Origin of the sequence: Subtercola lobariae (assembly GCF_014640255.1) — a bacterium.
Classification (GTDB): domain Bacteria; phylum Actinomycetota; class Actinomycetes; order Actinomycetales; family Microbacteriaceae; genus Subtercola; species Subtercola lobariae.
The window spans coordinates 685,837-801,179 of record NZ_BMGP01000001.1 but is presented as its reverse complement, the minus strand read 5'-3'; the positions used below and the strand labels follow the sequence as shown (position 1 = coordinate 801,179).

Here is a 115,343-nt window from a genome sequence, read left to right as displayed (position 1 = left end):
ATCCTGACCCCGGCACCAGCAGAGCACCGATACCGAGCAGACTCGCCAGCACCAGCGACCAGATGGGCACACCTCGTGCCGAAATGCGCGTCAGACCGTTGGGCAGGCCGAGCGCGTACGAGATGCGCGCCGTCGTGCCCACATAGATGAGCCCTGTGCCACCGGGCGAGATCACCGCGTCGATGATCAGAATCGCGGCGAGCCAGCCGGCCCCTGCGGCGAGCGCCAAGGTGTAATACGGCCCGTAATCGCCAGCACCGATGGGGTTCGCCCAGCCGTTTTGAATGAGCGTCGCCGGGTCGAGCGAGCCGATGAACGCCACCTCGAGCAGCAGGTAAAGCAGGGCACCGATCGACATGGCGAGGATGATCGCCTTCGCTACGTCTTTCTTGGGGTTCTTTGCCTCGCCGGCCATCTGCGAGGCCTGCTCGAACCCTTGCAGCGCGAACACCACACCTGCGGGCAGGGCGGCGAAGATGCCGTGGAAGCCGAACGGCGCGAACCCGCCGTTCGCCGTGAAGTTCTGGGCATGAAAACTGAGGATGATCAGCACACCGATGGTCAACAGCGGCACGAACGTCTTCCAGATGACGATTCCCGTGTTGCTGTCTGACAACCATCGCGCACCGCCGAGGTTGATGAACGTGAACAGCAGCATCGCCAGAATGCCCACCACGATGCCCTGAGTGGTGAGGGTGCCGTCGACGTTGATCAGCGGAAAGTCGTTCTTGATGTTGCCCACCGAGTTCACATAGCTGAGCGAAGCCTCCACCTCGAGCGGCGCGATGAACACCGCCTGCAGGTAGGTAACCCAGCCTGCGGTGAAGCCCGCGAAGCCGCCGAAGGCGTAGTGCGGGTAGCGCGCCGTACCGCCTGCAACGGGGTAGGCGCCACCGAGGTCAGCGTGGATGAGCGCCAGCACCATGAGCATGATGGCAGCGATCACCCAGGAGATGAGCGCCGACCCTCCAGCGAACTTCGCCGCGGTGAGTGCCCCGAGCAACCAGCCCGAGCCGATGATGGAGCCGAGCGAGACGAAGGTGAGGCCCCAGAACCCCACGGTTCGCTTCAAGGCGGGCGAGTCGCCGGCGCCACCAGACGGGCCCGCGGCGGCGGGCGAAGAGTTCGATGCGGTCGAGGTCGTCATGATGCCCACCTTTGTGTGAGGTGTTACTCGGAGCCCTGCAGAAATTTGATCGAGCATACGTCTCTCTGCATCGCTGCGCTAGATCTTCGTTTCTGAGAAAACTCGAAGTTTACGCAGTGCCGGCAGCGGTCTATGCTTCCCCGTTCGGGGCGCGCCGCTCCCCTCGCAATGCCGTGTTCACCCCTAGGCTTCGGTGATGAAGGTCGTTGCGGTGTACAGCACCAAGGGTGGCGTCGGCAAGACGACGGCGGCCGTGAATCTGGCCTGGGAGGCGTCGCGTGACTTTCGCGTTCTGCTCTGGGATCTCGACGCGCAGGGCGCCTCGACGTACTTGCTCGATGCGAAACCGAAGGTCAAGGGCGGCATCGAGGCGCTCGTGGCCGGCAAGACCAGCACGCGAAGCGTCATTCGCTCTACTCCGAATCGGCGTCTCGACGTGATCGCCGCCGACTCGGGTTACCGTGAACTCGATCTCGTCTTCGACGCCGCCAAGAAGTCTGCCGAACGCATCACTCGCATTCTCGCGCCAGTTGCCCGCGACTACGATGTGGTCGTTCTCGACTGCCCGCCCGGCGAATCACTCGTGGCCCAGAACGCACTGCACGCCGCCGACCTCGTGGTGGTGCCGCTCGTGCCGCAGCCGTTGGCGCTGCGCTCGCTCGACCAGGTGCGGATGATCGTGGCCGAGGCCGACCGCCCGGCGCCCGTGCTCGCGTTTCTCTCCATGGTCGACCGGCGAAAGTCCGTTCACCGCGATGCCGTTCGCGACCTGCACCGGCAGCACGCCGAGGTGTCGAACATCGTGGTTCCGAACTCCGTGGTGATCGAGCGCATGGGCACCGAGCGTGCCGCTGTGTCTGCGTATGCGCCCAATACCGAGGCCGCCCGGTCGTTCAGCGAGCTGTGGGTTCGCGCGGCGTCGATGGTGAAGGTGAAGCAGCGCAAACGGTGACCGGCCGAGCATCCACTCTCGTAATCAGCTAGCACCTGCCCAGAAACGCTGCGGAAACGCGCGGCGCATAGTCTCTGAACAGAGAGTGAATTCACCGGCACCATCGGCCAGGCTGCGGAGGCGGCACGTGATCGGCACGTACGTAGGGTACGTCAACGGCGAAGACCGCCTGCACGGCTTTCTCAGCGCGATTCTGCGCGACCAACTCGGAGTGCGGGAGCCCGCTCCGGCCTTTCGGGCGTTCAAGCTGACCGGCAGCAACGTCGTCTACGGCTACGAGGAGAAGTTCAGCCGCGCGCGAGTCATCTGCAAGTTCTATGGCCCGAAATACGGCTGGGATCGCGACCGCGCCACCCGCACCGCCTCGAACGAGTTCGAGAGCCTGCACCGTCTGCGCGGTTACGACCTGGTCGGCTCGCCGCACCACGTGATTCGGCCGCTCGGCGTCGACGGCGAGACGAACGGCGTTCTGGCGGTCGAATATTACGACGGCGAAGAGTTCAGCCGCGCCATCAGCCAGTGCACGCAGTACGGCGACAACGAGCACCTCTACTGGCGGCTGAAGGCGCTCGCGTTCTTTCTCGCGACGCTGCACAACCGCACCGCAACCGGCGAGGCCGTCGACTTCGCAAGTGACGGCCGCTACTTCGCGAGCCTCATCGGCGGGTTGCGCCGACGCGGCCTGCTTGGGCAGTGGGATGCCGACGAGCTGCTCTGGCTCTGCGACCTCTGGCTCGGCCGCCCGCGCATGTGGGCCGACCGCCAGGTCTGGCTGCACGGCGACGCAACCCCGGCGAACTTCTTGTTCGGCACCGGGCTCGACGTCGCGGCCATCGACCTCGAGCGCACCGTGCGGGGCGACCGGATGTTCGATGTGGGCCGTGTGGCAGGCGAACTGCAGCACGCTTTCATGTCGGCGACCGGCGATCGTTACCGGGCAGAGCCGTTCATCGGGCACTTTCTCTGGGAATATGCCAGCCACTTTCCCGACCACGAGGTCACGTTCGGCTCCATCACCTCGCGTGTGCCGTTCTACATGGGGCTGAACCTGCTGCGCATCGCGCGCAACGACTACATCGGGGCGGGGTTATCGGCAGCGGCTCCTCTCGCAGGCGAAGTGTCTGCTGCGGGCGGGCTAGCGTGGTGTCGGTGAGCGTGAGAGCGAGTGCGCCCATGCCATTCGGCCGAACGAAGGGGTGACCAGTGGATGTTCGGGCCATAGCTTTCGACGTCAACGGAACCCTCATCGACATTCGCACCGAAGATCACTCCGACGAGGCGTTTCGGGCGGTGGGGCATCTGCTGACGTACCAGGGCATCGATCTACGGCGGCACGAGGTGCGTGAGCTGTACTTCGGCATTCTCAAGGAACAGCGGCGGGCTAGCGCAGAAGAGCATCCGGAGTTCGACGCACCCGGCGTCTGGCGAACCCTCGTCGAGCGAACAGGCACCGACTTCACCCGGGCGCTGCCGCCCGAGAAGCTCGCCGCGCTGCCCGAGTTGCTCTCGGAGTGCTACCGCGGGGTGACGCGGCGCCAGCTCAAGCTCTACCCGCACACGCGTAAGGTGCTGCAGCGGCTGCAGGAACGGTTTCCGCTGGCCATCGTGTCAGACGCACAGTCGAGTTACGCGCGAGGTGAGCTACACAAAGTGGGTATCGCGTCGTTCTTCGACCCCATCGTGATCTCGGGCGACTACGGCTACCGCAAACCCGATGCGCGGCTGTTTCAGACGGCGCTCGACGCTTTCGGCGCGGCGGGAATCACGCCCGAACAGACCCTGTACGTGGGCAACGACATGCACCGCGACATCTTCGGCGCACAGCAACTCGGCATGAAAACCGTGCTCTTCGCGTCAGAGCAGGGCACGAAGTCGTACCACCACACCAAGCCCGACCACACCATCACCGACCTACGCGAGCTGCTGCACCTCGTGCACGCCTGACGGAGCAGCGGCTGACGGAGCAGCGGCTGACGGGTTCACGACCGAGGGGGTTCACGACCGGCGGGTTTGCGACTGACGGATCTGCGACTGACGCCTCGCGTTCGGCTGGTTCACGGCTGACGAGTCAGCCGTCGAAGCTGTTCACGAAGGCGACGCTGGCGGCTGAGATCTGCGCGCGAGCATCGTCATGGCTGATGGTGGGGGTGCCGTCGCCCGACTGCGGGCCGTAGTCGCCGAAGAAGGCGTGCACCGATCCGTCGATCACCGCGTACTGAGTGTCGGGCGGCAGCGAGGGCTTCGAGGCGTCGATCTTCGCGGGCGTGGCGAGGCCGTCGTTCGAGGCCGAGATCGAGAGCACGTCGGCGTTGAGCCCGCTCTCGTCGCCAGCCGGGTAGGAGGCGTAGAGCATGAGACCCACGACCGGCTCGGGGGTCTGGCCGGCGTAGGTTGCGGCATCCAGTGCGGCCACCGTGCCGCCGAGCGAATGACCGGCGACCACCCACTGGGTCACCGGAGCATGTTCCGAGCGAGCGGCGGCGAATGAGCCAGTGGAGAGAAACGCGATGCCGAACGGCTGCTTCGGTATCACCACGATGTGCCCCGCCTCGGCCAGCGGGCGAAGCACCGCGGCGTAGGCGCGCGCGTCGACCTTGGCACCGGGCTGAAAGAAGACGCCGGTGTCGCTGATGGTGCCGGTGGGGGTCAGCACGATCTCGGTGGGCGTCTCGCTGACCGTCACAGCCTGGTCGGAGTTCATCGCCGAAAGCGCCGGCTCGGTGGCCGACGAGGGCACCAGCCAGGCCACGACGCCGAGCACCAGCACCGATAAGACGATGAGGATGCCCTTGAGCACCTCGTGCCGCCGGTGCTCAACCCCGCGCTTCAGCCACGACCTCACCGCGAAGAACACACTCACCGCGAACGTCAGCACCAGCAACACGAGGTAAGCCGGATGCCCGTGCACGAGCATCGCCCCGGTGGCGATCGCGGCCCACACCGTGACGATGACGCCCACCTTAGCGACGACGCGCACCACCCAGAAGTACACCGCATCGACCCGCGTCGCCGCTCCGCCGGTAGCACGCGGTGGGGCGACCTCGCTCGGCTGCGGCTGCGGCGAATCGCGAGTCGCCGGGCCCTCTGTTGTCACGCGCAGCGCCTAGTGCGGAGCAAGAAAGGTCAGCGTGAAACCGCCGAGGGTCACGAGCACCATTGCCACACCCATCGCTATTCCCCAGCGGATGCGCGGCGGCGCCGACTCGCCCCGAACCGAACCCCACATGTACGCCGTCTGGTGCACTCGGTGCGCCTGATCGATGACTCCGCGGGTGCCGGGAAGATCTTCGTCGAGGATTCCGTCGCGCGCATTGGCCTCGATGCGCAGTGCTTCGTCGAGCGTCATGGCATGCTGCTTAGTTGCTCGCATCACAGCACCACCCTTCGACTCGGCCTGCGTGTCAATTCTCTCAGCATCACGCGCGCACCGCTACGCCCTCACGCGTCTTCGCGGCGAGCGCGCCGGCGTTGCCGCCAGGTCATCGCCGCGAGCTCTTCGGCGCGGCGCTCACGAGCGCCCTCCGCTGCCTCGAAGCGCGCGGCGCGGCGGCCGCGCCACCGCTCGACCTCGGCATCGACGTCACGGGTGGGCGTGATGACCGGCGGGCCACCCTTCAACTGCCGGCGCGCCTCGATGATGCGGGCGTTGAAGTCAGCGAGAAGTTCACGCACGGCGTGTTCTGACGCCGCGGCGTCGAGCCGGGCATCCAGAGCCGCATTCTCGGTACGCAGAGTGAGAGCCGGTGGGCCAAGTCCTGTGATGTTCTCGCGTTCGATCTTCTGCCTGATCCACCAGTCGGGGTCGTAGGTCTGGTGCAGGTTGGTGAGCGGCTTGCCTGCGCCCGGCAGGTTGTCGAAGTCACCGCGGCGCATCGCCTGCTGAATGGAGATTTCGACGAACTGCGCCCGCGCCTCCATGCGCGTCTGGCCTGCGACGTCTGCCTCGTTCTCGGTCTGCTCTTCAGAGGGCACCGAGCCGTCGACCTGGTAGCGAGCAACGTTGAGGCGCGAATCGCTTCGTGGTTTCTTGCCGACCATGCTTCAAGCCTAGGTTTCTGCTGCGCATTCGTCGAGCCGGCACAATCACCGATTCTCACCCGACCGAGAGCTACCCGGCGCCCGACACTACCTCTCGCTCACCCACCAGCAGCTACCCCTCGAGACCACCATCGGCGAACGGCGTCGACAGCACCAGTTCGGTCGTTCGTTCGATGTGCCGCACCAACGCCGCCTGCGCCTCGGCAGACTTACCCGCCAGTGTCAGCGCCATCAGTTCGCGATGTTCGCCTGCAACGTCGCGCCCGACGCTCGCCTCAGCAAAACCCGAACGCTGACGGTACAACTCAGAGCTGTCGCGCAGCGAACGGGTCATGGTCATCAGCCGCGGGCTGTCACACGCGCCCACCAGGGCGTCGTGAAATGCTGCGTGCGCCTCTGTCCACTGCTCGGTGCTGCCCGGCTCGTTCTCTCGCTGGTACGCCGCCCGCTCGAGAACGTGATGCGCCGAAACCACCTGCGCCTCCCACGGCACGTCGCCGAGTTCGATCGAGAGTGCCAGCGCCTTGGTCTCGAGCATGGTGCGCAGCATGGTGAGCTCGACGAGGTCTGCGCGAGAGATCGACATCACCCGAAAGCCCTGATTCGGCGCCAGCACGGTGAGATTATGCTCGGCCAGGCGAGTGAGCGCCTCTCGCACCACCGACATGCTCACGTCGTACGAAGCGGCGAGTGCGGCGAGACGAAGGGGTGTTCCCGGCTCGAGAGCGCCGCTGATGATGTCGGCGCGAATCGAGTCGTGCACGACAGCTGCGCGTGTCGAGGGTGCGGTTGGGGAGGGCATATCTTCAGATTATCGAAAATTCGAGAAGATACGTAAAATGACGCGCAGTTACCGCGGCACGAACATCCGCCGGCTCAGTTCACGCCGCCTGAACTCGCCTTGCCTTCTTTACGCGCCTTCGTCTCGGCGAGCCGAGCTGCCTCGAGCACGTCGGCCTCTTCACCCGTAACGGCCTCACCGCGCGCCACCATTCCGGCCACGTCTGACAGCGGAATCGGCTTCAAGAACAGAGACAATACGAACGCCGCCGCGATGAACGGAATCAGGTACCAGAACACCGGCGCCAGCGAGTCGGCGTAGGCGTTCACCACCAGGTCGTGAATCGCCTGCGGCAGCTTATTGAGCGCAGCCGGGTCGAGGTTGGCCGTCGAAGTGGCTGCCTGATCGGGCGATGCCCCCGATGCGCTGAAGATGTCGAACAGCGAACTCGATAGCCGGCTCGTGAACAGCGCCCCGAACACCGCGACACCGAGCGCCGACCCCACCTCTCTGAAGTAGTTGTTCGTGCTCGTCGCCGTACCGACCTCGCTCGCCGGCACGGCATTCTGCACCACCAGCACGATGACTTGCATGATGAGCCCGAGCCCGGTGCCGAACAAGAACAGATATACGCAGATCAGCCAGATGGGGGTGGATGCACCCAGCGTCGTCATCGCGAGCACCCCCGCCCCCGTCACCAACGTGCCCGCAATGGGGAAAGCCTTGTATTTACCCGTGCGCGAGATAGCGATACCCGAGATGATCGAGGCGCCGATGAGCCCCACCATCATGGGCAGCAGCAGCAACCCCGAAGCGGCGGCCGAGGCACCTGACGCCATCTGCAAGAAGGTCGGAATGAACGCCAGCGCCGCGAACATCACAATGCCGAGCACGAACCCGATGGCCGTCGCAATGACGAACACACTGTTCGTGAAGAACGAGAGCGGGATGATCGGGTCTTCGGCCCTCGACTCCACGAACACGAAGAGGCAGGCCGCAATCAGCAACCCCGCGCCCCACATCAGCGTCTCGGGGGCACCCCAGCCGTGCTTGTCATTGCCGCCGAACTCGGTGAAGAAGATGAGGCAGGCCGTGGCAGCCGAGAGAAACACCACGCCGAGAATGTCGATGCGATGCGTCGGTCTCTTGTTCGGCAGCGTCAGAGCGAACCAGGTGATGACAAACGCGATCACGCCCACCGGAATGTTGATGTAGAACGCCCACTGCCAGGTGAGGTGGTCGACGAAGAACCCGCCGAGCAGCGGCCCGGCAACGGCCGCGAGACCGAAAATACCGCCGAGCGGGCCGAGGTAACGGCCACGTTCTGATGCGGGCACGATGTCGGCGATGATCGCCTGCGACAAGATGATCAAACCGCCACCACCGAGGCCTTGGATGGCACGGAAGACCACGAAGACCCAGAAGTCGCTCGAGAACGCGCATCCCATCGACGCCAGCGTGAACAGCGCTATGGCGATGAGAAAGAGGCCACGGCGGCCGAACACGTCGCCGAATTTGCCGTAGATGGGCATCACGAGGGTGGTGGCGAGCAGGTACGCGGTGGTGATCCAGGCCTGGTTCTCGACCCCGCCGAGCTGACCCACGATGGTGGGCATGGCGGTGGAGACGATGGTCTGGTCGAGGCTCGAGAGCAGCATGCCTGCGATCAGCGCGCCGAAGATGATCCAGATTCGTCGTCTCGTGAGCAGCAGGGGCTCGCTCGCTGTTTTCAGCGCGTCGGGAATGCTCATGTGATCGATACCAACTCTGATGGTGGGCCAGCGAGGAGAATCAACACGCCTCACGAACGATGATATCGAGGCAGCGACGCCCACATCCTTCGTGCGAGGGCCGAGCCTCTCTGAGGTCGCTATTCGGCGAGAGTCGTTATTCGGCGCCCAGCCCGTCGACGAACGTCACCACCGTGTCGGCGTAGAGCTTCGGGTCGACCCGGTGCATCGCGTGCCCCATCTCGGGAAACGACAAGAAAGTGACCGGCTGGCCCGTTTCGCGGGCGAGCTCGGTGACCCGCTGAGCCTGCAGGTCGCTCATGGCGCCGGTGAGCTGACCGGTCTGTTCGTCGACGAAATGAAAGTGGTGCGTGATCAATACCGGCACCTTGTTGTTCAGAATCATGTTCTGGTGATCGCACGAGGCAGTCGCAACGCCGGAGACGAACGCCTTACCCCACTCGGGGTCATACTCCTTGAGGTTCTGCGGAACTCCGGGCGGCAGCTCGTGACCCTCGGGCCGCGGAAACATTCGGCCGAGCGCCTTCAAGGTCGACAGCGGTACGGCTTTCGGCATGGCGCGCTGCATGCCCTCGAAGTCACCGATCGACCACTGGTCGCCGAGGTACTTGTTCCACATGGTGAAGGTCACGCCGATGCCCTGGCGAATGCCCTGCCCGATGGCGGGAGTGACCTCAGACGAGAAGAACGGCGCGTCTTCCCACACGGCGGCGATGATCTGGCCCGGCTTGGCGAAGGCCGAGAGCCACGCGGCGATCGTTCCGCCTGACGAGAGACCGCTGATGTAGGTGGGCCGACCGATCACCTCGTCGATGAAGTGCACCAGGTCGCTGCCGAAGATGTCGAGCGTGTAGCGCCCGGGCGTCCAGGTCGAACGGCCCTGCCCGCGCAGGTCGACGGCGAACACCTGAAAGCGCTCGGCGAGCAGCGCCATGGCACCCTCATACCCCCACCACGACTCGCTCTGCGACGGAATCAGCAGAAGCGGCGGCAGCGACGGGTCGCCTGCCACGGCGTAGTTCATGCGAATCTCGCCGAGGTCGACGATGTGCTCTTCGTAGCCGTGGTCGATGAAGATCTCGGGGTGGGCGTCTGCTTCGATGTAGCTCATTGTGCTTCCTGTCTCTGTTCTGAATTGATTCTGTTCACTGCGCTGTCCAGTCACTGCGCTGTCCAGCCCGCGTCGAGCAGCAGCGACGAACCGGTCACGAGCGATGAGGCGTCGCTCGCCAAGAACACGACCGCACCCATCACCTCTTCGACGGTTCCGACCCGCCCGAGGGCATTGCGGCTGTTCACCCAGTCACGAAACCCGGGCTGATCGAGCATCGGCTTCGTCAAATCGGTCTCGATGAAGGTCGGGCACACGGTATTCACCCGGATGCCCGCCGAACCCACCTCCCAGGCCAACGACTTCGTCAAACCCTCGAGCGCGTGTTTCGTGGCCGAGTAGACCGTGCGGCGCGGGCTGCCCACATGACCCATCTGCGACGAGATGGTGATGATCGAGCCACCGGCGCCGGCAGCGATCATCGACCTGGCCGCTGCCCGTGCCAGATAGAACGCGGCCGTCACGTTGAGGTTCAGCATGTCGTGCAGATCGGCGTCGGCCAGATCGACGAGCTCCACCGGCCGATTGATGCCCACGCTGTTCACCACCACGTCGAACGGCCCGTATTCGTCGAAGACTCGATCGACCGCCGCAGAATCGCTGACATCGAGCACAGCCCACCGAGCTGCACGCCCGGCCGCGGTCAGTTCGGCGCAGAGCTCTTCTAGCTCGGATTCAGAGCGCGCGCTCACCACGACCTCCGCGCCGGCTTCAGCGAGAGCGACGGCCGCGGCGCGCCCGATGCCTCGACTCGCGCCGGCGATGAAGGCTCGCCGAGCATCCAGTCGAAAAGAGGGTGTGACGGGCAGCATCAGGCCCCTGCCGCGACGGGCTCGTACCAGGGCAGGTCGGGCTGGCTGCCATAACGCCGCACACGGATGTTCGCCTGTTCGCCGTGACCCACGAAGTGCTCGAGGTGGGCCAGCCTTGACCCGTAGGCGCCGATCTCAGCGCTGGCTTCGTCGGTGAGAATGCGTTGGAAGGTGCAGGTCTTCAAGAATTTTCCGACCCAGAGGCCGCCGGTGTAGCGGGCCGCTTTGTTCGTGGGCAGCGTGTGGTTCGTTCCGATGACCTTATCTCCGAAGGCCACATTGGTGCGCGGGCCGAGAAACATCGCACCGAAGTTCGTCAGCCGCGCCAAGAACAGCTCGGGGTCTTGCGTCATCACCTGAACGTGCTCGAAGGCGAGCTCGTTCGCGGTCTGAATCATCTCGTCGATGGTGTCGCACAGAATAACCTGGCCGTAGTCGGCCCAGCTCACCGAGGCGACAGGGCCAGTCGGCAGAATCGCGAGCTGCCGTTCGACCTCGAGAATGGTGGCCTCGGCCAGTTCGCGACTGTTCGTCAGCAGAATCGAAGGGCTGGTGGGGCCGTGCTCGGCTTGGCCGAGCAGGTCGACCGCGCAGAGCTCTGCGTCGACCGAGTCGTCGGCGATCACCAAGGTCTCGGTAGGGCCTGCGAACAGGTCGATTCCGACGCGGCCGAAGAGCTGGCGCTTGGCTTCGGCTACGTAAGCATTTCCAGGTCCGACGAGCATGTCGACGGGCGCGATGCTCTCGGTGCCGATGGCCATGGCTGCGACGGCCTGAGTGCCGCCCAGAACGAGAATCTCGTCGGCGCCGGCGAAGTGCATGGCCGCGACAATGGCCGGATGCGGCGCACCCTCGTACGGCGGCGCGGTCGCCACGACACGGCGAACCCCGGCCACCTTGGCCGTGATGACACTCATGTGCGCCGACGCTAAGAGCGGGTACTTGCCGCCAGGTACGTAGCACCCCACCGCGTCGATGGGAATGTGTTTGTGGCCCAGAATCACGCCAGGATACGTCTCGACTTCGACGTCGAGCATCGAATCGCGCTGAATCTGGGCGAAGTTGCGCACCTGCTTCTGGGCGAACCGAATGTCGTCGATCTGCCCGTGCGAGAGCTCGCCGACGGCTTTCGCGATGGCGTCATCGCTCAGACGCCACTCGTTGGGCGACCAGCCGTCGAACTTCTCGCTGTAGTCACGCACCGCCGCATCACCCCGCCGCTCGACCTCGCCGAGAATGCCCTCAACGGTTGCTCGAACCTGAGAATCAGTTTCGCTGTGCGAACGTTTCGGCGATTTGATGTGAGCGATCATGGGCTGAATTCTCCTTTGAATACGAATGCAAAACTTACTATACAACACCGCTTGGAGCGCGCAAAGAGAGAAAGCTCGGGCCTGGGTCTCGCGCTCGCCCATAGGATGGGCGCATGCCAGCCACCCCGCCGAAAGTCGCCGCTGTCGTCTACAACCCCATCAAGGTGAACATCGAGGTGCTGCGCGCCCACGTCGAGGCCGAGGCGACGAGCGCCGGCTGGGGCGAGACGGTGTGGCTCGAGACCACCGTCGAAGACGGCGGTCAGGGCATGACCACAAAGGCGCTCGAGCAGAACGTCGACATGGTGTTTGCCGCCGGTGGCGACGGCACGATCCGGGCAGTGGCCGAGGGGCTGCAGGGCTCGAGCACACCGATGGCGCTACTGCCCTCCGGCACGGGCAACCTGCTCGCCGTCATCAACCGCGGTCGCGCCGCTCGCAACAACGTAACGGGGCAGCGACCTGCCTGCGCACAATCGAAATGACCCCGAACTGCGCTACCGCACCGGCAAACGCCTGATCGTGCGCCTCTCCCGGCCCGAAGCGCTAGAGATCGACGGCGACACCTTCGGCGAGGCGACGGCGTTCAATGCGTGGGTCGTGCCCGGTGGGCTGACGGTTCGGGTGCCGGCCGAGCATCCTCTCGCCGCCTGATCGTGTCTCGAAACAGCGCACACACGGCCACAATCACTCTCGCCTGACTACCTCGGCTGAGTCATCATGGAGCAGGCGCTCCAGCACCGTGGGGCGATTCGACAGTGGAGACGACCGATGACCCGCAGACCATCAGAACTCACGCCAACGAAGGCCGAGCCAGCATTCCAACGACCCTCAGAGTCAGAGCTGGGAGACTACCTTCGTGCCCGCCGCGCGCTCGTTCAGCCCGAAGCTGTAGGCCTGCCCAGAGAGTCCAACCGTCGCGTGAAAGGACTCCGGCGCGACGAGGTCGCCGCCATCGCGGCCATCAGCTGCGACTATTACCTTCGTCTGGAACAGGGCCGCGATCGCCAGCCGTCAGATCAGGTTCTGCGGGGCATAGGGCGCGCACTTCTGCTCGATGAGCACGCTCTGACGTATGCGGCGAGGCTCGCGCATCCGGATGCCCGTGTCAGCGTCACGACCGCCGTTCACTCGGTCGGCACCGACCCGACGCACGACGCTCAACTGCTGGGCCTGCTCGACCTGCTCGACCAGTGGGCGGCGACGCCAGCGTACATCACCGACCGTAACCAAGATATCGTGATGGCCAACGAGGTCGCTGGCGCCTTGAGCGGCGGCACTCTTAAAGCCGGAGCTAATTGTGTGTTGACCGTGTTCTCGCCGGGCGTTCGTCAAACGGCTCTCGACTGGCCTAGCCTGGCCCTGAGCGCGGTGGCCGCACTGCGCTATCACGGGCGATCGAGAGACCTACGGTTTGCTGAGGTGGTGGCAACGCTGTGGGCGGCAGAGCCAGAGTTTCGGCACCTCTGGGCGCGTCACGACGCCTACCCGCTCACGTTCGGCCCGACAGTGCATCACATCGATGGGGCCGGCCTTGTCTCGCTGCGATACCAGAGCTTCGCCGTGCCGAGCACAGACCATACGCTCACGATCATCTTCGGCGAACCCGGCACCGAGGGCAGTTTTGCACTCGCGCAGCTGGCCGCGCGAGTGACCAGCGCACAATTCAGCATGCCGGCGCATTACCTGTAGCGTTGAGTTATGGCTGGCACACGGCGCTTCGATGAGCACACCCTGCTCGACTGCGCCCAAGAGACGTTCTGGGTGAACGGATACGACCAGACCTCTATCGAAGACATCTCGCTACTCTCCGGAGTCGGGAACGGCAGCATCTATGCCGCGTACGGGAGCAAGCTCGGCCTTTTTCTCGCTGTGTTCAGTCGCTACTGCGAGGGCAGGGTGACGTTCGTCGACGGTATAGTCACTGCGCATCATGGCGATTTCGAGTCAGCCGTTGCCAACTACCTCGACAAGGTGGTTGCCGATTGCACGTCATTCGAAGACCGACGTGGCTGTCTCATGTTGAACTCCGTGGCCGAACTCGGTACCCGATTTCCTGAGGTACTGGCCATCAGTTCACGCGCAGTGTCACGAATGGAAGACGTGGTGACCGTTCGCGTGGCGCAGGGTATCGAAGACGGCGAGCTAAGCATCAGCAGCGCGGAGATCGAGCCACTCGGCGCGCACATCGTTCTGGTTTCGCAGGGGCTCATCAATCTGAGCCGAATCGGCACGCCTGTCGAGCGGCTGCGCGGCATCGCTACCCTCTCGGGCCGGCTCTCGGCGCTTCAAGCCGCCTGATCCTCGACCGCTTGCGACCCGGCCATCCGAGACTTCACACCGCTTGAGACTCTTCGCGCCTGGTGGTTTGAAAGCGCCGCTGATAGTCGATGGGCGTGACGCCCAGACGTGCGACGAAGGCGCGTCGAAATGCCACCGGCGAGCTGTAGCCCGCATCTGCGGCGGCCTGAGCGACAGAGCGGCCTGACTCCAGGTACCCGGTTGCAAGGTCGAGTCGCATCGAAGTCACGTATTCGAGTGGCGACATGCCGAGTTCGGCCTGCATCACCCGGGTGAGATGCCTCGTACTCACGTTCGCGTACGCAGCGAGATCGGCGAGCGAGCACGGGCGGCTCGGGTCAGCGTTCACATAGCTTGCAACCGCGCGAGCCACCGGGGTGCGCGGCGGCGTGGCCCGAAGCGAGGCCGAGAATTGCGATTGCCCACCCGAGCGCTGCATGTAGACGAGAAGCAGCTGCGAAACGGCGCGAGCTACGTCGGCACCGTGGTCTTCTTCGACCAAAGCGAGCGCCAGATCGATGCCGGCGGCCACGCCGGCGGAGGTGTACGTGCATCCGTCGCGCACGAAAATGGAGTCAGGCTGTACGGTGATCTGCTCGAAATGGCTGGCAAGGTAGTCTGCAAATTTCCAGTGCGTGGTGGCCGATTTACCGTCGAGCAGGCCAGTTGCGGCGAGCGCCAGAGCACCGCTGCAGATCGACGCCATGCGCCGCGTTCTCGTTGAGAGCGACAACACGGCACCAAGTATGGCAGGGTCATCGAAAACGCCCGGCACGAATTCGCTGCCCGGCACGATGACCGTGTCGAATTCGCCTGCGTCTGCCGCAGCGGCGTGTACCCCGATGCGCACACCCATCGACGTCGTCACATCGGCGCCATCGGCCGAGAGCAGCACGAGTTCGTACCCGTCGACACGTTGGTTCGCTTCGACGAACACTTCGGCCGGCCCCACGAAATCGAGCGTCTTCACGCGGTCGAAGAGCAGAATGCCGATGCGCCGCCGGCCGACAGGGTTGCCGTTGGAAGTCGTCACCGGGCGCTCCTCGATCATTCTTGAATGGTCGCTCCAGTATGGCAGGTCGATACCGCCGAACGAAACACGTCGCCGGGTCTGAGTAGCCGTGTGAGGGCCACGCGTGTCGCGTATTGGCGGGCCTAGAGTGAGCGTCATGAGCACTTCACGTCATGTGCGCTCGCTCACCGCAGCGCCGGCGCAACACCAGCGCGACCTCGGCAGCATCGCTCGATTCACGGCCACGAGCGAGAACGCACTGCCGTCAGCCAGATGTTCTCCGTCACCTCGGGCTCGCTGCATCACATCGAGAACATCGGTAAAGAGACGGCGCCGTTCGAGCATCCGTTCGCTCACGTGAAGCTGGCGATCCCGACGGCACGGTCGACACCCACCTGCTCGGGCCGAGCGACTGCTATTTCATTCCGCGGGCGTATCCACACCAGATCGAGGTCACGTCGTCTCACGACCTTCACTTCTTGATCGTCTTCGACCACCCCACGCCCGGCGACATCGGCTACCGCGCCTCGGCCTCGGCGTATTCACGCGTGGTTCTGGCGGCGACGTTCGGCGGTGTGGATGCTCTGCCGACCTTTCCCTTCAGCCCCGCCGACCCCACGAACTCGTAACACGTCACCCAGTCACACGCTCCACACCGTCCACACCGTTCACCGCATCACAAAAGGAGAAATACCATGCCCTACGTCACCACCGCCGATGGAACCCAGATTCACTACACCGATTGGGGAACCGGCCAGCCGGTCATCCTGAGTCACGGCTGGCCGCTCAGTTCAGACGCCTGGGCCGTGGAGCTCAAGCTGCTCGCCGACAACGGCTACCGGGCCATTGCACACGACCGTCGCGGCCACGGCAAGTCGTCGGGCCCCTGGGAGGGCAACGATATGGACACCTACGCCGCCGACCTGAACGCGCTCGTCGAGCACCTCGATCTGCACGACATCGTTCTGGTGGGGCACTCCACCGGTGGCGGCGAGGTTGTTCGTTATGCAGCGCAGTACGGCGCGGGGCGCGTGGCGAAGGTCTTCACGGCCGGCGCTGTTCCGCCCATCATGGTGAAGTCAGAGAGCAATCCCGACGGAACACCCATCGAGGCGTTCGACGGCCTCCGTGCCAGCGTGCTCGCCGACCGTTCGCAGTTCTACGAAGAGCTCGCCACGCCGTTCTACGGCGCGAACCGCGATGGTGCGACGGTGTCGCAGGGACTGATCGACGACTTCTGGCGCCAAGGCATGAACGTGAACATCAAGGCCGCCTACGACTGCATCAAGGCGTTCAGCGAGAGCGACTTCACCGAAGACCTCAAGGCGCTCGATGTGCCTATCTTCATTGCGCAAGGCGACGACGACCAGATCGTTCCGGTGGCTGATGCGGCTGAGAAGAGTATCAAGCTCGTGAAGAACGGAACGCTGAAGCTCTACAAGGGCGCCCCGCACGGCATAGCCGGTGCGTACCAGCAAGAGCTCGACCAAGACATCTTGGCGTTCATCAAGAGCTAGTGATCGAAGTGCTCGTCGCCCAGTTCGGATTCGTCGACACTGCCGTTGAGGCTGCCACTTGAGGCGCTCAACGATGTCGAGTTGCTGAGCTGGGCGGTCTTGCGTTTGAGGGTCTCGATCAGTTCGGCGTCGTCAAGATCGACGCCGGGGGTGGAGGTACCGGCGCCGGCGGTCGTTTCGCCGGTGCCGGCCTCGTCGCCCGACGCGGTGCAGTACAGCTGCGTCTGAGGCCCGAGCAGCAGGTTCGAGAACCCCCGTTCGCCGCCGTTCAGCACCGGAATCGTGATGCGATCTGTTCGGCCCGCATTGGCCAGAGCAACCGTGTAGTCGAACACGGCAGAACACACATCGAAACTGACGGTGATCACGCCTGACCCGTAATGCAGCTCTCTCATACTGCAAGTGAAGCAGACAGGGTGCGATTCCCCTACTCGATCAGCTCGCCGGAGCTTCTTCGGGAATCAGCTCGAGGCCGCTGCCGCTGTTGGCCCGCGTCATGAGGCGATCGATCCAGGCACGGTTCAGCGTGAGCCCCTTCGCCCCCGAGTAGCTGAACTCGAGGTACATCTGGGGGTGCATCCAGAGCGTGGTGTGACCGCTGACCACGTCACCCGGCCGTTCCCAGCTGAAGGCGAAGCTTTCGCTGCGGCGCAGTTTCGCCAGTATGACGGTTTGCAGGTGGGCCAGATCGCGGTCGTCGATGGCGATCGACGTTGCTGCCGGACCGTAGATGAGTGTGCCCATGATGTTCGAGGCTACCAGCGACGCGCACTGCCTGCGGTCGGCACGCACCCGCTTGATGTGGGTCTGGCTTTAGACTCGGGCACATGGCGATGCAGACCGCGGTGCCGAATCGGCGAGGCGACGACGGCAGCCGTGGCCGCTCGACCATTCGCGTTGTCGTGGCCGTCGCCCTGCTGTTCGTTCTTACTCATGCCGCGCTGGTCTCGGCGTCTGGCGTCGCCCTCACCGCCGCCACCACGTGGGCGCACGGCACCACGGCGGGCTGGGCGCTGCTCAATTCGCGCGGCGCCGACGTGTTCGCCGTCGACGTTCAGCGCGTGCTCTTCACCATCGCCGGGGCGCTACTGACTGCGGTTCTGGTGACCGTTCTCGACCTCGTGTTCAATCGTCATCAGCGAAACACGGCAGAACCCGAATCCCGCATCGCGGTGCGAAAGACCCCTTGAAAGGCGCACTATGACGAACGAGACCGCACTCAGTGTCGACGAGGTGTTCGACGTCGATGCGTTGCTGAGCGCAGACGAACTGGAGTGGAAGCGCAAGGCGAGAGCGTTCGCCGACGAACGCATTCTGCCCACGATCGAGAGCGACTTCGAGAACAAGCACTTTCGGCGCGAGCTGGTCGCCGAGCTCGGTGCGGCCGGGTTTCTGGGCATGCATCTCACGGGGTACGGCTGCGCGGGTGCCGGAGCGGTAGCCTACGGCGCGGTCTGCCTCGAGCTCGAGGCCGCCGACAGCGGCTGGCGCACGTTCGTGTCGGTGCAGGGGTCACTGGCCATGTCGGCGATCTACAAGCACGGCTCTGAAGAACAGAAGACGACGTGGCTGCCGCGAATGGCCAGGGGCGAGGCCATCGGATGCTTCGGGCTCACCGAGCCCGAAGGGGGCAGCGATCCCGCGGCGATGACGACCACCGCGCGGCGCGACGACGTGGGCGGTGGCGAGGGCTGGGTGCTCAATGGCACGAAACGCTGGATCGGGCTGGCGAGCATCGCCGACGTGGCCGTGATCTGGGCGAAAGACCCTGAGGGCGTGGTGCGCGGGTTCGTCGTTCCGACCGAGACCGAAGGGTTTCGGTCTACGCCGATTGCGGGAAAGCTGTCGATGCGGGCATCCATTCAGTGCGATGTGACGCTCGAGGATGTTCGAGTGCCCGCGTCGGCGATGCTGCCGAACGCACGCGGGCTTTCGGGGCCGTTCTCGTGCCTGAATGAGGCGCGCTTCGGCATCGTATGGGGCGCGATGGGCGCCGCCCGCAGCTGCCTCGAGGCTGCGGTGCAACGCTCACGAACGCGTGAGGTGTTCGGCGCGCCGATCGGCAGTCGCCAGCTCACCCAGGCGAAACTCGCCGACATGTTCGTCGAATACGAGAAGGGCGTGCTGCTGGCGCTGCACCTCGGGCGGCTCAAAGAACGCGGTGCGCTGACTCCGGCGCAGATCAGCGTGGGCAAGCTGAACAACGTGCGCGAGGCGCTCGCCATCGCGCAGAACGCGCGCTCGATTCTCGGCGGCGACGGCATCACCGACGAATTCCCGGTGATGCGCCACCTGGCGAACCTGGAGTCGGTGCGCACCTACGAGGGCACCGACGAGATTCACCAGCTCGTGCTGGGCCGCGAGCTGACGGGCATCTCGGCCTTCTGACGAGGTAGCCGCGCGGCCCGAGTATCGTGCAGGGGCGACTGGCCCGCCATCGGTGGCCGCGCTGGCGACACACTCAAACTCGCGGCGACGACGGATGCTCGTGAGCACGATTCCCGCGGCAAAGAGTAGCACCGGGGGCACCTCTGGGCGGCACGTCGAGCGCTACCGTTTTCAGGGTGTGTTGGGCTCGAACAGCATCGGTGCCGAGCGCGGCACATCGACGAACATCCGGTCGAAGACGCTTCGACGATCGAACTGCAACGCGTATTCGCGAGCCCGCTCGGCCCATTCGGCGCGTTCGGCGGGGCTGGTTTCGACGAGCGCGTGCACGAGCGCGGCCGCAATGGCCTGCGGGTCTTCGACCGGAACCACGAGCGCGTGCTCACCGGTGGCCTCGCCGATTCCGCCCGTGACCGTGGTGATGACCGGGCCGCCGCCGGCGAGCATCTTCTCGGCGAGCGCAATGCCGAAAGTCTCCACGAATTCGGGGCGGGGCTTGCTCGGTAAGACGAAAGCCGCACATCCGGCCATCAGGTACGGCTTTTCGGCGTCGCCGACGTCATCGAGAAAGCGGATGCGATGGGCCACGCCAGACTCGGCCGCCACGGCCTGCAGAGCCTCGGCCTGGGGCCCGCGACCGGCGATGATCAGCTCTTTGTTCTGGTAGCAGCCGCTGAGCTCGAACCCGGCGATGAGATCTTCGACACCCTTCGCCTCGGTCAGCCGGGAGAGAAACAGCACGTACCCGTCACGCTCGAGGCCGCGCGCGGCCAGCACCTCGCCGAGCACCTCGTCGCTCAAGTCGAGGTAGGCATCGGCGTCGATGGCCGGGTACGAGACGCGAATGCGGTCGCGGCACTGCGGCGCGAACCGGGTGCCGTGCTGCTCGTCGACGCGCTCGGCCTCGGTGATGATGAGCTGGCGAGTGTACTCCGACACGGCCACGCAGTGGTCTTGGCTGAGGTAGCTCGACAGAATGTGCGCGGCGGCACCGAGCCTGCCCTCTTCGACGGCGGTGCGAACCACGTTCGTGACGTCAGAACCCACGGCCTCGGCGATGGTCGTCACGTTGACAGGCAGTCCGGTGCTCCAGGCGGCTCGCAGAGCATCCGCTACGGCAATGGTGTGCGGGCTGAGGTAGAGCGACAGGCAGACCGTGGGTACGCCGTCGGTGAAGAGTTCGATCAGGCGCCCCGTGATACCGGCGAGATACCGGCCGTCGGGCACCTTGTAGTCGCCCACCGGCGCCGGGCGTTCGACGATGATGCCCGGGCTGTACGGCAGCACCGAATCGAGTGGTTTCAGCGGCAGCCCGGCCTGCTCGAGCTTCTCGATGGGCCAGGTGACGATGCGCACCTCATCGAACCCGCGCTCGAGCGCAGTCTCGGCGAGGTTTCGTGCTTCAACGGAATGCCCGCAGATCACCGGATCGGCGCGCACAACGATCACGAGACGGTTTTCGGTGCGTGTCATGGCTTTTCTCCTCGCATGATGCGCTCGGGCACGGCGCTCGTGGGGGTGGGCCACGAGGGTGGAACGTTTTCGGTCGCCCATTCGCTCGGCGATTCGCCGAGCGTGATGAGCAGATCGCCGCCGCGATGCAACTCGGTCGCGGTGATGAAGCTGCGCTCGAGCGGTTCGCCGTTGAAGGTGACCGACTGCACGTACTGCACAGGACCCCCGTGGGTAGGTTCGATGAAGCCCTCGGTTCGAACCGCGAACGTCTCGTCACCGATGGCGAACGAGCTCTCGGCGAACGACGGCGCGTTCACCAGAAAGAGGTTCTGCCCTGCCACCGGAAAGAGTCCGAGCGACGCCCAGACGTACCACGAGCTGAGCCCGCCCGAGTCGTCGTTACCCGGCAGGCCGCCGCGCCCGGTGCCGAACTGCTGCAGCAGAACGTTGTGCACGATCTCGGCGGTTCGGTCGGGTCGGCCGGCGTAGTGGTAAGCCCACGGGGCATCCATATCGGGCTCATTGTTCAAACCTTCGAATCGGCCCAGCCGGTAACCGGCCTGCATGTCGGCGACGGCTGGCTTCAGGCCGGGCTGGATGACCGGGTCGGCCCCATACCCGAAGAACTCGTCGAGCTGGCGAACGAACGCCTCGCGGCCGCCGCTCACCTCGATGCGCGACGCCATGTCGTGCAGCAACCGAAACGAGTAGTTGTAGCGGCTGCCCTCGTAGTAGGTCGAGTCTTTGAGCAATCCGGTCGAGGGATCGAAGGCGTTCGCCCACTGCGCCGCCATCGGGGTGAACTGGTCGACGAGAGTCTTGTCGCCTACGCGCTGGGCGACCTTGGCCGTGCACCAATAGCCGAAAGCGAGGTCGAGGGTGTGGCTGATGGGGTGGGCTTCGCCGTTCAGGAGAAACTCTTCGCCGTAGGTGCGCCGCAGATCATCCGACATGTGCACCAGCGCGCCCTCCCAATCGATGCCGGGCAGCCCGAGCTGACAGAGATCGGCGAGAAAGGTGTGGGCAAGCGCGCTGCCTTGGCGGGAGAAGCGGTCGCTGCCCTTGGCCATGCGGTAGCCGATAGGAAAGTTGCCCTCTTCTTCGCAGATGGTCAGCAGCGCATTGGCCAGTTCGACGGCCCGCTCGGGCATCAGGGCGGTGAGCAGCGGCAGCTGGGTTCGATAGATGTCCCACATGGTGCTGAAGTCGAACGCGAACGGCCCGTCTGACGGCCAGAACGGGCTCTCAGAGGGCGCAAGGCAGGGCTTGATGAGCGAGTGATAAAGGGCCGTCGCGAATACCGTACGGCGCTCGATCGAGGGCGAGTCAACCGTGATCGACTTCAGTCGTTTACGCCACGCCTTGGCGGTCTTCTCACGGCGCGCGGTGAACCTCGACTCGCCGGTTCCGCAATCTTTCTCGAGGTTCGCTTTGGCCTGCTCGACACCGCGCAGCGAAAACCCGATGCGCACCTCGATGGTCTGACCCGGTTCGCTGGGACCCGCCCACATCATGCCGAACGGCCGCAGGGTGGTGGGCCTGATGTGGTCGAAGTCGAGCCGCTTGCCACCCGGCATCAGCCGGCGGTCGTACCAGAGCATCTGCCGCCACTGCGGGGTGTCGCACTCGATGTACACCGCGATCGGGGTGCCCTCCACCACGATCTCACCCTGGGCCGTGCCCGGGCCGAGCGACTCGAGGTGAGCTCGCAGCGGAATGGTCACGCCGTACGGAATCGACAGCCCGCCGAGCGAGAAGTCGATCACCAGCCGCGAACTCGCGTGGCGCGGAAAGGTGTACCGGTGCACGGCGCTTTTGGGCCCCACGGTCACTTCTGCAGTGACGCCCGTGTCGAGAGTCGCCGAATACCAGCCGGGTTCGGCGTGCTCGTCGGTGATCTCATAGAGGCGACCCAGATCATCCAGCGACGACGTCATCGGGGTCACCCGAAAGTAGTTGTAATACTTGCGAATAGCGCCGGTGCCCGATTGCTGAAAGTGCGTGAACCCTGACACGAGCTGGCGGTCGTGGATGGTCGGCGGCACCCCCTCGAGCGCCAAGTCATACCGCCCGTACCCCGTCGGGTACGCCCCCGAGTATCCACAGGCCGACACCATGCCGAGCGGGTACGTCGCGCCCGGGTGCGTGTTGCCGATCTGCGGTTTGGGCCACCACCAGGTTGCCGCGAGGCCGGTGGGTTGCGGGAGGCTCGTGGCCTCAGATCCGATGAACGGATCGACCCGCTCGATCATCGAGCCCTGTTCGGTGTTCTGCAGCCCAGCTTCATGCTGTGAAGCTAGACCCGCCATTTGTCGACGGTGTGAACCCCCGGTAACAATCATGTGAACGCTGCCTCGATTGAGTTTGCGCACGCAAGACGCCGCCAGCTCACCCTCGCGAATGAGTCCGATCTCCCACCCGTGTTATTCTGAGTTTTCATCGTTTTGGCATCGGTGGGGTCATCTGGTTTGCCGCCAATGCGGCGCGTACGCACCGATTTGGTCGACTGCTCGCGTTCCAGAAGATAACGCGGCCGCACTCCAGCGCTTCTGCCAGAGACACGACAAAGAAGGCGGCTCAATTGCCTAGTTATGAGTTCACCGCGGTTCTCGATCGTGCGCCCACCGACGCGGAGTTCGACCGATTGTTCGAAGCCGGGCTCGATGACGCGTTGCCCGTCGTCGAAGCCGGAAACGGGTATCTGTACGCAACCCGCAACGCTCCGACCCTGATCGAAGCGATTTTCAGCGTCGCTCACGATGCTGCGGAAGCTGGTTTTTCTGTTGTGCGTCTTGAAGATCATGATCTTGTCTCGCTCAAGACCGTCGCGCGGCGGGCCGGGCGCAGCTACGAAAGCGTACGATTGCTCGCCCAAGGCAAACGCGGGCCTGGTGGATTCCCAGCGCCGCTTTCAGACGACTCGTGGGCGCTCTACTCATGGACGAAAGTCGCCGAATGGTTTCGCGCCTCCCTTGCTGTCGACATGACCTCGACCGAAGATGAACGTGTCATTGCGGCAGCCTCGCTTGTGTTGAGAGCGCGATCACTAGTGGGAGGCAGGGGTTTGGCCGACATGTCTACTTTGGCGCAGAAGATTTCGGCCTGAGGTAATTCTCGATCCGGCTCGAAGGGGCTCCCCGGTTACCTGCAGCAACACGACAATCTGTCAGATGAACGCTAGATGAACAGCGCGAAGACAGGTGAGTGGGGGGCGGGCCGTCGCGCGGCGAGGGGAGTACGTGTTGAGGAGCTGCTTGGCAAGGGCTGCCGGGGATGCGTGAGGGGTGGTGCACTGGAAGCATGGAAACGGCGGCGGAGTGTTGGCGCGTGGAGCTTCGGCCGCGCACGCCAGTGGCGTGGAAGCGCAGCATTCTGAACCCCGCCGGCGTGGTGTTCGAATTCTGCCGCCACTCCCCCGATATGTCTGACCTCATCGTGATTTCGCTCGACGATCTGCGGGTGGCGCACCTCATTGCTGCGGGCGACGACGACGAGTCCGAGCGGATGCTCGCCTCGGCCCGACGCGCCCTGCTGACCAGCTCGCCCGAAGACTTCGCGCGCGAGTGGCGCATTCCCCTTTCGTAGCGTCTCTCTAAGGTCGACGGCTCGGGTTGTCAAGTCCCTGGCCCGGTTCACCCTCTGTTCACATCGCGGTTTTAGCGTCGCGGGTGAAACGCCCATACGCCGCCGCATGACTTCAGCAGAGGGAGTGAACCAGATGGATGTCATCATCACCGTCACGCTCGTGATCGCCATTGCCCTGATCTTCGACTTCACCAACGGATTTCACGACACCGCCAACGCCATGGCCACCTCGGTAGCCACCGGAGCACTCAAACCCCGGGTCGCCGTGCTCATTTCGGCCGTGCTGAACCTGGCCGGCGCCTTCATCTCGACCCAGGTCGCTCAGACCATCTCGCAGGGGCTCATCAAAGAGGGCCCGGGAGGGGTGCTGATCACGCCGACGATGATCTTCGCCGGGCTCGTGGGCGCGGTGCTCTGGAACGTGGGCACCTGGTACCTCGGCCTGCCCTCGAGTTCGACACACGCGTTGTTCGGCGGACTGATCGGCGCCGCCATCATCGGCGCGGGCTTCAACTCGGTCGACTACGGGGTGCTGCTGTCGAAGGTGGTGCTGCCGGCTCTGTTCTCGCCGCTCGTCGCCGGCGCGGTTGCACTCGTCGCAACCTATGCGGCGTACCGAATAACGAAGCAGGCGAAGGCTCGCGGCTCTGACCGCGGGTTCAGGCACGGCCAAACGGTCTCGGCCTCGTTCGTCTCGCTCGCGCACGGCACCAACGACGCACAGAAGACGATGGGTGTCATCACCCTGACCCTGATCGCCGCCGGCTACCAGCAGGCGAACACGGGGCCGCAGATCTGGGTGATCGCGGGCTGTGGTCTCGCCATCGGGCTCGGCACTTATATCGGTGGCTGGCGCATCATGCGAACGGTGGGAAAGCAGATCACCGACGTGCACCCGGCGCAGGGGTTCGCGGCAGAGAGCAGTTCGGCAGCGACCATCCTCATCTCGTCGCATCTCGGCTTCGCGCTCTCGACCACGCAGGTCACCTCGGGCGCGGTGGTCGGGTCGGGGCTCGGCAAGAAGCTCGCGCTAGTGCACTGGGGCGTGGTGGGCAAGATCGCCATCGGCTGGGTGCTGACGCTGCCTGCCGCCGCGCTCGTGGGCGGGCTCGCGGCGTGGGCCGCTTCGTCGAGCACGCCGGGCCTCATCATCGTGGCGGTGCTGGCGCTCGCGGCTGGGGCCGTGTTCTTCTTTCTCGCCAGGCGGCACCCGATCAACCAGCACAACGTCAACGAGGTCGACGACCAGACTGAGATCGCCAGCGACGAACAAGAACCCGTTGCCGCGGGCAGAAAGGCATAGGTCATGGCCGTCTCACTCAGCATTCTGAACGCGCACATCGCTTCAACCGCGCACGCTCAGGTCGCGCCCCTCGTTCGTACCGCAGCCACCGGCCAGTTTCTGGGCGTCGACTGGGGCGCCTTCGCTCTGGTCGCTGTGGTGTCGTTCATCGCCGCGGTGGTCATCGTCGTGTTCTATTCGCTCGCGCTTCGACTGTTCGCGGTCGGCTCGGCCGATGACACCGATGCACCCGCAAGCGCTGGCGGGGCAGCAACCGCTAACGCAGACGGCGCGGGAGCAACCGGCATGGTCAGCAGCGAACGCGGCCACCGCCCGTTCGCTGCTACAGCGGGCGCCTACGTCTGCCTCGCCATCGGCATCGCCGCGGTGCTCTACAGCGTCTACCTCATCGTGCCCCAGTTTCACTGACGGGCGTCGCCTCGCCGCCATGCGCTCACCGGGCCAAGCGCCGCCGACACCAGTCGGCCGAATCGCCGCGCCCTCGCGCACGCCCCTCACGTCGACCGGCGTTCACCACCCCGTTACGCCCGCACCCTAAGATGCCCAATCGTGACGAACAACCAGACGCCTCACCTGCCGCCCCCAGACCTCAGCAACGTGCTCGGTTACACCGTGCTCGACACCGATGACGACGACCCCGTACTGGTCGATCGTGAGGGCCGACCCATCGACACCTGGCGCGAGGGCTACCCCTACGACCACCGTCTCGACCGCGACGAGTACGAGTTCGACAAACGTCTGCTGCAGATCGAGTTGCTGAAGCTGCAGAACTGGATCAAGGCCGAAGGACGCCGTCTCGTCATCGTGTTCCAGGGCCGCGACGCCGCAGGCAAAGGCGGCACCATCAAGCGCTTCACCGAACACCTGAACCCGCGCGGCGCCCGCACCGTGGCACTCGAAAAGCCGAGCGAACGCGAGCAGACCGAGTGGTACTTTCAGCGCTACGTGCAGCACCTGCCCGCGGCCGGCGAGATCGTTTTGTTCGACCGATCGTGGTACAACCGTGCAGGCGTCGAACGGGTCATGGGGTTCTGCACCGATGCGCAGTACGACGAGTTCATGCGCCAGACTCCGGCATTCGAACGGATGCTCGTGGGCGACGGCATCGACCTCATCAAGTTCTGGTTCTCGGTGTCAGCCGACGAGCAACGCACTCGTTTCGCCATTCGGCAGGTCGACCCTGTGCGGCAGTGGAAGCTCTCACCCATGGACATCGCCTCCCTCGACAAATGGGGCACCTACACCGTGGCGAAGGAGGCGATGTTCCGCGTGACCGACACTGAAGACGCGCCATGGACGGTGGTGAAGAGCAACGACAAGAAGCGCGCCCGCCTCGAAGCCATGCGGCACGTTCTTTCACTGTTCGATTACGACAATAAAGACACCGCGGTCGTTGGCTCTCCCGACCCGAAGATCATCGGCTCGGCAGCTGAGGTTTACGAGCGCGGCGAAAACACCTCGAACTAGCCTCGAATTAGTCCGCGGCCTGCCCCACGTAGGCGGCGAGATGCTCGCCGGTCAGCGTCGAGCGCGCCGCCACGAGGTCGGCCGGCGTTCCCTCGAACACCACCTGCCCGCCGTCGTGGCCCGCGCCCGGCCCGAGGTCGATGATCCAGTCGGCGTGCGCCATCACCGCCTGGTGGTGCTCGACGACGATCACCGACTTACCGGAGTCGACGATGCGATCGAGCAGCCCGAGCAGTTGTTCCACATCGGCGAGGTGGAGGCCGGTCGTCGGTTCGTCGAGAACGTAGACCCCGCCCTTGTCGGCGAGATTCACGGCCAACTTCAGACGTTGGCGCTCGCCGCCCGAGAGGGTGGTGAGCGGCTGCCCGATTGTCAGGTAGCCGAGCCCCACGTCGGCGAGCCTCGACAGAATGGCGTGTGCCGCCGGTAAACGTGCCTCCCCCGCCGCGAAGAACTGGAGGGCATCCGTCACCGACATCGCGAGCACCTCGCTGATGTCACGTCCGCCGAAATGGTAGTCGAGCACGGAGGCGTCGAAACGCTTGCCCTCGCACTCTTCGCACGTGGTCGCGACCCCTGCCATGATGGCCAGGTCGGTGTAGATGACGCCCGCACCATTGCAGACCGGGCACGCGCCCTCGGAGTTCGAGCTGAACAGGGCCGGTTTGACGCCGTTCGCCTTGGCGAACGCCTTGCGAATCGGCTCGAGCAGACTGGTGTACGTGGCGGGGTTGCTGCGCCGCGACCCACGGATGCCGCTCTGGTCGATCGACACAATGGTGTGGTTCGCGGCATCCGGTTGCAGAGGCAACGACTGATGCACCAGCGAGCTCTTGCCCGAGCCGGCCACCCCGGTGACCACGCACAGCACCCCGAGCGGAACGTCGACGTCGACGCTATGCAAGTTGTTGGCCACCGCGCCGCGAATGCCGAGGGTGCCGGTGGGCTTTCGCACGACGGTCTTCACTCGCGAGCGGTCGTCGAAGTGCCGTCCGGTGATGGTGTCACTCGCGCGCAGGCCTTCTACGGTTCCCTCGAAGCAGATTGTGCCGCCAGCACTGCCCGCCCCGGGCCCGATGTCGACCACGTGATCGGCGATGACGATGGTCTCGGGCTTGTGCTCGACCACCAGCACCGTATTCCCTTTGTCGCGCAGGCGCAGCAGCAGTGCGTTCATGCGCTCGATGTCGTGCGGGTGCAGCCCCACGGTGGGCTCGTCGAACACGTACGTGATGTCGGTGAGCGCCGAGCCGAGGTGCCGCACCATCTTGACGCGTTGCGCCTCACCTCCAGAGAGCGTTCCCGAGGGCCGGTCGAGCGACAGGTACCCGAGGCCGATTTCGACGAACGAGGTGAGAATGGCCTGCAGCGCCGTGACGAGAGGGGCGACCGAAGAGTCGTTCACCCCGTGCATCCACTCGGCTAAGTCGCTGATCTGCATCGAGCAGGCCTGGGCGATGTTCACACCGTCGATTCGGGATGATCGTGCCGACTCACTCAGGCGCGTGCCCTCGCACTCGGGGCAGACCGCGAACACGACGGCGCGGTCGACGAAGGCGCGGATGTGCGGCTGCATCGAATCGCGGTCTTTCGAGAGCATGGAGCGTTGCACACGCACAATCAACCCCTCGTAGGTGAGGTTGATGTTGTCGACCTTCACCTTGGTGGGCTCGCGGTAGAGCAGATCGTGCATCTGTTTCTTGGTGTAGTCGCGAATGGGCTTGTCGGGGTCGAAGAAACCGGAGCCCGCGATGATGCGCACCATCCAGCCGTCGCCGGTGAAGCCGGGAACGGTGATGGCGCCCTCGTTCAACGACTTGCTCTCGTCGAAGAGCTGCGTGAGGTCGAAATCAGAGACGTTGCCGCGACCCTCGCAGCGCGGGCACATACCGCCGGTTCGGGTGAACGTCTGCTTCACGGCCTTCGTCGCCGCACCACGCTCGATGGTGATGGCGCCGCTGCCCGTGACCGAGGCGACGTTGAACGAGAACGCGTTCGGCGAGCCGATGTGCGGGTGGCCGAGGCGACTGAACAGAATGCGCAACAGAGCGTTCGCGTCTGTCGCGGTGCCCACTGTCGAGCGAGTGTCGGCGCCCATGCGCTCTTGGTCGACGATGATGGCGGTGGTCAGCCCCTCGAGCACATCGACGTCGGGCCGGCCGAGGCTGGGCATGAAGCCCTGCACGAAAGCGCTGTAGGTCTCGTTGATGAGGCGCTGCGATTCGGCGGCGATGGTTCCGAACACCAGGGAGCTTTTGCCTGAGCCCGAGACCCCGGTGAAGACGGTGAGCTGGCGCTTCGGAATCTCGACGGTGACGTCTTTGAGGTTGTTCACCCGGGCACCCTGAACGCGAATGAGGTCGTGGGTCTGGCCGAGCGGCGCTGAAGTGTCTGGGCCATCCGCGTTGTGGGCGTTGGTGTTTCGGGCGCCAGGGTTCTGAGCGGCGGCGTTGTGGGCTGCATCGTTGGGGGCGGCGGCATCGTGGGCAGCAGCGTCGATCGTCGTGGTCATGGCAGTCAGCCTAATTCGGGCACCCCCGGCGTCGCTTCTCGAATTCTGCTCGCTCGAGGCAGCGTCGACACGCGCTGCGCCAAACGTCGGGCCGCCGAGCGCCTCTTGCGCCGCCGTGTCGGTTTTCTGCGGCGGCCGCGCGCGGGAAGATTGTAAGACCACTCGCCGACGCGTGGTGAAAGAGGAGACGACGAGATGTCAACGCTAACCCGGCCGCCCTATGACCCCGAACTGAAGGCCGCCCTCGACCTCATGCCGACTCGGCCGCCGCTGTCGAATGACTCGCTGCCCACCGCTCGCACCAACCGGTTCACGCCGCCCATCGAAAAGGTGCTCGACGGTCACGAGGTGGTGGTGGTCGATCACACGGTCACCTCGTTCGACGGCAGAGAGATCATCGTCTCGACCATGCAACGTGCCGATCACGAGCGAACCGACGGGCCGGCCGTGTTCAGCATTCACGGCGGCGGAATGATTCTCGGTGACCGCTGGGTGGGCGCCGAAGCGCTGGTGAAGTGGGTCGAGACTTACGACGCCGTGGCGGCGACGGTCGAGTATCGGCTTGCCCCCGAGCATCCCGACCCCACCCCCATCGAAGACTGCTACGCGGCGCTCGTCTGGTTCGTCGAACACAGCGACGAGCTGCGGTTCGACACACGGCACCTCATGGTGGCGGGCGGCAGTGCCGGTGGTGGCCTCGCGGCCGGCACCGTGCTGCTCGCGCGCGACCGCCGCGGCCCGCAGATCGCCGCTCAGCTGCTGATGTACCCGATGCTCGACGACAGTGACACCTCGGTGTCGTCGCAGCAGTACGAAAACATCGGAATCTGGAACCGCAACGACAATCGTTTCGGGTGGGCGAGCCTGCTGGGCGACCGGGTGGGCACGGCTGAGGTGTCGATCTACGCAGCGCCGGCCAGGGCGACCGATCTGTCGGGTCTGCCGCCCGCCTACCTCGACGTGGGCAGCGCCGAAGTCTTTCGAGACGAGGTGGTGGCGTATGCCACGAAGATCTGGCACGACGGCGGTGAAGCCGAACTACACGTGTGGAACGGGGGCTTTCACGGCTACGAGATGATCGCCACCTCTGCGCTCTCGATCGTGACTCGCGCGGCCAGAGAGGCGTGGGTGCGGCGCCACCTCGGGTTCTGAGGCGAGCACTGAGCCGGTTCTGTGCCCAGGTTGGCTCCGACTTCTGGGCCGAGGTCTGCCGGCATGCTGCCGGGTGCAGAATGAGGCTGAGGAGAATCGATGAAGGAGCTCGCCGGAAAACTCACCGCCCTCGACCCCGAGGCCAGTGCAGCGCTCACCGTGATCACGTATTTCGACACCTTGCTCGACGGCCGGGTGAGCGTCGAGACGCTGCTGCGTGGTGCCGCAACGCTCTCGGGCGTCGCTGCGGGGTACCGGCGCGACGCGCGGTGGCTTCGGGTGCTGGCCGACGGTCAGCGCGGGGCGGCCGTCGAGTCGGCGTCGTACCCGGTCTACCCGGCGGGCACCGACGCCGTGGTCTGGATCGAACGCGACGGCCCGGCACACGCCAATGACCCCATGATCGGCGAGCGCCTGGCACTCGCGGTGGCGCTGACCACCACCGGGCACGCCGACGATTCCCCTCTTCGACGATCGGTCGAGGTTCTGCTGAGCGGGGCGACGGATGATCGGCAGCGCCTCGAGGCCGCCGGCCGTCTTCGTCTCGACCCCGCGGCGGCCGTTCGTGCCGTCGCACTGACGGCCGACGCCGTCGTGCGCCCGGGGCTCCCCACGGCTCTGCTCACCACGCCGTGGGGAATCGTTCGCGGCGCAATCGTGCCGGCTGACGCCGCCGATGTCGCGGAGGTCGAGGCAGACACCGTCGGTTCCGGGGCTGGCGCCGGGGCCAAAGCCACGTCCGCCGCCGCCAGGGCCGGTGTCGGTGTCGGTGTCGGTGTCAAGGCCACGTCCGCCGCCGGGGCCGGACCCGATGCAATTGTGCTAGCGGGCGGCCGTAGCGGCGCGCCCGTCACTCGCACCGCGCTCGGCCTGAGCGGCCCGGTCGCCGCGCTGCCCGACTCGTGGCGCTCTGCGGTGATCACGCTCGTTCTGGCCGACGGCACGCATCCACTCGGCACGCATCCACTCGGCGCACATCCACTCGGCGCACATCCACTCGGCGCGCATCCACTCAGCGCGCATCCACTCAGCCGGGCCGATGATCTGGGCCCCCTGCTGCACCTCGCCGAGCTGGTCGACGGTCGCTCAGAGGTGCCGCACGACGTGGTGACGCTCGACCAGCTGGTCGCGGGGTCGTGGTCGATCGAAGCACTTCAGGCGCTGGCCGACGGTGCGAGCATCCGGGCCGTCGCCAGCGCAGCGGGCCTGCACCACTCGTCGGTGCATGCGCGAATGCCCGAGCTCGCGAGTCAGCTCGGCTACGACCCGCTGTCGCCGCTCGGCCGTACGCGGCTTTATGTGGGGTTGCTGCTGAGGCGACTGGTGCACGGTCGCATCGGCGCCTGAAGCGCCTCAAGCGGGTCGGGCGAGTCGGGCGAGTGCGGCGGGTCGGGCGAGTCGGGCGCCTCTGGCGGGTCGGGCGGCCCGGCCGCTCACACCGCGGCGTACAGCTCACCGAGCGCGTGCTCGATGGTGTCGAACGTGCCGACGCGGCCCTCGTGCTCGTCGAACAGCTCGAAACCTGCGCCGCTTCGCACCACGAGCCCTGCCGATTCGTCGGTGATCTGATGCTTGATCTTCCACCGACCCTGACCGGCGTGAACGAGGTAGAAGAACTCCGAGAAGGCGAGCACGGCCCATAAGTTACGCGCGCAAAGCAAACGTGGCGTTACCAGAAGCTGCACAATTGGTAGCCTGTCGAGCTGCATCCACCGGTCGCATCCGCGGGTCGGCCGACCCGTCGTATCCACCCGTCGTATCCGCCCGTCGGCCGAACCGCATTCGACCTACAGCGCGGGGTTCACCGCCACCACGTATTTGCCCAGGGCCCTTCCCTCCGCGAGAAGATCGTGCACCGCCGCGACACCGTCGAGGTCGTCGATGATGGTCACCGCAACATCCACCTCGCCCGCCTCGAGCAGCTCGAGGGCGCGTGCGAGCGCGGCGGCTACCCGCGCTGGCGCTTCCATTCGCAGGCGACGGATGCTGAACCCCCGCACCCCCAGATTGTTCACCAGAAGCGTGCCCACGCCTGGCAACGCATCGAGCGTCTCGCCGCCCGGGTTGCCGAACAGCACGATCGTGCCGCCCGCCGCCGCGTGCGCTACGTCGAAGTCGAGATTGCCCGTTCCCGTGGGGTCGAGTATCACGTCGAATCCGCGTGAATTCAGCGCGCCGACTTGTTCGTCGAGCTGCTCGCCGCGCACCAGCGCGTGCTGCCAGCCCGCGGCGAGGGCCGCCTCGACCTTGTCGCTGCGACCGACGGTGCCGACGGTCAGCTCTGCGCCCAGCGACGCTGCGACCTGGGCGAGGGCCTGCCCGAGACCGCCGCTCGCCGAGTGCATGAGCAGCGATTCGCCGGGGCGCATCCGCACCACGTCTTCGAGGAGTAAGACCGCTGTGGCCAGCATCAGTGGGGCTGCCGCCGCCTGTTCGAGCGCAACCTCTGCTGGCACAGGCACCGTGAGTTCGGCCGGAGCAACCGCGTACTCGGCGAACCCGCCCTCGGCGACGAACGCCGCAACCCGGTCGCCCAGGGCTCTCTCGTGCACGTCGGCGCCGACCGCACGAACCACTCCGGCGATCTCGAGCCCTGCACGATACGGGTACGAACTCGCGTAGCCGGGGTCGCCGCGGCGGGCCATCACATCCATGAAGTTGATGCCGGCGTAGGCGACTTCGATGAGCACCTCGCCCGCCGCAACCTCGGGCAGCTCAGCCTCGATCACCCGCGTGGCGGAGGCGTCTGCCGCCGGTACGCTCATTTCCACCGCGCGCATGATCTCTCCGATTCTCGCCATACTCGTTGGTCCGCTACCGACCACTCTCGGTGGGCTCGCGGTCAGTCGACCGGGTTGATCAGGCAGAACGGATGCCCGGCCGGGTCGAGATACACCCGATAGGTCTCTCCGCCAGAACCGGTGGCCACCGCACCGATGGCGAGCACCTGTTGCTCACCGGCATCCAAATCGTCGACCTTGACGTCGAAGTGCAATTGCTGCGGAACCACCTGACCCGGCCACTCGGGCGCCCTGTACGAGTCGACTTTCTGAAACGCGATGAGGGGCCGAGCATCCGTCGGGCCCCCGATTTCGACCCAGTCGTCTTCGGCCGACAGCACCGTGAGGCCGAGCAGCTCGGTGTAGAAGGCGGCGAGAGCATCGGGGTCGGGGCAGTCGAGAACGACCACGTCGAGTGAGCCAATCATGACGAAAGTGTACCCACGGCTTGGCCGGCTGAGCTAGGGCTCTGGGGGCTCGCGCCACACCTGGGGCGTCACTTCTTCGAGCTCAGGTAGAGCCGGTGGCTGGTGACGACCAGGGCGAGCCAGCCTGTTCCGCTCAGCCAGCCGAACATCACGTCGGTGAGCCAGTGCGCGCCGAGCAGAACCCGCGAGAGGCCGACGCCCGTCACCACGACGCCTGCGCCGCCGATCACGGCCGCCTGCGGCAACTGCCGCTTCTGCGACAGGGCGATGAGGTAGGCGAGGGTTCCGGCGATCGTGGTGGCGTTGAGGGTGTGGCCGCTCGGAAACGAGGGCGATGTCTCGTACGGCGGTACAGCATCGCGGCGGCGCGGACGATTGCGGTGCACGATTCCCTTACCGCGAACGGTCATGATGAGCGACCCCGCGCCGGCGGCCGTCAGAAGTACGGCGGGCGAGATCTGCTTGTGGCGAGCAGAGAGGGCGGCGGCTGACGCGATGGTCATCGCGGGCATCCCGATGGGGCCGAAGACATAGGCGATACCCGCAGCCGCGGTGTCGAGAGCCGGTGAACGCAGTCGCTTGGCACGGCGGAGGGCCGGTTTGTCGAGCGAGGCGATGCCGTCACGATCGGTCACTGCGTCGTAGGTCAGCGCGGCGAGAAACGTCATAAGGGTGGCGACGGTGCCGCCCGCGATGAGCGTGACGACGAGGGTTCGGCGCGCCCCGAACCTCTCGGCGAGCTGCTGCTGCCGTTTGCGCAGACGGCGCCCCGGGGCGGAGCGCCACTCGGTGACGTCGCGGTGGCCGACGTAGCGCTGATAGTCGCCCTGCTCGTCAGAAGGTGAATCGGTCATCAGTCACTCCTTAAGACGCTGCGCGCGTGCAAAAGCATACGGGGCCGGGCTGTGCGGCGAGCTGGGCCGCGAGCCGGCGGGCATCGGGCGGCTCTGGGCGCGTCAGGCAAGTCGGGCGCGTCAGGTAAGTCAGGCAGGTCAGGCGCCTCCGGCAGGGCAGGTCAGGCGCGTCAGGCAAGTCAGGCGCCAGGCAGGTAAGGTGCGTCAGGCAGGTCAGGCGCGCCAGCCAGGTCAGGCGCGTCAGGCCGTCGACTCGCGCCAGCGCTCGATGCGACGCTGGTCGGGGGTGAAACCGTGCGCCACACCCCAGAGCACCGCCTGGGTGCGGCTGGTGACGTGAATCTTGCGGTAGATGCTCCGGATGTACGACTTCACCGTATTCGGGCTGAGATACGTGAGCGTGGCGACCTCGGCGTTGCTCTTGCCCTGCGTGATGAGCGCCAGAATCTCTGACTCGCGGTCGGTGATGCCCTCGGTACGCCCGGGCCAGTCGAGCCCGAAGGCGCTGCCGATGCGCCGCTGCGGCTCGCTGACGATGGTCTCACCGGCGTGGATCGCTTCGAGCGCACTCACCAGCTCGGCGGCGGGCAGCGTCTTCGAGAGGTAGCCGTGCACCCCGTGGCCGCGAGCGCTGTCGACGAGTTCGGGCTGAAAGTTCCAGGTGTACACCACGACGCGGCGCGCCCTCGGGTTGCGTACGAGCGCACTCACCTCTTCTTGGTCGGTCTCGGGCTGCGCGAACGAGTCGTACATGACGATGTCGACCGACTCATCGACAGCGGTGCGGGCATCGATCTCCGTCACCGTCACCCGGTCTTGATACTGGTCGAACATGCGCGCCAACCCCATCAGCACCACGTCATAGTCGTCGACGAGGGCGACAGTGATGGGGCGGGGTCGGGATGCGGTGTCGGTCACATTCGTCAAAGTACACCCCTAGGGGTGTTTACTTGCTGCCCCGGCAGTGGTGGGCTAGACACAGAACCGAATTCGGTTCGCTGTGCCCATCGCAGAAAAGGGAAAACTCATGAATATTCTTCTCGTCATCATTGCCGTCATCGCCGTTGTGCTGCTGATCACCGGCGGAATCTCCTCGTCGCTCAGCTTTCTCATCTGGGTCGGAGTCGTTCTGCTCGTCATCGCCCTCATCGTGTTTCTCGTTCGGCTGCTCACGGGCAGCCGTCGCGTCTGAGTGTCGGGGGCGCCGGCGGGCGTGGCGGGTGCCTCGGGTCTCGCCGGCGTCTGAGTCTGCGTGAGCGCCGGCGCCGGCGAATCTGCGCAAACCGTGCGAACCGGCTGCGGGGCTAACGTTCGGCGTTCGGAAAGCGTAAATTGACGGGCATCCATCTCTCGAATTGGAGCGCATATGCTCACTGGAGCGCTGATCACCTTCGCAGCCATCGTGCTGGCCGGGGCCATAGCGGTTGGCGTCACCGCGCGGGTGGTTTACCTGCGCATCAGCCGCAGTCGGGCGCTCGCGCTTTCTCTTCTGCGAGCGCGGGCATCGTTCAGCCTGGGGTCGCGGCGCAAGGTTCTGAAGCTGAGGGTGCGCCTCAATGAGACGGTGCTGAGCGGGCAGACGGCGCTTGCGCTGGCCGCGCCGGGCGCGTCTGGTTCAGCTCCGGGCGAGCTACCCGGGCTCTTCGCCCGCATCGACGCTGAAGCGGCTGTCATCGACAGACAGCTCACGTTGCTTGAGAGCGAAACGGATGCGAGGGCGCTGGGCGCGGGCATCCTCACCGCTCGGGGCAGAGTAGATCGGGTGTGCACCATGGTGACGCACTTGCGCGGCGCCGTGGCCGACGGGTTCGCCGAAGTGAACGAAGGCAGCCTTGACGCTCTCGGCCGAGAAGTCGACCGCGAGGTGGCCGCGCATTACGCGGGCGCCGAGCAGTGGCGCAGTTTCACCATGCGCGAGCACGTGCCCGGTTCTCGGGCCAAGCAGGGAGTCTGACATGAGCAACACCTCGCGAATGCGCGACATCTTTCGCAGCAAATCGTCGCGGGCGCTTGATCGCATCGAAGATCCGCGCGAAGCCCTCGACGACAGTTACAACCAGCAACTGAAGATGCTGCAGCAGGTGCGCCGCGCGCTCGCCGACGTGGCCACGGCGAAGAAGCGCATCGAGCTGCAAGGGCAGGAGATGGGCGCGCGTTACCAGAATCTCGCCGATCAGGCCCAAGAAGCGCTGAATCAGGGTCGAGAAGATCTTGCTCGCACGGCTCTCGAGCGTCGCTCGTTGCTCGAGCGGCAGGTCGTGGCGTTGCGCGATCAGTTCACCGCCGTGCAGCAGCAGCAGGCTCAGCTGCAAGACAAAGAACGCCGTCTCGCCGAGAGCGTCGAGGCGTTTCGCACCGAGAAAGAGACCATCAAGGCGCTGTACACCGCGTCTGCTGCGCAGGTGAAAGCGAACGAAGCGGTCGCGGGCATCGGTTCGCAGAACGACGACATCGGTGCAAGCCTGCAGCGGGCCAAAGATCGCGTTGCGCAGATGCAGGCGCGTGCGGCAGCCACCGACGACCTCCTGTTTACGGGGGCGCTGACCGACCTCACGGCCACCCCCGACGCCGACCTCGAGCGGCAACTGGCGGCTGGTGCTGCGGCGGCCGACGTCGAGCGCCAATTGCGCGCCATGAAGTCGGGCGAAGACCGGGCATCCGGTGCTGGCGGCGGCTCCGGGTCGGGTTCGGGTTCGGGCTCTGGTTCGCCGGACGCGTGGCTCGGCATCGCCGACGCGAGCGCCTCATAGGTACCACTGACTACGCGTCAGAGCAGCAGTCTGCTTGTGTCGCGAAGCGGGCACCGGTTGATGACGTGGGCGATCGCGCTCTCGTCGCGTAGCCAACTTTCGAGGCCATCGTCGATGTAGCCCGCCAACGAAAACAGACAGTCGTGTTCCAGCGCCCTGGAACGGTCGCCTTCAGCCTGTGCAAGCCAATCAGCAAATCGCTCCGCTCCACCATCAGCTACTGTTGAAAAATAGCCCCCGACGCAGCGCACTCACGTGTGACGGTCGGGGTTTCTCGTTAACGAGTGCTGACAAATTATATGACGTTAATTCATTAGCTTTCAGCGCGAGGCGAACCGCGATCTGCGCGAAGGCCGGTACCGTTGATGAAATGACCATCACCGCATCAGCCGACGGCTCTGCCCTCGGCAACCCCGGGCCGGCCGGCTGGGCCTGGTACATCGACGACAACACATGGTCGGCCGGCGGCTGGCCGCACGGCACCAACAACATGGGCGAGCTGAAGGCGGTACTCGAGCTGTTTCGCGCCACAGCCCACGTCGACGACGACCTGCACATTCTGTGCGACAGCCAATACGTCATCAACACGGTGACCAAATGGATGCCCGGCTGGAAGCGCAAAGGCTGGCGCAAGGGCGACGGCAAACCGGTCATGAACCTCGACCTCATCAAAGAGATCGACGACGCCATCGTGGGCCGACGCTACCGCTTCGAATGGGTCAAGGGCCACGTCGGCCACACTCTCAATGAGGCAGCGGATGCCCGTGCCCGAGCCGCCGCGGAGGCCTATGCTCGTGGTCGCGCCCCCGACACCGGGCCGGGGTACCCCAAAGCGGTCGAGCATCTCGAGGCGACCGCGCCCGCTCGCTCGTCGGCTTCGACCGGCTCGGCCGAATCGACCGCCCCGACATCCTCAAGCGCCTCAAGCACCTCAAGCACCTCAAGCGCCTCAAGCACCTCAAGCACCTCAAGCACCTCGACCGCGTCGACCGCGTCGACCGCGAGAAAGAACACGCCGCTCGCTAGCACCGCACGAACGCCTTCGCCCGCCCCGACTTCAGCGCCCGATACCCTGTTCTAGCCGTCTCGGCTTCACCGGCGGCAGCCCACTACTCCTTCACAACGTCGACCTGATCGAGGTTGTGAACAGATTGCGTGATACCTCGATCCGATGTCGGTGGCCTCTGATTGACTGGGGGCATGAATCGAGCAATACTCACACCTGATTGGGGCGATGAGGGTGAAAATCCCGAGCCTCCGTCTGAACGATCGCGCTTGCGCGAGCTGTACGCGGCGGCGGCAACCGCGGTTTTCGACGGGGAACGCGAGGCGGCGGCGGCTGCCGCTCGACAGGTTGTGCGCGTGGAACGTCTTCGGTGCGCGGCCCTAGCAATGCACTTCGCTGACCAGTCTTCTGGCGGCCCGAAATGGTCACCAGAAGCCGTTACGCAACGCACCGTGGTGACCGAGCTCGCCGTCGGCGCGCATCTCAGCGAAATCGACGCGAGGCGAAAGGTCGACACCGCGATGGGTCTCTGTGGCGACTTCGTGAATACACTGAGCGCGCTGTCAGACGGCCAGATCTCCTATCGACATGCCGAGAAGATCGTGCAGCATGGTCTCCGCCTTCCACGCGAGTGCGTGCTCGACTTTGAAGACCGAATTCTGCCGACCGCAAAGCGGGTGAGCGTGCAACGTCTCGACCGCGAAGCCCGTGGCGCGGCCGAAGATGCACAGGCCGTCACCGCGGTTCAACGGCATCTCGACGCGACGGCTGAACGCTATCTCGCCCTCGAACCGGCGGCAGACGGAATGGCATACCTGACCTGGTACCTCCCCGCCGTCGAAGCCGTCGCAATCTACACTCGCGCCACCGAACTCGGTCGTTCGCTGAAGAACAGCGGCGACCCGCGCACGCTCACTCAGCTTCGAGGCGACGCACTCGCAGACCTCACCCTGAACGGCGAAACGTCGATTCCCGGTGCAACCCGCGGTATCCGCCCGCACGTGAGAGTTACCGTGCCAGCGCTGGCTCTGCTCCGACGCCCGAACGAGTCTGCTGTCTTCGACGGTGGAGCAGCGAATCTCGAGGGGTATGGCCCCATCGATGACCTCACTGCACGCGAACTGGCCCGCGACGCACCGGGGTTCTACCGAATTCTTACCGACCCCGCCACGGGCATCGCCCTCAACTACGGCCGGCAACGGTACAAACCGCCGGCCGACCTCGACGAACTCATTCGCACAGCCCGCGCCGAATGCAGTTTTCCGCTGGCGTGCACTCCATCGGCCACCGCCGACCTCGACCACACCAAGGCTTTCGGCGAGGGTCACGAAACCGAATTCCACAATCTCAGCCCCCTCTGCCGCAGCCATCACAAGGTGAAACACCACACCGAATGGAGAATCGAACAGCACCCTGGCCACGGCGGTATGGCAGGCTCCATCACCTGGACTTCACCTGCCGGCTTCGCCTACACCGTTGAGCCCACCCCGGTAACGAAACCGATTCCGCAATTCACCGCCGCCCCACCGGCGGGGCCAGGTTCACCGAACGAGCAACCGAGATCGATCGAAACTCTCGACACCGACCCGGGAGGAGCCAGTGCGCCGTTCTGAGTGCGACGCCACCCCGAGGCCGAGGGTGTCACTGCGGATACGGCTGCAGAGCCAGAAGTGGCTTCCGCGCCGACTCTTGCCGCACGTTCAGATCGTGTCAGCCACCGCGCTTCCCGTCGATTCGGTTGAAGGTCAGCCCTTCAGCGCCGCGAGGGCGGCTGGCGCGAGATCGACAAGACCGGGGTACCCGGGAGCTGTTCCCGCCGGGTCGATGTCGTTCAGAATGACGATGGAGAGCTGTGCGTCAGGGCAGTACGCCGCGACACCGTTCGACCCCGGAATCGACCCCGCATGCCCGAGGCAGGTGCCGACGCCCGGCACCGCCCACGTTGCGAGACCCGCACCTTCGCCAAGCTGCACCGGGGTCAGACCCGCTTTGCCGTAGGCGCCGCTGTAATAAGCCGACGAGAGCGGCGTCAGGGTCTGCATCACCTGCTTGTGGGCGGCGTCGAGCACGTCGCCGGCAACGAGCGCGCGAATCCAGACCGCCTGATCTCTGGCCGAGCTGACCATACCGCCGGCAGACCAGGCACCGGTCCACTGTGGCGAGGGTCTTGTCGCGGTGGGTGTCGACGGTTTACCCAGGCAGTCACTGCCATTGCCCGCGCCGCAGGTCAGGTCGTAGCCCGCGAGTGCGTCGGGGCCCGTACCGTAGCCGTCGAGGTAGGTGCTCGTCAAGCCGAGGGCATCGATGAACCGAGCCCGAATGAGCGCGTCGTAAGGCTCACCCGCCGCTAGTTCGGCGATGCGGCCGAGAATGATGTACCCCGCGTTCAGGTACTGATATTCGGTTCCGGGTTCGGCGATCGGGGTCTGGGCGAACGCTTTCATGTTCGAGCAGCATCAGAACGGTGATCTTCGAGCCGTTCGGTGCGGAGGGAAACCACTTGTCGATCGTGTCGCTGAGCGCCAGCACGTGTTCTTCATCGAGTTGCATGATAAGCGCCGCCGTGAACAGTTTCGTCATGCTGCCGATGTGAAACGTGTCGGAGGCGTCGACGGGCGTCGAACCGAGCACGGCATCTCCATTGGCCACCGCGACGACCGGGCTGTCACCCACCGACGCGGCCAGCACCGTGCCGGGTACCGAGAAGCTCATCGAACTGGCCTCGAACGAGGTGCGCCAGGTCTGAATCGGCCCGGGCATCGTGGAGGCGAACGCTGCGTCTGCGGCTGACATGGCGGGGGCGCCCGCAGCCAGCGACCCCGGCGGCGGCGACGACCCACCCGCGCCAGTGGCGCAACCGCTGAGCGTCAGCGCGAGCGTGATGACCGCTGCAACGCATCCGACGAAAGCTGAGCGCCGACGGGGCCCGAGCGCCGCCCCACGGCGACCCCGCCATCGCGATAACGCGAGACTCATTCGCTCATTTCGAGCGCCGCACTAGGCACGATGCCGCCCATCCTCGGAGCCGCCGCATGGCCATCGAAAGGTACTAGGCCCGTCGAGGCAAGAAAGCCGGTCATAGCGCCCCCATCACCCCCCACTTACCCTCGTGCGTCAGCCCATACTGGCATATTGACAGAAGTCAGATCAGCATCGCGTACGCGGTGGAGACAGAAAAGCCCCCGTTTCAGGAATTTCGCCGTGTGCGTCGGTGGGCACGCACGGTGCCGGCCGGCACAAGCCAATGCGTACGGCCCCCGCGACTAGAACGGAGCAACACCGTCGCGGTTGATGAACGTACCCGTAGGCCCTTCGCCACCACGGGTAGCCAACTCGACGATGGCGTCGGTTCCTTCGGTGACGGTCTGCGTGCCGTTGTTGTGGTTGAAATCGGTCGCCGTGTAACCCGGGTCGGCAGCATTGACGCGCATCTCCGGCAGCGCCTTTGCGTACTGAACGGTGAGCATGGTGACAGCCGACTTCGAGGCCTGATAGAGCGGCGCCACAATGGTCGACTCGATGTGGTGGGGGTCGTGCACAAAGCCGAACGAACCCATGCCGCTCGTCACATTGACGATGGTGGGGGCAGCGGATGCCCGAAGAAGTGGCACGAACGCCGTGGTCATGCGCACAATGCTCACCACGTTGGTGTCGAAGACTGCCGTCGCCTGCTCTGCGGTGAGCTCGGTGGGCGGCGTGAAGGGGCCCGAGATTCCGGCGTTGTTGATCAGTACATCGATGCCGCCGTTGGCCGCGACGACCGCCGCCGCAGCCGCGACGGAGGCGTCGTTCGTGACGTCGAGCTGAACGAACATGCCACCGAGCGACTCGGCCGCGCTGCGGCCGCGCGATTCGTCTCGGGCGGCCATCCATACCGTGTGACCCGCTTCGATGAGTCGGCGGGCGGTTTCGTAGCCGAGGCCCTTGTTGGCCCCGGTGATGAGTGTTGTTGTCATGGTTCGAGTCTGCGCGCCTGTGGCACAGATGTCGTGGCCCGGCTCAGCATGTGGAATGGCGGTACCACCCATTGTGCGATCGGCGCTGGCAGACTGGAGGAATGGAAATGCAGGCGCATGGCGACCTCGGCGCGCTGCTGCGGTCGTGGCGCGATCGGCTGTCGCCAGTCGATGTGGGCTATCCGGCCGGTATCGCGCGGCGGGCGACCGGGTTGCGCCGCGAAGAACTCGCAGCGCTGGCGGGGCTCAGTGTCGACTACGTGGTGCGGCTGGAGCAGGGCAGGGCTCGCCGGCCATCCGCTCAAGTAGCCGCATCGCTCGCCCGAGCGCTTCAGCTGAGCGATACCGAGCGCGACCACCTCTACGTGCTCGCCGGGCTGTTGCCGCCGTCGCCGCGCGAGGTACCGGCGCACATTCCGCCGGGGGTGGGTCGGCTGATCACACGGCTCGGCGAGATTCCGTTGGCCGTGTTCACTGCCTCGTGGGATCTCATCACGTGCAGCCCACTCTGGGCGGCCCTGCTCGGCGAACCCGTGCAGCCTGCCGTGGGTCGGCCCAACCTCATCAGGTCGCTGTTCACCGATGCGGCGCTGCACAGCGGCGAGGGGTACATCGTCAGTCGCTCGGGCAGCATCGAAGCGTTCGGCGCGTCGCTCGTGGCCGACCTCCGCCGCGTGCACGGGCAGTATCCCGATGATCGCGGAGTGAATGCTCTGGTCGACGAGCTCCTCGTGGCCAGCGAACCGTTTCGCGAACTCTGGCAGAGCGGAGCGGTCGGCGAACACCAATCCGAGCGCAAGGTGGTGCGCAACGACATCGTGGGAGACGTCGAGCTCGACTGCGACGTTTTCAGTGTGGCCGGCACCGATCTGCGCATCGTCGCGTACACGGCAGCCACGGGTTCTCCGGCGGCGGCGAAGCTCGACTTCTTACGCGTGTCTGCGATCGCGGCCGTGCGGGCCTGACCCAGAGGCTGGCCGGGGGCTGGCCGGGGGCTGGCCGAAGGACTTGATAAGCGGAACCATGTTCCGTATGATCGATAGTGGATCGCGGTTCCGTTTCGTTCGATGATACGTCTCCGAGCCCGCCTCCGTCGAGCTTCGAAAGGACGATCGCCGTTATGCCCACCAGTTCTCACCTCAGTTTCGGAATCGCAACTGCCCCTCAACAGGTCGACTATGCAGATCTGCAGCGCATCTGGCGCGAAGCAGACGCCATCACCGAAATCGAACACGCCTGGCTCTTCGACCACCTGTTGCCCATCGGCGGTGACCCGAACGGCCCCATTTTCGAAGGCTGGAGCCTGCTCTCGGCGCTCGCCGCCCAAACCGAACGGCTGCGGCTGGGGCTGCTCGTGACGAGCAACCGGTTTCGACCCCCGGCGGTGCTGGCCAAGATCGCCACCACCGTCGACATCGTGTCGGGCGGTCGGCTCGATTTCGGCATCGGTGCGGGTTCGCGCCCCGACGTTCCAACCGCTCGGCGCGAATACCTCGCCCACGGGTTACCCTACGACGACTTCTCGCACGCAGTCGGCAATCTCGATGAGGCGCTGACGGTCATCCGTCGGCTGTGGACAGAGGATGCCCCCTTCGACTTCGACGGCACGTATCTGCACCTCGCCGGTGCTTTCGGCAACCCGAAACCGGTGCAGCGACCCTACCCGCCCATCATGATCGGCGGGCGATCTACTGCCGTGTTGCGCGTGGTGGCGAAACACGCCGACCTCTGGAACATTCCGGGCGGCAACCTCGTCGACGCGACCGAACGAAGTGCTCTGCTCGACCGCTACTGCGCCGAAATCGGCCGCGACCCCGAGGCCATCACGCGCTCGATGCACCTTTCGGTGTCGTACGAGCAGCCCGCGAGAGTTCGTGACACCATCGCGGCGGCTGCGGATGCCGGTTTCACGCACTTCGTTCTGGGTCTGCCCGCGCCGCATCCCACCGGCGTCGCCCGCTGGGTCGCCGACGAGGTCATCGCAGACTTCGTCACGACGTCGTAAGGGCGCCGGGATCGCCAGGTAAGCCGCGCGTTGTAGCTGCTGCCCCGCCACCCGCCGCCCCGGCACCCGATGCCCCGCGACCCGATGCCCCCGCCGCCCCGCCACCCGCTGGCCCGCCGGGTGCGACCATCGCGAATGGCGTCCGGCGGTGCGGTTAGCCGAGACTCGCGGCTTGCCACTGCAGCTCGCGACGACGGGCGGGTAGGTACAGAAACACCCCGAGCACGCTGAAAGCACCCGCGACGACGAGCGCGAGGCCCGGCGACGTCGCGCCGGCGAGCGGAGTCAGCACCAGCAGGCCGAGGCTGTACGCGCCCCCACTCACCATCGAATTCATCGAGAGCACAAGCGCGCGGTTGGCCGGCGTGGCCTCGCGGTGCAGCAGGGCGCTGTGCATCGGCCCGGCCGAACCGTGCGAGAGGTACGCGAGCCCGTAGCCGATGAGCAGACCCACCGGCCCGGCGGCCACGCCCATGGCCACCACGAAGAGTCCGTTGAGCACCCGCGCCGCCATTGCCGTGCGCGCGACTCCAAACCGCGTGCTGACCACCGCGGCCAGCATCGCTCCCGCAGCGAACAGCGCCCAGGCCGCCGCATCGGCCGGGCCGAACACCGCGGCCGCAGCATCTTCGCCGCCCAGCTGATCGGCCAGCTGCACCGGAGTCAACGTCTCGAACGCGATCATCGCCACACTCCAGAACACCTCCACCAGAACGAGGCAGAGCAGCACGGGCGACCCGCGTAACGCCCGCACGCCGAGCAGAATCGTGCGGGGTGCTCGGCGCAGGGCATCCGTCACCGAACCCAGACCTCTCGTCGATCGAGGCCGCCTCGACCGCCTCTGCGGCTCCTTCACGAGCACCCCGAGCAAAACGGTATGGGCCGCATAGAGAACCATCGTCACCGCAAAGGGCAGCGCGAGCGCCGACCACTCCCCGAATGGATGCCACGCCACCACCACTCCGCCGAGCAGAGCACCCGAGGCGATCGCGGCGCCGAGGGTGACGGATGCCCGGCTCAACCCGCGCTCGATCGAATGCCGCTCCTCTGAATTGTTCTCGTTTGGTGCATGGGCCGCGTCGACGTGCATCGCATCGACGTACCACGCCTCGAGCGGGCCCGAGTCGAGCGCCCGAAAAACGCCTTGCAGAATCATGGCGAGCGCGAACATCCAGAACTGCTGCGCGAACAGAATCAGCCCAGTGGATGCCACGGCGATGACCCCAGATACGATGAGCAGGGGCCGGCGGCCGAGCACGTCAGCGAGTCCGCCCGTCGGCAGCTCGAGCACCAAGACCACGAACCCCTGAATCGAGAGCAGCAGCCCGACCTGAGCGAGCGTGAATCCGCGTTCGAGCGGAAGCAGAACGGTGAGCCCGAACACGAGCCCCACCGGAAACCAGCGGGTGGCCGTCAGCAGCAGAAACCGATGTTCGGCTTGCGCACTGGTGAGCGCGACAGCACGCTCGGACGCTCCGGCCGGAGCCGTCATCGAGGGCGGCGTCATGGCGCGTCACCGCCGACCGGCTGCTCGCCGGGCACAGGCTCGAGGTCGACCGGGCTCTGGAACGTGTGCACGTGCACGCGTTTGGCGCGGGGGTCGCCGGCCCCGAGCATCCGGTACCGTTCGAACAACGCGTCGAGATCGAGTTTCAGTTGCGCGGCCTGCTCGGGGTTGACGAGCACGAACGTGTCGTTCAGCCCGAAGACATCGACCCATTCGGCAGGCCACGAGTCGGCGACGTCGAGCCACTGCTCGGCGCGCGACGCGAACTGGCGCACATAGTCGCGCTGCAACCAGCCGAGCGCGGTGCGGGCGTCTTCGGTCTCGCTGAAGTCCGAATTCTGCCACGAGTGGTAGTCGCTCGACGCCCGCCACAGCCGCCGCTTGCCCGCGCCTTCGCCCGTGTCGGTCACCAATCCCACCGACTCGAGGGCGCGCAGGTGGTAGCTCGTTGCACCCGTGTTCGTCGACAGGATGCCCGCCAGCTCGGTCGCGGTGAGCGGGCCATCGACGCGCAATCGCCCGAGAATGCGCGAACGCAGCGGATGCGCGAGTACCCGCACGGCCCGCTCGTCGAGGCGGATGCCGCTATAGCCGTCAGAGGTAGTCGCGGGTTCGATTGCGTCGGTCATGGTTCGACTCTGCCATGCACACTTTCTGTGCACAATAGTTCTGCATAATAATTCTGCACAAATTCTCCACGAACTCATCGGCCGCCGATTTCCATTAAGCCACTTAATGAAGTAGCCTAACGATATGACCGAATCCGAGACCAACGAGCCGTCACCCGACGACATCGGCCCCGAGGTGCGCCGCGCGGTCGGCCGCATCTACCGCCGGGTGCGCTCAGAGATGCACGACGAACAGCTCGGCGACACGGCCGTATCGGTGCTCGCCTACCTCGTGAAGCACGGCCCGCAGACGCCCGGCCTGCTGAGCGAACTCGAACGCGTCACTCCCCCGGCCATGAACCAGACCATCAACATCTTGCAGACCGAAGGTCTGGTCACCCGCGCCCCCGACCCGAGCGACGGCCGCAAGGTGCTCGTCGCCGCCACCGACCAGGGCATCACCCGCGCGGCCGAGCTCCGAACGGCCAAACACGTCTGGCTGAACTCCCGGCTCGATCAGCTCTCGCCCGCCGAACGCCGAGTGCTCGTCGAAGCCGCGCGCATCTTGAACGAAATCGCCGGGTCGTGAGCGGCGGCACCTTCCGGTCGCTCAGCATTCGCAATTACCGCATCTGGGCATCCGGCGCCATCGTCTCGAACGTGGGCACGTGGATGCAGCGTGCCGCCCAAGACTGGATCGTGCTGGTTCAGCTCACCGACCACAACGCCACCGCCGTGGGCATTGTGCTCGCGTTTCAGTTCGCTCCCCAAGTGCTGCTGCTGCCGTTCACCGGGCTCGCCGCCGATCGCTTCGACCGCCGCAAGCTGCTCATCGCCACCCAAACAGCCATGGGCGCGCTCTCGCTCGCCCTGGGCATCCTCACCGTCACGAATGAGATCACGCTCTGGCAGGTCTACATCTTCGCCTTCGTGTTCGGCTCGGCGGCCGCCTTCGACTCCCCCGCCCGCCAGACCTTCGTCTCGCAACTCGTTGCCGGCACGCATCTCTCGAACGCCGTAGCGCTCAACTCGACGTCATTCAACATCGCACGGATGATCGGCCCGGCCCTCGCCGGCATTCTCATCGCCCTCGTGGGCACCGGCTGGGTATTCATCATCAACGCGGCGAGCTACTCGCTGGTACTCATCTCGCTCTTCGCGATTCGGGTCTCTGAGTTGCACAGCTTCGAGCGGCGGCCGAAGAAGCCGAGCGACTTCGTCGATGGCTTTCGCTATGTGCTCACCAGGCCCGATCTCAAGGTGATGCTGCTGATGTTCTTTCTCGTCGGCACCTTCGGCGCGAACTTTCAGATCTTTCTGCCCACCATGTCGGTGTCGGTGTTCAACGTCGGCCCGGCGGCTTATGGCGCGCTCAGCACCTTCATGGCCATCGGCTCGGTCGCCGGCGCCCTCCTGTCAGCCCGGCGCGAGCATCCGCGCATCACGCTGCTGCTGATCTCGACCGCAGCCTTCGGTGTGGCTCTCGGGTTCGGCGCCATCGCCCCGACCTATCTCTGGTTCGCGATTGCGCTCGTCATCGTCGGAATCGCCACCCTCACTTTCACGACGACCACCCAGAGCCTCGTGCAGCTCTCGACCGAACAAGCCATGCGCGGGCGCGTCGTTGCCATCATGCTGGCCGTGGGTCTGGGCGGAACCCCCATCGGCGCACCGCTCGTGGGCCTCGTGGTCGACGCCTTCGGGCCGCGGTGGGGAGTCGCGGTGGGTGCGGCCTCGGGTTTCGCCGCGTTCGGAGTGTGCGCGTACTACCTGATTCGTTATCGACGATTGCGCAATACTCTTGATTTGAATACGGATTCACCCTACAGTGTGGGTAGTAGTCGGCGGTGAAACCCGCGCACGCGCTCGAACAGAGCACGGGCACGGGTCGCATCTCCTCCCCCCACCTGCGGTATGCAGGCGGCGCGACCAAAGAGGGTCGCCGCCGATGTCGAAGATGATGTGTGGCGAGACGTACACAGCAGACTAGGCACCGGCGCCACAGCCGCCGCACGCATTCCGCACTCAACGAAAGGGTGCCCGAATGTCAATTCGCGAGTCCATCGACAAAGCTCCCATGAGCCGATACCAACTCTTGGTGATCTCCATCAGTCTTCTCATCGTTCTGATCGAGGGTTACGACCTTCTGCTCATGGCCTTCTCTGCCTCCGCGGTCGCCGCTGACTGGAAGCTGAACGCAACCGCAATCGGCTTACTGCTCAGCGCCGTGGGCATCGGAATGGTCTTCGGGTCATTGCTCATCGCTCCACTGGCCGACCGCATCGGCCGGCGCCGCATGACCCTTCTCGGCCTCGGCATCGTGACCGTCTCGATGGCGGCCTCAGCCCTGACCATGAACTCCACGCAGCTCGGCATCACCCGTGTGATCACGGGGCTCGGCATCGGCGGCCTCGTCGCCAGCGTGCCGGTTGTCATCTCTGAGTTCTCTCCCCTGCGCCGCCGGGCCACCTGGGTCGCCATCGGCACCGCAGGCCTGCCCATCGGCGGCGTGGTCGGTGGCTTCGTAGCCTCGATCGTGCTCGGCAGTTTCGGCTGGCGCGCGAGCTTCGTCGTCGGCGTCGTGCTCACGCTCATCGTGTTCGTTCTGGTGCTGGCAGCGATGCCCGAATCCATCGACTTTCTCTTGGCCAAACGCCCCAAGAACGCCGTAGAGACCATCAACCGCACGCTGCGCAGAATGAAGCTCGAGACCGTTTCGACCCTGCCGCAACCGCAGCCTCGCGTACCGAACGAGTTCATCACGGGGCTCTTCAAGGCCGGTAACGGCCGAAAGACGGCGCTCATCTCGTTCGCCTTCTTCGTCATGATGGCGGCGTTCTACTTTGCGAACGGATGGACGCCGCGTCTGCTGCTCCAGGCCGGGATGACAGCTCAGCAGAGCATCGGTGCCGGCGTTCTGCTGAACCTCGGTGGCGCGGCAGCGGCCATCGGCTTCGGGTTGTTCGCCCTGAAATACAAGAAGAAGATTCTGACCATCATCTCGTTCGCCGGCGCAACCGTGGCCTTCGTTTTGATGGGTATCTCATTCGGCAGCCTGGGTTGGACTCTGTTTCTCGCCCTCGCAGTGGGCATGTTCATCCAGGCCTGCGCAACGGGGCTCTTCACCATCTCACCCGAGCTCTTTCCCACCTCGGTGCGCACCGCGGGCGTGGGCTTCGCGGTGACCTTGGGCCGCATCGGCGCCATCATCTCGCCGATTCTGGCCGGTGTGCTGATCGATGGTGGATGGTCGGCACCGTCGCTGTATCTGCTGTTCGCCGTGCCGCTGATTCTCGGTGGGCTCGCCATTGTGGCGCTGAAGTTGCCGAAGCGGCCGGCCCTCGTGGTGGGCGCTGACGACGCCGAACTTGCGCCCGACGTACAGAGCTCGACTGCTTCGGTTCGCGCCGCTACGAGCTGATCACGAGCGTCGCTCAGCACGGCTGAGCCGACACAGATGGGCCCGGGTGCGTTGCACCCGGGCCCATCCTCTTGCCTTCGAAACAAAGGATTCATAACATGCTTACTGCATACGTATGCAAACAGCACAAAGCGTATTGGTACACTTTCCCTGTGCGAACGATTGTTCTGGCTCAGTGAGTCGCCCCGAGCCGACATCGACCGATGTCGCGCAACTGGCCGGCGTCTCGCAATCTGCCGTTTCTCGTGCCTTCACCGAAGGTGCGAGCATCAGCGAAGCAAAACGCGCCAGAGTCATCGAGGCTGCAGAACAGCTCGGTTACAGACCGAACCTGATCGCCAGGTCACTTATCACACGTCGCACCGGAATCATCGGGCTCGCCGTCGGAGACTTGAGCAATCCGTTTTACAGCCAACTCATCTACAAGCTCTCTGAGAAGCTACAACAGCGCAATTTTCACCTCCTTCTCTTCACCGTGCCCGACAGGGCGAATTCTGACGATCTTCTCGAAGACGTGATCAACTACCGTCTCGATGCGCTGGTGCTCACCTCGACCGAGGTGTCGTCGCATCTCGGCGCTCGTCTGCAAGAGCGCGGCATACCCGTTGTTCTCATCAACCGAACGACCGAAGACACCGCCTCGTCGAGCGTCGCGAGTGACAACGAGTTCGGCGCGAGCGAAGTCGCGCGTTTTCTGGTGAAACAGGGCCACCGGCGACTCGCCTACGTGGCCGGAATTCAGAACACCTCGACGAACATCGAACGCGAGCGTGGCTTCTTGCGCGCGCTCGCTTCGGTCGCCGGCGTGACCGTTCAGCACATCTCCGGCGACTACGACGTTCATAAGTCGCTCAGCGTGGCTCGTGAACTCTTCGACGGCGAAAACGCCGGCCCCGAAGCAATCTTCTGCGCAAACGACATGATGGCGTTGTCTTTGATGGATGCCCTTCGGTACAACTTGAATCTGCGCGTGCCCGAAGACGTGTCTGTTGTGGGGTACGACAACATCGAGCCCGCTGCGTTCTCGGCGTACCAGCTCACCACGTACTCGCAGCCCATCGACGAGATGGTCGACGCCGCCGTCGAGCTGATCGTCGAGCGTGTCAGCTCGCCCGGCAGCGCCCCGCGGCAGATACGGCTGCGGGGTGAACTCGTTGTTCGCGCGAGCGTCGGGGTACGGCATCCATCATCGGCAGACACTAGCGCGCACCCTTCGTCGGCAGCATCGGCTTAGAACGGGTACGGCATCCATCATCGACCAGCACTGAAACGCACCCTTCGTCGGCAGCATCGGCTTAGAAGGGGTACCGGCCGGGCTTGCTGCTCACCGTGGTGAGTCGCAGTTCGGTGAAGTCTTCGATGGCGTAGAGGCCAGATCTGCCCCAGCCACTGTCTTTCACGCCGCCGACCGGCAGCGCAGCTTCGCTCGCCATGGTCGGTGCGTTGATGTGCACGATGCCGGTGTCGAACCGTTCGGCGAGGTCGAGCCCGCGAGAGCGGTCGCGCGTCATGATCGATGCGCTCAAGCCGTAAGGGGTGTCTTGCGCGGCGCGGAACGCCGTCTCGACGTCGTCGAACGCCTCGATCACCAGCAGAGGGCCGAAGGTCTCGTCGGCACCCGTCGTGCAGATGGCGTCGGCCGGCACGTGGGTCAAGATGGTCGGTTCGTAGATCAGGCCGTCTGAGTGACCGCCGGTCTCGAGCGTCGCGCCACGATTGAGGGCGTCTTGAACGCGCTCGTCGATCTGCTGCACGGCACGCTCGTTGATGAGCGGGCCGATGATGACCTCTGGGTCGCGCGGGTCGCCGATCTTGAGTGACTTGACTCGCGCGGTGAGGCCGGCGACGAACTCGTCGTGAATCGAGCGGTCGACGTAGATCTTGCGCGAATTCATGCAGACCTGACCCTGGTGCAAGAACGCGCCGAAGGTCACTGCCTTGATCGACTCGTCGATGTCGGCGTCGTCGAGCAGAATCACCGGATTGAACCCACCGAGCTCGAGAACCATGCGCTTCAGCGCACGGCCGGCCTGAGCGCCGAGAATGCGCGCGGTCTTGTCGGAGCCGGTGAAGTTGATGCAGCGCACGGCCGGGCTCTCGAAGAACACGTCGGAGATCGCTGCCGCCTCGCCTGGCGCGTGGGTGACCACGTTGAAGGTGCCGGCCGGAAAGCCGGCTTCTTCGAGAATCTCGGCGTGCACGAGGCCCGCCGACATGGGCGCCAGCTCTGACGGCTTAATAACGGTGGTGTTGCCGAAGGCCAGTGGCAGCAAGAAGGTGCGCCAGGCGAGGTAGAACGCGCCGTTCCAGGGGGTGAACCCCGCCACGACACCAAGCGGCTTACGCGTGACGGTGGCCGTACGGCCCGGAATGTCACTGCGAATCACATCTCCGGCCGGCAGGTAACCCCAGCCAGCCGCCTGACGCAGCATGGCCGACGAGAGACGAATCTGAAACGATGAGAAGGCCCGGCTCGCGCCACCCTCGACAGCCATCAGTTCAACGAGCTCTTCGTGCCGCCGGTCGACGATGTCGGCAGCCTTCAGAAACAACCGCTGACGTTCGCCCGGCGCAAGGGCTGCCCACGCCGGGTAAGCGGCGGCGGCAGCGGCGACCGCGGCCTCTGCTTCTCTACGGCCACCCGCGGCGGCTTCGGCAACCACCTCGCCGTTGAACGGGTTGGTGACCGCGAATGTGGGGCTCTCGGCATCCGTCCACTCGCCATTGATGAAGTGCGTCGTGACGGTGGCACTGCCTTGTTCTACGGTGATAGTCATTCGTGTTCCTCAGTTCATTCGAAGCAACGCTTCGACGTTGCCGTGAGCGATTTTCTCGAGATCGGCCGGCTGTACGGGGGCCGTTTCGAGGTAGGTGGTTGCCTTCTTGCTGTCGGCGAAGGGATGATCGACCGAGAACATGATGTGGTCGACACCGAATGACGCAATAGCGCAGAGCAGCGGCACGTCGAAGTTGTAGCCCGACGTGGTGAGGTAGAGATTGCGGCGCAACGTCTCAGCGACGCTCAACGAGTGACCCGTGACCACCGGATTCAGCATCGACTCGATGCGATCGATGTGAAACGGCAGCCCCTCGCCCATGTGGCCGACGATGAGCTTCAGCTCGGGCAGTTCTTCGAACACGCCAGAGGCCACCATTCGGAGCACGTGCATGCCGCATTCCGAGTGCCAACCCCAACCCGACGTCGAGAGGCAGGCCGCGACCTCGGGATCAAGGCCGGAGTAATACGCCTCCTGAACGATCTCGGGGCCCGGCGCGGGGTGCAGGTAGATCGGAACATCCAGCCGCGCCGCAGCCTGCAATACCGGCCTCATCGACGGGTCGTCGAGAAAGATGCCGTTGGTCTGGCCATGAATCATGGCACCGAGAAAGCCCAGCTCTTCAACGCAGCGGGTGAGTTCGGCGGCGGCGGCGATCGGGTCACTCATGGGCAGCGCCGCGAACGCCTGAAAGCGATCGGGCTTGTTCGTGACGGTCTCGGCGAGCCGGTCGTTGATCTTGTGGTTCACATCGACGGCCAGTTCGGGCTCGAGGCCCTGCACGAAGTAGCTGAGAGCCGAGAGCACTTGCATGTCGATGCCCGCCGCATCCATGATGCGCAGACGCTCTTCGCCCAGGTCATCGAGTTCGGCGGCCTTCTTGCCCGCTCGAATGCCCAGGTCGACCCCGGCGGCTTCAATGATGTCTCGAGGCAGCATGTGCTCTTCAAGGGCGATGATCTTCATCGGCTTCTCCCGTCGTTGGGCGAATACACACACAGCAGTGTTCCGCGGTGCTCTCATTAGAACTCGTGGGCGTCGTTCACGACGTGTCTCCTTTCAATGAATGAAAGCTGTGAGCGCGTTTGCGGCGACTTCCAATGAATGGCACCATCGAGACATGACTATGACGCCGGCAGAGACGTCGGCGACCACGCCGACAGCGATGCTGGCAGAGTCGCCAGCAACCACGCCGACAGAGACGCTGGCAGAGACGTCGGCAGAGGTGTCGGCGCCGACGTCTCGGCGCGGCGGGCGCCCAGCGAACGGCGAACCCGTTCTCGACCGTGCTTTTCGACTGCTCGACGCGTTTCACGACGATGCGCCCCGGTTGACCCTCACCGAACTGAGCGAGCGCACCGGCATTCCATTGAGTTCCACCCTTCGACTGGCACTGCATCTCAGCCGCCTGGGCGCCCTCGAACGCCAGGCCGACGGCACCTTCATGATCGGCTTGCGCCTGCTCGAATACGCCTCGCTCGCTCCGCGCGGGCACGGCCTGCGCTCTATTGCGTTGCCGTACCTCGAAGATCTGCACCGCGCCACCGGGCAGCATGTTCAGTTGGCCGTCAGAGAGAACGACGAGGGTGTCATCGTCGAACGCCTCTCGACGCCAGGCGCGGGCAAAGTGCTCTATTCGGTCGGCGGCCGCGTGCCCCTGCACGGCACCGGGCTCGGACTCGTGCTTTTGGCGTACAGCCGGCCCGAGTTTCAAGACGCCTACCTGCAGCGCTCGCTCTTTCTCGAACCCGAACATACGCCGGTCACGGCGGCCGAGGTTCGCGCGCAGCTGCAGGCCGTGCGCCAAACCGGCATCGCCCACATGTCTCGGTTGTTGCCCGAGCCGGCCGCTTCGGTCTGCGCGCCCATCTTCGATCGCTCCGGAGCGTGCGCCGCGTCGATCGCGGTGCTCGGCGCCGACGGCACACTCGACTCTCGCGTGGTGGAGCCCGCCGTCATCGCCATCGCGCGGGCCATTACGCGCGACCTCAAGCTCAGCGGCCGCTGAGTTAGAGTGGCGCCTGTGTTCGCATGGTTCGAAGGTCGGCCCGGGGTCACCGATGTCTTGCTCGGCGCGGTGGCGCTGGTGCTCTTCGGCGCGGCCGATTACGTGCGAGGCGGGGCTTCTGCCGCGCTGATCACCATCATCTTCGCCGCGGCCATCGTCTTCTGGCGACGGATGCCCGGGCTGGGGCTCGCGATCGCCTGGGTCGGCGCGCTGGTGCAAATCGCCACCGTCGACGGGCTGCTCGTCGGCGATATTCTCATTCTCGGCGTGGTGTTCGCGACGGGGCTCTCTGAGTCCAAGACCGTTCGCTGGGCCGGTATTTTCTCGAGCATCGTGGGCGGCGGAGTAGCCGGCGCCCGGCTCACCCTGTACGCGCCGACATACGGTGACGGGGAGTACATTCCCACCGACCCGTTCTACCGCGGCGTTTCGTTCGTCATCGTGAGCGGTGTCGTCGCTGCCGCACTCGCCCTGTTCTGGACTCTCGGCGTGGTCGTTCGCAATCGCCGAGCCACGGTGGCCGCGCGCTCAGAGCGCGAGCGCGAACGCATCGTCGCCGAAGCGACCCTCACCCAAGAGCGTGAGCGAGCCCTGCTGAGCCGCGAGATGCACGATCTGGTCGGCCACGCCCTGGCCGTCGTGATTGCCCAGTCTGACGGCGCACGCTATGCCAAACTGACCGACCCGAACGCCGAAGCGACGGCCCTCGCCACCATCAATCGCACCGCACGAGCGGCACTCGACGACGTGCACGAACTCCTGCAGGTGCTGCGCGAACCAGCCGGCTCAGGCCGCGAGACTCCGGGGGCCGCTGACCTCGAGCTGCTTCTGGCGAGCGTTCGCGAGGCCGGGCTCAACGTGACATTGACCGAATCGGGTGACCGAATGGCGATGTCTGCCGCGCACGAACTCGCCCTCTACCGCGTGCTGCAAGAGTCGCTGACGAATGCCATCAAACACGGCGGCCGCGAGACAGATGTGCAGGTCACGCTCGACTGGCACCGTGATGCGGTGCACTTTCGGGTGCTCACCACCGAGCGCCTCGCGACTGGCTCGGGTCGAGCACTCGGCCAGGGCATCATCGGAATGAAAGAGCGCATGCGACTGCTCGGCGGAGCCGTTCAAACCGGCGCTCGAACGTTCGGCGTTCCGGGCTTCTCGGTGGAGGGGCATCTGCCGTTCAACGCGACCGAGGCCGAGGCGCAGGGAGCCAAGCTGTGAGCGGGCGGCCGCTGCCGAGCATCCGCATCGGCCTCACCGACGACCAGCCGCTGTTTCGAGCAGGAATCGCGATGGTCATCAACTCACAACCCGACCTCACCGTGGTGTGGGAGGCGTCTGACGGCGCCGAGGCCGTCGAACGGTGTGCGGCCGAGCCTGTCGACGTGGTGCTGATGGATCTCGAGATGCCGAAGATGGGCGGCGTCGAGGCTATTACGCGGGTGATGGGGGCTGCCGGGCATCCACCTCGGTTCATTGTGCTCACCACGTTCGACCTCGACGACAAGACGTTTCAGGCTGTGAACGCCGGTGCGAGTGGGTTTCTGCTGAAAACGACAGACCCCGAGTTTCTGCTCGCCGCGATTCGCACGGTGCACGCCGGTAGCGCGGTTCTGGCGCCCAGCGCAACGGCGAACCTGGTGCGGCGGTTCGCGGCGCCCGCTGCGAGAAGCATCACCGGCGACCCGTTGCACGCCCTGACTCCGCGCGAACGCGACCTGTTCGCGGCTGTGGCCGCCGGCCTCAGCAACGCCGAAATCGCGGCTCAGCTGCGCCTCAGCGACGCCACCGTGAAGACCCACGTCAGCCGCATCTTGAGCAAGCTCGAGCTTCGCGACCGCGTGCAGCTGGTGATTTTCGCCTACCAGAACGGGCTCAGCGTCTGACGCCTCGCGGCGCCCAACAACGCAGCGCCGGTCTGCGCGTCATCACTTGTGTGTAGGTGAAGTTCACTCTTCAGACCGATTCGTCGAACTCGTCGCCTTCGTAGCGTTGAGGTGAGCGTGACAGGCGCGCCGCGAGGGGAAGACCAGCATGAGTGACACCGTGTTCGCACAAACCGCCGCCGAGGCTCGGGGCGTCAGCAAGATCTACGGCTCAGGCGACAGCGCCACCACGGCATTGAACAACGTCGACCTGCAGATCGGCGCCGGCAGTCTCACCGCCATCATGGGCCCCAGCGGTTCGGGCAAGTCGACCCTGATGCACGTCTTCGCCGGCCTCGACAACGCGACTCACGGCACGGTGAGCATCGGCGACACCGATATCACCCACCTCGACGACAACGCCCTCACCGTGCTGCGCCGCCGCAAACTCGGCTTCGTCTTTCAGGCCTTCAACCTCGTGCCCACGCTCAGCGTGCTCGGCAACGTCACCCTGCCCTTCGAGCTCGACGGTCGCAAACCCACCGCCGCCGAACTGAGCTGGGTGCGCGAGCTGCTCGGTCGCCTCGGGCTCGGGATGCTCGAGGCACGTCGCCCGCATGAACTCTCTGGAGGGCAGCAGCAGCGCGTCGCTATCGCCCGTGCTCTGGCGATGCGACCGCAGTTGATCTTCGCCGACGAGCCCACCGGAAACCTCGACTCCCGTTCGAGCCGCGAAGTGCTGACGCTGTTGCGCGACCTGACCCGCGAGTATCAGCAGACGGTGGTTTTGGTGACTCACGACCCCGTGGCCGCATCCCACGCCGACAGGGTGATCTTCATCGCCGACGGCGCCATCGCCCGAGACGTGGTGGGCCGGAGCGACGCGAAGACGTTGTCTGACATCATTCTGAGCCTCGAGGTGACAGCGTGATCGCCCTCGCGTTTCGGGAGCTGGTGCACGGCGGAAAGCAGCACATCTCGAGCATCCTCGTCGCCCTGCTCTCGTCGGTCTTCGCGACCATGCTGATCGAGATGGATACGGTGCTGCGCGTGCAGTCAGTGGGCGGCCAATTCATCAAGCACGGTTACGTTCGTGCGCTTCTCGACGTGCTCGACATTCTGTTCTTCTTCGTTGCGGTGTTCGTGGCGTGCATCGTCACGGCGAATACATTCGGCATCATCATGGCTGGGCGGTCGAAGCACATCGCGCTGCTGCGCCTGCTCGGCGCCTCGGCGAAAACGCTTCGCGGCGCGATCGCCATCGAGGGTGCCGTTGTGGGGCTGGTTGGTTCAGTCATCGGGCTCGTTCTCGGGCTGATCGTGACCCAGATCGCGTACGGTTCGCTGGTGTCTGCCGGCACCTTCGTCGATGTGCCGATCGCCACGATCACTCCGCTCTTGATCGCACCCATCGTCGTGGGCGTGGCCAGCACGACCGGGGCGGCGTGGTTCGGGTCGCGCAAGATTCTCGCCGTCTCCCCCATCGAGGCCACCGGCCACACCCAAGAACCGAAGGTCGCCACTGTGGCCGAGATGCCCCGGAGGCTTCGGGCGCTGGTCATCATCGCGTTCGCCGGCGGCATCGTGCTGCTGGTGGCCGGCGTGGCCATCGGCCTGAAGTCGCCGCTCGGGCTGCTCGTCGCGGCTCCAGGCGGCGCGCTCAGCTTCGTGGGGTTCGTGCTCGGCGCCACCTACTTCATTCCCGGGTTGCTCAAGGTTGCCGGGCGCGCTACCGGAACCTCGACGCCGAGCGTGCTCGCGAGCGCCAATGCGCTGCGCTACCCCGCTCGTTCGGCGCGCTCGACCATCGGCCTCATCATCGGTGTGACCCTGGTGACCATGTTCACCGTGGCCGGGCAGTCGTTTCTCGCGCAGACCGGGCCTGTTGCCGCCGGGGCGAATGCGGCCGACGAAGCGGGCGATCAGGCGTTTCTGCAGCTCACCATGGGCATTCTCGCGGTGCTCATCGGGTTCTCGTTGGTGATCGCCGCCATCGGGCTCGTCAACAGCCTCTCGCTCAGCGTCATTCAGCGTCGCCGCGAGATAGGGCTTCTGCGGGCGTTGGGGTTCACGAAAGGGCAGGTTCGGGCCATGATCTTGGCTGAGAGCATCCAACTCACCCTCGTCGGCGGAGTCACCGGGCTCATCTTGGGCATCTTCTACGGCTGGGCCGGGGTGCTCGCCGCCATCGCCTCAGACCATCACATCGGCGGGTTCTTCGCGCCGACCATTCCGGCGTGGATCATCATCGCCATCGCGGCGGGTGCCATTCTGCTGGCCATCGTCTCGTCGGCCATTCCCGCTCGATCGGCCGTGCGCATCTCGCCCGTTCGGGCATTGGCCATCGAGTGAACATTCTGAACCCGACCGCGCTTCTCGAAGGTGCGGGGCCGTGGGTGCTCGTGGTCGTGATGCTGGTCGTTTTCATCGAGACCGGACTGCTCTTTCCGTTTCTGCCCGGCGACACTCTGGTGTTCACCGCCGCACTGCTCGCCGTGCCTCTGGGGTTGCCGCTCTGGCTGATCGTGCTCGGGGTCTCGGTGGCCGCGATTCTGGGCGACCAGACGGGGTATCACATCGGCAGGCGGTTCGGGCCGCGGCTGTTCAAGCCCGATGCGCGGGTGTTCAAGACGCGCTACCTCGCCGAGGCCGACGCGTTTTTCACGAAGTACGGCGGCCGGTCGCTCGTGATCGCTCGGTTCGTGCCCATCGTGCGCACCTACGTGCCGCCCGTGGTCGGAATGTCGAAGCTGCCGTTTCGCACGTTTCTCGTCTGGAACACGATCGGCGGCATAGCCTGGGCGCTCGTTCTCACCGTGGCCGGTTACTTTCTGGGCGGCATTGCGTTGATCGCCAACAACATCGAGGTCATCGCGGTCATCATCGCGGTGGTCTCCATCGGGCCGGTGGTCGTGTCGTTCATCCGCAGCAGGCGCAAGAGCCAGAACGGCGATCAGGCATAGGCTCGTCGGTCATCGGGAGTGGATGACCGGGCCGGGCTCGCACGGCGGCGTGAGCCTCGGCGGGTCAGTCTGAGCTGGTGGCGAACCCCGTGAATGTCACCGACGAGAGCTGGGCGCCGGTCACCGGGTGCGAGTAGATGAAGATCGACGAGCCGCCCACGTTCGGAATCATTTCGGCGTACGGCAGCGTGGTCGACGTCGCGAGCGTCTGGGCGACGTCGCTGCCGGTCGGCTCGATGATGACGCCCGGGGTCACGCCAGCTGCGGCCGCGCGGTAGGGCGCATATCGCCCGAACTCGATGTCAGCTGCCGTCACGCGCTCGTTGCTCACCGCGGCGAGGCTGTACGACGTCCAGTAGGTTGCCCAGACGGCCGTGATTCCGCGCGACTCGAGGTAGGAGTCGACCAGCGCGTAGTCTTCGCCGAACATCACCAGCCCGTCGGGTGCGGGTGCTGTCGGCAGCCCTGCGGCTTCGCGGGCCGCCGCCGCTGATGCTGAGAGTGCGATCAGGTTGGCTGAACCGCGCACCGTGATGGTCGTTGCGACGACAACGAGTACAGCCGTGCATCCCGCAACGATCCACACTGCACGCCTGGTCGATTGCCTGCTCAGGGCACCCCCGATGAACGCGAACACACGAGCCGCCACCGCGGCCACGGCGAATGCCAGCCCGGGCAAGAAGAACTCGTCGTAGCGCGCCGCCGACGGCACGAGCAAGATTCCCGACAGAACGAACACCACCGTGAGCAGCACCAACCCCACGGCGAACGCGAAGGTGATGCCGGTGCGGTCGCGCCAGGCGCCGATGATCAGCACAACGATCAGCGCAATCACAATAGTGCCCACCAGTACCAGGCCACGGCCGTGACCGAGCGGCACTCCTGCCGGCATGAGCACGTAGAACAGCGCCTGCGTGCGGTCGAAAATGTCCGCGAACAGAGTGGTCTTCTGGCTCATGGCCTCGCCGCCGGCCCGCCACTGTTCGAGCCCCCACAGGTAGATCAGAACGCCCACCGCGAACCCGGGCAGCAGCAAGAGCACCGACGAAACCCTGCGCCGGTTGTACACCACGAGCAGCGCCGCGGGCAATGCGATAGCGAACCCCATCGGCGAGCACCACAGCGCGAGCCCGATGCTGAGCCCCACGCCGACGATGCGCAAGCGCGGCAGGCGAAGTGGATGATCGACGGCCAGCCAGATCGCCAGCAACCCGAACAGCACGCTCGAGATGTAGAAGCCGCCGTCGTCAGTGGTCTGGCTGACCAGATACGACCCCGGGAAGGCGAAGATCGCCGTCGCAACAACGGCTGCGGTGCGCCCCAAGGCGAGCAGCGTGAGCCGGCACAGCAGCACCGCTGACACAGCGATCATGCCGAGCGTCACGCCGTAGAGCACATACGGCGACGCCACACTCACGGCCATGATGCCGCCGGCTATCCACGAGATCGCGGTACCGCCGTATTGCTGCCCCCAGTAGAGGGCGCTGAAATCGCCCTTCGACGCGTGCAGGGCGATGAGGTACACCACCGCGCGGTCGGCATTGACGGTGAAGCCGGGCGAAAGCAGAACAACGAGGCGCAGCGCGATGCCGCCGGCAATCAGCAGGCCGATCGCCCAGACAAATCCTCGTTTCACGTCTGCAACCTTATGTGATGTGACCTCTCGAATCTGTGAGCACGCCGGGGCGGGCATCCACTCACCTGCGTGTGGGTTTGTCGCGGGGCGACGGGCATGCTGAACTTCTGTGAGACCCAGCCGATCGCGAGGAGCTCGTTATGTCAGGTGCGAACGACGGCCGAGGCATCTGGGTGGGTACCTCGGGCTGGAGCTACGAGCACTGGAACGGCCCGCTCTATTCGCCCGACCTGCGCCCGTGGCAGAGGCTCGACCGATACACCGCCGAATTCAGCACCGTCGAACTCAACGCCAGCTTCTACCGTTGGCCGACCGATCGCGCTTTCGCAAGCTGGCGGCGACGGATGCCCGAAGGCTTTCGCCTGTCGGTGAAGGCGCCGCGCGGCCTCACGCACGGCAAGAAGCTGTACTCCCCCGAACTCTGGGCCACGCGCATCGCACGCTCGTGGCACGAACTCGGCGACAAGCGCGCCGTGCTTCTCGTTCAGCTGCCGCCGACCATGCCGCGCGACGACGAGCGCCTGAACTACTTTCTGGGCACGCTGCCGCACTGGCTGAGGGTCGCGGTCGAGCTGCGCCACCCGAGCTGGAACGACCCCGAGGTTTTCGACCTGCTCGAACGTCACAACGCCGCGTACTGCGTCATGAGTGGCGCGAACCTGCCCTGCGTCATTCGCGCCACCTCAGACATCGTCTACGTGCGCTTGCACGGGCCCGACCACGAGTACCTCTACGGCGGCTCGTACTCCGACGCCGACCTGTCGTGGTGGGCCGATCGCGCCAGCGAGTGGCATGGTTCGGGCAAAGCCGTCTACTTGTACTTCAACAACGACGGCGGTGGCAATGCGGTCGACAACGCGCGCACCCTGCGCCGCCTGCTCACCGAGCGCGGCTTCCTGGCTTAGACCCAGATCTCGCGGCTTCTGGGCTTAGAGGTCTCGCGGCTTGCGGCTTCTGGGCCTAGTGAGCGCGCAGGCCGTCGACGACCAGGTCGAGCAGGTGGGTGATGCGGGTGTCTGTGGTGGTGTCGAGTTGCCAGAGAAAACCCACCAGCGCGAGAAGCTCGTCGGCCTGAATGTCGGCGCGCAGTTGGCCGGCGTTCTTGCCGTCGTCGAGCAGGGTGGTGATCACGCCGATGATGCTCGAATATTGCTTCTCGTGAAGCGCGCGTTTCGCCGCCGCATCGAGAACCGCCGAGAGAGCGTGCTTCTTTCTGCCGAACGACGCGAGGTGAGTGAGCCACGTTCGAAGCGCCACCACCGGTTCGCTCCGATCGCGAAATGTTTCGGCAGAGTCGATGAGCTCGGCGAATTCGTGCTCGTAGACCTCGAGCAGCAGCGCCTCTCGGCTCTCGAAATGCCGGTACAGCGTCGCCTGGCCCACACCGGCCGAGCGCGCGATGGCCTGCATCGTGGTTTGTGCTGACTCGTCGAGCGCCGTGCGCGCTGCGTCGAGAATTCGTTGGCGGTTGCGGTTGGCATCGGCCCGTGAAGAGACGGAACGAGCATCCGGTGGCGAAACGGACATGTGTACGGTAGCCTCCTGGATGTGCGGACAACTGTCCGTTTCATTCTAGGGAGCAAACCGTGTCAGGCATAACAGCGAAGGTCGTCGCAATCACCGGAGCCAGCAGCGGTATCGGCGAGGCCACCGCACTTCATCTCGCCGACGAGGGCGCACGCGTGATCGTGGCCGCTCGGAGAGAAGAACTCGTTCAGGCGCTGGCGACACGCATTCGCGATGCTGGCGGCGAAGCGATAGCGGTGCAGGTGGATGTTCGGGAGCCGGCCGACCTTCGCAAACTGGTCAGCGCAGCCCTCGACAACTACGGCAGGCTCGACGTTCTCTTCAGCAACGCCGGAAGTATGGCGGTCTCGGCCCTCGACGACGACTCCGTCGACGACTGGAACGAGATGATCGACGTGAATCTCAAAGGCGTACTGAACGGCATTTCTGCCGCGCTACCCGTGTTTCGGCGGCAGAAGTCGGGTCACTTCATTCACACGGCGTCGACATCGGCTCACAAGGTGACTGCGACGATGTCGGTCTACGCCGCAACGAAGACCGCGGTGCGAGCGTTGAGCGAGGGGCTGCGCCAAGAGGCCGGCCCCGACCTGAGGGTGACCGTGATCTCACCCGGTTTCACGAACACCGAAGGGGTCGGCAAGGGCGGCTCGCCCGAGGTGGGCGCGGCCCTGCGCGCACAGCGAGACGCGATGGCCATGCCGCCCGACGCCATTGCGGCAGCCGTCGCCTACGCCATCGCGCAGCCGGCAGGGGTCGAAGTCGGCGAAATCATTATTCGGCCGACGGCACAGGGCTGAATTCATAATAGACAGAGCGTCTGTTATGGTGATGAGATCGCAGCATCGCGATCGAAAGGGCCCCCATGATTCTCGTGACCTCTGCCTCCGGCAATCAGGGCAAGCTTCTGCTTCCCAAACTTCTGCAGCGCGGGCTCGAGGTTCGAGCGAGTGTCAGGTCTGAGGCATCCGCTGCCCGTCTGCGTGAGCTGGGCGTGCACGACGTCATCGTCGGCGACATCGCCGACCCCGAGATGCAACGCCGGGCGGTTCGGGGTGTCGAGAAGATCTACCACATCGCCGCGACGGTCAGCCCGGGCGAGCGCGCCATGGGGTTCGGCCTCATCGATGCCGCACGCGAAGCAGGCGTTTCGCATTTCGTGTTCAGCTCGGTGCTGCACGCCATCGCTTCTGAGCTGGTGCAGCACGAGATCAAGCGCGACATCGAAGAGCATCTGCTGGCCTCTGGCCTCGAGTTCACCATTCTGCAGCCGTCGAACTACATGTCGCCCATCAAGTTGCGGTCGGTGTTCGAGCACGGCGTTTTCGAACTCATGTGGTCGCTCGATCGCAGCCAGAGCGTAGTCGATCTCGACGATGTGACCGATGTCGCCGTAATGGCGCTCACTGACACCGCCCGGCATGCAGCTGCAACGTATGAACTCGTGGCCCCGGGGCGTTTCACGGCACACCAACTCGGCGAAATCATCAGCCGCGTGGTCGAGAGGCCCATCGAGGTGCGCGAGATCGATTCAGAAGCGTTCGCCGTCGCGCTGCTCGGCGCCGGCGACCTGTCGACCCGGCAGCACGAGGTGAACGCCTTACAGACCATCTCCGGCTACAACAGCGCCCACGACTTCGTGGGCAACCCGAACGTGCTCACCTGGCTGCTCGGCCGTGAACCTACCTCGTATGAGCAGTTCGTTCGCCGGGAATGGGATGCCCGCCGGGCAGCCGTGCAGCCAGGCGTCTCAGCTTTGTAGCCAGGCGTCTCAGCCTTGTAGCCAGGCGTCTCAGCTTTGCAGCCAGGCGTCGATGTCGACGTAGAGCGCGTTGAGCTGGTCTGGGCGATCGGTTCCAGGCAGGTCGGCGTCGACGACCGTTCCGCGCAGCGCACGGGTATATGAGAGATACCGGTACGACGACCGAAACCCTGCGAGAGCTTCGGGCTCGATTCCGAGGCTGGTGCCGGGCACGGCGGGCTCGAGCGTGTCACCTTCGTTCACCGAGTGCAGTGCGCTGAGCAGCCAGGGGCCGCCGGCACGACGTTCGACACGGTAGATCAGCCGCATGAACGAGGTGAAGACAGCTTCGACGTCGTTCACGGGCATCCACACGATTGTCGTCGACGGCAGCTCGACCATCGCCCGGTCGCCCACGACCGTGACGTCGGGCGGGCCGAGGCGGTTCACCGGGCGCGCGAACGTGGCGTACGGGTTGCCCGCGCCGGCGATGAAATCTCGGGGGCTGCCGCGTAGCCAGCTCGTCTCGATGATGGCGTCGGGGTGATAGCAGGCGATGTTAGCGTCGCCGAGGCCTCGCGTTCGAGTTTGGCGCTCACGCACCACGAGCGCGCCGACAGTTGCTGCGTCGTTCATTGATTCTCCAGAGGTAGTAGTACCGGTTTATCACCGGGCGGTTTCTGGCAAGTGATGTGGCCCAGGATGCTCGGCGCCTCAGAACAGCGCGAGCGGATTCACCGGAACGCCGGTCGAATTCTGCACCGGCATCGGGCCGCACACGAACAAAAACGCCCACCGCCCGAGCCTGTCGGCCGTCTCGGCCAGTTCTTCGACCTCGGCGCCGTCGATGAGTGGCATGCCGAGCCGCGCGAGAGCGACGTCGTGCAGCGGAATCTCCGCGCCGGGCTTCGAGAGCACTCGGTCGCCCACGTCGCTCGCGATGATGCTCACATCGTGGTCGGCCAGCCACTGAATCACGTCGAGGGCGAAGTAGGGGTACGGGTCGTCGATGTCTTCGCGTTCGCGTACCCGCCAGCCGCCGCGGATGACGACAGCGTCGCCCGGCTCGAGAGACCGGCCGGTGCGCTCGAGCGCGGCATCGAGGTCGGCGGCATGAATCACGTACTCGGCATCGAGCCTGGCTCCCGGCGCCAGGTCGAGCAGAATGCCGCGAGTGACGATGCCCCCCGTGAATGCAGAGGTCGAGCCGTGATTGATCGTGCCGCCCCGCGTGGTCTCGAACAACGACTTGCCCGGGTAGACGAGCCCGTCGAGGGGAATGTGCGCGAGAGCATCGATGTGGGTCATGTGCACGTGGTGCGTGTAGATCAGCAGAACGTCGCTGAGCGCACGGGGCGGCGAGCCCGTGTAGGTCATGGTCTGCTGCACGGGTGGCGGCGACAAGACCTGCGAGCGCGGCCACGGCCCGCCGCCGGCGAACAGCGACGGCGAGATGGGAACAGCGAGCGACACAACCTCACCACTCGCGAGCTCGGCATAGCCTCGCAGGCGAGACTCGGCCGTGATGAGATTCAGGGTGCCGCGCTCGTCGTCGTCACCCCACCTCCCCCAGTTGCTGGGCAGGTCGTCGGTCTGATCTGAGTCGTAAACATTGTGGTCTGTCATTGTCTGAACTTTCTTGTCTGCTCTGACGTCGCTGTCAGCCATGCGCGCCCCTCAGTCATGCGCGCCCCCCAGCCATGCGCGCCCCTCAGCCATGAGCGCCTCGAGCGCGGGCCCCGAACGGCCGGGCAGCCCGGGCCGCACCGAGAGCCCGCCGAGGGCCTGGGCATAGCCGAGGTGCCGGTACCCCTCGGGAAACTGCGCCAGCAGCGACTCGTCGAGCCTCAACGGCGCACCCGGAACCACCGCGACGATGCGGTCGTTCTCGTAAATGACGCGGCGATCTCGTATACCCCAGCCGAACCGGCCCTCTTCGCGCCGCAGCAGATCGTAGAACCGCCCGGTGCACTCGATGTCGACCAGCACACCGTGCAGCTCGACGCGCTGCGTAATAGACATCTTCGTCTGCGCGACCGCACGGTCACCGACCACCTCGATGGCCGCGCCGCCGAGAAAGTGCGTCACATTCACGCCGCGTTCGTAGCCCGCGCGGCTCGCCTGAATGAAGTCGGTTGCCGAACCCTCGAACCAGGTCGCGCTCATTTGGCCGTCGGCACACCAGAGCTCAGCGAATTCGGCCCACATGCCGCCGTCTCGAAGCACGGCCCAGCGCTCGATGATCGAGCGAATGGCCGCCTCGTCGACGGATGCCGTTAGCTGGCTCACTCGTCTGCCCCGAGTTCTCTCAGCGAATCGCTCCACGTCGGCAGCTCGTCGCCAGCCGATTCACGAATGAACGTCGATGTCTCAGCGAGAAGCTCTTCGGCCTTCACAGAATCAGCCCCCAGGCCACGCAACATGAGTGCCATGGTGTCGTGAACAAACGGCAGCACGTCTTCGGTCGGGGTCTGAGCGAGGTGACGCATTCCCTCGCTCAGCGTGCCGAGCGCGAGCGCGAGCGCAGATTGCTGAGACGTGAACGTGAGAAATCCGCTCTCGCGTGCAGCCCTGATGTGCATATCGATGCCGTGCCGCACTTCACTCGTGGGGCCCATCACGTCGGCTCGTGAGACGAAGGCCGCCCAGACCGGCTCGCGAACACTGCGAATCAAAAAGATCTGCATGGCCGCCGTCATGCGAAACGGGGCCGTGTTGGTCGGCGTGAACATGCTCTTGGCGATCTCGACCATGTCGTCGGCCATCGTCTGGCCGAGCTGCTGCACGGCCTCGTCGATCGACGCGAAGTACTTGTAGTAGGTCGCCTTCGAGACGTCTGCCTTGGCAATGACCACCTCGACCGTGGGTGACCCTCCGAACGGCGTCTCGGCGAAACACACCAGAACGGCCTCGAGGAGTCGCCTGTGCATCCGCTCGCGCCGCTGTCTGGCCACACGAACGCGATGGTCGGTGCTCTCGTCGATCACAGCCTGAGATTGTTCCACGCTCTCTCCCCTTCGTGCACCACCTGGTCGGCCAGCGTGGAATGACGTTGCGATAGCCGCACCCTACCCGATCCGGCCCCCGATCAGACTGCCATCAGGTCGGGCTCAATACCAGCAAGCATGCGCCCGTACGACTCGAGGTTGCTGGCCACGTTGACGAAGGGATGCATCGTCGCGACTTTGGCGTCTTGCCAGATGCGGTTCAGCTCACTGGCCTTCCACGCCCACGACCCACCGGCAGCGTTCGCCAGAGTGTCGATGGCCTCCCAGACGAGCTGGTCTGCGTATGCAGTGTCGCGGGTGATGCGTGCTCGCTCGATTTTGGGCATCGTCTCGTTGCGGTCGGCCCAGTACTGCATGGCCTCGCAACCACGCTCGATGATCGCGTCTGCCGTGTCGATCTTCGCCGACACCTCGCCCAACTGCAGATGTGTCACGGCGGCGAGGTTCTGCTTGGTGTAGAACGTCAGCTTGATGTCGCGCTTCGGCAGCGCTTCGAGAAAGGATTCGAGCATGTGCTTGCCGAGCCCCAACACCGGAAACGCGAGAATGAGCACCATCAGCGGGCCGAACGCCACCCGGTAGAACGGGTCTTCGGCGCCGAAGATGGCCGGTTGAGTGCCCTCGTTGCAGGCTTGCAGCGAGACGATGCGATCGTCGGCGATGAAAATGCCCTCCATGGCGACGTTCGTGCTGCCGCTGCCCCGCAACCCCGAGGGGTTCCAGTCGTGCAGAATCGTCACGTCAGACATCGGTACGATCGCGACGCCACCCGGGAAGACCGGCTCGCCGGCTTCGTTGAACCCGGGCACCCCCAAGAGGTTCCAGTCGGCCTGGTACACACCGGAGTTGAAGAACCACATGCCCTTGTCGACCACAATGCCGCCTTCGACTTTGTGCGCCTTCACGCCGCGACCCGAAAAGACCCCGGCGAAGCGGGCGTCGGGTTCGGCGAAAACCTCGTCGACGACGTGACGCGGGTACAGATTCGCGGCCATCCAGGCTGCTGCGGAGTTCAGGGTGAGCCCCCAGGCGACACCGCCGTCGCCGCGGCCGATCTCGGTGACCGCGCGCTTCCACACGCTGATTCCCGACTGCAGGCCACCAAGTTCACGGGGCACCGCCATGCGCCAGAGCCCGGCATCGCTCATCTGTGCGGCGATGTCATGCGGGGTGCGAGAGGCGGCGTCGATCTCATCGCGGGCCGCGCGGAGTTCAGGAATGAAGGCGCGTGCCCAGTCGACGAGCTCTTCGCCGGCTGGGTCGATCGCGGCCTCAAGGGGTGAGCTTGCGGGCGTGAATTCCATGTCATCTCCTATGATAACTTCAAAGTATACAGAGCGTCTGTTTTGATAGTAAGTCGAAACTCCGAGGGCGTCAACAAGCCAAATCGGTGATTGACAGACTGTCATACTAGACATACCGTCTACTCAGAGGCGCGGGCATCCGGTGCCCCGTTCATTCACACAACGAAGCGTGGAGACCATCACATGAGAAGTAGTTTTCGAGATCGGCGCGGCGGGGTCATCGCCGTCACAGCGGTCATAGCTCTTGCCGCAGCAGCGTCGTTGAGCGCCTGCTCCGGCTCGGCGAGCGCAGATTCGTCTGACAACACGACGCTGACAATCGCCATGCCGTCGCCGCCCATCAGCATGGACCCGAGCAAGAGTGGCGGCACGAACACGACGTTCCACCTGCCGGCCTACGGCACTCTGCTGCACGACCAAACACTGGGGCAGCCGCCCGTGCCGAGCCTTGCGGAGTCATACACCTGGCTCGGCAGCGGCCCGCAGGTGACTTTGCAGGTGAAACTGCGTTCAGGTCTGATGTTCTCTGACGGCACGGCCCTCGACTCGGCGGCCGTGAAGACGTCGATCGAACACTTCAAGAGTGGCGGCGGTTCGTTCTCGAGCACCGCAGCAGTCATCGCATCGATCGACACACCCGACCCTCTGACAGTGGTTTTCAACCTGTCGAAACCGAACACGAACTTTCTGTACGGCCTTTCTGACGGCACTACGACCGGCATGGGCGAAATCATCAGCCCCACTGCGCTCGCCGGCAATCTCGACGCGCTCGGCACAACTACCGACGGCGCCGGCCCGTACATGCTGAGCAGCACCGGCACGGTGCAGGGCTCGGAATACCACTACCTGCCGAACCCCCACTACTACGACCCCTCTGGCATCAAGTACAAAGAGGTGGTCATCAAGGTGATCGCCGACTCGAACACCGCCCTCGCCTCCTTACAGTCCGGCCAGATCGACGTGGCCAACGGCTCGACCGACACCTACCAGAGCGCGCAGAGCTCGGGCGTGAAGGCCGAGGTCTACAACACGAACATCAGCGGGCTGTGGATCAGTGACTGGAACGGCAAGGATGCCCCGGCCCTCGCCGACCCTCGAGTACGCCAGGCGATCAACATGGCTGTCGACCGCACATCGATCGCGAACGCTGCCACCAATGGGCTCGGCAAAGCGACGGCTCAAACCGTTCCCGTCGACGCGCTCGGCTATGACGCCAGTCTCGACAGCACGTACTCCTACGACCAAGACGGGGCGAAGAAGCTGCTCGCCACCGCCGGGTACGCGAACGGTTTCACCATGTCTGTGGCGCTGCCCGGGTTCGTGCCGAGCGCGGTCAAGATCGGTCAGGCCATCGCCGCCGAGCTTGCCCAAGTCGGCATCACCGTCAACATCACCGTTGCGACGACCTTCCCCGAGTACGCGAAGGATGGCCGAAGTGGAGCATTCTCTGCGGTGATCTACCCGTCGCCGGGCCTCACCGGAATGTCGAACTCGTACTCGGTGCTCTACTCGCCTGCCGGCGTCATCAACCCGCAGGCCATCACCCTGCCTGACGTCGACGCATCAGCAGATGCGGCAGCCGCGGCATCCACCGATGCATCACAGGCCGCATGGGCGGCGACCAACAAGATCGCGGTCGACCAGGCCTACTCGGTGCCGATCACCAGTGACCCGACCATCATCTTCCATGACACCAAGGTGAACAACGTGGCGGTCTTCGGCATCATCAACCCCGTTTACATCACGCCCGCTTCGTAACCCACTAACGAAGGCGGTGGGGTGCTCTCGCGTCAGATACGAGAGCACCCCCTGCTTGGAGGCAAAGAATTGCTAGTCATTCTTCTTCGGCGGTTGGCGGTGTCGATTCCGCTGCTGTTCGCCGTCTCATTTCTCACCTTTCTGCTCGTCTCCCTCACCCCGGGCGACGCGGCCTACACGGTGCTCGGCTCGTCGGCCACTCCCGACCAGCTCGCCGCGCTGCGGCAGCAGATGGGCTTAGACCAGCCCATTCTGGTGCAGTATCTCAACTGGGTCACCAGTGCACTACAAGGAAACCTCGGCCACTCGCTGATCACCGGGCAGTCGGTGAGCGAGGCGATCTTCCAGCGCCTCGGGCCGACCCTCTCGTTGGTGGGAATCGCCACCGTCGCGATCGTGGTCATCGCCGTGCCCCTCGGCCTCACGAGCGCGGTTCGCGGCGGCCGACTCGCCACCTCGATCGACACGATCTCGTTCGCCGGGGTGGCCGTTCCTAACTTCATTCTGGCGTTGTTCGCCATTCCCGTCTTCGCCGTCTGGCTGCACTGGCTGCCGCCGAGCGGTTACGTGCCCCTCGCCTCGTCTCCCAACAAATGGGCGCTTTCGTTAGTTCTGCCGGTGGCAACGCTCGCCTTCGGCGCCGTGGGCATCATCGCCAAACAGACGCGAGCCGCCGCCGAAGACGTGATGAGCAGCGAATTCGTGACCGTGCAGCGCGCCAATGGCTACGCACGCCAGTCGATCATTTGGAAGCACGTTCTCAAGGCTTCTGCGGTGCCGATCATCGCGTACCTCGGTGTGGTGATCGTCACGCTCTTCAGTGCCACCGTGCTCATCGAGACGATCTTCGCTATTCCTGGGCTCGGCGGACTCGCCGTGCAGGCCTCTTCTCAGGGTGACCTGCCGATGCTCCTGGGCGTCACGGTGGTCTTCACCCTCATCATCGTCTTGATCAATATCGTTCTCGATGTCGTATACGCACTTGTGAACCCGAAAGTGACCTTCCGATGACTACTCGCCGCGGCACCGTCTTTCGCACTCTCATCACAAACCCGGTCTCGATTCTCGCTCTGATCTGGCTGGCGATTGTGATCATCGGCATGCTGATCGTGATTCCGCTGATCTCGCGATACTCGCCGACCGAACAAGACTTGGCGGCCACGCTGCAGCTGCCGAGCGCCGCCCACCTACTGGGCACAGACTCTCTCGGGCGTGACATTCTCGCCCGCTTGGCCTGGGGTTCGCGCGTCACCATCACCGGCGTCGTTATTGTCGCGGTCATCGCGAACGTCATCGGCGCCACCATGGGTTTGATCGCCGGTCACTTCAGGTCGGGTCTGGATGCCACGTTTACCGCCTTCGCCGACATGCTGCAATCCATTCCCGCGTTGGTCGTGCTGCTCTCTGTGGCAGCGGTGACCTCCCGTAACGTCACCGTCGTCATGGTCGTGCTCGGAGTGCTCATGTCGGCTGGCGCCTACCGGGTGTTCCGCGCCTCGACGCTGAACATTCGCGGCGAGCTGTTCATCACAGCTGCGCGCACCTCGGGTCTGCGTGAGGGCCAGATCATGGTTCGCCACGAGCTACCTCGACTGCTCGGCCAGCTGGTGATTCAGTCGTCGATCATCGCCTCGCTGGCGATTGTCGTGCAGGTGGGTTTGGGCTTTCTCGGCATCGATGCTGCGCCGCCGAACCCGAGCTGGGGCGGCATGATCAAAGAGGCGTCGACCTCGATCTACACGAACATCTGGCCGCTGATTCCAACGTCTGCCGTGGTGGTACTGACCATTTTGGCTTTCTCCACGCTCGGTGATGTGGCGCAGCGCGCCGTTCTTGGCCGACGCCGGCACAACGGGCTCAGTCGAGCGAAGATCTCGAGGTCGGTCGCGAAGACTGCTGCGCGGGCATCCGGAGCCACGGTTTCTGCAACCCAGGTCGCCAGCACCGCTGCTTCAGCAGGTGCGGCAGCAGGGGCGATCAACCCGATGCTCGTCATCAGCGACCTCACCGTCTCAGTGCCGAAAGACGGCTCATCGGTGAAGCTGGTCTCGAACGTCTCGCTGACGCTGCTGCCCGGCGAGGTCGTCGGGTTGGTGGGCGAGTCGGGCGCCGGAAAGTCGGTGACCGCGCGGGCCGCGCTGGGCATCCTTCCCGCGGGGGCAACCGCGACCGGTTCGGTGGTGCTCGACGGCCAGGAAGTGCTCGGGGCGTCGGAGCAGACCCTGCAGAAACTGCGCGGGTCGAAGATCGCCTACATCGCGCAGGAGCCGATGGCCGCGTTGAACCCGGCGTACCGGGTGGGCAACCAACTGATCGAGATCGTTCGTACTCACCAGAAACTGAGCCGCAAGGCCGCCCGGCAGCGGGCCATTCAGCTGCTCGAAACAGTGCAGATCAAGAACACCGAGCACGTGCTGAAGGCCTACCCGCACCAGATCTCGGGAGGCATGGCCCAGCGCATCGTCATCGCGATCGCTCTGTCAGGCGACCCCGATGTGATCGTCGCCGACGAGCCTACCACGGCACTCGACGTCAGCGCGCAGATGCAGATTCTCGATCTGCTGCGCACCCTGCAGAAAGAGCGCGACCTTGCCGTGCTGCTGGTCACTCACGACTGGGGTGTGGTCGCCGACCTGTGCGACCGCGGCATTGCGATGTACGCGGGCGAGATCGTGGAAGAGGCCGAGGTGGCACCGCTGTTCGCCCACCCGCGGCACCCATATTCGATGGCCCTGCGGGCATCCGACCCGCACGCACAGAAGCGGGGTGGCAGGCTCCACTCGATACCCGGAGTGGTGCCACCACCCGGAACGTGGCCGAGCGGCTGCCGCTTCGCCGATCGGTGCGGATTCGCGACCGACGCATGCCGCGAGCAGGCGGTGCCACTAGAGCTCATTGAAGACCGGCACGCTGTGCGGTGCATTCGCGTCGACGAAATCGTCGTCGAGATCGAGGAGTTGAGACATGAATCAGTCACGGGCGAGCGAACGGCGGTCAGGGCAGAGGCCGTCGAGCACGATGCTCTCGAGCGGGTCACGCGTGAACAAGCAGCTGCCGACTCAGCAGCTGTCGAATCAGCAGCTGTCGAGCGAGTCACAATCGAGCGGGTCAGCGTTGACTGAGCCACTGTTGACTGAGCCGCAGCTGACCGAGCCGCTGTTGACCGAGCCGCTGCTTCGCGTGACCGATCTCGCCGTCGACTACAAGCGACGCCGCACGGTCGCCCGCGTCGTCGAGAATGTCAGCTTCGACATCGTCGAGGGTGAGACGTTAGGGCTGGTCGGCGAGTCCGGCTCGGGCAAGTCGACCATCGGCAACGTCGTACTCGGCCTCGTGCCGGCCGCAGCGGGCGCCGTGATCTTCGACGGCGAAGACATCACCCACGCGTCGCCGAAACGCCGGCGTGAGCTGACCAGCGACATCCAGGTCGTTTTTCAAGACCCGTACGGCTCGCTGAACCCAGCTCGATCGATCGGCGCGACTCTCGCCGAATCACTGGTTGCGAGCGATGCGACGCTGACCAGAAAAGAGGTCACCGCCAGGGTGCACGAGTCGCTCGACACCGTCGGCATGGTGGCGAGCGTCGCACAGCGGTTTCCGACGGAGTTCTCTGGCGGGCAACGGCAGCGCATCGCGATAGCGCGCGCGTTGATCGTGCGCCCACGCTTGGTGGTGTGCGACGAAGCCGTCAGCGCACTCGACCTCTCGATTCAGGCCCAGGTGCTCAACCTGCTCGACCGATTGCGTCGTGAGCGCAGCCTCAGCTACCTCTTCATCTCACACGACATCGCGGTGATCGGCCACCTCTCCGATCACATCGCAGTGCTCGACCGCGGCCGCATTGTCGAGACCGGCACGACCGCCGAGGTCATCGATCATCCGCAAGACGCCTACACGCGCCTGCTGCTCGCAGCAGCCCCGGTGCCAGACCCGGCCGCCCAGAAGAAACGCCGTGAGGCATTTCGCACCCAGCGCGCCGAGTACCTCGCGAGCACCGGTGCCGTCACCGGCCTGGTGTCGACAACGCGGCTGTAACCCGGCCGTAACCCAGCTGTGACGCGGCCTTGACCCGGCTTCGACCAGAACGATTTAAAGGACTAACCACCATGACGATCGACCCATTTCTCTTTCGCGAAACGCTCGGGCACTACCCCACGGGCGTCGCGGTCATCACCGCGATCGTCGATGGTCAACCCGCGGGCATGGTCGTCGGCACTTTCTCCTCCGTGTCGCTCGACCCGCCTCTGGTCGCGTTTCTGCCCACCCGAAAGTCGCAGAGTTTCGCGAAGATCAGAACAAGCGATGCCTTCTGCATCAATGTGCTCGCCTCTGATCAAGAGCCGCTCTGCCGCCAGCTGGCGACGTCGAGCGAGCACAAGTTCGACGACGTGTCGTGGCGGCCAGGGCCGTTGGGCTCCCCCGTGCTCGACGACGCCGTGTCATGGATCGAATGCACCTACGAAGATATCCGCGAGGCCGGTGACCACTTCATCGTTCTCGGCCTGGTGCACGACCTTGCGGTTGCGCGGTCGACCCTGCCTCTGCTGTTCTTTCAGGGCGGTTATGGCCGGTTCTCCCCCGGCTCGTTCGTCGCTGCACCCGACCCCGAGTTGATTCAGTCGGCACGCATCGCCGAGTCTATGCGGCCCCAGCTCGAAGCGATGAGCGCAGAGTTTCAGGTGAACTGCAGCGTGCTCGCGCGCATCCGCTGGGATGCCGTGCAGGTTCTCGCGGCCAACCAGTCGCCCCTGCACGAGGCCTTTCCGCTCGGCTACAAACAGCCCATCGTTCCGCCGCTCGGCACGGTCTTCTTAGTGGATGCGCCCGAGTCAGACATCGACGTCTGGCTGTCAAGAGCGGCCGACGACAGCGCCGAGCAGCGTGCCGCGAATGTACAGCTGCTCGAGAATGTGCGCACGCGCGGGTACTCCGTGCTCGCCGCCGAGCCCGAGGTCATCAGACGCCACGAAGCGGCGCTCTCGGAGTTCGAGCTCTCTGATCGCCTGCCGCGCCACGAACGTGAAGTGCGGCGCGCCACCTCTGAACTCGGTGCCTTTCTCGGGTCGGAGCTGGTGCCCGGTCAGACGTACGATCTGGCGAGCATCGTGGTGCCCGTACCGGCCACACCAGATCAGCCGACGCTGACCTTGCGCATGACAGGCATGCACCCGGGCGCATCCACTGACGAAGTGCACACGTGGATCTCACGGCTGCAGCAGATCGCCGCCGACGTGACCGTACCCGCGGCCTGACGCCCTGACGGCTTCCCGACCCCCTCGTGTCAATCGAGAGGTCGAAATCTCTCCCAAAACGTGCCGTATTGGAGAGATTTCGACCTCTCGCTGGTGTGTGACCGGCGGGGTCGGGGGTGGGGGGCGGGGTCGGGGGTGGGGGGCGGGGGCGCGGGTCAGGCCGCGGGCTGCGAGATGGCCTTGGTCTGCAAGAAGCCTTCGACGCGGTCGACACCGCCGCCAGCCGCACTGTCGTTGTACATGTCGCGGGCGATGAACGGCACGCCACGGTCGCCGTTGATCAGCAGCTGGCCGGTGTTCAGGCCGCGAGAGAACTCGGTGGCACGGGCGACGTCGCGACTGAACACGGCTCCTGACAGGCCGTAGGTCGTGGCGTCGTGCAGTGAACGTGCCTCTTCCTCGTCGTGATAGGGGGTGAAGGTGAGCACGGGGCCGAAGATCTCCTGCTGAAAGATGCGCATCTCGGGGGTGACGCCCGAGAAGATCGTCGGCTCGATGTAAAAGCCGCGATCGAACGCTGCCGGCCGCCCGCCGCCCAGAACGATCTGAGCGCCCTGATCGACACCGCTCGCGATGAGCTCTTCGATGCGCGCCCGCTGCTTCGCCGTGATCACCGGGCCCATCACCGTCGCTTCATCGGCCGGGTCGCCGAACGCGAACGACTGCAGTTTCGCCGCGGTGGCTGCGAGAACTTCATCGTGCCGGTCAGCAGGCACCAGGATGCGCGTGGTCGAGAAGCACGCCTGACCCGAGAACGGCACGCAGAACGACTGCACCGAGCCGAGAAACACGTCGAGGTCGGCGTCGTCGAGCAGAATCGCCGCCGACTTTCCGCCGAGCTCGGCGATCATCGGCCGAAGCAGCTGCCCGCATACGGCAGCGATCTGACGGCCGACTGCGGTCGATCCGGTGAACGACACTTTCGCGATACCGGGGTGCGACACCAGCGCGGCTCCGGCGGCCGAGCCACCGGGCACGATGTTGTACGCCCCGGCGGGCAGGCCGGCCGCACTGAGAATCTCGGCGAAGACGTAGCTGTCGAGAGTGGTTTCGGGTGACGGTTTGGTGACCACCGTGCATCCGGCAGCCAACGCGGTCGCGGCCTTGAACGCCATCAGAATCGACGGCGAGTTCCAGGGAGCGATGGCCGCGACCACGCCCAGCGGTTCGCGGCGCAGAATCGTCTGGTGACCGAAGCGGTCGACGAGCTCTTCGTTCTGCAGCTGCTCGGCCTCAGCCGCCGCCTGACGATAGGCGACCTCAGTCAGCCCCACGTCTTGGTTGACCCACCAGCGCGGTGCGCCGTTTTCGAGCTGGATGATCTGCTTCAGTTCGTCGGAGCGATCACGAATACCGTCTGCGATGGCACGCAGCACTTTCGCTCGCTCGGCACCCGACGTGTTGCTCCAGAGCGGAAACGCTCGCACAGCAGAGGTCACCGCTCGGTCGACGTCGGCGGCGTTCGAGTCGGGAACGCTGCCGATGACCTCTTCGGTCGCCGGGTTGATCGCCTGAATGCGTTCATCGCTCTGGGCGCGCACGAAGGTGCCGTCGACGAAGAGTTCGTTGCGGTCGATGGTGNCGTCGACGAAGAGTTCGTTGCGGTCGATGGTGGTCGGTGCTGAGGTTGTTGTCGTCGTCGTCATGTACGTCATGCTCCTTGCGTCTGGGGTGCGGGCGTCGGGGTTGCGGGTGCGTGCTCGGGGGTCGCCGCGGTGGTCTCTGCAGCGGTCTCTGCGGCAGGCGCCGCACTCGGCGGGGCGGGGTACTCGTCGGCGAAGGCCAGCGGGTCGAGCAGCACTGCCGCCTGCTTGGCGAGCAGCCGCTCATAATCGGGGGTCGCCGAGGCGAGAAAACGGCCGTTGTCGAGGGCGTCGAGCAGAACATCCACAGCCTGTTCAGGCGTCTGCCTTTCAAGAGCCATGACGCCCTTCGGCCGCTCGACACCGGGAGGGGGCGTACCGAAGTTCGTCTTCGTGAGGTCGGGCGAGAACAGTGTCACGCCGATGTCGTGCGGAGCCAGAGCCAAGGCCGTCACCTGGGCCAGCCCGATGACTGCGGCCTTCGAGGCGATGTAGTGCGCGGTGAGCGGGCCGAGTGGATGCCCGGGAATCAGTGCGAGCGACGAAGTGGTCATGATGACATGACCCGACCCGCGCTCGGTGAGGTGCGGTATGAACGCACGCAGTACCCGCGCCATGCCGATCACGTTCAGGTCGAACATCACCGTCCAGTCGTCATCGGTGAGGTTCACGATGGGGCTCGCCTTCGTGATGCCGGCGTGGCTCATCACGATGTCGACGTTGCCGAAGCGTTCGAGCGCGGCATCGCGCGCTGCGTCGACCTGCTCGGTGCTTCGCACGTTGCACTCCACCGCCAGGCCGCCCAGTTCACTAGCCAGGCGGTTCGCCGCCGCCATGTCGACGTCGGCGATCACGACGTTGCCGCCACGTTCGACGACTTGTTCGGCGAAGCGCTTGCCCATTCCGCTCGCGCCTGCCGTGATGAACGCGGTCTTGTTCTGGTAGTCCATTGTTTTTTCGACTCCTCATTTAAGTCGGTTGGGTGGTCAGCTTGTGCGGTCGTCTACGGGGTCAGCTTGAACAGCCGGTCTGAGTTCTCGTGCAGCACTTTGCGCCTCGACGCATCGTCGAGGGTCGTCGTGCTGCGAGCCCATTCGATTGCCTCGGGATCGCGGGCGTACGGGTAGTCCATGGCGAACAGAATGCGGTCGATCGGCGTCGTGCCGAGCACCGTCTGAAACGGCGCGTCGGTGAAGAACCCGCTCGTCGAGACGTAGAAGTTGTTCTTCCAGGCATGCCCGACGTGCGCCGACATCTCGGGTGACGCGCGATGCATCACCTTGATGGTGCGCCCGATATAGAAGGGAATTCCTTCGCCGTCGTGCCCGAGAATGATCTGCAGCTTCGGGTACCGCTGAAACACCCCCGACAAAATCAGCCGCATCGCATGCACGGCCGTCTCGTAGTGCCAGCCCATGCCGCCGGTCGACAGCATCATGCCGAACTCCCCAGGCAGGTCGGAGTAATACGCATCGACCACCGCCGCGGGAACATACGTCGGGTGCAGGTACAGAGGCACCCCGAGCGCTTCGGCCGCCTCGAGAATGGGCGTGAACGAGTCGTGATCGAGGTAGTTACCGTGGGTCGGCCCGTAGATCATCGCGCCCACGAAGCCGAGCTCGGTGACACTGCGCTCGAGTTCTCTGGCTGCGGCCTCTGGGTCGGGGGTCGCGAGTGTCGCCAAGCCTGCGAAGCGGGTCGGATGCTCGGCAACCGCCTTCGCGAGCGCATCGTTAGCCCCGGCAGACACCGAAATGGCCGTCTGGGGCTCCATCGAATGCACCTGAGTCGCCGCAGACGACAGCACCTGCACGTCGATGCCGACCTCGTCCATGTCGGCGATTCTCGCGTCGCCGAGATCGGCGAGCTTCGCGCCGAGAATCGGCGGCATCAGCCGCTCGGGACCGTCGAGCACGGCCGCAAGCTCGGGCGTGCGAAAATGCTCCTCTACGGCCACTGTACGAATGCGCGCACTGCTCGCCGCTTCGGTCGCACTCGCTGTTTCGCTTGAATCTTCGTTCGTACTCGTGCTTGTCGTTCCGGCCTTGTCGTTCGTCGACATCACCCGGTCCTCTCTGGCTCACGTCGTCGTCAGCCCGAATGTCAAAAGAGACACTATGTCTACGATGACAATCTAGATGCCATCCGTCACCACGTCAACTCGACGATCGTCATTGGCCACGGTCATGCGCCGACCTCTCCCGTATTCAGGCTGTTCGCCGCATCGAGACTGCAGTATGCGACGATCGACCTCTCTGGCCTGATACCCGCGACGAACGGCCCGCGCAGACGCAACTGTTAGAGCAGGGTCAGCCACTCCGCGTACGTTTGGGTACCAAGCTGGGCAGACGAATCAGGCAGGAGTGTTCGGTTGCGCAATGCCGTGCCGAAACCGCCCGGCAAGGGCACCTCGAGAATTGTGCCTCTGGCGTGGGTCGCAGCCACATAGGCCGTCACCATGTCGACCATTCGAAGCACCTCGGGCCCGGCGAGATCGGTCGCTCGCCCGGCCGGCGCATTCTCGGCGAGCTCGACCAGGCGATTGGCGACCTCCCAGGCCGCGATGGGCTGGGAGATCATCTTCGGCACGACGTGGATGGGGCCGAGCTTCGCTTGGCCGAAAATCTGAGAAGCGAATTCGTGAAACTGGGTTGCCCGAAGAATTGTCCAGGGAATGCTGCCCTCGATGACGATGCGTTCTTGCAGGGCTTTGCCCGCGTAGTAGCCGTAGGGCGCATTGTCACTGCCGACGATGGAGAGGGCGATGTGATGCCCGACGCCTGCGACTTTCTCGGCCGCGAACATCCTTTCGGTGACGGTGCCGAAGAAGTGCTCGGATTTCTTTGCAGATTGGGTCTGAACCGAACTGACGTCGATTGCGACGTCAACGCCCTGCAGGGCGCCGGCGAGGCTGGGCGCGCTGCCCGTCATGAGGTCGACCCCCGCAGCGCGAGACAGCGTAATCACGTCGTGCCCGCGACGCTCGGCGCCCTCGACCACGTAGTGGCCCACGACTCCAGTGCCTCCGGCGACGGCGATCTTCATGGGGCGTTCCTTTCGCACGAGCGATGCGTCGATACCTGATTCGTTGAGGCAACGGTAATGGCAAGCGAGCCTTAGCGGCCGCTGAAGTACTCTGTGACGAGCTTCGAGGGTGCTTTTACCGCCCACGCCTCTGTCACGACTTCGACGAGGCGTTCGCGTTCGATTTCACCGAGCGTGCTTTGCTGCACGAGCGCGGCGTTGTACCCCGTGAAGTGGTCGATGGTGAAGAACGGCAATGACTCGTCTTGCACTAGTGCCAGCTTGGTGTCTTCATCTGCCACCGAGATGACCAGCAGATCGGTGTACGGCTCACCACTGGTGGGGTCGATCGCAGTCCTGCCTGGTGGCCGGTACATCACGAAACCCTTGGCTTTCGGCCCGCGCGGCACCTTGTAGGTGGGCCTGCCACCCCACGAGGTTGAGAGTTCGACCTCGGGCAGGCTCTCACAGATCAGCGCAATGTCAGCGGGCGTCGCTTTCACATCGCTACGCCCGCACCAACGGCGCAAGCGCCTCGCCGAGCGCCGCCACGACGCCGGGCACATGGCCGTTGAGCGGTGCGTTCACGACGACGCCGTCGACACCGGCATCGAGAATCTCGGCCTTGATGCGCTCGGCGATCGTCGGTGCGGTGCCCACAAACACTCGGTTGCGGCGTTCTTCGGGCAGGGCATCCAGAATCGCGTCGGCCTCAGCCTGCGTTTCGACGACCGCCGCGCTCGCGAGGTAGCTCGTCGACAGCGTGGCGGGGTCGCGGTCGATCTCTTCGGCGCGCTGCTTCAGCACCTCGAGTTTGCGCGGCAGGTCTTCGAGGGCGCAGATGATGTTCATGTGGTCGGCGTACCGAGCCGCGAGGCGGAACGTCTTCTTCTCGCCCTGCCCGCCCAGCATGATCGGGATGCTCTCGCGGTACCTCGGCACGTTCATCGCCCCGTGCGCGCGGTACCACTTGCCCGTCACCTCTGGCCGTTCATCGCGCAGCATGGGGTGGATGATCTGCAGCGCCTCATCGAGCTTCTCGAAGCGTTCGGTGAAGGTGTCGAAGTCGAACCCGAGCTGTTCGTGCTCGAGCTCGAACCAGCCGGCGCCGAGGCCGAGAATCGCTCGGCCGTGGCTGATCACGTCGAGGGTGGTGACCGTCTTGGCAAGCAACGTCGGGTTGCGGTAGGTGTTGCCGGTGACGAGGGCCGAGAGTTGGATGCGGCTGGTCGAGGCGGCGAGAGCGGCCAGCGTCGAGTACGCCTCAAGCATCGGCTGATCGGGGGTGCCGATGCCGGGCAGCTGGTAGAAGTGATCCATCACGAGCACCGTGTCGAAGCCGCTGGCCTCGGCCTCGCGCGCCTGCGCGACCACGGTGTCGAAGAGCGACGAGACGCCGCCCGGGTAGGTGAAGTTGGGAATCTGATAGCCGAGCGAAATCGTCATAGCGCTTACGTTACGCCCGCTCGGCACCCCCGGTGGAGGGTTATACGTGCGACGCCGCGATACGTCTACCACTAACGCTGGAGCTCGCAGATGAGTAACGTAGCTGTCGTCAGTGACGGCCACGCCCAACCGGCGCGCCAGTCACGCCAACCGAAAGGAGACCCATCATGGGTGTCGGAGACAAGATCAGCAACGCCGCAGAAGACGCAAAGGGCAAGGCCAAAGAGACCGTCGGCAAGGCGACCAACAACGACTCACAGGTCGCCGAGGGCAAGGCCGACCAGGCCTCGGCCGGCGCCAAGAACGTCGGCGAAGACGTCAAAGACGTCTTCAAGTAGCCACCCGCGCCCTGCACGCCGCGGCGATCACAACAACTCCCTCACAGATCCATTTTTGAGGGAGTTTTTGTGATCCCCGCGAGCCGGCCGGCGCGCGGGGGCCTCGGGTAGTTCCACACCGACTCCTGGCTGGCGCCCGGCTCCTGGCGAACGATCTGAGTGTGCTTCATGCCGCGACGCTACGGGCGCAGGCCGAACGACGGCTGTCAGCCCCGCAATCCCGGGCAGGCGGCGGCCACCAGCGCAATTCTGAGTATTCTCACATGGTCAGTGCGATGTGTGCGCGACCCCTGTACGACGCCACGAGCCCAGCGGTACTCTGTCGAAACCGTTTCGAAGGCGAAAAGGCAGGGGGATTCGACATGGCCGTCGTGCAACCGAACTCAGTGGTGATTGACGCGCAGCCGGGCCAAGCCGGCACAGGCTCGGTGACCGTGATATCGGTGCCGCCCGACTCAGCCGTCACCGCGGTACTTGCAAGCGGCAGCGACGGGTTCACCATCGCGTCGGTCGCGGTCATCGTCGAGGTGTGGCACCACTACACCGAGCAAGAGATAGACGAGCTTCCTCCCGCGCTACGCGCCGCAGCGAGAAAAGCCGGCGGCTACTGGGATGCTCAGCCCACCGACTACGACCCGGCCTCCCCCTTCGCCGTTCCCGCCAAGGCCCAGGTCTCGGTCTCGATCAGCGCCACGCTCCCCGCTGTCGGCGTCAACACCACCACCCTCACGCTCGCCGGAGCAACGTTCGGCACGATCGAGGTACCGGTCTTCGCGGTGGTCGGCACGACGACGGCGGTGCCCACGGTCTCGCAGAACCCGCTCGGGCTGATCTGCCTGCCCGGCGACACCCTCACTCAGACGCTCACGATCTGGGCCACCCCACCCGCCACGGTGTTGGCCACGCTGTCGGGCGGGGCAACGGGCATCCAGATCACCCAGGTGACGGTGCGTATACCGCAACGCAACGAGTGGACTGAAGACGAACTCCTCGATCTACCACCCGCGATGCGCGACGAGGCGAAGAAAGAGGGCTGGATCTCCTGGAACAACGGAGCGCAGGGCCCCGCCGACGCGCCGCTGGTCGTGCCGCCGAACTCCATCGTGGCGGTCGAGCTCGCCATCGCCGCCCCGTCGACGAACGTGCCCGACGAACTCGACGCGACGCTGACGCTGCTCTCGACCACGTGGCAGACCGCCGTCATACCGATTCGCGCCGTGATCACCGACTTCAGCGCGGTACCGCTCACCGACCGCGTGAGTGTGAAGCAGGGCATCCCGAGCGACCCGTTCAGCGTCACCCTGGCGTCGAGCATCGGCCCCGCCACCGACGTGCAGTTCGCGGCCTATGCCCCTGACGCGGGCGATGTGACCGTCGAAGCTCCGGATGCTCACCTGAGCCCGAACGCCGGCAGCACGGTGCCGCTTCAGGTAACCGTCGCACCGAACGCCGCCCTCGGGCACTACCCCATCTACCTCGGCCAGAGCTACGACGTCGGGCTGCGTGTCACCGCGTTCGACGGCATCTACGACCAGCGGTTTCCGCTCGGGCTCACCCTCTTGCCGGGCAGCGTGACGGTCACCGCGTTGCAGGGATCGATCGAGGGCACGCAGAACACTACGGCCACGTGCCAGGTGAATGTAGTGGTCAGCGGGGGCGACAAACTGCTCTCGTTCAGCGCCGGCGCCTTGCCGTACGGCGTGACGATGACTCCCTTCTCGCAGCAGCTCTCGGGCCAGCAGACCGAGCCCGTGACGCTGTCTTTCGCCATCGCGCCCGACGCGCTGGTCGAAGAGTCGATGATCTCCATCATCTGGAACGCCGGCGACAACGCCAACGCCGGAGTGCTATCGCTGCCGTTCACCGTGACGCTGGCACCCGAGAGCAGAACGTTCACGCAGCGGGTTGTCTCCGACAACGAGCTCGACGGAGAGGTGACCCTGGTCATCGACAACTCAGGCAACGCCACCTTCAGCGGCACAGTGACCGCGTACGGCGTCAAGTCGTACGACTTCACCGTCAAGTCGGTCATCCGATCTGCCGACGGCAAGGTCGCCATTGTTCAGCAGAAGACCGGCTCCGCATACGGAAAAGTCGACCTGGGAAAACCGAGCGATGTCACCTGGAGCGAGCCGATCACGTCGGCGATGGCCGCCGCCCAGTGGCCGTCTCTGCGTAATGCGACGATGACGCTCGACGTCGCCGCTCGGGAAACGGGCGTGCTCGGCGTCGTCGAGGACGTCGTGGAGACCTGGCTGAAGTTCTTGGTCACCTCGGTACTCCTGGCTCCGACCGGCGGCCTGTCTGCCATCATCTTCATGGGCGATGAGTTCGCCGACATCTACGGCGTTCGGCCGCCCGGCCCCGGCGGCCTACTCGGTCTCATCGCGGCGGCGGGCGCCACCGTGCTCTTGGGGCCGCAGGTCATTATTCCGGTGCTGCTCGGCGGCGAACTGGTGGGCGACGCTCTCGTGAAGAGTCGGCGGTTGCACCAGCCCGAGATCAGCTATCTCACCCTGGTTTTCGGTGACAAACTGCCCTTCGATCGCGTTCTGCTCACCAATCTGACAGGCATCGGCGGTGTCGAGTTCACGGTGCCCGGCACCGACAACACCGACATTCTCGTCAACTTCGGCGGCGGCTTCGACGACGGCATCGCCCATACCGCCCCCGACCGTGGCTACACCGAGCCCGGCCAGCTTCTCGTTCACGAGATGACGCACGCCTGGCAGATCGCCAACGGGCCGAGCGACGCCGACTACTACTGGCGTGCGGCGATCGCCAAGATCGCAGGCCAGGCCGCTTACCACTACGGCCCGGCCGGGCAACCGTGGCGCAAGTTCGGGCTCGAGCAGCAGGCGACGATCGTGGAGGAATGGTCGGCTGGCACCGAGAACCGTGCCGACCCGCAGCAGATCGACGGACGTGTCATAACATGGCCTCCTCAATTGTCGACAAGACCGCCTTCGGGCCCCCTGCAGGGAATGCGGCCGACCGACGCGTACGACATCTACATCGAGAACAACATTCTGCTCGGCCTGCCCTGAGCCGGGTACCGGCTAGGCCCGCTTGCGGACGTGTCCGCAAGCGGCTCTTGTCGCCACGGCGATCAGTCACGACACTGAGAACTGTTCAGACAGGGGAATCATGGCCATCAAGACGACGGGCGCCGACACGTCGGCAGACGCATTCGACCCACCAGCGGGCGATCAGCCACAACTGAAACGCACCCTGGGCGGGTTTCAGGTCTTCGCCATCTCCTTCGCATTCATCTCGGTCGCCGTCGGCGTCTTCGCCACCTATGGCAACATGTTGCAAACGGCCGGCCCAGTGGGCATCTGGCTCTGGATCGCTGCCGCGGTTGGGCAGACGCTGGTCGCTTTGGTCGTCGCCCAGTTCGCCGCCCGCATCGCGCTCAGCGGATCTTCTTACCAGTGGGCCTCGCGCCTCGCGAATCCGAAGGTCGGCTGGTTCTTCGGCTGGCTCAGCTTCTGGTACCTCGCGACCGCGGTCGTCACCATGGCGAACGCGATGGCGAGCCAGGCACTGATGCCGCTGCTCGGTATGGGGGCAGACGAGAACATGGCGCGCATCCTGACCATCGTTATTCTGATCGTGCAGGCCGCGTTCGTCATCGCGTCGACGCGCCTCTTCAGCCTGATCACCTCGGCTGCCGTTGCCATCGAACTCGGCATCATCGCCGTGCTGGTGATCGCCCTGCTGATCGTGCTCGCAGCCACGGGTGGCGGCGATGTCGGTAACCTCACCTCTCGCGGCATCACGGCAGGTGACCCGAACTATTACGCAATCGGTGGCGGGTTGATGGCCGGAGCCCTGTTGGGGCTGACGACACTGGTCGGCTTCGACTCGGCCGCCAACCTCGCCGAAGAGGCGAAGAATCCGTTTCGCAACGTTCCCCGCGCGATCGTCGGGTCAGTGGTCGCGGCCAGCGTCGCCGGGCTCATCTTTCTGATCGTTCTCACGGTGTCGATCACCGACGTCAACGCAGTCAGCGCCGATCCGTCACCGGTCGCCGCGATCATCCGGGGCCAGCTGGGGCCGGTCTGGGAGCGGATTCTGATCGGCGGCATCGCGTTCGCCTTCTTCGGTGCCGGCATGGTCGTGATGGCGGCCTGCGCCCGCCAGGCCTTCGCCATGTCTCGTGATGGCCGCTTTCCGGCGGCGCGACTGATGAGCAGGGTGAACAAACGCACCCGAACGCCGATCGCGGCGACCGTTCTGATCGTCGTCATTGGCATCGTGTTGATGCTGGCGCTGCCGGGGGATGCCCTGAACCAGCTTCTGGTCGGAGGCACGCTGCTGCCCGCACTGATGTATGGCGCCATCGTCGTGCTGTACCTCGCCGTGCGCTCCAAACTCGAGCGCAAGGCCGGCGGATTCAGCCTCGGTCGGTTCGAGCTGCCCGTCACCATCGTCGCGCTCGTCTGGGTCGCCCTGGTGTTCTTCGTGCTCGTGACTCCCCCGGCCGCGCGCGTTCCCTCTCTCGTTGTACTCGGGCTGCTTGTCGCTGGTGGCGTCTACTTCGTTTGGCTGCTGATCTTCAGGCCTTCCGTGCTCGAAGTCGAGCCCGACGGTGGAGCGGCTGTCGAGAACATCGACGACGCCGAGAGCGTCGAGAGCGTCGAGTGAGCGTGCTCGACGGGCTCACCGGGCGGGTCGTGGTACCTGGTGATGATGAGTACGACTCGGCACGGGCATCCTGGAACCTGCTCTTCTCGCATCGGCCGATCGCGATCGTCTACGCGCAGGTCACCGCCGATGTCGTCAACGCCGTCACTGCCGCTCGGCGAAACGACGTGCCGCTGCGGGTGCGGAGCGGCGGTCACAGCCTCGAGGGCTGGTCGACCCTCGACGACGGGTTGGTGATCGACGTCAGCGAACTCGCGTCTGTCTCGATCGATGTCGAGGGTCGTACCGCGACTCTCGGTGCCGGGCTGACCCAGGCTCAGGCGGTGGCAGCGCTCGGGGCCGTCGGGCTCGCGGCACCGACCGGCACCGAAGGCTCGGTCGGGCTCGTCGGAGCCACCCTCGGCGGCGGATTCGGGTTGCTCACCCGTGCGTTCGGTATGGCCTCCGACAACCTGCTCGCCGCAGAGGTCGTCGTGCCCTGCGACGGCGAAAACGGCAGCGACGCCGAAGTGATCACTGCCGACGCCTCGCAGCACTCCGACCTGCTCTGGGCGCTGCGGGGCGCGGGGAACGGCAGCTTCGGCGTGGTCACCTCGCTGACTTTCGCCGTGCATCCACTCGCCGACGTGACTTCGATCACCGTAACCTGGCAGGGCCTCGACGACCTGGCAGCCGTGTTCGAGGCATGGCAGGCAACCGCCCCGGTGGCAGACGAGCGGCTAACCAGCCAGCTCGAAATTCAGCGCGACTCGATTGTGCTGTTCGCAGTGCTCGCCTCGAGCGACGGCGACGACGGCCTGCGGATGCTCGCTCCCCTGATCGCGATCGGCTCCCCCGAGGTCGCCATGTCACACGCCTCGTGGGCCGACACCTACTCCGAGTTTCAGATACCGCTCGACGACGAACCCGCGAACTGGAAGTTCAACTCGCAGTTCGTCAGCACGCCCTTTCCGGCTGAGGCGATCGAGATCATCGGCCGTTTCGTGGCACGTGCTCCCACCGCCCACTGCAACTACTTCACGAACGCCTTCGGCGGCGCCGTCGCTCACGACGAACCCGCCGGCGGCAGCGTCTTCGCGCATCGCGATGCGCTGTTCTATGCAGAGCCCGGGGCGGGCTGGGGCGTGCGGGGCAGTGTCGCGCCCGGCGAGGTTCTCGCCGCAGACGACCCACTCATGGCCGCTTGTTTGACCTGGGTCGCCGAGTTCAGCGCCGCACTGGCGCCCTTCGTGAATGGCGCATACTCGAACGTTCCAAACGCCGATGCCGCCGACTGGGCCACCGACTACTGGGGTTTCGGAGTCGATCGCCTTCGAGCGGTGAAGACGGCCTACGACCCGACCGACGTCTTCAGTTTCGCGCAGGGCATTGCGCCCCGTCGCGATCCGTCTGCTTAGCGCCCGCGCTCCGAATCGGCAGCCCACGCAACGCCCAGCGCGAAGAGCGTCGAGACACCGTAGTGCTCCATCGCCGCCGACACCCGCCTGCGCCCCGTGCGCGGGTTGACATCGACCATGCGTGAGGCTGTCTCCAGCGTCACTCCCTGCCGCATCAGCCTCAACAACGGCGTCCACGGTTGCTCAGAGGCGACCACTGGTTCGGCCCGCTGCCAGAGCGCTTCGAAATACGCGTTCGCCAAACCCGCGAGCGCGGCGTTGTTCGCACCCAGCACACTGGTCGGGCGCGTTTCGCCCCACTCGAACGGAATGGCGAGCTGATCTCCATCGGCCCAGAACCAGCTGGCCAGATCATCCACCATACGAAGCTCGACGCCGGCATCGTCGTAACGGTGCAAGATCGCGGCAGTGACCGGATCAGCTGTTGCGGCCGTCGCCACGATGACGCGTACCGCGTCTTTTCCGCGGAGGGCTTCGGCGAACCGCGCTATTCGCTCCTCTCCTCCCGAGACAAACCGGGTGACGTCGGGCAGAATCGCGTTCAGAACGCCCGAATTGTGCGGCGCAGAGTCGAACCACAGGTCTTCTGACGCATTCGGCCCGTGCCGAACCAGAATTGGAACCAGGTCTGTCGACGCCTCGCCGACTGACCACTGGCGGAGCAGCCCCGGCAGGCCGGCGACGACCTGTTCGATCTCGTGAAGGTCGGCGTCTGCGCTTCGCCGAGCGTTCTCGGCTCGCGCTGCCACCACATCGGCGACCCAGGCCGACGGGTGCCGATAGGTGACGCTGTCACCGTTACGCCCGAGTATGCCGCGAGCACAGAAGCGCTCGACGGCATCGCTCGCCTCACCCTCCGTGAGGTGCGACATCGCCGCGAGCCCGGCGATGGTCGCCGGGCGACCGCGGTAGATCACCTCGAGCAACGTTTCGTCGTCCACAGCGTCTCCCCCGAGCATCCCGAGCCTCTACGCGCCCGCCTCACCTGATCGTGCCCGCTGACGACGGTATGCACAACCGGTCGCGCGTTACGTGCCGCGAATGCTAGGCCCGCGAAGGCAGATCAGCGGTCGACTTCTGCCAGACGCGGGGGGTTGGCACCCGAGCGCGACACCGTGATGGCGGCGCACCGAACAGCGAATGTTCCGATCTGGGTGAGCACGGCCGGAGTGAAGGCTGTGCCATCGGAGACACTCGTCGACGATTCTTTCTCGCTAATCAGCTCCACGATCGAGTGGATGACGGCGCTCATGAACGAGTCGCCCGCCCCGATCGTGTCTGCGACGGTGACCGTGAGGCCTGGTGCGTTGACAGTGCCGCGCCTGCTGGCGAGAACAGCCCCGTCGGCACCTCGAGTGATGATGGCGAGCGCAGGGCCGAGTGAGCGAATGTGGTCGAGCACATCGGAGTGCGAAACTGCCGGGTACAGCCACTCCGCGTCTTCGTCACTGAGCTTCACCACGTCAGACAGCCCCATCAGACGTTCGGCGGTACCCCGAGCTGCGTCACGTTCGCCGAGAAGCGAGGCGCGGATGTTCGGGTCGAAAGTGACGATCGTCGATGCTTTTGTGTCGGCAAGCAACCGCCGAATCTCTGCCGCTCCGGGCTCCAGAAATGCAGCGACGGAGCCGGTGTGAACGACGACGGCCGGCGGGAGTCGGTCGAGGGGTTCGAGCGACCAGCGGATGTCGAATTCGTAGATCGCCGCACCTGTTTCGTCGAGGCGTGCAGTGGCCGTCGAGGTGGGTTCGCTGACGATCGAACCAGACGAGAGGGTGACACCCGATTCTTCGATGTGACTTTGTGCGATCATCCCTCGGTCGTCGGCGCCCAGTCGTGTGATGAGCTCGACCGCGTCTCCGAGTCGAGCCACGCCGATCGCCACGTTCATCGGTGAGCCGCCAGGATGCTCGGTGACACCCTCGGGTCGTACAACGATGTCGGTGAGAGCTTCGCCGATGACGATGACAGAATGAGGCGAACGCACGGCACCCGCCGTTCCGGGTTTCGCAGTGAATTCGGCGTTCGGCGTGACGGTCATTGTGGTGATGAATCCTTGTCGTAGAGAGCGAAGCGCGTGTGAATCGTCGGTGGCGCGAAGAGGGTCAGCCCGCGATGTCTCTCGTGCGCAGCGCCACAACGGCGGTGACGACGAAGGCCGCACTGAAGCCGTAGAGCAGGGCTAATCCGCCCCAGTCTGCCCCGCTCGCCAGTGGGGTGTGATGAAACGCCCAACCGTACGGTGAGAAGTCTCGCAGAGCATCCAACTCGCTGCTCTGACTGCCGATCGCGTTCAACATGTAACCGAGAACGGCGACGCCGGCGGCGGCCGCTGTCGCGTAGATTCGGCGCCCGGTGAGCGCGCCCACGGCCAGGCCGAGGGTGGCCGACACCAGCCCGAGGCCCAGATAGGCGGCGCTCACCGCGACCACGTGACCGGCCGTGACGCCCAGCTGTGCGCTCGAGTTCAGAGCGAGAACGAACACCGCGCTGACCAGCGCCAGCCAGGCGAGCCGCACCGCGACCGAGAGGGTGCGTTCGAGCACCAGCTGCTGGCGGCTGACTGCGTGCGCGAGCGTGAGTTCGAGGGCGCCGCTCTCTTCGTCGCCGGCGATGGCGGCCGTGCTCCACGACGTTGCGGCGATCACGATCAGCGCAAAGCCCAGCAGCCCGAAGAACGTCGACTCGGTGTAGCCGGCGCCCGACGTGATGTCGTTGTACCCCAGTGCGCTCACGAGTTGCGGCGGAAGATTCGCGATGAGCTGACCCATCTGCGACCCTGCCCCGCCGATGGAGGGGAACAGCGGCAGATACAGCAGCAAGGCTGCGGCGACGCCAAGGGTCCAGCCGAGCGTCGACCGCCACGACTGGGCGATGGCCTGGCGAAAGAGTGGCAGCACGGGGGCGTTCAACGTTCGGCCCTCGCTTCGGCTCCGTACATCTTCAGCACCGACTCCTCGAGATCGGGTTCTTCGATCGCCAGGTCGACGATCGTGAACGCCGCAATCGCCTTGACGAACGCGTCGATGTCTCCGCCGACGGTCGCCGTAATGTCGGTGACTCCCCCGGCCGCTCTACCGCTTACTTTCACGACCAGGTCGCTCAGGTTCGGGATGCCCGCCAGCGCCACCTCGACGGCCCCCGGCGTCGCGTCTGCGAACCCCGCGCGCACTCGCCGCACCGCACTCTGCCGCAACCCCTCTACCGAGCTCACCGTCACAATGCGACCGGCCCGCAGAATCGCTACGGAGTCAGCAACCTGCTGAATCTCACTGAGAATGTGCGAGCTGAGAAAAACGGTCTGCCCCGCGTCTCGCGCTTCGCGCACCATCGCCAGAAACTCGCGCTGCACGAGCGGATCGAGCCCGCTCGTCGGCTCATCGAGCACCAGCAACGGAGGCCGGTGCATGAACGCCTGCACGAGCCCGAGCTTCTGCTTGTTGCCCTTCGACAGCGTGCGCACCGGGCGGTCGAGCTCAACGCCCAGGCGTTCGGCGAGACCGTCGATCGCGCCGGGTGCAACGGGCCCGCTGATACGCGCATAGTGCTGCAGCAGCGAGCGCCCGGTCACCCGCCCCTCAAGCCTCAGCTCACCGGGAAGATACCCGATGCGCCGCCGCAACTCGGGCCCACCGCTCTTCGGCTCGCTTCCGAGAACCCTGATCGACCCTGCACTCGGTCGGATGATGTCGAGCAGCAACCGCATCGTGGTGGTCTTGCCTGCACCGTTCGGCCCGATCATCCCGAACACCGACCCGGCCTCGACGCTGAGGTCAATGCTGTCGAGAGCAGAGTGGCCGGAGGGGAGCCGGCCGTACCATTTGCTGACCCCCGCGAGTTCGATCGCGGTCGAGCCCGTCGTCATGCGCCAGCGCCTCCCTCGGCTGCGCCGTCGCTACTCGCGCCACCATCGCCGCCTGTTCCGCCCGCGCCATTCGCGCGGCTCGCGCCGCTAGTGCCATCATCAGCGCCTCCCACACCGAGCGCATCCTGAGTCGCACGCAGCAGATCGTCAGTCGTGTAGACGCCGTGCGTCATGAGCTCGACGGCCGGCAGCGCCATCGCCGCAACGACCTCGTTGGTCAGCTCGGTCGCGCCGACGGCCCGCGCGAACTGCCGTTCGAGCAGCAGGGCCGACATGCTGTACGCCGTCAACGTCACCGCGCGCATGTGCGGGTCGCTCGACGGGCGCACCGACCCGTTCGCCTCCCCCTCAGCAAAGACACGTTCGGTGTAGGCGACGAACTCAGCGAACAAGTGATCACCTGCCTGAGAGCCATCGGCGAGCATCCGGCCGATGTATCGCAGCCACGGGCGGTGCTCATCGGTGCGCCCGAGCCACGACTGGATGTTCGCACTGGCCCCCGGTTTTTCGCCGTTGCCGATGGTCTCGCCGGGCTTCTCCACCTCGGCGAGAATGTAGTCGTCGCACGCCTCCCGCAGCCCGTCTTTCGAGCCGAAGTGGTGCAGCACGAGGCCCGGGCTCACACCGACCCGCGTCGCAATCGCGCGCACGGTCGTCTCGCGAAACCCATCGCGGCCGAACAGCTCGATAGCCGTGTCGCGAATACGTGCCCTCGTCGTGGCATCTTCTGGCAATACTGAACGCATGTTCAACATACTAAACACCTGTTCAATGAGAAGCAATACTCGCCCCCGAGTTTCGAATTACCGCGAACCGCCTCGATCTACGAGATCGAGAATTAGGGCCGGCCGGGCGGCTTATCGGCTGCCTTGATGGTCGCGCACGTGAGCTCCTGGTTTCGGTATTGACGCCCCGAGGCTTGCAAGATCAATCGGCCCTGCGTCTTCAAAAAGTGCTGGTCGCCACTTCGCTGGGCGAGCGAACGCCCTAGAATCCGTCGTCACAATCTCCGGAAGTTGCGCATCGCGGAGTTTCTGTCGTCCAATGACAATCGAGCTCGGCATCAGTTTTAGCAACTCATCCGATTTCCTGCGCGGCGGAAAGAATGCCATGGCAAAGACTGTGGGCTGATGACGCTGAATCAGCTTGATTGCTGGCGTTAGATCGCTGTCTGCACTGATTACGTAAAGGCTTTGGGCTTTACCCGCGAGAGCGTCGGAGACAATCTCAACAGCGATGTTCACATCCGTCTCTTTCTCTTCATAGGAGGTCCATTGAACACCGCAGACTTTGCAGACCATCTTTTTGCGCTGATATCGCCCCATGACGACTTCGATTCGCCCAGGATATTTAGCTTCAAGAGCGCCAATGTATTCGGCTTGCCTGCCCTGCGCGTCTGGTTCGTCAAGCAACGTCGACGTGAAGTATTTGACCGTGACCAAATCGTTCGCGGGGCGTAAGTTCTCGAGAAGTTTCACTAGGTCGAGCCATAAATATCGGTGCTGAAAGGCATCGTGAATGCCGTTGTAAAGATTGAATCCATCCACGTAAGCGATCGCTTTACTCGGCAATTCACAATCCCAATCGATTAGGGGGCCACGAGGTGGCGTGCTAGTGTCAATCCACACCCCGCGCCGGTTCCTCAACACAACCTGCGTTTGACGGCCCCGCAAGGGGCCGTCGTTGTTTAACCGGATGCCAATCGACGTTAATGATACTTGCTCACTAACTTCGATTGCACGCACGCCGCCTGACTGGCTTGGACTTTCTCCTGATCCGGGAGCGCATCGAACGCCGTCATCGCCGTGTCAGGATCCCGTGTCAGGATCAGGCGCCCCTTCTTTCTGTGAGTTCTCTCACGTAGTCTGTCTGTGCGACCCATTCGGGGGTCACAACGTCTCTGCCGCGAACGCCAGCGGCTCCTGGTCATCGAAGAGGATCGCCTGTGTCAGTCTCAGCCATGACCCCTTCAGGCGCAGGCGACCACCTCGAGTTCATCCGCCGCGCAGGCCAAACCACCCGCCGGGCGATCGCCGAACACACCGGACTCTCGCGCAGCGTCGTCGCCCAGACCGTGTCAGAACTCATCGCCCAGGGCCTGGTCATCGAGCACCGCCTCGGTGCCGCCGCGGTCTCGGCCGCCGCGGTCTCGGCCGCCGCGGTCTCGGCCGCATCGGCGGCGTCTGCGGCGTCTGCAGGCAGGGCGCGAGCGACCCGTGGTCGCCCCACAGCCGTGCTGCAGCTGGCGAGGCAGCACGGCGTCATCGTGGCCTGCGACATCGGGCACCGGCACATTACGGTGGCCGTCGCAGACCTTCACGGCCACGAGCTCGTCGAGCAGAGCATCCACTTTCCCGTCGATGAAGGCTCTGCACAGACCTTCGCTGCAACGCATTCGCTCGTCATGCAACTGCTCGACCAGGCCCGGTCGACCCTCGCCGAGGTGTGCGGGTTCGGAATTTCGCTGCCGTTCCCCATCACGACCGGCCGGGCTTCGGGCCGGGCATCCGTTCGGGCCCCCGCGAACCTCGCCGGCTGGCACGGCACGAACCTCGCCGATGCCGCCCCAGCCGGTCTCAGCTGCCCGGTCATCATCGACAATGACGCCAACTTCGGCGCCTGGGGCGAGCGGATGTTCGGCGGCACGACAGCAATCGACAACCTGCTCTACGTGAAGTTGAGCGACGGCATCGGGGCAGGCCTCATTGTCAACGGCACCCTGCTCGCGGGGGCGACCGGCCTCGGAGGTGAAATGGGCCACATCGAGGTACAGCCCGGTGGCGCGCTGTGCCGATGCGGGCGCAGAGGTTGCCTCGAGGCCGTCATCGCGGAGTGCCTGCCCGACTATCACCGTGCTGGCCTGCGGGTCGGCCGCGCCGTGGCGCAGCTCTGCGCCTTCGTCGACCCCGAGGTGGTGGTTCTGGGCGGACGCATCGGTTCGGTGGGTGAGCCGCTGCTGGCCGGCGTTCGCGAGGCGCTGGCCGAGTTCAGTCAAGACGCAACCGTGAGCGTGGTCGTTCGTTCTGCCGCCTGGGGCACGCGATCAGAACTGATGGGCATCATCGACAGAACGCTGGCGGCGGCTTGGGCATCCGATCGCATCGCCGGGCGGCACGGCACGCGCGAGTCGGCTGCCGCGTACGACCGCCGCTCTGCATGACGCGTGCGGCCGCCCGACTTCTGCCGCGAACGACCGCCGCTCTGCATAACCCTGGCGGCGGCCGCGCGCGCCACGCCCGACCGCCGCAGAGTTTCGATATCGTCCTGTCGCCGGACTAATTCACACGATGTACTGACAGAACTGCCCGCTCCACGGCAGTGCTGTCTGTTACGAAGGAGTGACTGTGCCCGCACTCGGCCAGAGGTCTGCCGCCCGTTCCCACCGACGCCGTCGCAGCCCGCTGCGAGCGTTGCTCAGCGCAGGGGTCGTCTCCGCGCTGATCGGCGGCGCCCTCGTTGTGGGCCAGACGGCGAGCGCGGCCGAGCCAGACCTCGCGCGAACCGGCACCACCACCGCGTCGGCGTCGCAGAACGACAAAGACGGCAACTTTCCGGCCTCGAACGCGACCGACGGCAACCCGGCCACCCGCTGGGCCAGCGGTAACGGCCCCGACTCCGACACCACGTTCACCGCGTCGCTGACCAGCGACCTCGGGCAGGTCGGCACCCTCACCGGCGTTTCGATCAGCTGGGAGGCCGCCTACGCCGTGGCGTACGACGTGCAGGTCGCCCAGGCGAACCCCGACGACGAGGCGAGCTGGAGCACAGCCGCCTCCGAGACCGCAGGGGTCGGCGGCACCGAGCAAGTCACCTTCGCTACGCCGACGGATGCCCGTTACGTACGTCTGGCGATGCTGAAGCGTGCCGCCGCCACCTGGGACGCCCCGACGCTGCACTATTACGGCTACTCGGTGTTCTCCTTCGAGGTGCACGGCACCGTCGCCGTGCCGACCGCAGGGTTCGACCAGACCGCCGTTTCGGTGGGAGCCGGGGCCGATGCATCCGTCGCCGTGAGCCTCAACAGCGCAGCCGCGACCGACCAGACCGTGCACGTCACCAGCGCCGATGGCACCGCGGTGGCGGGCACCGACTACACCGCGGTCGACCAGACCGTCACCATTCCGGCCGGGCAGACGTCGGCGTCGTTCACCGTTCCGACCGTCTCGCACGGCGCGCTCGCCCCGCAGCGCACCTTCACGCTGAAGCTTGCAGACCCGTCGGCCGGCATCACGGTGGGCAGCCGAGATTCGGCAGTCGTGAGCATCCACCCCACCGGCACATTGCCGAACAATGGCGCCACGACGGTCATTCAGAACTTCGAGGGCGGAGTGCCCGCCGACTACTCGACGTGGGCGAGCGCCGACAGCCTCAAACCCGTTCTGACGACAACGATCGACGACACCATCGTGGGCGCGCCGGCCGACAACCACGTGCTCGTGGCCACGGTCACCGGCACCCCGACCGCAAGCGACTGGTTCGGCTTCACCAACGACACCAGCCCGAAAGACTGGTCGGCCTCAGACGGCTTCAGCTTCTGGTTTCTCGGCACGGGCACGGGCAAGACACTCGAATACGAGCTCAAGAGCGGCGGCCAGATCTTCGACCAGAACGTGGTCGACGACAGCACCGGCTGGCGCCAGCTCACCGTTCTGTTCGACGACCTGCGGTTGAAGGGCAATCACTCCGACCCCGCGCGCTTCGTGCCGTCGGCCTCGGCTGGCTTCGCGGTAACGCTCACCGGCCTCGGCTCGGGCACTTACTCGTTCGACGACTTCGCCACCTTCGAACGCGCCACAACCCTCGAAGACTTCCAGGGCACCGTGCCGATCGGCTCGTCGACCAACCCGGTGGGCTTCTTCACCTGGGGCTCGGCCGACAACCTCGCCACCATGGACGTGACCGACCAGGCGCGCGGCGATGTGCCCGATAACAAGGTGCTTTCGGGCACCTACCAGATCCCTTCGGGCGGTGCCTACGCCGGCTTCAGCGACAACCTCTCGTCGTCGCAAGACTGGAGCTCGTACCGCGGAGTCCGCTTCTGGTGGTATGCCTCACAGGCCAGCAACCCGGCCTCGCCCACAGCTGGTGACGACATCAAGGTCGAGATCAAAGACGGCGGCCCCGACGGTGAGCACTCCGAGCTCTGGGCAGCAACGTTCAAAGACAATTGGGGCAGCTCGTCGAGCCGCTGGAAGCTGGTCGAATTACCGTTCTCGGCCTTCGCTCTCGGTGCGTACCAGCCCGGCGACTCCGCCACCAAGAACGGCACCCTCGACTTGACCAGCGCGTGGGGCTTCGCCATCACCTTCGCGCCCGGCAAGCCCACCAGCACCGGCTGGGCCGTCGACGACGCCCAGATCTACGGCACCCCGGCGCAGGCCGCGAACCTCACGGTGAGCTCGTCGAAAGACGTCTACATCGTGAATCCGGGCGAGACGGCCTCGGTCGGCCTCACCCTCACCACGTCGAATGGGGATGCCCTGACCTCCCCCGTCACGGTGAAGTACTCCCCCGGCAGCGGCACCGCCGCCATCGGCACTAACGTCGAAGACTTCACCGGTTCGGTGACGTTCCCGGCCGGCGCGGCCTCCGGATCGACACAGAACTTCGACGTGAAGACTCTTGCGACGTCGGGTGGTGACCAGTCGCGAAGCATCCCGGTGGTGCTCGACGCGGCCGGCGCCCAGCTGCCCGCATCCGCACCCCGTGTTGTCATCAACGCGCACGGCCTGCCCTACCTCGACTCGTCGCTGCCCATCGCGACGCGTGTCGACGACCTGATGAGCCGCATGACCCTCGCCGAGAAGGTCGGCCAAATGACCCAGGCCGAGCGGCTCGGCCTCTCGAGCCCGAGCCAGATTGCCGACCTCGGCCTCGGCTCGATTCTCTCGGGCGGCGGATCGACTCCGGCCGCGAACACTCCCGAGGCCTGGGCTGATATGGTCGACGGCTTCCAGTCGCAGGCGCTCTCGACCTCGCTGCAGATTCCGCTGCTCTACGGCGCCGACGCCGTGCATGGGCACAGCAACGTGCTCGACGCCACGATCTTTCCGCACAACATCGGCCTGGGCGCAACGCGCGACCCCGCGCTGATCGAGACGCTCGCGCAAGACACCGCCGTCGAGACCAAGGTCACCGGCGTCAACTGGGCCTTCGCGCCCTGCCTCTGCGTCAGCCGGGACGAGCGCTGGGGCCGCACCTACGAGTCGTTCGGCGAAGACCCGGCACTCGTCACGAGCTTCTCGGCCGCCAACATCGTCGGACTGCAGGGCACCGACCCGACCGACAAGTCGGGCCCCGACAAGGTGCTCGCCACGGCGAAGCACTGGGCCGGCGACGGCGGCACGAGTTACGACCCGACAAAGGCCGGCAACGGATACCCCATCGACCAGGGCCTTACCCACTCGCCGTCGATGGCCGACTTCATGACGACCTTCGTCGACCCCTACGTTCCGGCCATCGAGGCCGGCGTCGGCAGCATCATGCCCTCGTACTCGGGTGTCGACATCGCCGGCACCGGTGACGTGCGCATGCACGAGAACACCGCGTTGAACACGGGCGTACTGAAGCAGCAGCTCGGCTTCAACGGCTTCTTGATCAGCGACTGGGAGGGCATCGACAAGCTGCCCGGCGGCAGCTACGAAGACAAGGTCGTTCGCTCGGTGAACTCCGGGCTCGACATGGCGATGGCGCCCTACAACTTCGGCGCCTTCATCACCAGCGTGACCGATGCCGTCACCACGACGAACACCATTCCCCAGAGCAGAGTCGATGACGCGGTGAAGCGCATCTTGACGCAGAAGTTCGAGCTGGGTCTGTTCGAGCATCCGTACACCGACCGCAGCACCGCAGCCGACTTCGGGTCGGCCGCACACCGCGCCGACGCCCGCCAGGCTGCCGCCGAATCGCAGGTGCTGCTGAAGAACGACGATGTGCTGCCGCTCGCGAAGAACGCCTCGATCTACGTCGCCGGCTCGAACGCCGACGACCTGGGCAACCAGATGGGAGGCTGGACGATCTCGTGGCAGGGTGGCTCGGGTCCCACGGCGACCGAAGGTACGACGATTCTGGCGGGCATGAAGCAGGTGGCCCCGGATGCCTCGATCACCTACTCGAAAGACGCCTCGGCTCCGATGACCGGCAGCTCGGTCGGCGTGGTCGTGGTCGGCGAGACCCCCTACGCCGAAGGCCAGGGCGACGTCGGAAACAACGGGCACAGCCTCTCGCTGACCGACGCCGACCGCGCCACCATAGACAAGGTCTGCGGCGCCATGAAGTGCGCCGTGCTGATCGTTGCCGGTCGCAGTCAGCTGGTCACCGACAAGCTGAGCGAGATCGGGGCGCTCGTCGCCTCCTTCCTGCCCGGCAGCGAGGGCGAAGGTGTCGCCGACACCCTCTTCGGCGACACGCCCTTCACCGGCCGTCTGCCGCTGACCTGGCCCGCCTCGGCCGACCAGGTGCCGATCAACGTGGGCGACGCCACCTACGACCCGCTGTTCGCGTATGGCTGGGGTGAGCGCACCGACGTTCCGAAGGCGCGTATCTCGAAGCTCTCGGCTGGCCTGCCCGCTGGCGCGGCGAAGGCGGCAGTGGATGCGCTGCTCTCCGCAGACGTCTGGGATTCGTCAGGGGCCATCACGAACTCTGCCGCGGCCATCCAGCTCGCGGCGGCTGCGGCGGCTGCCCTCTCGGGCGGCGACACCGCCTCGGCGCTCGCCTCCATCAACACGGGAACCGCTGTCGCGGCCACCGACCTGACGGCTTCGACGGCTGGCGCCGACGCTGCGACGCTCGCCAACGAAGACCTGCTGGTCTCGGTGGTGCGCGACCTCGCGCAGAACGCGGTCGTAGCGGGCACGGCGGTCGACGGTTCGTCGGCGCTGACCGCTGACGCCGAACATGCGTTGCTGAGCGGTGACGCCGTCACCGCCGTGAAGCTTCTCGCGTCGGTGCTCGGCATCACGGTCACCGACCCGGGTGCGGGAGGCGGCTCGGGTAATGGCGGTTCTGGGGCTGGCAGCGGCGGTTCTGGGTCTGGTTCGGGGAGCGGCGCTGGTACGGGCACCGGCTCTGGCACCGGCGACTCCAGCACTTCCACGACGGCAGGCTCTTCGACCGGCGCATTGGCTAACACCGGCAGCGAAGCCGCGCTGCTTCTCGCGGTAGCGCTGTTGCTGATGGCTGCCGGTGCCGGGTTCGTCGTCGTGCGGCGCCGCCGCCGGCTGCGCTGAACGTCGGGTGCGATGCGGGGGCCAACCCCGTATCGCTCGGCGCGCGACAACCACGCCAGCCGTGCGTCTACTTGCTACTGCCGTGAGTTGCGAAACCGGCGGGAGCGAACTCGAACTGTTCGAGCTGCTCGCGCACGATCAGAGCGCTGCCCGCCGGCACCTCGCGCCACATTCCCGGCAGATCGACCAGCGGCTCTGAGACGACGACTCGTGCCGTGTCGGAGAGGTGCGTCAGTCGCTCACGTTCTGGGTAGAGCATCCGCACCGACTGCACATCTTCACTCACGAACAGCGTGTTCGTCACGGGTCCGCTCGAGTACCTGGCGGCATAGAGGCTTTCGCCGTCGGTCATTCCGATGGTCATTTGCAGTGGCGAGAGGATGCCGGCGCGTTCGGCGGTCGATTCGACGAACCCGGCCATCCGCTCCAATCCGCCGATCGGGTCGTTCTCGAGCCCGAAGGTCAGGGCGAGGTGAAACATCAGCTCTGAGTCGGTCGAGCCTTGGATGTTGCCGAAAAGCACCGGGTCGACGGCCATGAGCAGTTCGCGCCTGATGCTTGCAAAGTCGGCGATGTAGCCGTTGTGCACGAAAAGCCATTTGCCGTACCTGAACGGATGGCAGTTCGTCTCTTGCACAGGCGTTCCGGTGCCGGCGCGCACATGTGCCAGGAACAGGCCGGTCGAGATCTCTGATGCAAGTTCCCGCAGATTCGCGTCGCCCCAGGCCGGCGCATCGCTGCGGAACAAGGCAGGCTCGCCCCTGTGCCCGTACCAACCGAGCCCCGTGCCGTCGCCATTCGGAACGGCCATGTCGGGAGCATGCCGTCGGCTCTGTTCGATGAGCGAACGTTCGGTGTCGTAAAGAAGTTCACGGGGCTCGATGGGAGCCCCAATATATCCAAGCCACCGACACATGCTGGCCTCCTTGCCACGGTGAACTCAGTCTGACAGAGCGGGCGACACGGCGCAGCAGCCAATTCGGCGACAAGCTTTACACCGAGAAGGCAGGCGTTGAATCAGGCTTCGGTCGAAGCGTTTTCGCGCCGCGACTTACGGCTGGCGAACCGCACGATCACAATCACGATCAGCGCGATCACGCCCAGAATGACGATCCAGGGCAGCGCAACGCCAAGAACGACAAGCGCTCCCGAGAGAGCTGCGACAACGGATGCCCACCCGATACCGAGTCCGCTCCAAAAGTCTGACGGCGCCACCGTCGCGGGCGCTCGCGTGCCGCTGATGCCGAGTGTCAGCGAGGAGTACTGCACCTGGTCGGTAATCGAAGCCTTTTGCGCGACGAGGCTGTCGAGATCGGCCTGGCGCGACGAGAGCGTCGTTTCGAGTGTGATCAGGTCAGCGGTGTCAGTCGCCTTCGACATCAGGTCGAGCAGGCGGTTCACCGATGTCTGCAGAGCAGTGATGCGAGCATCCACGTCTTGCACCTGGGTTGTCACGTCGGTCGCCGAGATCGAGACCGATTCGACGGTTGCGAGTTTCTTCAGCGAGTCGATCGCCTGGCTGACATTGGCGCTCGGCACACGAAGCACGAGATCTGCGCGAGCGCTGGTGCGGTCGCTCGCACTCTGTTGAGTGCGGTTGTCGACATGACCGCCGGCGGTCTCGACGAGAGCAACTGCTTGATCGGCGACGGCAGCTGGATCATCCGCCGTCAGCGCGATCGACCCCGTTGTCACGACCTGCGTGTCGGGCAACAACGCGCCGGCCGCGGTCGAGCCGGCACCCGCCGCACCTGAGTTGCCTCCGTTGGCGACCCCCGCGGGTGCCTGCGCAGAACCGGCGACACCAGAGTCTTGCGAGCTGCTCGACGAGTTCGATGACGAGCCTGCCGAGCATCCGGTAAGCAGAAGAACGACCGCGATACCGACGACGATGAGATTTTTTCGCTTCATGGCTCCACGATAGGTAGCGTTCAGCATGAGCGGGTGCAGTGTAACGGCGTTGTTATGCCATCTTTACCGGGCCGTTATGCCGAGGGGTGCTCACTCAGCGATTCTGTTGAATGCACTCGAAACACTCGGGGTCAGAGTCATTCTTAGATAGAGATGAGCACCTTATTTGGCAACCAGGGCAGGCGCGGGGTAGCCCACTCCCAGCCGATACGCTCCTGTTCCTGGCCAACCGCTAATCCCACCAGAACCGCCACTCGCTGCTTCCGATCAGCCTGGCCACATACGGTTCGATGCCGCCGAGTCCGTGGAATTGACTGTCATACCGGCAGAAGTGAAAGTGTTCGCGAGCTACCAACCTCGCCTCGACAGGGTTTGTGGGCGGACGAGTCACGATCAAATGAAGCCGACTCTCTGAGGCGAAGTAGACATTGGCGCCGAACCGCTTCTGGCACGACTCGAGCACAACCTTGGCGTCGGCACCCAGCATCCCGGCGTTCACCGCTCCAGTCCAACCAAGTTCGGCCAGGCAGTCCGAGGGATGCCGCACAGCAACCAGTGCTGGTCTCGCAGTCTCCTCGACTTCTCCGTGCATCGCACTGAGAATCGACCAGTCATTGGACTCGTCTCCGATGCATAGTTCTCCAGACCGGTCCGTCACGGCACCACATTCAAAGCAGTAGTCGTCTTCTTGAATGTCCCATTCGTCGTGCTCGAGCCCGAACTGTTCTCGGATACTCGTGGCCGCCTGTCGCTCTTCGCCTCCCCAATGAGAATGCACAGCCCAGGGGCGATCACGTTGCCCACGTTCGTAGAAAAAAATCGGCCACAATCCGGTTCTGGAAACCGTGAGGCAAGCGCACCCCACGCCTCCCCGGGCTCAGCGAATGTCAGTGGTGTCGGTTCGTACGTCAAATCAGTCATGAGCGCGAGATTAGGCGTCTTCGGGCGGTACTTCCCCGCTCAGAAAAGCGGATGTGGAGAACTCTTCGAATTCGATGCTTGTGGAGGAAGACGCGAGGACGCAAACCGCGGATCCGTCTAACGCGCCGAGGGTGACGGCGCAATCATGCCATCTCAGCAGCGTTGCACTGATGTTGCTCACAAACACCTCAGAAGATGACGGGCCGACCAGGCTGAGTGGTGTCGATCGCGGCACGGATTTCGTCGCCCCACGTTCGGCGAAGCCTATCCAGCATCCGACGCTCAGCCTTGTTTGCGCCCGAACGTTCGGCAATGTGGCGAAACCCCGTGTCTACATACTCCGGCAGTGCGTCTGGGTCAACAGCTGTGGCCTCGACAAGGATCGCGCATGCCGCGGCGGCGTCAACGCCCTTTTCCAGCAACCGAAGCAGTTCTCCAGCGTCTTTCGCGCCTTTTTCCGTCTCAGGCCTGTCGAGAACCGCAGCGAGCTTGGTGAGGGTGTGCGCTTCAATGGTGAGGAGCTTCCAGCCCACCCGGTCGACCGGATCGGTGTGGCGAGCAAGAACCTCGACCTTGAGACGCAGCTTCGCACCCAATTGGGACTGGTACGGAATGTAGATATCGATATGGATGCCCTCAACCACCCCGCGCCATTTCTTACCTTGCAGATGGTCGCTGGTGCTCAACTGCTCGACACGATCGAGAACCTTTTGGCGCACCTCGTCTGAGCCGATGATGAGATCAATGTCTTTACTGATTTCGCCGCCGACGATCTCGAATGTCGCCCATCCGCCAATCAGAACCGATGGGTCTAATGCCTCACCCAGGTAGTCAAGAATCTTCTGAATATGGTCTCGTTCTTGCGAGTCATTAGTCGCCACTTAGAGCCTCCGCGCGAGACCAATCGTCTACATCGAACAACTTGCGCCACAGCGCACGTCGAAACTCAGACGCTTGCCAGCCGGGCTGCGCAAAAAGGTCTGCGTATGTTTGCGCGATACTCGTGTACCCCGCGCGCCATGCCTTCAAGGCCTTAGCGTCTGCGGTGAAGACAATGACATCGGTGCCTTCTGTCAACGAAGAAACATCTGCCCCTTCAGGGATGTAAAGAATTCCCTGTCCAGGGTCAGCGACAGTGTTCACACCACCCAGATGATGAACCGCAGCGCGCGTTCCACCCACGGCATACGCAGGAAGCGACCCCGCCAGCGCCTCGGCTTCGGTGGCGCTTGTCGTCGCAACTGCGTCCCGGAAGGTTCGGTCGGCAGCAAGCACCGTGACGACCCGTTCGGGATCGAGAACGGTGAAACCGCCGCCGGGACGCTGCCAAACCGCCCCGATGTCGATGAGTGGTCGAATGGATTTGTAAGCAGTGGGCACCGCCACGCCTGCCTCCCAGGCAAGATCGGTGGCGTTGGCCCACGTACGCCTCCCCTGCAACGCGGCATCGGCCAGCACACGACGAACCGCGTCTGATCGCTTCATGTCCTGTTACCAATCTCGCAGCACGTGTTCCCTGTTTAGACGATTCAGTATATCCGTGTTTATGTTGATCGGTACAATTTGGATTATCCTAAACGGGAGAACATGGCCCGATTGCAGACTGAGCGGGCGACACGGCGCAGCAACGACTTCAGCACCGACCGCTGATGTCACTTTGATCACGGCGGCGAGGTCGATGCTGATGCTGTTCGGAGTGGTAACGCAGTATTCTGATCGCGATGAGTAGCGAGCCAAGAAACCGCGACCGTGATAGCGACGACCGCGTAGAAGACGAAACCGGTAGGTCGCCGGATTCCGAATCGACCGAGCAGTTCGTGGCGCGATTCCTGGCCGCAACCAAAGGCGTCGACCCGCGAGAGCTGCTTCATCAGCTCACCGCGCTCGCCTCTGAGGCACGAGTACCTGCCGCGAAGGCGTTCGAGTTGCCGCCGCGACCCGAGACCCCCGTGCGAATTCAGCTTCGCGCCGACCTCGTCGGTGCCCGGCCCCCGCTCTGGCGGCGATTGGTCATTCCTGGCGAATTCACGATGGCCGACGTTCACGATGTTCTGAAAGAGGCGTTTGGGTGGACCAACAGCCACCTGCATCGCTTCGACCTCGGCGCCGCCTACTCCCGTGATGTGCCTGGCATCGTCATGCAGTATGAGATCGATGAGGGCGATGACGGCATCCTCGAATCGACCGTCACGCTCGACCAGGTCGTCAGCGGCCCCGGCGACGCCTTCACGTACACCTACGACTTCGGCGACAACTGGAGTCATCGTATCGTCGTCGAGAAGGTCGAGTCTCTCGACGAAGCGGCACCGGATGCTCGACCTGCGCAGTGCCTCGTGGCCCGCCGCAACGGTCCGCCCGAAGACATCGGGGGCATCCACTCGTTCGATGAGCTGCTCGCAGCAGCTCGAGAGCCGAGCACGAACCAAGACGAATGGGTGCAGGAGCAGCTGGAGCATTACGGCCCTGAATTCCTCGAAGATGCGGATGCAGAGGTCAACATCGTCGACCTCAATGCGCGTCTTTCGTCTCTGAGCGCGGCGCGAGCAGTGCCGGCATGGTTGGCCGAGCATCCATCGCCCCTGGCAGACCTGATTCTGAAAACCCTCACTGACGACGCAAGCCGGTACGCAATGCGAGTTCTCGGCGCTTGCGGTGTCAACGACGATCGCCCAGCCCCCAGCGAGGCCGATGCGGCTCGTGCGACCGCGGTCATCGGAACGTTTTTGTCGTTCATTCCGCCTGAGGGTGTCTCGCTCACGACTGCCAGTTACCTTCGGCCATCGGTAGTCTCGGCGATGATGGCCGAGCTCGACCCGAAGAAGTGGTGGATCGGTGAAGCCAACCGCGAAATAGCGACGCCGCCGCTTCTCAATTTGCGAACCACCGTCTCGGCTCTCGGACTGACGCGCGTGCGCAAAGGACATTTCGGGCTGACTGTGGCGGGCGCGAAGGTGGCTCACGACCCCGTTGCGCTGTGGCGGCACATCGCGAAACGGTTGCCTGTCGAAAGCGGGCGGTGGGCTCCTGACATCGGCATGCTCTTGCTGCTGCTCGTCGGTGCGCAGCAGGAGGACTTCGCCGTTGACGACCTGTCAGTCTCAGCCGCGCCGTCGGGCGCGTCGGCGAGCTCGGCTGCTCTGACCACGCTGATCGACGAACTCGATTGGCTGACCGGTGCCGCAGGGTGGCACTTCGAACGCTCGAATTCGTACTCCAGGTCACAAGCCTTCGGCGCCGTTCGAAGCACCGTCGACGTGCTGACGTGGGCCGCGACCGGCGAACTCTTCGGTAGTCGAGGGATGAAGGCCGAAGCACTTCTGAGTGACGGCGCCCGAGAACTCGCGCGCGCTGCGTTGCGTGAGTGGTGACGAAAACCGAACGCCTCGCCTATGAATGCTTCAACGCCCTCCAAGCGATTTAGCATACCGAGCCCTGATCGCCGACCGCATGGCCGCGACGCTGTCGAACATGCGAGAGTCGTACCCCTCCGCGAACTGTGGATGCACGGGCTCACCCACCTCGAGATCGGCTCTACAACGACCCCCGCAGGCGCAAGCTACCAGGCGTACTGCTCGGGTGCCGGCTTCTTGCCGGGAAAGATCTCGTCGAGTCTGGCGAGGGCCGCAACATCCAATTTCAGGTCGACCGCACGAAGCGCGGAGTCGAGTTGCCCCTGGGTTCGTGGCCCGACGATCGGCGCGGTGACGGCAGGCTGGTGAAGCAGCCACGCGAGCGCGATGTCTCCCGGTTCGTGACCGAGCTCATCGGCGAACGCCTCGTACGCCTCGATCTGTGGGCGATGACTTGACAGACTCTCTGCAGAACGTGACTCGAGGCGGCGCTTGCCCTCGCGATCTTTCTTGAGCACACCCCCGAGCAGGCCACCCTGCAACGGCGACCACGGAATGATGCCCAGACCGTTCGCCTGTGCGGCCGGAATCACCTCGAGCTCGAGGTCGCGCGTAAGCAGGTTGTACAGCGACTGCTCGCTGACCAGCCCTACCGAGTTGCGCTTGCGCGCCGCTTCCTGAGCCGTTGCGATGTGCCAGCCAGCGAAGTTGCTGCTGCCCGCATAAAGAATCTTGCCCTGCTGAATCGCGACGTCGATCGCCTGCCAGATCTCATCCCACGGGGTGTCTCGATCAACGTGGTGAAACTGGTACAGGTCGACGTAATCGGTCTGCAGGCGCTTCAGGCTCGCATCCAGAGCCCTGCGAATGTTCAACGCTGACAGCTTGCCGTCGTTCGGGTAGTCGGTCATGTTGCCGTAGACCTTCGTCGCGAGCACCGTCTTCTCGCGGCGACCGTCGCCCTTCGCGAAGAAGCGGCCGACGATCTCTTCCGTGGCGCCGCGGCCCTTGTCTTGGCCGTATACGTTTGCGGTGTCGAAGAAGTTGATGCCGTTCTCGTGCGCCGAATCCATGATCGAGTGAGAATCGGGCTCGCTTGTCTGCGGTCCGAAGTTCATGGTGCCGAGGCACAGACGTGAAACGCTGAGGCCAGTACGGCCAAGGTGGGTGTATTCCATAGCTTCAGACTGCGCTCGGGCCGGCCCGGTTGTCCAATTACATCGGGGGGCTTGCGACAAGCGCGACCCGAGTCGAGCGAGTCGCGCGACTCGCCGGCCTAGCTCCGTCAGAAGTGAGTGGACCCGTAGACCGACGCGACCGGCGCAAGCAGAGCGCGAACGCGAAAGGCCGCGTTCGGAGTGTGTTCCACGAGCTGCCCTGCCGCGGCAAGCGTCACCGCGTCGACACCGCCAAGGTAGAGCGAGCCGAGCGTCGGCGCCTCAACAGAGACGTCGGGTGCTGCCGAATCGTCGCGAGTCACCGTCGCCCGACCATCCGCCACGGCGAGCCGGTACGTGCCGGTGGCGTAACCCAGAGCATCCGTGACCTGCAGAACCATCGACCCTGAACCGACATAGGCCCGCGCCTCGAATGCCGCCACGACGTCGAGTACGCGAATCCACAGCCAATCTTCGAGCCCCGTCAGCGCGAGCGAGCGCCAGTCGGCAACCGCCCAGCGCAGCGGATCGTCGGCAGGTGCGGCCTCCCACTCGACGCGTTCGACCAGGTCGACGGATGCGAGAAACTCCCACAAGCCCAGATACGCGTTGTCGTCTGCTGCCACCAGATCGATCACCTCGAGTGTCTGCGGCGCGGTATCCCACCCCTTGAACAGGTACGACACGTACCCATCGACCTGCCCGGCCTCGTCGTAGTGCGCAGCCGCATAGACGCCCGGGTTCGCATCGTCTTTCTCGGTGGCCGTGCCCGTGACACGGTTCCAGGTCGCTGCGTGCCGATCGACCGATCCGGGATGCGCCGCGTGGAAGGCCGCGAACACCTGCGGGCCCAGGGTGGCGAGGTCGGCGGCCTCGATCAACTCGCACCGCCCGCGAGGTTCGCCGAGCATCCGGAACCGCGTGTCAGTGGTGAGGGCGACGTGGCTGACCCAGGTCGCAACGCCGAAGCCGAACCGCCGGTAAATCGTGGCCTCCGACACCGTCAGGGCAACAATCGCCATGCCCGCGGCGGCAGCCTCACGCAAATGGTCGGTCATCATGCGGCGCAGAATGCCGTTGCGGCGGTGGGTAGGCCGCACGGTGACGTTAGAGACGAGGCTGACCGGCAGAAGCGCGTTCGGCCCGACGTTCAGGGTGCTCTCGAACGAGGCGAAGGTGGCCACCAGCTTGTCGCCGCGGTAAGCGCCGGTGAGCTGGCGTCGGTCGGTGACGAGATGGTCGGCCGTGCGTGCGAGCTGCTCGTCGGTCGCTCGGGTGTCGTGAAAGCCGCGGCGCTCGGCCTGGATCCAGGTATTCGTCGCCGAGTCGGCCGCCGCGGCGGGGAAGGTTCGGAAGCGGTAATCGTCGGTGGAGCCCATAGATCTAAGGTAGCGGGGCGCCTGGGTCGCGCACCTCTGTCGGCTCGGTTTCATTGGGGTGATTCCCGCGTCGACGACACGGAATCAGAACACCGGAAAAAACGGAGTTATGACGAGGCAACCTGGCCGATGCCGAGGCTCTTCTCACGAATCAGAATTCCCCGCTCAAGAAATTCCTCCGGCGTCTCGGAGCGAACCAACTCGCGCCAGCCCTGCTCGGTAGAGCGTTCCTATCCTACGAACCACTCCGATGCAAGCGGCGCATAGTCCGTCCACGAAGGCGCTTTCAAGCCGCGCTCGTGTGACTCCCACAGGACAACCGTCGCGAGAAACGTGTCCCACTCCGGCCTGCCTGTTGATGAGGGTGCCGATTGAAATGCCGAGAGGTCAGCGTCATCAGCAAGCTGCAGCCGCCTGGCCATCTCGGTCGCAACGCGAATGGCAACATCAGGGTTGCCCGCCGCGAGTTCACCCCGAATGAGCTCCGCCGTACGCGCGGGAGTCAGCAACTCCTTGCGCCAGCATCTTGCACGAACACGTACGTTCCTCGTATCCCTCGCGTCAGCTGGTAGCCGTAGGCAGCTGCCTGCCCCCACCTATCGCGTCAGAGCCAAACAACATCGGTCTTGGCTGACTATTTCTCAGGTTACCGATAAACTTGCTGCGACCAAAGACAAAGGGCCCACCAGCGGCAGCTGGCGGACCCTAGGCAATCTGCAACAGGAATCGAATCCTGTCTTCTCCTCAACTCTACATCGAGAAACCTCGCCCTGAAGCGACCCTTCAACCATCCCGTCAATCTAGCAGCGCCGAGCTCACGGTATCGTGACGAAGACGGCGACTTGAACGTCGTGGAACGGATGCTCTGATGGGCGCGAGGCGATCGTAATGACTGCCCCCTGGTCAAATCGAATCTCACAACGAACGTCGCCCGCAACAATTTCTGTCAACTCGGGCTGGCTGCCCCCGAGAACAAGAGCTTCGCCGACCAACTGATGAGCGGCAGACCGCGAAATACCGTTGTCCGCACGCAACAGGTCAAAAGCGTGAGCCGCAACGAGCGAATCGAATGCCCACGAATCGTCGAGAGCACGAGCACCGCGTGAGCCAAACCAACTACGCAAACTGATCTCGACGACGTCTCCTCCCACGTCAACGTCATACACAACGTCAACCATGTGTTGTCTCATGGGAAAACCAGCCGGAGCACTCCCCCGCCAGTAGTAGCCGCGGAATCTCACGGTATCGCTTTGAACGAGGTGGGCGACGGGCCGCCCAAGCTTGAGAGCGGCCCGTCGCTCATCCTGCACCGTGTTCAGCTCACCGCCGGCAGCCCTGTCTCCTGAGCGATCTGAAAAGAACACGGCGAGATCTTCTCTCAGGTTCCCGATGTCGGAGAGCCCGAGTAACAGACGTCGCCGTTAGTGAGCACGGCCAATGAACCTGGCCGTACGTTGCCGTGCGTGCCTGCACTATTGCCGACGTTCGTAGTCCACCCGTCATCCCACGTCGGTGCCGAGGGGCCACCATCGAGACCGAACGAGTAGCCGCCGTGGCTGCTGAAGATATCGACTGCCCAGTTGTGCCAGAGCGACGGAAGATACACGCTGTATCCGGTATTGAAGTAGACGCTGGATCCGCCGGCCCGTGCCATCTCGAGCCACGATGAGCCGCACGGGCCCCCGATTGTGCCGAGGTCAACGTGACCAGCTTGCGCGGCGGCTGCCACCAGCGCCTTGGCCGAGTCGCTCATTGGAACGGACTCTTGATTGCCCGCAGCATCGACTGTGATCTGGAAGCCGTTCTTCGCTGCCACATCGGCATCGAAGCCCCCGACCGTCATCGTCGCGCTACCCACCTTGGAGACTCCCCCACCTTGATCACCCTCTGATGCCTGGGCTCCAACCGGTTGGGCGAGGCAAACGAATAGCGCTCCGATCGCAATTATCGAGCCACAGATTTCTCTTTTCATGCATTACTCCTCAGATCTGCAACAGAACATCGTCGTCCTGCAGCTATACGAGTAAAGCTCATTAAACTAGACCGGTCAAGGCTTTTCAGTGACTGCGACCCCCAGAATAGGTACAGAACCGATCACAGGTCTCCTTGATCCCATTTGAAGACTCTCGCGGCGAGCAACGCGACGAAGACACCGACTACGGCCATCAGCGCCCACAGAAGATCGATGCTAACGAACGGCTCAGTACCCGCGAGTTGGCTGCTCATTGCCTGCATGAACCAGGTGCTCGGGATGAAATTGATCGCCGTTGAAACGAATGGTGGATAAATGCCGGGCGGAAGAACGGTTCCTGAAGTCAGGAGCATGATGACGGGCAAGATGCCTGTGATCTGAGTGATCAAATCTGTGTTCTTGGCGCGAGAGCCTAAGAGGTAGGCGAACGCGAAAAGCATGGCGAGCCCGAGAACGAACGTCACCGCTAACTGGAGCGCGTTCACAGACTCGATGTACCCCTGACTGATCGCGATACCGAGAATGATGACGCCCTCTCCGACGCCCAGCGCGAATCGTACGGGGGTCTGCGAGACGATGAAGGTCAGGCGACTGACTGGCGTGGTACCGAGAAGGCGCAGAGTTCCACGCTGACGCAGCGCGACAACGGGCACTGAGGTACCCATGAAAGCAATGGCCATGAGGCCGGCAATCAGCACTGTCGACAGATTCACACGGAGCAGGTCCACCTCGGGTGACCCATCAGCGTCGGCAACGGTGATTTTCGAGGTAGGGATGCCGGTAACCGAGTGCACCGTGTTCACGAGGGGTATCCATGCGGGTGGGTGCGGAGTGGACAAGATGACGTCTGCAGAATCGCCGGACAGCGTGACTTGCGCGGTCGTCGAACCTTCTGGGGCACCAGAGACCGCCACGACGCCCTGAGCATTCAGCTTGGCGACGAGATCTTGGGCTTGTTGCGTTGCGCCGGTCACGCTGACGTTCGGTGCGACGCGACTGTCATTGATTGCGACGTTGATACCGCCAATGATGAGCAGAAAGAAGAAGAACATGAAGAGCATCGCGATGATGGTCTTGGCGTTTCTGAAGAGTTCACGCGAGCTTGTGAGCGTGAGCTGCTGAAGGGGCGAGATCGAGCGGCGGCCTTCAATCGATTTGGGGTTCATGAGTGCGCCTTCTTCCACTTCGACGTAGATGCTGTCGGCTTTCTCCCGCGTTCAGACTGCTCTTCATGAGCCAGCTCGATAAAGATGTCTTCGAGTGTCCCGTTACGAATGTCGAATTCGCTTGCTTTGACTGACGGTTCGAATGTCACTCGCCGCAGAACTCTGTCGGGGTCGGAGGTAGCAATCGTCACACGAACGGCCCCGCGAATGACCGATGTCACTATGCCGCCCGGCTCAGCGAGTGCGGCCAGAGAATCGAGGTTCGTGTTGGTCGGAACAGTGAAGGAGACGGTACTTTCGGCGCTGCGCTGACGAACGAGTTCGGCAGGCGAACCGAGTGCCGCGACCCGACCGGCGACGAGAATCGCGACCCGGTCGCACAGCGACGTCGCCTCCTCCATGTCGTGTGTTGACAGCAGCACAGTGACACCCCGTTTGCGAAGGGCCGCAATGAGCATCCAGAGGTTTTGCCGTGCCGCGGGATCCAGCCCAGCCGAGGGTTCATCCAACACAACGATCTCCGGGTCACCGACAAGTGCGACGCCCAGAAGCAACCGTCTTGCTTGGCCACCAGAGAGATTCTTGGATCGATGATCGCGCTCATCTTGGAGCCCGACTTGATGAACAACGTCGTCGGGATCGAGCGGATTCTTGTGAAACGATCCGAAGAGCCTCAGCGTCTCGATGACGCTCAAAGTGTCGAAGAGGCTAGCTGATTGAGTCTGCACAGCCACATGGGCAGTCGTCTGTGGTCGGTTCGCAGCGGGATCGAGACCGAGCACCCTGACAGTTCCTTCGGTCGGGCGTCGAAGGCCGACGATGCACTCGATCGTCGTCGTCTTGCCCGCACCATTCGGGCCGACAAAACCGAAAACCTCCCCGCGGCCCACCTCGAATTCGATGCCGCGAAGTGCCTCAAATTCGCCATACCGTTTGACGAGACCCTCAACGGTAATGACAACCTCAGATTGCATGAAGCCTCTTTCAGACGCGATTATTCCTCACATATTATCATCGCGACCGATCGCTCAAGACCGAGTGAACATGCAGACCGGTTACATCACCGTCTTGCCCGTGCCCGGCTCCCGCTGATCACCGACATACTCGTCGCCGTCGACTCCAGATCGGCGAACAGCCCCTCGAGTATCCCCTCGACCGCGACAGCCTGATCCTGAGTCAAAGCCTTGAACGGCGACAATTTGAACAGGTCACTGTTCTCAATCTCAGGGATGCTCCGGACGAACACCCCATCGCTCTTCAGCTGTTCAAAAACCTGCTCGAAACTCTCCCGGTACCGATCCCGCTCGTAGTACTCCGACTCGGTGATGCCATCATTCCGATTGAGCACCTGATACACGCCATCGCCCGCGAGCATCCGGATCAGATGCGACTCCAAATCAAGACACACCGACTTGTTGAACGTCTCATCGATGATCACCCTCACCGTCGTCAGGTGCTTCTTCGCATCAGAGTCGAGATGCTGGCGCATCCCTGCAGCAGCCTTGGAATATGCCCGTCGCGACGCTGTAAGCCACAGAGCAGTCCTTCTCCGCACTCTGTATCCAAAACTCAGATACGCACGAGACGTCGAAACGGCCACGTTGAAATTTGGAACCTCGGCCCGACGGAATAGATCCGACGTCAGTCAGAGATTCCTGGGGTCAACTATCAATGGGCAGGCGTCGGCGCAGCGTGAGCAGCCCGCTTTTCCCCTATCGACGACGCAGGTTTTTGCGGCTGCTCGTGCTGAAGCAACTTCCAAGTCGTCTTCCGTTGCGAGCAACAAACCTAGGTCGATCACGTGGGCTGAAACGCGAGCTGCCTCAACGGCCTCTACCGTCGATTCAACGGAAGGCACTCCCCCTGTGTGTTCTTCTCTTGTAACAGCAGCCAGCATGTGAGCAGCGTTGGCCAGGCCCATGAGCGCTGAACCGATCGCGGCGCTTATGTGATCTTGACCGATTGCAGTGTCGGTGGGAATTGGTCCCAATGGCATGATTGGATGACCAGTCTCAGCGAGCACCTTCGATAGTTCCTGGATTGACCTAGGAGCCGCGTGTCCGGGCGATTCAATGATTACCATAACCCCCTCTGCAACGAGGCCGTCCGCCAGAGTGATCTGGCTTCGAATTTCCTCCTGCTGCGTTTGGTCGAAAGAGTCGAAGATGTTCGCGGATCGAAAGCTTGCTCCGATACTTAGAACGACATCCTTTGCTTTCGCCATCGAGGCCAAGGCGGGCATTATTCGCTGATACGCGTTATCTGTGCCCGCTCCTGAAATGAGGTCTCTGATCACAATGCCGCCACCTCGCGATGTCCACGGAACCATCCTCTTCTGCGCGAGGCCGATCAAGCGGGGCGTGGCCGTGGGATGAATGGTGAGCACTCTGGCACCTAGTTCGATGAGTGTCCGACATCTATCCAAAAGCTCCTGGTCATCTATTCGGCCGTCGCGCTTCCGCACGGCATAGATGGGGAGAGCGGAAGCTACAAACCCTCTCGAGATGATTTCGGGAAGAAGCTCTGGTGTATTCCGAGTAATGGAGAGATCGGCGACAACCTCCGGGCCACGTCGCATTGCGCTCAAAGCGTCAAGCTTGGCGAGTTGAATGCTGTGAGATCCTCGACTGTTATTTCCGATCAGCGCCATTACGCGTGTTGAATGGCCCGGTCCCACAGCAACAAGCTCGGAGGAAGGTGTTGTGAGGTAAGTGCCTTTCAATTTTCGAGAACTTCTGATATGCACGCCGTTAGTTCATCTACGGTTGGCTTCCGGGCCTGTACGATGGCGAGATACACCGGGGCGAGCGATTGAAGGACACTCGTGACTCGCGGATCGGTGAGTAGAAGCCTTGCGCTGCCGTCCTCTTGAAGTGGCACAGGAACGACTGTGCATCCCATATTAATGGCAGCTTCGACCTCTGCAGCGGTGCCCATGCCCCCATCGAATGCGAGCAGAACTCTGCAATCGCGAAGGAGCTGATCTCTCCAAGCAATTAGCACCGGAAGCAATGTTGCATCACCGGAAAGGTTGCCGTCGTACGCATACGGGTTTGGATAGAGTCGCGTACTCGTGAGGAGATCCAATCGCTCGTTCAGGGCCGAAACGCTGAATCCATTGATGACGCTTCGCGAAACGCCCTGAGACTGACCGTCCAAAATTATGACTTTCGGCAAAGTTCGTGCAATCGCATCGCCCAACGAA

The 115,343-nt window shown here is 64.7% G+C and carries 107 protein-coding genes and 2 pseudogenes (2 of these 109 only partly in view); 50 read left to right on the top strand and 59 right to left on the bottom strand.

Annotated features, from left to right (window positions below):
- Positions 1-1,147, bottom strand: partial view of an APC family permease gene (locus tag IEX24_RS03770; protein WP_188673844.1) — the 5' portion only. 542 nt of this gene lie to the left of the window's left edge; 1,147 of the gene's 1,689 nt are visible here — the first part of the coding sequence; it begins with the start codon at positions 1,145-1,147; its stop codon lies beyond the left edge, outside the window.
- 196 nt (positions 1,148-1,343) lie between these two features.
- On the opposite strand from IEX24_RS03770, the gene IEX24_RS03765 reads away from it, so the two are divergent.
- From IEX24_RS03765 to IEX24_RS03755, 3 genes are all read left to right on the top strand, one after another.
- On the top strand, positions 1,344-2,099 hold the full coding sequence (locus IEX24_RS03765; protein ID WP_188673841.1) for a ParA family protein: 756 nt from the start codon (positions 1,344-1,346) through the stop codon (positions 2,097-2,099).
- Positions 2,100-2,226: 127 nt separating this feature from the next.
- Positions 2,227-3,252 carry an aminoglycoside phosphotransferase family protein gene (locus tag IEX24_RS03760; RefSeq protein ID WP_203585937.1) on the top strand — a complete coding sequence of 342 codons (1,026 nt, stop codon included), beginning with the start codon at positions 2,227-2,229 and terminating at the stop codon, positions 3,250-3,252.
- Between the two features lie 50 nt (positions 3,253-3,302).
- Positions 3,303-4,043, top strand: a complete 741-nt coding sequence (locus IEX24_RS03755) for an HAD family hydrolase (protein ID WP_188673838.1) — start codon at positions 3,303-3,305, stop codon at positions 4,041-4,043.
- Between the two features lie 124 nt (positions 4,044-4,167).
- Here the strand turns inward: IEX24_RS03755 and IEX24_RS03750 are convergent, their stop codons facing one another.
- From IEX24_RS03750 to hisD, 8 genes are all read right to left on the bottom strand, one after another.
- The gene (locus IEX24_RS03750; protein WP_188673835.1) at positions 4,168-5,193 is read right to left on the bottom strand and encodes an alpha/beta hydrolase; all 1,026 of its coding nucleotides are present in this window, start codon (positions 5,191-5,193) and stop codon (positions 4,168-4,170) included.
- Between the two features lie 9 nt (positions 5,194-5,202).
- Positions 5,203-5,472, bottom strand: coding sequence for a hypothetical protein (locus tag IEX24_RS03745; protein ID WP_188673832.1), 270 nt, complete (start codon positions 5,470-5,472; stop codon positions 5,203-5,205).
- Between the two features lie 65 nt (positions 5,473-5,537).
- Positions 5,538-6,137, bottom strand: coding sequence for a DnaJ family domain-containing protein (locus IEX24_RS03740; protein WP_188673828.1), 600 nt, complete (start codon positions 6,135-6,137; stop codon positions 5,538-5,540).
- Between the two features lie 112 nt (positions 6,138-6,249).
- A complete protein-coding gene (locus IEX24_RS03735; protein WP_188673826.1) occupies positions 6,250-6,939 on the bottom strand; it encodes a GntR family transcriptional regulator in 690 nt (229 codons plus the stop codon).
- Between the two features lie 74 nt (positions 6,940-7,013).
- Positions 7,014-8,669 carry an MDR family MFS transporter gene (locus IEX24_RS03730; RefSeq protein ID WP_188673823.1) on the bottom strand — a complete coding sequence of 552 codons (1,656 nt, stop codon included), beginning with the start codon at positions 8,667-8,669 and terminating at the stop codon, positions 7,014-7,016.
- A 136-nt stretch (positions 8,670-8,805) separates the two neighbouring features.
- Positions 8,806-9,780 carry an alpha/beta hydrolase gene (locus tag IEX24_RS03725; protein ID WP_188673821.1) on the bottom strand — a complete coding sequence of 325 codons (975 nt, stop codon included), beginning with the start codon at positions 9,778-9,780 and terminating at the stop codon, positions 8,806-8,808.
- 50 nt (positions 9,781-9,830) lie between these two features.
- Positions 9,831-10,592, bottom strand: a complete 762-nt coding sequence (locus tag IEX24_RS03720) for an SDR family NAD(P)-dependent oxidoreductase (protein ID WP_188673817.1) — start codon at positions 10,590-10,592, stop codon at positions 9,831-9,833.
- The gene (hisD, locus tag IEX24_RS03715; RefSeq protein ID WP_188673815.1) at positions 10,592-11,905 is read right to left on the bottom strand and encodes a histidinol dehydrogenase; all 1,314 of its coding nucleotides are present in this window, start codon (positions 11,903-11,905) and stop codon (positions 10,592-10,594) included. Before hisD ends, IEX24_RS03720 begins: the two co-directional genes overlap by 1 nt.
- 113 nt (positions 11,906-12,018) lie before the next feature.
- Here hisD and IEX24_RS03710 point away from each other — a divergent pair, with 113 nt between their 5' ends.
- From IEX24_RS03710 to IEX24_RS03700, 4 genes are all read left to right on the top strand, one after another.
- Positions 12,019-12,390: a diacylglycerol/lipid kinase family protein gene (locus IEX24_RS03710; RefSeq protein ID WP_188673813.1), complete on the top strand. Its 372-nt coding sequence runs from the start codon at positions 12,019-12,021 to the stop codon at positions 12,388-12,390.
- 37 nt (positions 12,391-12,427) lie between these two features.
- Positions 12,428-12,559 (top strand): hypothetical protein, encoded by a 132-nt coding sequence (locus IEX24_RS19815; protein ID WP_268236221.1) that lies wholly within the window; start codon positions 12,428-12,430, stop codon positions 12,557-12,559.
- A gap of 117 nt (positions 12,560-12,676) precedes the next feature.
- Positions 12,677-13,597, top strand: coding sequence for a helix-turn-helix domain-containing protein (locus IEX24_RS03705; RefSeq protein WP_188673811.1), 921 nt, complete (start codon positions 12,677-12,679; stop codon positions 13,595-13,597).
- A gap of 9 nt (positions 13,598-13,606) precedes the next feature.
- Positions 13,607-14,206: a TetR/AcrR family transcriptional regulator gene (locus IEX24_RS03700; protein ID WP_188673809.1), complete on the top strand. Its 600-nt coding sequence runs from the start codon at positions 13,607-13,609 to the stop codon at positions 14,204-14,206.
- A 34-nt stretch (positions 14,207-14,240) separates the two neighbouring features.
- Here IEX24_RS03700 and IEX24_RS03695 read toward each other — a convergent pair whose 3' ends face one another.
- Positions 14,241-15,239, bottom strand: a complete 999-nt coding sequence (locus IEX24_RS03695) for a GlxA family transcriptional regulator (RefSeq protein WP_229715064.1) — start codon at positions 15,237-15,239, stop codon at positions 14,241-14,243.
- Positions 15,240-15,697: 458 nt separating this feature from the next.
- On the opposite strand from IEX24_RS03695, the gene IEX24_RS03690 reads away from it, so the two are divergent.
- Both IEX24_RS03690 and IEX24_RS03685 read left to right on the top strand, forming a co-directional pair.
- Complete coding sequence (locus IEX24_RS03690) at positions 15,698-15,847, top strand: cupin domain-containing protein (protein ID WP_188673795.1); 150 nt, start codon at positions 15,698-15,700, stop codon at positions 15,845-15,847.
- Between the two features lie 66 nt (positions 15,848-15,913).
- Complete coding sequence (locus IEX24_RS03685) at positions 15,914-16,735, top strand: alpha/beta fold hydrolase (RefSeq protein ID WP_188673792.1); 822 nt, start codon at positions 15,914-15,916, stop codon at positions 16,733-16,735.
- On the opposite strand, the gene IEX24_RS03680 is transcribed toward IEX24_RS03685, so the two are convergent.
- A complete protein-coding gene (locus IEX24_RS03680; RefSeq protein ID WP_188673789.1) occupies positions 16,732-17,130 on the bottom strand; it encodes a hypothetical protein in 399 nt (132 codons plus the stop codon). The two genes, IEX24_RS03685 and IEX24_RS03680, sit on opposite strands and share 4 nt — an antisense overlap.
- A gap of 40 nt (positions 17,131-17,170) precedes the next feature.
- Positions 17,171-17,479: a DUF7882 family protein gene (locus IEX24_RS03675; protein ID WP_188673786.1), complete on the bottom strand. Its 309-nt coding sequence runs from the start codon at positions 17,477-17,479 to the stop codon at positions 17,171-17,173.
- Between the two features lie 83 nt (positions 17,480-17,562).
- On the opposite strand from IEX24_RS03675, the gene IEX24_RS03670 reads away from it, so the two are divergent.
- Both IEX24_RS03670 and IEX24_RS03665 read left to right on the top strand, forming a co-directional pair.
- A complete protein-coding gene (locus IEX24_RS03670; RefSeq protein WP_188673783.1) occupies positions 17,563-17,925 on the top strand; it encodes a hypothetical protein in 363 nt (120 codons plus the stop codon).
- 10 nt (positions 17,926-17,935) lie between these two features.
- Positions 17,936-19,123 carry an acyl-CoA dehydrogenase family protein gene (locus IEX24_RS03665; protein ID WP_188673781.1) on the top strand — a complete coding sequence of 396 codons (1,188 nt, stop codon included), beginning with the start codon at positions 17,936-17,938 and terminating at the stop codon, positions 19,121-19,123.
- A gap of 171 nt (positions 19,124-19,294) precedes the next feature.
- Here the strand turns inward: IEX24_RS03665 and IEX24_RS03660 are convergent, their stop codons facing one another.
- Both IEX24_RS03660 and IEX24_RS03655 read right to left on the bottom strand, forming a co-directional pair.
- Positions 19,295-20,596, bottom strand: a complete 1,302-nt coding sequence (locus IEX24_RS03660) for a glycosyltransferase family 4 protein (protein WP_188673779.1) — start codon at positions 20,594-20,596, stop codon at positions 19,295-19,297.
- Positions 20,593-22,887, bottom strand: a complete 2,295-nt coding sequence (locus IEX24_RS03655; RefSeq protein ID WP_229715063.1) for a glycoside hydrolase domain-containing protein — start codon at positions 22,885-22,887, stop codon at positions 20,593-20,595. Before IEX24_RS03655 ends, IEX24_RS03660 begins: the two co-directional genes overlap by 4 nt.
- A gap of 272 nt (positions 22,888-23,159) precedes the next feature.
- On the opposite strand from IEX24_RS03655, the gene IEX24_RS03650 reads away from it, so the two are divergent.
- The 5 genes from IEX24_RS03650 to ppk2 all read left to right on the top strand — a co-directional run bounded on the left by IEX24_RS03650 (position 23,160) and on the right by ppk2 (position 26,933).
- A complete protein-coding gene (locus tag IEX24_RS03650) occupies positions 23,160-23,684 on the top strand; it encodes a hypothetical protein (RefSeq protein WP_188673775.1) in 525 nt (174 codons plus the stop codon).
- A 221-nt stretch (positions 23,685-23,905) separates the two neighbouring features.
- On the top strand, positions 23,906-24,163 hold the full coding sequence (locus tag IEX24_RS03645; protein WP_188673772.1) for a hypothetical protein: 258 nt from the start codon (positions 23,906-23,908) through the stop codon (positions 24,161-24,163).
- A 133-nt stretch (positions 24,164-24,296) separates the two neighbouring features.
- Positions 24,297-25,466, top strand: coding sequence for an inorganic phosphate transporter (locus IEX24_RS03640; protein WP_188674316.1), 1,170 nt, complete (start codon positions 24,297-24,299; stop codon positions 25,464-25,466).
- 3 nt (positions 25,467-25,469) lie between these two features.
- Positions 25,470-25,874 carry a hypothetical protein gene (locus IEX24_RS03635; RefSeq protein ID WP_229715062.1) on the top strand — a complete coding sequence of 135 codons (405 nt, stop codon included), beginning with the start codon at positions 25,470-25,472 and terminating at the stop codon, positions 25,872-25,874.
- 141 nt (positions 25,875-26,015) lie between these two features.
- Complete coding sequence (ppk2, locus tag IEX24_RS03630; protein ID WP_229715061.1) at positions 26,016-26,933, top strand: polyphosphate kinase 2; 918 nt, start codon at positions 26,016-26,018, stop codon at positions 26,931-26,933.
- 7 nt (positions 26,934-26,940) lie between these two features.
- Here ppk2 and IEX24_RS03625 read toward each other — a convergent pair whose 3' ends face one another.
- Positions 26,941-29,445 carry an ATP-binding cassette domain-containing protein gene (locus IEX24_RS03625; RefSeq protein ID WP_203585939.1) on the bottom strand — a complete coding sequence of 835 codons (2,505 nt, stop codon included), beginning with the start codon at positions 29,443-29,445 and terminating at the stop codon, positions 26,941-26,943.
- 195 nt (positions 29,446-29,640) lie between these two features.
- Between IEX24_RS03625 and IEX24_RS03620 the strand changes: the two genes are divergently transcribed.
- Positions 29,641-30,597, top strand: a complete 957-nt coding sequence (locus IEX24_RS03620; protein ID WP_188673767.1) for an alpha/beta hydrolase — start codon at positions 29,641-29,643, stop codon at positions 30,595-30,597.
- A gap of 99 nt (positions 30,598-30,696) precedes the next feature.
- Complete coding sequence (locus tag IEX24_RS03615; RefSeq protein WP_188673765.1) at positions 30,697-31,944, top strand: hypothetical protein; 1,248 nt, start codon at positions 30,697-30,699, stop codon at positions 31,942-31,944.
- A gap of 86 nt (positions 31,945-32,030) precedes the next feature.
- Here the strand turns inward: IEX24_RS03615 and IEX24_RS03610 are convergent, their stop codons facing one another.
- From IEX24_RS03610 to IEX24_RS03590, 5 genes are all read right to left on the bottom strand, one after another.
- Positions 32,031-32,231, bottom strand: coding sequence for a hypothetical protein (locus IEX24_RS03610; protein WP_188673762.1), 201 nt, complete (start codon positions 32,229-32,231; stop codon positions 32,031-32,033).
- A 153-nt stretch (positions 32,232-32,384) separates the two neighbouring features.
- The gene (locus IEX24_RS03605) at positions 32,385-33,377 is read right to left on the bottom strand and encodes a quinone oxidoreductase family protein (RefSeq protein ID WP_188673759.1); all 993 of its coding nucleotides are present in this window, start codon (positions 33,375-33,377) and stop codon (positions 32,385-32,387) included.
- A gap of 62 nt (positions 33,378-33,439) precedes the next feature.
- Positions 33,440-33,805 carry a VOC family protein gene (locus IEX24_RS03600; RefSeq protein WP_188673756.1) on the bottom strand — a complete coding sequence of 122 codons (366 nt, stop codon included), beginning with the start codon at positions 33,803-33,805 and terminating at the stop codon, positions 33,440-33,442.
- A gap of 68 nt (positions 33,806-33,873) precedes the next feature.
- Complete coding sequence (locus IEX24_RS03595) at positions 33,874-34,659, bottom strand: phosphatase PAP2 family protein (protein ID WP_188673753.1); 786 nt, start codon at positions 34,657-34,659, stop codon at positions 33,874-33,876.
- 240 nt (positions 34,660-34,899) lie between these two features.
- Entirely contained in the window at positions 34,900-35,577 is a 678-nt protein-coding gene (locus tag IEX24_RS03590) for a LuxR C-terminal-related transcriptional regulator (RefSeq protein ID WP_443741643.1), read from the bottom strand.
- Positions 35,578-35,686: 109 nt separating this feature from the next.
- Between IEX24_RS03590 and IEX24_RS03585 the strand changes: the two genes are divergently transcribed.
- The 5 genes and pseudogenes from IEX24_RS03585 to IEX24_RS03565 all read left to right on the top strand — a co-directional run bounded on the left by IEX24_RS03585 (position 35,687) and on the right by IEX24_RS03565 (position 40,028).
- A complete protein-coding gene (locus IEX24_RS03585) occupies positions 35,687-35,851 on the top strand; it encodes a hypothetical protein (RefSeq protein ID WP_188673751.1) in 165 nt (54 codons plus the stop codon).
- Between the two features lie 174 nt (positions 35,852-36,025).
- Positions 36,026-36,613 carry a hypothetical protein gene (locus IEX24_RS03580; protein WP_188673748.1) on the top strand — a complete coding sequence of 196 codons (588 nt, stop codon included), beginning with the start codon at positions 36,026-36,028 and terminating at the stop codon, positions 36,611-36,613.
- Between the two features lies 1 nt (position 36,614).
- Positions 36,615-37,409, top strand: a complete 795-nt coding sequence (locus IEX24_RS03575) for a PspA/IM30 family protein (protein WP_203585940.1) — start codon at positions 36,615-36,617, stop codon at positions 37,407-37,409.
- Positions 37,410-37,779: 370 nt separating this feature from the next.
- Positions 37,780-38,245 (top strand): annotated as a pseudogene (locus tag IEX24_RS03570) (RNase H family protein); the annotation flags it as partial.
- A 364-nt stretch (positions 38,246-38,609) separates the two neighbouring features.
- On the top strand, positions 38,610-40,028 hold the full coding sequence (locus IEX24_RS03565) for an HNH endonuclease signature motif containing protein (protein ID WP_188673745.1): 1,419 nt from the start codon (positions 38,610-38,612) through the stop codon (positions 40,026-40,028).
- Between the two features lie 132 nt (positions 40,029-40,160).
- Here IEX24_RS03565 and IEX24_RS03560 read toward each other — a convergent pair.
- A pseudogene (locus IEX24_RS03560) lies at positions 40,161-41,127 on the bottom strand (serine hydrolase domain-containing protein).
- A gap of 551 nt (positions 41,128-41,678) precedes the next feature.
- Positions 41,679-42,371: an SDR family NAD(P)-dependent oxidoreductase gene (locus tag IEX24_RS03550; protein WP_188673736.1), complete on the bottom strand. Its 693-nt coding sequence runs from the start codon at positions 42,369-42,371 to the stop codon at positions 41,679-41,681.
- Positions 42,372-42,472: 101 nt separating this feature from the next.
- Here IEX24_RS03550 and IEX24_RS03545 point away from each other — a divergent pair, with 101 nt between their 5' ends.
- Positions 42,473-43,336 (top strand): helix-turn-helix transcriptional regulator, encoded by an 864-nt coding sequence (locus IEX24_RS03545; RefSeq protein WP_229715059.1) that lies wholly within the window; start codon positions 42,473-42,475, stop codon positions 43,334-43,336.
- A gap of 155 nt (positions 43,337-43,491) precedes the next feature.
- A complete protein-coding gene (locus tag IEX24_RS03540; RefSeq protein WP_188673733.1) occupies positions 43,492-44,376 on the top strand; it encodes an LLM class flavin-dependent oxidoreductase in 885 nt (294 codons plus the stop codon).
- A 154-nt stretch (positions 44,377-44,530) separates the two neighbouring features.
- Here the strand turns inward: IEX24_RS03540 and IEX24_RS03535 are convergent, their stop codons facing one another.
- On the bottom strand, positions 44,531-45,883 hold the full coding sequence (locus tag IEX24_RS03535; protein ID WP_229715058.1) for an MFS transporter: 1,353 nt from the start codon (positions 45,881-45,883) through the stop codon (positions 44,531-44,533).
- Positions 45,880-46,512, bottom strand: a complete 633-nt coding sequence (locus IEX24_RS03530; RefSeq protein ID WP_188673730.1) for an ArsR/SmtB family transcription factor — start codon at positions 46,510-46,512, stop codon at positions 45,880-45,882. Before IEX24_RS03530 ends, IEX24_RS03535 begins: the two co-directional genes overlap by 4 nt.
- 124 nt (positions 46,513-46,636) lie before the next feature.
- Between IEX24_RS03530 and IEX24_RS03525 the strand changes: the two genes are divergently transcribed.
- From IEX24_RS03525 to IEX24_RS03510, 4 genes are all read left to right on the top strand, one after another.
- Positions 46,637-47,080 (top strand): MarR family winged helix-turn-helix transcriptional regulator, encoded by a 444-nt coding sequence (locus IEX24_RS03525; RefSeq protein ID WP_188673727.1) that lies wholly within the window; start codon positions 46,637-46,639, stop codon positions 47,078-47,080.
- Complete coding sequence (locus tag IEX24_RS03520) at positions 47,077-48,342, top strand: MFS transporter (RefSeq protein WP_188673725.1); 1,266 nt, start codon at positions 47,077-47,079, stop codon at positions 48,340-48,342. The genes IEX24_RS03525 and IEX24_RS03520 overlap by 4 nt, the downstream gene beginning before the upstream one ends.
- A gap of 193 nt (positions 48,343-48,535) precedes the next feature.
- Entirely contained in the window at positions 48,536-49,912 is a 1,377-nt protein-coding gene (locus IEX24_RS03515; RefSeq protein WP_203585941.1) for an MFS transporter, read from the top strand.
- A 175-nt stretch (positions 49,913-50,087) separates the two neighbouring features.
- Positions 50,088-51,146, top strand: coding sequence for a LacI family DNA-binding transcriptional regulator (locus IEX24_RS03510; RefSeq protein ID WP_188673721.1), 1,059 nt, complete (start codon positions 50,088-50,090; stop codon positions 51,144-51,146).
- 61 nt (positions 51,147-51,207) lie between these two features.
- On the opposite strand, the gene IEX24_RS03505 is transcribed toward IEX24_RS03510, so the two are convergent.
- Positions 51,208-52,689, bottom strand: a complete 1,482-nt coding sequence (locus IEX24_RS03505) for an aldehyde dehydrogenase family protein (protein ID WP_188673718.1) — start codon at positions 52,687-52,689, stop codon at positions 51,208-51,210.
- Positions 52,690-52,698: 9 nt separating this feature from the next.
- Positions 52,699-53,655 carry an amidohydrolase family protein gene (locus IEX24_RS03500; protein ID WP_188673715.1) on the bottom strand — a complete coding sequence of 319 codons (957 nt, stop codon included), beginning with the start codon at positions 53,653-53,655 and terminating at the stop codon, positions 52,699-52,701.
- A gap of 154 nt (positions 53,656-53,809) precedes the next feature.
- On the opposite strand from IEX24_RS03500, the gene IEX24_RS03495 reads away from it, so the two are divergent.
- The 6 genes from IEX24_RS03495 to IEX24_RS03470 all read left to right on the top strand — a co-directional run bounded on the left by IEX24_RS03495 (position 53,810) and on the right by IEX24_RS03470 (position 59,525).
- Positions 53,810-54,697 carry an IclR family transcriptional regulator gene (locus IEX24_RS03495; RefSeq protein WP_203585942.1) on the top strand — a complete coding sequence of 296 codons (888 nt, stop codon included), beginning with the start codon at positions 53,810-53,812 and terminating at the stop codon, positions 54,695-54,697.
- A gap of 15 nt (positions 54,698-54,712) precedes the next feature.
- The gene (locus IEX24_RS03490) at positions 54,713-55,918 is read left to right on the top strand and encodes a histidine kinase (protein WP_188673712.1); all 1,206 of its coding nucleotides are present in this window, start codon (positions 54,713-54,715) and stop codon (positions 55,916-55,918) included.
- Positions 55,915-56,583 carry a response regulator gene (locus IEX24_RS03485; protein ID WP_268236220.1) on the top strand — a complete coding sequence of 223 codons (669 nt, stop codon included), beginning with the start codon at positions 55,915-55,917 and terminating at the stop codon, positions 56,581-56,583. Before IEX24_RS03490 ends, IEX24_RS03485 begins: the two co-directional genes overlap by 4 nt.
- Positions 56,584-56,731: 148 nt before the next feature.
- The gene (locus IEX24_RS03480) at positions 56,732-57,493 is read left to right on the top strand and encodes an ABC transporter ATP-binding protein (protein WP_188673709.1); all 762 of its coding nucleotides are present in this window, start codon (positions 56,732-56,734) and stop codon (positions 57,491-57,493) included.
- Positions 57,490-58,914 carry an ABC transporter permease gene (locus IEX24_RS03475; RefSeq protein ID WP_188673706.1) on the top strand — a complete coding sequence of 475 codons (1,425 nt, stop codon included), beginning with the start codon at positions 57,490-57,492 and terminating at the stop codon, positions 58,912-58,914. The genes IEX24_RS03480 and IEX24_RS03475 overlap by 4 nt, the downstream gene beginning before the upstream one ends.
- On the top strand, positions 58,911-59,525 hold the full coding sequence (locus tag IEX24_RS03470) for a VTT domain-containing protein (RefSeq protein ID WP_229715057.1): 615 nt from the start codon (positions 58,911-58,913) through the stop codon (positions 59,523-59,525). The genes IEX24_RS03475 and IEX24_RS03470 overlap by 4 nt, the downstream gene beginning before the upstream one ends.
- Positions 59,526-59,589: 64 nt before the next feature.
- Here IEX24_RS03470 and IEX24_RS03465 read toward each other — a convergent pair whose 3' ends face one another.
- Positions 59,590-61,161, bottom strand: a complete 1,572-nt coding sequence (locus IEX24_RS03465) for a hypothetical protein (RefSeq protein WP_188673704.1) — start codon at positions 61,159-61,161, stop codon at positions 59,590-59,592.
- A gap of 140 nt (positions 61,162-61,301) precedes the next feature.
- On the opposite strand from IEX24_RS03465, the gene IEX24_RS03460 reads away from it, so the two are divergent.
- On the top strand, positions 61,302-62,066 hold the full coding sequence (locus IEX24_RS03460; RefSeq protein WP_188673700.1) for a DUF72 domain-containing protein: 765 nt from the start codon (positions 61,302-61,304) through the stop codon (positions 62,064-62,066).
- 55 nt (positions 62,067-62,121) lie between these two features.
- Here the strand turns inward: IEX24_RS03460 and IEX24_RS03455 are convergent, their stop codons facing one another.
- Positions 62,122-62,688 (bottom strand): TetR/AcrR family transcriptional regulator, encoded by a 567-nt coding sequence (locus IEX24_RS03455; protein ID WP_188673697.1) that lies wholly within the window; start codon positions 62,686-62,688, stop codon positions 62,122-62,124.
- Between the two features lie 59 nt (positions 62,689-62,747).
- Between IEX24_RS03455 and IEX24_RS03450 the strand changes: the two genes are divergently transcribed.
- Both IEX24_RS03450 and IEX24_RS03445 read left to right on the top strand, forming a co-directional pair.
- The gene (locus IEX24_RS03450; protein WP_188673695.1) at positions 62,748-63,485 is read left to right on the top strand and encodes an SDR family oxidoreductase; all 738 of its coding nucleotides are present in this window, start codon (positions 62,748-62,750) and stop codon (positions 63,483-63,485) included.
- 65 nt (positions 63,486-63,550) lie between these two features.
- Positions 63,551-64,447 carry an SDR family oxidoreductase gene (locus tag IEX24_RS03445; RefSeq protein ID WP_188673692.1) on the top strand — a complete coding sequence of 299 codons (897 nt, stop codon included), beginning with the start codon at positions 63,551-63,553 and terminating at the stop codon, positions 64,445-64,447.
- Positions 64,448-64,477: 30 nt separating this feature from the next.
- On the opposite strand, the gene IEX24_RS03440 is transcribed toward IEX24_RS03445, so the two are convergent.
- From IEX24_RS03440 to IEX24_RS03420, 5 genes are all read right to left on the bottom strand, one after another.
- Positions 64,478-65,062, bottom strand: coding sequence for a nuclear transport factor 2 family protein (locus tag IEX24_RS03440; RefSeq protein WP_188673689.1), 585 nt, complete (start codon positions 65,060-65,062; stop codon positions 64,478-64,480).
- A gap of 78 nt (positions 65,063-65,140) precedes the next feature.
- Positions 65,141-66,052 carry a cyclase family protein gene (locus tag IEX24_RS03435; RefSeq protein ID WP_188673686.1) on the bottom strand — a complete coding sequence of 304 codons (912 nt, stop codon included), beginning with the start codon at positions 66,050-66,052 and terminating at the stop codon, positions 65,141-65,143.
- Between the two features lie 51 nt (positions 66,053-66,103).
- On the bottom strand, positions 66,104-66,715 hold the full coding sequence (locus IEX24_RS03430) for a nuclear transport factor 2 family protein (protein WP_188673683.1): 612 nt from the start codon (positions 66,713-66,715) through the stop codon (positions 66,104-66,106).
- The gene (locus tag IEX24_RS03425) at positions 66,712-67,431 is read right to left on the bottom strand and encodes a TetR/AcrR family transcriptional regulator (protein WP_188673680.1); all 720 of its coding nucleotides are present in this window, start codon (positions 67,429-67,431) and stop codon (positions 66,712-66,714) included. Before IEX24_RS03425 ends, IEX24_RS03430 begins: the two co-directional genes overlap by 4 nt.
- A gap of 83 nt (positions 67,432-67,514) precedes the next feature.
- The gene (locus tag IEX24_RS03420; protein WP_188673676.1) at positions 67,515-68,738 is read right to left on the bottom strand and encodes an acyl-CoA dehydrogenase family protein; all 1,224 of its coding nucleotides are present in this window, start codon (positions 68,736-68,738) and stop codon (positions 67,515-67,517) included.
- Between the two features lie 183 nt (positions 68,739-68,921).
- Here IEX24_RS03420 and IEX24_RS03415 point away from each other — a divergent pair, with 183 nt between their 5' ends.
- From IEX24_RS03415 to IEX24_RS03395, 5 genes are all read left to right on the top strand, one after another.
- The gene (locus tag IEX24_RS03415) at positions 68,922-70,496 is read left to right on the top strand and encodes an ABC transporter substrate-binding protein (protein ID WP_188673673.1); all 1,575 of its coding nucleotides are present in this window, start codon (positions 68,922-68,924) and stop codon (positions 70,494-70,496) included.
- A gap of 69 nt (positions 70,497-70,565) precedes the next feature.
- On the top strand, positions 70,566-71,507 hold the full coding sequence (locus IEX24_RS03410) for an ABC transporter permease (protein WP_188673670.1): 942 nt from the start codon (positions 70,566-70,568) through the stop codon (positions 71,505-71,507).
- The gene (locus IEX24_RS03405; protein WP_188673667.1) at positions 71,504-73,618 is read left to right on the top strand and encodes a dipeptide/oligopeptide/nickel ABC transporter permease/ATP-binding protein; all 2,115 of its coding nucleotides are present in this window, start codon (positions 71,504-71,506) and stop codon (positions 73,616-73,618) included. The genes IEX24_RS03410 and IEX24_RS03405 overlap by 4 nt, the downstream gene beginning before the upstream one ends.
- Positions 73,619-73,625: 7 nt before the next feature.
- Positions 73,626-74,531 (top strand): ATP-binding cassette domain-containing protein, encoded by a 906-nt coding sequence (locus IEX24_RS03400; protein ID WP_229715056.1) that lies wholly within the window; start codon positions 73,626-73,628, stop codon positions 74,529-74,531.
- Positions 74,532-74,602: 71 nt separating this feature from the next.
- Complete coding sequence (locus tag IEX24_RS03395) at positions 74,603-75,748, top strand: flavin reductase family protein (RefSeq protein ID WP_188673661.1); 1,146 nt, start codon at positions 74,603-74,605, stop codon at positions 75,746-75,748.
- A 155-nt stretch (positions 75,749-75,903) separates the two neighbouring features.
- Here IEX24_RS03395 and IEX24_RS03390 read toward each other — a convergent pair whose 3' ends face one another.
- From IEX24_RS03390 to IEX24_RS03365, 6 genes are all read right to left on the bottom strand, one after another.
- Entirely contained in the window at positions 75,904-77,394 is a 1,491-nt protein-coding gene (locus IEX24_RS03390) for an aldehyde dehydrogenase family protein (protein WP_188673658.1), read from the bottom strand.
- Between the two features lie 5 nt (positions 77,395-77,399).
- Positions 77,400-78,281: an SDR family oxidoreductase gene (locus tag IEX24_RS03385; RefSeq protein WP_188673655.1), complete on the bottom strand. Its 882-nt coding sequence runs from the start codon at positions 78,279-78,281 to the stop codon at positions 77,400-77,402.
- Between the two features lie 53 nt (positions 78,282-78,334).
- Complete coding sequence (locus IEX24_RS03380; protein WP_188673653.1) at positions 78,335-79,393, bottom strand: amidohydrolase family protein; 1,059 nt, start codon at positions 79,391-79,393, stop codon at positions 78,335-78,337.
- A gap of 236 nt (positions 79,394-79,629) precedes the next feature.
- Positions 79,630-80,376, bottom strand: coding sequence for an SDR family oxidoreductase (locus IEX24_RS03375; RefSeq protein ID WP_188673649.1), 747 nt, complete (start codon positions 80,374-80,376; stop codon positions 79,630-79,632).
- Positions 80,377-80,447: 71 nt separating this feature from the next.
- Positions 80,448-80,858 (bottom strand): MmcQ/YjbR family DNA-binding protein, encoded by a 411-nt coding sequence (locus IEX24_RS03370; RefSeq protein ID WP_188673646.1) that lies wholly within the window; start codon positions 80,856-80,858, stop codon positions 80,448-80,450.
- Between the two features lie 4 nt (positions 80,859-80,862).
- Positions 80,863-81,801: an LLM class F420-dependent oxidoreductase gene (locus IEX24_RS03365; protein WP_188673644.1), complete on the bottom strand. Its 939-nt coding sequence runs from the start codon at positions 81,799-81,801 to the stop codon at positions 80,863-80,865.
- Between the two features lie 167 nt (positions 81,802-81,968).
- Between IEX24_RS03365 and IEX24_RS03360 the strand changes: the two genes are divergently transcribed.
- From IEX24_RS03360 to IEX24_RS03345, 4 genes are all read left to right on the top strand, one after another.
- The gene (locus tag IEX24_RS03360) at positions 81,969-82,139 is read left to right on the top strand and encodes a CsbD family protein (RefSeq protein ID WP_188673641.1); all 171 of its coding nucleotides are present in this window, start codon (positions 81,969-81,971) and stop codon (positions 82,137-82,139) included.
- 362 nt (positions 82,140-82,501) lie between these two features.
- Positions 82,502-85,186, top strand: coding sequence for a COG1470 family protein (locus IEX24_RS03355; protein WP_188673636.1), 2,685 nt, complete (start codon positions 82,502-82,504; stop codon positions 85,184-85,186).
- Positions 85,187-85,286: 100 nt separating this feature from the next.
- Entirely contained in the window at positions 85,287-86,789 is a 1,503-nt protein-coding gene (locus IEX24_RS03350) for an amino acid permease (protein ID WP_188673633.1), read from the top strand.
- The gene (locus IEX24_RS03345; protein ID WP_203585944.1) at positions 86,786-88,186 is read left to right on the top strand and encodes an FAD-binding oxidoreductase; all 1,401 of its coding nucleotides are present in this window, start codon (positions 86,786-86,788) and stop codon (positions 88,184-88,186) included. Before IEX24_RS03350 ends, IEX24_RS03345 begins: the two co-directional genes overlap by 4 nt.
- Here IEX24_RS03345 and IEX24_RS03340 read toward each other — a convergent pair.
- The 6 genes from IEX24_RS03340 to IEX24_RS03315 all read right to left on the bottom strand — a co-directional run bounded on the left by IEX24_RS03340 (position 88,183) and on the right by IEX24_RS03315 (position 93,598).
- Positions 88,183-89,127, bottom strand: coding sequence for a hypothetical protein (locus IEX24_RS03340; RefSeq protein WP_188673631.1), 945 nt, complete (start codon positions 89,125-89,127; stop codon positions 88,183-88,185). The genes IEX24_RS03345 and IEX24_RS03340 overlap by 4 nt on opposite strands.
- Positions 89,128-89,249: 122 nt before the next feature.
- Positions 89,250-90,227 carry a carbohydrate kinase family protein gene (locus IEX24_RS03335; protein WP_188673627.1) on the bottom strand — a complete coding sequence of 326 codons (978 nt, stop codon included), beginning with the start codon at positions 90,225-90,227 and terminating at the stop codon, positions 89,250-89,252.
- 64 nt (positions 90,228-90,291) lie between these two features.
- On the bottom strand, positions 90,292-91,098 hold the full coding sequence (locus IEX24_RS03330; RefSeq protein WP_188673623.1) for an ABC transporter permease subunit: 807 nt from the start codon (positions 91,096-91,098) through the stop codon (positions 90,292-90,294).
- The gene (locus tag IEX24_RS03325) at positions 91,095-92,051 is read right to left on the bottom strand and encodes an ABC transporter ATP-binding protein (RefSeq protein ID WP_188673620.1); all 957 of its coding nucleotides are present in this window, start codon (positions 92,049-92,051) and stop codon (positions 91,095-91,097) included. Before IEX24_RS03325 ends, IEX24_RS03330 begins: the two co-directional genes overlap by 4 nt.
- A complete protein-coding gene (locus tag IEX24_RS19440) occupies positions 92,048-92,797 on the bottom strand; it encodes a TetR/AcrR family transcriptional regulator (protein ID WP_188673618.1) in 750 nt (249 codons plus the stop codon). Before IEX24_RS19440 ends, IEX24_RS03325 begins: the two co-directional genes overlap by 4 nt.
- Before the next feature lie 111 nt (positions 92,798-92,908).
- Positions 92,909-93,598 carry an NYN domain-containing protein gene (locus tag IEX24_RS03315; protein ID WP_203585945.1) on the bottom strand — a complete coding sequence of 230 codons (690 nt, stop codon included), beginning with the start codon at positions 93,596-93,598 and terminating at the stop codon, positions 92,909-92,911.
- A 398-nt stretch (positions 93,599-93,996) separates the two neighbouring features.
- Between IEX24_RS03315 and IEX24_RS03310 the strand changes: the two genes are divergently transcribed.
- Both IEX24_RS03310 and IEX24_RS03305 read left to right on the top strand, forming a co-directional pair.
- Positions 93,997-95,211: an ROK family transcriptional regulator gene (locus IEX24_RS03310; protein ID WP_188673609.1), complete on the top strand. Its 1,215-nt coding sequence runs from the start codon at positions 93,997-93,999 to the stop codon at positions 95,209-95,211.
- 184 nt (positions 95,212-95,395) lie between these two features.
- Entirely contained in the window at positions 95,396-100,282 is a 4,887-nt protein-coding gene (locus IEX24_RS03305) for a glycoside hydrolase family 3 N-terminal domain-containing protein (protein ID WP_188673607.1), read from the top strand.
- 67 nt (positions 100,283-100,349) lie between these two features.
- Here IEX24_RS03305 and IEX24_RS03300 read toward each other — a convergent pair whose 3' ends face one another.
- From IEX24_RS03300 to IEX24_RS03280, 5 genes are all read right to left on the bottom strand, one after another.
- The gene (locus tag IEX24_RS03300) at positions 100,350-101,198 is read right to left on the bottom strand and encodes a class II glutamine amidotransferase (protein WP_188673604.1); all 849 of its coding nucleotides are present in this window, start codon (positions 101,196-101,198) and stop codon (positions 100,350-100,352) included.
- Positions 101,199-101,299: 101 nt separating this feature from the next.
- Positions 101,300-102,193 carry a DUF4349 domain-containing protein gene (locus tag IEX24_RS03295; RefSeq protein ID WP_188673601.1) on the bottom strand — a complete coding sequence of 298 codons (894 nt, stop codon included), beginning with the start codon at positions 102,191-102,193 and terminating at the stop codon, positions 101,300-101,302.
- A 232-nt stretch (positions 102,194-102,425) separates the two neighbouring features.
- Entirely contained in the window at positions 102,426-102,740 is a 315-nt protein-coding gene (locus IEX24_RS03290; protein WP_188673599.1) for a DUF4253 domain-containing protein, read from the bottom strand.
- A 562-nt stretch (positions 102,741-103,302) separates the two neighbouring features.
- Positions 103,303-103,995 (bottom strand): hypothetical protein, encoded by a 693-nt coding sequence (locus tag IEX24_RS03285; protein WP_188673595.1) that lies wholly within the window; start codon positions 103,993-103,995, stop codon positions 103,303-103,305.
- Positions 103,985-104,599 (bottom strand): hypothetical protein, encoded by a 615-nt coding sequence (locus tag IEX24_RS03280; protein ID WP_188673592.1) that lies wholly within the window; start codon positions 104,597-104,599, stop codon positions 103,985-103,987. Before IEX24_RS03280 ends, IEX24_RS03285 begins: the two co-directional genes overlap by 11 nt.
- Positions 104,600-104,835: 236 nt before the next feature.
- On the opposite strand from IEX24_RS03280, the gene IEX24_RS03275 reads away from it, so the two are divergent.
- The gene (locus IEX24_RS03275) at positions 104,836-106,482 is read left to right on the top strand and encodes a plasmid pRiA4b ORF-3 family protein (RefSeq protein ID WP_188673589.1); all 1,647 of its coding nucleotides are present in this window, start codon (positions 104,836-104,838) and stop codon (positions 106,480-106,482) included.
- A 188-nt stretch (positions 106,483-106,670) separates the two neighbouring features.
- On the opposite strand, the gene IEX24_RS03270 is transcribed toward IEX24_RS03275, so the two are convergent.
- The 9 genes from IEX24_RS03270 to IEX24_RS03230 form a co-directional block, all read right to left on the bottom strand.
- On the bottom strand, positions 106,671-107,642 hold the full coding sequence (locus IEX24_RS03270; protein ID WP_188673586.1) for an aldo/keto reductase: 972 nt from the start codon (positions 107,640-107,642) through the stop codon (positions 106,671-106,673).
- 107 nt (positions 107,643-107,749) lie between these two features.
- A complete protein-coding gene (locus IEX24_RS03265; RefSeq protein WP_188673583.1) occupies positions 107,750-109,000 on the bottom strand; it encodes a GNAT family N-acetyltransferase in 1,251 nt (416 codons plus the stop codon).
- 815 nt (positions 109,001-109,815) lie between these two features.
- Positions 109,816-110,364, bottom strand: a complete 549-nt coding sequence (locus IEX24_RS03260; RefSeq protein ID WP_188673580.1) for a hypothetical protein — start codon at positions 110,362-110,364, stop codon at positions 109,816-109,818.
- Between the two features lie 14 nt (positions 110,365-110,378).
- Positions 110,379-110,843 (bottom strand): hypothetical protein, encoded by a 465-nt coding sequence (locus tag IEX24_RS03255; RefSeq protein ID WP_188673577.1) that lies wholly within the window; start codon positions 110,841-110,843, stop codon positions 110,379-110,381.
- A gap of 251 nt (positions 110,844-111,094) precedes the next feature.
- The gene (locus IEX24_RS03250; protein WP_188673575.1) at positions 111,095-112,138 is read right to left on the bottom strand and encodes an ABC transporter permease; all 1,044 of its coding nucleotides are present in this window, start codon (positions 112,136-112,138) and stop codon (positions 111,095-111,097) included.
- Entirely contained in the window at positions 112,135-113,112 is a 978-nt protein-coding gene (locus IEX24_RS03245) for an ABC transporter ATP-binding protein (protein ID WP_188673572.1), read from the bottom strand. Before IEX24_RS03245 ends, IEX24_RS03250 begins: the two co-directional genes overlap by 4 nt.
- 86 nt (positions 113,113-113,198) lie before the next feature.
- The gene (locus tag IEX24_RS03240; protein WP_188673569.1) at positions 113,199-113,627 is read right to left on the bottom strand and encodes a GIY-YIG nuclease family protein; all 429 of its coding nucleotides are present in this window, start codon (positions 113,625-113,627) and stop codon (positions 113,199-113,201) included.
- Positions 113,628-113,783: 156 nt separating this feature from the next.
- A complete protein-coding gene (locus IEX24_RS03235) occupies positions 113,784-114,884 on the bottom strand; it encodes a phosphomethylpyrimidine synthase ThiC (protein ID WP_268236219.1) in 1,101 nt (366 codons plus the stop codon).
- Positions 114,857-115,343, bottom strand: the final stretch of a protein-coding gene (locus tag IEX24_RS03230) for an SIR2 family protein (RefSeq protein ID WP_188673555.1). 866 nt of this gene lie beyond the right edge of the window; 487 of the gene's 1,353 nt are visible here — the last part of the coding sequence; its start codon lies off the right edge, out of view — the gene reads right to left on this strand; it ends in the stop codon at positions 114,857-114,859. The genes IEX24_RS03235 and IEX24_RS03230 overlap by 28 nt, the downstream gene beginning before the upstream one ends.

Coding starts and splice junctions, on each gene's coding strand:
- IEX24_RS03765 (WP_188673841.1), top strand. CDS start 1,344: ATGAAGGTCGTTGCGGTGTACAGCACCAAGGGTGGCGTCGGCAAGACG.
- IEX24_RS03740 (WP_188673828.1), bottom strand. CDS start 6,137: ATGGTCGGCAAGAAACCACGAAGCGATTCGCGCCTCAACGTTGCTCGC.
- IEX24_RS03735 (WP_188673826.1), bottom strand. CDS start 6,939: ATGCCCTCCCCAACCGCACCCTCGACACGCGCAGCTGTCGTGCACGAC.
- IEX24_RS03730 (WP_188673823.1), bottom strand. CDS start 8,669: ATGAGCATTCCCGACGCGCTGAAAACAGCGAGCGAGCCCCTGCTGCTC.
- IEX24_RS03725 (WP_188673821.1), bottom strand. CDS start 9,780: ATGAGCTACATCGAAGCAGACGCCCACCCCGAGATCTTCATCGACCAC.
- IEX24_RS03720 (WP_188673817.1), bottom strand. CDS start 10,592: ATGCTGCCCGTCACACCCTCTTTTCGACTGGATGCTCGGCGAGCCTTC.
- hisD (WP_188673815.1), bottom strand. CDS start 11,905: ATGATCGCTCACATCAAATCGCCGAAACGTTCGCACAGCGAAACTGAT.
- IEX24_RS03710 (WP_188673813.1), top strand. CDS start 12,019: ATGCCAGCCACCCCGCCGAAAGTCGCCGCTGTCGTCTACAACCCCATC.
- IEX24_RS03705 (WP_188673811.1), top strand. CDS start 12,677: ATGACCCGCAGACCATCAGAACTCACGCCAACGAAGGCCGAGCCAGCA.
- IEX24_RS03700 (WP_188673809.1), top strand. CDS start 13,607: ATGGCTGGCACACGGCGCTTCGATGAGCACACCCTGCTCGACTGCGCC.
- IEX24_RS03685 (WP_188673792.1), top strand. CDS start 15,914: ATGCCCTACGTCACCACCGCCGATGGAACCCAGATTCACTACACCGAT.
- IEX24_RS03680 (WP_188673789.1), bottom strand. CDS start 17,130: ATGAGAGAGCTGCATTACGGGTCAGGCGTGATCACCGTCAGTTTCGAT.
- IEX24_RS03675 (WP_188673786.1), bottom strand. CDS start 17,479: ATGGGCACACTCATCTACGGTCCGGCAGCAACGTCGATCGCCATCGAC.
- IEX24_RS03670 (WP_188673783.1), top strand. CDS start 17,563: ATGGCGATGCAGACCGCGGTGCCGAATCGGCGAGGCGACGACGGCAGC.
- IEX24_RS03665 (WP_188673781.1), top strand. CDS start 17,936: ATGACGAACGAGACCGCACTCAGTGTCGACGAGGTGTTCGACGTCGAT.
- IEX24_RS03660 (WP_188673779.1), bottom strand. CDS start 20,596: ATGACACGCACCGAAAACCGTCTCGTGATCGTTGTGCGCGCCGATCCG.
- IEX24_RS03655 (WP_229715063.1), bottom strand. CDS start 22,887: ATGGCGGGTCTAGCTTCACAGCATGAAGCTGGGCTGCAGAACACCGAA.
- IEX24_RS03640 (WP_188674316.1), top strand. CDS start 24,297: ATGGATGTCATCATCACCGTCACGCTCGTGATCGCCATTGCCCTGATC.
- IEX24_RS03635 (WP_229715062.1), top strand. CDS start 25,470: ATGGCCGTCTCACTCAGCATTCTGAACGCGCACATCGCTTCAACCGCG.
- IEX24_RS03625 (WP_203585939.1), bottom strand. CDS start 29,445: ATGACCACGACGATCGACGCTGCTGCCCACGATGCCGCCGCCCCCAAC.
- IEX24_RS03620 (WP_188673767.1), top strand. CDS start 29,641: ATGTCAACGCTAACCCGGCCGCCCTATGACCCCGAACTGAAGGCCGCC.
- IEX24_RS03615 (WP_188673765.1), top strand. CDS start 30,697: ATGAAGGAGCTCGCCGGAAAACTCACCGCCCTCGACCCCGAGGCCAGT.
- IEX24_RS03605 (WP_188673759.1), bottom strand. CDS start 33,377: ATGCGCGCGGTGGAAATGAGCGTACCGGCGGCAGACGCCTCCGCCACG.
- IEX24_RS03600 (WP_188673756.1), bottom strand. CDS start 33,805: ATGATTGGCTCACTCGACGTGGTCGTTCTCGACTGCCCCGACCCCGAT.
- IEX24_RS03595 (WP_188673753.1), bottom strand. CDS start 34,659: ATGACCGATTCACCTTCTGACGAGCAGGGCGACTATCAGCGCTACGTC.
- IEX24_RS03585 (WP_188673751.1), top strand. CDS start 35,687: ATGAATATTCTTCTCGTCATCATTGCCGTCATCGCCGTTGTGCTGCTG.
- IEX24_RS03580 (WP_188673748.1), top strand. CDS start 36,026: ATGCTCACTGGAGCGCTGATCACCTTCGCAGCCATCGTGCTGGCCGGG.
- IEX24_RS03575 (WP_203585940.1), top strand. CDS start 36,615: ATGAGCAACACCTCGCGAATGCGCGACATCTTTCGCAGCAAATCGTCG.
- IEX24_RS03565 (WP_188673745.1), top strand. CDS start 38,610: ATGAATCGAGCAATACTCACACCTGATTGGGGCGATGAGGGTGAAAAT.
- IEX24_RS03550 (WP_188673736.1), bottom strand. CDS start 42,371: ATGACAACAACACTCATCACCGGGGCCAACAAGGGCCTCGGCTACGAA.
- IEX24_RS03545 (WP_229715059.1), top strand. CDS start 42,473: ATGGAAATGCAGGCGCATGGCGACCTCGGCGCGCTGCTGCGGTCGTGG.
- IEX24_RS03540 (WP_188673733.1), top strand. CDS start 43,492: ATGCCCACCAGTTCTCACCTCAGTTTCGGAATCGCAACTGCCCCTCAA.
- IEX24_RS03535 (WP_229715058.1), bottom strand. CDS start 45,883: ATGACGCCGCCCTCGATGACGGCTCCGGCCGGAGCGTCCGAGCGTGCT.
- IEX24_RS03530 (WP_188673730.1), bottom strand. CDS start 46,512: ATGACCGACGCAATCGAACCCGCGACTACCTCTGACGGCTATAGCGGC.
- IEX24_RS03525 (WP_188673727.1), top strand. CDS start 46,637: ATGACCGAATCCGAGACCAACGAGCCGTCACCCGACGACATCGGCCCC.
- IEX24_RS03515 (WP_203585941.1), top strand. CDS start 48,536: ATGTCAATTCGCGAGTCCATCGACAAAGCTCCCATGAGCCGATACCAA.
- IEX24_RS03505 (WP_188673718.1), bottom strand. CDS start 52,689: ATGACTATCACCGTAGAACAAGGCAGTGCCACCGTCACGACGCACTTC.
- IEX24_RS03500 (WP_188673715.1), bottom strand. CDS start 53,655: ATGAAGATCATCGCCCTTGAAGAGCACATGCTGCCTCGAGACATCATT.
- IEX24_RS03495 (WP_203585942.1), top strand. CDS start 53,810: ATGACTATGACGCCGGCAGAGACGTCGGCGACCACGCCGACAGCGATG.
- IEX24_RS03480 (WP_188673709.1), top strand. CDS start 56,732: ATGAGTGACACCGTGTTCGCACAAACCGCCGCCGAGGCTCGGGGCGTC.
- IEX24_RS03460 (WP_188673700.1), top strand. CDS start 61,302: ATGTCAGGTGCGAACGACGGCCGAGGCATCTGGGTGGGTACCTCGGGC.
- IEX24_RS03455 (WP_188673697.1), bottom strand. CDS start 62,688: ATGTCCGTTTCGCCACCGGATGCTCGTTCCGTCTCTTCACGGGCCGAT.
- IEX24_RS03445 (WP_188673692.1), top strand. CDS start 63,551: ATGATTCTCGTGACCTCTGCCTCCGGCAATCAGGGCAAGCTTCTGCTT.
- IEX24_RS03440 (WP_188673689.1), bottom strand. CDS start 65,062: ATGAACGACGCAGCAACTGTCGGCGCGCTCGTGGTGCGTGAGCGCCAA.
- IEX24_RS03435 (WP_188673686.1), bottom strand. CDS start 66,052: ATGACAGACCACAATGTTTACGACTCAGATCAGACCGACGACCTGCCC.
- IEX24_RS03420 (WP_188673676.1), bottom strand. CDS start 68,738: ATGGAATTCACGCCCGCAAGCTCACCCCTTGAGGCCGCGATCGACCCA.
- IEX24_RS03415 (WP_188673673.1), top strand. CDS start 68,922: ATGAGAAGTAGTTTTCGAGATCGGCGCGGCGGGGTCATCGCCGTCACA.
- IEX24_RS03405 (WP_188673667.1), top strand. CDS start 71,504: ATGACTACTCGCCGCGGCACCGTCTTTCGCACTCTCATCACAAACCCG.
- IEX24_RS03395 (WP_188673661.1), top strand. CDS start 74,603: ATGACGATCGACCCATTTCTCTTTCGCGAAACGCTCGGGCACTACCCC.
- IEX24_RS03385 (WP_188673655.1), bottom strand. CDS start 78,281: ATGGACTACCAGAACAAGACCGCGTTCATCACGGCAGGCGCGAGCGGA.
- IEX24_RS03380 (WP_188673653.1), bottom strand. CDS start 79,393: ATGTCGACGAACGACAAGGCCGGAACGACAAGCACGAGTACGAACGAA.
- IEX24_RS03375 (WP_188673649.1), bottom strand. CDS start 80,376: ATGAAGATCGCCGTCGCCGGAGGCACTGGAGTCGTGGGCCACTACGTG.
- IEX24_RS03365 (WP_188673644.1), bottom strand. CDS start 81,801: ATGACGATTTCGCTCGGCTATCAGATTCCCAACTTCACCTACCCGGGC.
- IEX24_RS03360 (WP_188673641.1), top strand. CDS start 81,969: ATGGGTGTCGGAGACAAGATCAGCAACGCCGCAGAAGACGCAAAGGGC.
- IEX24_RS03355 (WP_188673636.1), top strand. CDS start 82,502: ATGGCCGTCGTGCAACCGAACTCAGTGGTGATTGACGCGCAGCCGGGC.
- IEX24_RS03350 (WP_188673633.1), top strand. CDS start 85,287: ATGGCCATCAAGACGACGGGCGCCGACACGTCGGCAGACGCATTCGAC.
- IEX24_RS03335 (WP_188673627.1), bottom strand. CDS start 90,227: ATGACCGTCACGCCGAACGCCGAATTCACTGCGAAACCCGGAACGGCG.
- IEX24_RS03325 (WP_188673620.1), bottom strand. CDS start 92,051: ATGACGACGGGCTCGACCGCGATCGAACTCGCGGGGGTCAGCAAATGG.
- IEX24_RS19440 (WP_188673618.1), bottom strand. CDS start 92,797: ATGCGTTCAGTATTGCCAGAAGATGCCACGACGAGGGCACGTATTCGC.
- IEX24_RS03300 (WP_188673604.1), bottom strand. CDS start 101,198: ATGTGTCGGTGGCTTGGATATATTGGGGCTCCCATCGAGCCCCGTGAA.
- IEX24_RS03295 (WP_188673601.1), bottom strand. CDS start 102,193: ATGAAGCGAAAAAATCTCATCGTCGTCGGTATCGCGGTCGTTCTTCTG.
- IEX24_RS03280 (WP_188673592.1), bottom strand. CDS start 104,599: ATGAAGCGATCAGACGCGGTTCGTCGTGTGCTGGCCGATGCCGCGTTG.
- IEX24_RS03275 (WP_188673589.1), top strand. CDS start 104,836: ATGAGTAGCGAGCCAAGAAACCGCGACCGTGATAGCGACGACCGCGTA.
- IEX24_RS03270 (WP_188673586.1), bottom strand. CDS start 107,642: ATGGAATACACCCACCTTGGCCGTACTGGCCTCAGCGTTTCACGTCTG.
- IEX24_RS03265 (WP_188673583.1), bottom strand. CDS start 109,000: ATGGGCTCCACCGACGATTACCGCTTCCGAACCTTCCCCGCCGCGGCG.
- IEX24_RS03255 (WP_188673577.1), bottom strand. CDS start 110,843: ATGACGGTCGGGGGCTTCGATGCCGATGTGGCAGCGAAGAACGGCTTC.
- IEX24_RS03250 (WP_188673575.1), bottom strand. CDS start 112,138: ATGAACCCCAAATCGATTGAAGGCCGCCGCTCGATCTCGCCCCTTCAG.
- IEX24_RS03245 (WP_188673572.1), bottom strand. CDS start 113,112: ATGCAATCTGAGGTTGTCATTACCGTTGAGGGTCTCGTCAAACGGTAT.
- IEX24_RS03240 (WP_188673569.1), bottom strand. CDS start 113,627: ATGCGCCAGCATCTCGACTCTGATGCGAAGAAGCACCTGACGACGGTG.